This is a genomic window from Amycolatopsis saalfeldensis (assembly GCF_900110575.1).
GTDB lineage: Bacteria > Actinomycetota > Actinomycetes > Mycobacteriales > Pseudonocardiaceae > Amycolatopsis > Amycolatopsis saalfeldensis.
The window spans coordinates 1-114,040 of sequence record NZ_FOEF01000013.1 but is presented as its reverse complement, the minus strand read 5'-3'; the positions used below and the strand labels follow the sequence as shown (position 1 = coordinate 114,040).

The following is a 114,040-nucleotide window of genomic DNA, read 5'->3' as shown; positions in this document are numbered from 1 at the left end:
TCGGTCGGATAGTGGACGCCGAGGACCAGCCGCGAGGCCAGCATCGGCGGTACGAGGGCGGGCACCAGGTTACGCCCGGTCAATCCGGAGTAGAGCACCGCCGCCGCCGTCGTGGACGTCGCGTGCGACGACGGGAAGCTCAGCTTGCTCGGCGTGCCCACCAGAACCTCGACGCTCGGGTGGTCCGGACGCGGGCGGCGGACCACCCGCTTGACCGCGATGGACGCGGCGTGCGCGCCCACCACCCCGGCCGACGCGATCAGCCAGTCCTTGCGCCGCTCCTTGTCGGCGACCGCGCCGACCAGGCCGAGTGCGAACCAGCCGATGGCGTGCTCGCCGAAGTGCGACATGCCACGCGCGGCCTTCACCGCGCCCGGCTTCTTCAGGAAGGCCTGAGCCTTCGAGAGGACGGCGACCTCGCCCGCTGCGGTTGGGGGGTCCAGGGGGGCTCGCCCCCCGGCCGGGGTCTGGGGCTCGGCCCCAGAGGTCACAGCCTCAAGCATCGATCGACCCGTCGATCGGCGTGCCGTCGGTCAGGTGCGGGGCGATCTTGTTGTCGAACGCCGACAGCGCCGAGCCGATCGCCATGTGCATGTCGAGGTACTTGTACGTGCCGAGGCGGCCGCCGAACAGCACGTTCTTGTCACGCGCCTCGTTCTTCGCCAGCTCGCGGTAGCTCTCGAGCTTCTCGCGGTTCTCCGGCGTGTTGATCGGGTAGTACGGCTCGTCGTCTTCCTTGGCGAAGCGGGAGAACTCGCGGAAGATGACCGTCTTGTCCTTCGGGTAGTCCCGCTCCGGGTGGAAGTGCCGGAACTCGATGATGCGCGTGTACGGGACTTCCTGGTCGTTGTAGTTGACGACCGGGGCGCCCTGGAAGTCTCCGGTCTCCGCGACCTCGGACTCGAAGTCGACGGTGCGCCAGGTGAACCGGCCCGCCGAGTAGTCGAAGTAGCGGTCCAGCGGCCCGGTGTACACGGTCGGCGTGCCGGCCGGGATGTGCTCGCGGACGTCGAAGTAGTCGACGTTCAGCCGGACCTCGATGTTCTCGTGGTCGGCCATCTTCTTCAGCCACGCGGTGTACCCGTCGACGGGCAGGCCCTCGTAGGTGTCGTTGAAGTAGCGGTTGTCGAACGTGTAGCGGACCGGCAGCCGGGTGATGATGTTGGCGCCGAGGTCCTTGGGGTCGTTCTCCCACTGCTTCGCGGTGTACCCGCGGATGAACGCTTCGTAGAGCGGGCGGCCGACCAGCGAGATGGCCTTCTCTTCGAGGTTCTGCGCGTCCTCGGTCCGGAACTCGGACGCCTGCTTGGCGATGAGCTCGCGCGCCTCGTCCGGCGTGTGCGACTTGCCGAAGAACTGGTTGATCAGGCCGAGGTTCATCGGGAACGAATAAACCTGGTCCTCGACCTTGGCGAACACCCGGTGCTGGTAGCCGGTGAACTCGGTGAAGCGGTTGACGTACTCCCACACGCGCTTGTTCGAGGTGTGGAACAGGTGCGCGCCGTACTTGTGCACCTCGATGCCGGTCTCGGGGTCGGCCTCGGAGTAGGCGTTGCCGCCGAGGTGGCTCCGGCGCTCGATCACGAGGACCTTCTTGCCGAGCTCGGCAGCGGCCCTCTCCGCGACGGTCAGCCCGAAGAAACCGGACCCGACGACGACGAGGTCGTAACCGGCGAAGTCGTCTTCAGTAATCTTGGCGGGGTTCGTGTGCTCGCTCACGGGCGCCCAGGGTACGCAGCCCCCGAGCCGCGGCCCGCACCGACCTCAGCCTTCACCGGCAGTTCACCTCCGACAGACCTGGGAAGCATGCCTGCACCGGACACCTTCTGGAGCTATTTCAGCGCGGTACTGACCTACCTGGCCGTGCTGGCGGTGCCGGGCGGCCTGATCGGCCGGGCCGCCGGCGTCCGGGGCTGGGCGCTGGCCGGGCTGGCCCCGCTGCTCAGCTACGCGGTCACCGGGCTCGCCGGGCCGTGGCTCGCCATCGTCGGGCTGCCCTACAACGTGGCGACGGCGGCCGCCTGCACGCTGCTGCTCGCCGGCGCCGCGTACGGCTCGCGGCGGCTGTTCATCGCCCGCGGCTGGCTGAAGCCGGGCGCGGAGGAGCCGCCGGTGCCGTGGACGCGGCGGGCGCATTGGGCGGTGGCGGCGTGCGTGGTCGTCGCGGTGGGGCTTTCGATCGCCGTGGTGCTCTCCGCGCGCGGCGGGACGACGGCGGTGTTCCAGCGCTGGGACACCGTCTTCCACGCGAACGGCATCCGCTACATCGCCGACACCGGCGACGGCTCGCTCATGGGCATGGGCAAGATCAACTGGTACCCGGACGGCTCCTTCTACCCCAACGGCTACCACCTGGTCGGCGCGCTGGTGTACCAGATCTCGGGCACCAGCGTCCCGGTCACGCTGAACGCCATCACGATGCCGGTCGCGGGCATCTTCGCGCTGGCGATGGTCGCGCTGATCCGCCAGCTCGGCGGACGAGCGGTGTACGCGGGCTGCACGGCGCTGGTCGCGGCGGCCGCCACCACGGGCGCGTACGAATCGGTGTCGAGCGGCCTGCTGCCGTACGCGCTGGGCATCGTGCTGACGCCGCTGGCGGTGGTCGCGCTGCAGCGGTTCCTGGTGCGGCCGGGCATCGACACCGGGCTGATCGTGGCGCTGGCCGCGGTCGGGCTGCTCGCGGCGCACTCGAGCGCCCTGTTCGGCGCCGTGCTGTTCGCGCTGCCGGTGGCCCTCCAGCGCTGGTACCGGTCGCTGCGGCGCAAGCCCGTGGACGGCGTCCCGGACGGGCGGCCGGCGTGGCGGGTGGTCGGCGGCGACGTGCTGCGGATGGTCCCGGTGATGCTCGGCAGCGGCCTGCTGGCGGCGCCGATGATCCTCGGCGCGATCAGCTTCACGGCGGGCTCGTACCCGTACCAGGCGTGGAATTCGGACCTTTCGGTCCCGCTCGCGTTGAAGCTGCTCGTGACCTTCCAGCAGGTGCTGAGCCGTCCGCAGATCTGGCTGACGGTGCTGCTCGCGGTGGGCGTGCTGAGCTTCCACACGCTCGGCCGGATGCGCTGGGCGCTGTTCTCGGCGCTCGGGCTCTCGGCGTTTTTCGTGCTCGTGACCTGCTACGGCTACCTGCCGTGGGTGATCTCGCTGTCCCGGCCGTGGTGGAACGACCGCTACCGGCTGATGGCGCTGGCCGCGATCCCGCTGTGCCTGCTCGCCGGGCACGGCATGGCGGAGCTGCAACGCTGGTTCGCGCGGCTGGCCGGCAGCGGCGAGTGGGCGCGATCGCGGCCGCGGGTGCTGACGCGTGTCGGCGTGGGCACGGCGGTGCTGGTGGTCGTGGTGATGGCCGTGCTGACCGGCGGCTTCTACCGCACGGCGAACGCGACGGCCGTCTCGTACCTCTACTACAACGGGCCCGAGGGCGAGGTCACGCCGCCGGTCAGCGCGAACGAGATCACGGCCATGGAGCGGCTGGGCGCCATGGGGATCCCGGCGCGGGAGAAGGTGCTCAACGACCGGATGGACGGCACCGCCTGGATGTACGCCATCGCCGGCGTCCACCCGGTCGCCGGCCACTACGACGGCGGCGGCCACGTCGACCCCGACGCCGTGTACCTGGCCCTGCATTTTCGGGACTACGACAGCGATCCGCGCGTGCGCGACGCCGTGCGCCGGCTCGATGTGCACCACGTCCTGATCGGCAGCGGCACGATCCGCAAGGACACGCCGATCGCCCCCGGCCTGCGCGGGCTCGACGGGCGGGACTTCCTGAAGCTCGACTACCGCAACCCGGGCGCCTCGATCTACACGATCGTCAAGTAGAAGAACCCGGATCCTCGTGGCCGCAGCTCCCCGACTGCGACCACGAGGATCTCCCGTCCCCCGACTCTCCCGGGGCGAGAAGACCGGCCCCCGGCCGGCTCCCCCTCTGCTTCTCGAAAATCGAGACGCCTCATGCCGGAACTCGGTTTCCCGGCCGGGTGGATATCACCCGATCGGCCCAGCCCGGGAGTCGCGGTCAGGCTTCGTGCAAGGTCGGCAGCACGTCCTCGACGACCTTCTCCAGCACGGATTCCCGGCCTTCGTACGGACCGCCGGAGCGGGGCCAGTGCGCGATGACGTCGGTGAAGCCCAGCGCCGAGGCGCGGTCCACGGCGTCGCGGAACGCGTCGAGGCTGCTGAGCGAGAACACCGGCGCGGCGTCCAGGCTGAGGTACCGCTGGATGCTCGCGCGCTCGCGGCCGGCGGCGTCAAGACGCTCGTCGAAGACGCGGCTCAGCTCGGCGATGCCCTGCCACCACTCGTCCAGCGTGGTGCCGCCGCGCCCGGTGGTGACCCAGCCGGCGCCGAAGCGGGCGGCCAGCGTCATGGTGCGCGGGCCGTTCGCGGCGACGACGAACGGCAGCCGCGGCCGCTGCACCGTGCCGGGCAGGTTCCGCGCGCCCTTGGCCCGGTAGTACTCGCCCGCGAAGTCGAACCGGTCGGTCATCAGCAGGCCGTCGAGCGATTCGACGAACTCGGTGAAGCGGTCGGCGCGCTGCCGCGGCGTGAGGTCGGGGGCTTCGAGGACCTGGGCGTCGTAATTCGAACTGTCCACGCCCGCGCCGACGCCGAGCACGAAACGGCCGTCGGAAACGTCGTCGAGGGTGATCAGCTCCCGCGCGAACGGCACCGGGTGCCGCGCGACCGGGGACGCCACGAAGGTGCCGAGGCGGATGCGCGACGTGACCATCGCCGCCGCCGTCAGCGTGGGCACCGCGGAGAACCACGGCCCGTCGACCAGCGACCGCCAGCCCAGGTGGTCATACGTCCACGCGTGGTCGAAGCCGTACTCCTCGGCGGCCCGCCACTTCGGCTCGGCCGCCCACCAACGATCTTCCGGAAGGATCACAATGCCTGCTCGCACGAGGGTGGACGGTAGCGCCCACCACCGACATTCGCTCGAACGGGCGGTGCCCGCGCCCGTTCGGGGACAATGGTCAAGTGGACAAACCCCGCCTGGTCGCTTCCGACGTCGACGGCACCCTGCTCGGCCCCTCCGAGGTCGTCTCCGACCGCACCATCGCGGTGGTGCGGCGGGTGCGGGACGACGACGTGCCGTTCGTGCTGTGCACCGGCCGCCCGCCCCGCTGGATCGCGCCGATCGCCGAACCGCTGGGGCTGACCGGCTACGCGGTGTGCGCGAACGGCGCCGTGCTGCTGGACATCGGCGCCGACACGGTGACCGCCGTGCACGGTGAGCTGGCCCCGGAGCTGCTGCACGACCTCGCGAGCGCCCTCGACAAGGCCGTGCCCGGCTGCCGGGTGGCGGCCGAGCGCATCGGCACCGGCGAGGTCGACCACGACATGCGCAACTTCGTGATCGAGCCCGATTACCACAATCCGTGGGGCAGTGACGAAGGCCGCACGGCGATGCGCGCCGAGGTGCTCGGCCACCCCGCGATCAAGCTCCTGATCAGCCACCGGGAGATGCGCTCCGAGGAGATGGCCCAGGCCGCGCGCGCGATCTTCGACGGCGCGGTGGACGTGACGTACTCCTCGTCCGGCGGCCTGATCGAGGTCTCCGCCCACGGCATCACGAAGGCCACCGGGCTCGCGGAGGTCGCCGAGCGCTTCTCGGTGACCGCGGAGCACGTCATCGCCTTCGGTGACATGCCGAACGACGTCGAGATGCTCAAGTGGGCCGGCCACGGCGTCGCGATGGCCAACGGGCACCCGGCCGTGCTGGCGGTCGCGGACGAGGTGACCGGGCCGGCCGGTGAGGACGGCGTGGCCGAAGTCCTCGAACGCTGGTTCTGACGCGGGTCAGTCGCGCTCGGCCGGGCGGCGGTCCAAAGCCGCGGCGGCCTCCGGGGTGGGGGCGGTGCCGCCGAGGTGGGCGGGCAGCCACCAGCGGTCGTCGTCGCCCGTGGGGCGGTCCGGATAGGACGCCTGGGCCTGGTCGAGCAGCTCGGACATCCGGGCGCGCAGGTCCTTGGTCAGCACCTCGCAGTCGTCCTCGGCGGACGGGTGCATCGGGGCGCCCAGGACGATCGAAATCGGCACGTGGCGGTGGGTCAGGTCCTTCGGGTGGCCCTTGGTCCACAGCCGCTGCGTGCCCCACAGCGCCATCGGGATCACCGGCACCCCGGCCTCGGCGGCCATGCGCGCCGCGCCCGTCTTGATGTCCTTCACGGTGAACGAGCGGCTGATCGTCGCCTCCGGGAAGACACCGACGACCTCGCCCGCGCGCAGCCGCTTCACGGCCTCGTCGTAGGAGGCCTGGCCGGCGGCGCGGTCGACGGGGATGTGGTGCATCCCGCGCATCAGCGGCCCGCCGACGCCGTGCGAGAAGATCTCCTGCTTCGCCATGAACCGCACGAGCCGCTTCGACGGGCGCGCGCCCAGGCCGCAGTAGATGAAGTCCAGGTAGCTGACGTGGGTGCAGGCGATCACCGCGCCGCCGGTCGCCGGCACGTGTTCCGCGCCCTCGATCCGGATCCGGTTGTCGAGGAGCCGGAACATCAACCGGGCCGCGACGAGCACGGGCGGGTACACGAGGTCAGCCATAACGCCAGGCTACGGGAGCCGGAGCGGCGGAACCTACGCTCGCGTAGGTTTTGGGTGCCACACCACTCCGGCGAGCACCAGCGCGACGAGCGTGGCGAACAGGGCGATCTCCTGGTGCTTGACGTTTTCGATGCCGTCACCCAGCGCCCCGAGCACGAACTGTCCGAACGCGACGGTCAGCAGCAGCCCCAGCGCCACGCCCAGCGCGGTGCGGCGGTGCCGCCAGCCGCGCCAGGCGACGAACAGCCACAACGGCACGAGGGCGAACAGGCCGAGCGGCGCGAGCAGTCCGGTGAGACTCGACACGACCGGCACGCGGTACTCCCGCGCGTGCGGCGCGAAGCCCGCCGACGCCGTGAAGCTGCCCAGGTAGTCCGGCCGCGCGGCCAGCAGGTCGCCCGCCGCGCGGTTCAGCACCGCCAGCGTGCGGGACGGGTGGGTGGCGAAGAAGGTGACGGCGTTCCGGCGGCTCATCCGGTCCCGGTACCGCGGGTACAGCGGGTCCGAGATGACCGGGTGCGGGCCCCACCAGCCGTTGCCCGCGTACTGCGCGAACGACGAGGGCAGGCCCAGCTCCGCGAGGTCGGCGGCCGTGTCGTGCCTGCCGTCCACGATGTTCAGGAAGATGGTGTTGACCATGTTGATCTCGCGGGAGTCCCCGCCCGGGACCGAGGACCAGGTGCCGTCCGGCGCGGCGGCCGGGGCGACGCTGCTCTGCGCCCACCAAGTCCCGCCCACCAGCGCGGCGACGACGAGCAGCCCCGGCAGCCATCGCTGCCGGGTGCCGGGCCGGACCAGCAGCACGGCGACGGCCAGCAGCGGCAGGATCATCAGCGTCTGCACCTTGGCGTTCACCGCGATCAGCCCGCCGACGGCCGTCACGGCGAGTCCCACGTGGCTCCACCGGCCGGGGCGCGCGGTGAGCAGCAGACCGCCCACGGCCAGCAGCAGCCCGAGGAACGCCGTGCCCTCGCCGAGGATCGACGAGAAGTAACCGAAAAACGCCGAGTCCGCGACCACCAGCAGCAGCCCGAGCGCCACGAGCAGCCGGACGCGCGGGCCGTACGGCAGGCCGAGCACCACCGCCGTAACGGCCGCCGCCGCGACCACACAGCCCAGCACCCCCAGCACCACCAGGTTCAACGCGGAGTGCAGCCCGAACAGGTCCCCGACGTCGACGGCCAGGCGCGCGAGCCAGCTCTGGCTCAGCTGGTAGCTCGGGTCGCAGCCACCGGGCGTCGCCGCGTACTCGAGCCGGATGTACGGCTGCGGCGCGCTCTTCCAGGTGATCCCGGCGCCGCACAGCACGCGGAAGCCGTCGCCGTTGTCGGACATGGACACCGGCCGCGGCACCAGGAACCGGGCGAGCAGCGCGACCAGCGACCCGCCGAACACCCCGCATCCGAGGGACGGACGCGTCCGGACCCGCTCGGCCACGGTTTTCATCCAGGGCAGGATACGTACTGGAAGCCCGGCGCCCGGTCGAGGTCGTCGATCAGCCGGCCCGCCTCGTCGGCGCGCGGGTACACGGTGATCCAGAACGGCGTGCCGGTGCGGCGGAACGTCGCGGCCGGCGACGAGTCCGGGCCGGTGACGCAGTCCTGCCTCTCGGTGTAACCGTCGGGCACGGCGACGGTCGCGCGGCTCTCCCCGAGCCCGACCACGAACAGCGGCGAAGCCGTGCGGCCGGCGATCGCGCCCGGCGCCGCCGCGCTCACCACGGAGCCCGGCGGCAGGTAGGCGCCCAGCCACTCGCCGACCTCGGCGAGCTGCGCACTGTGCGTGCGCGCGTCGCGCACCCGGGCGAGCAGGTCCGGGCTGAACAACGACGCCAGCACGGCGAGGCCGGTCAATGCGGTCGCCGCCACCGGCACCAGGCGGGAGACGGTCCGCGGCCGCGGCGACGGGTTCGCGGTCGTGAGCGCCGCGTACGTCCCGACCGCCGCGACGGCCAGCAGCGGCGGCACCGGCGCGAGCAGCTGCCAGGACGGCCCGGGGTCTTCGTCCAGAATGGCCACGAACACCGTCAGGCCGGCCGCGAGGGCGAACAGCAGCCACAGCGAAGACCGTGCCGCCGCCGCCCGGCCGTGGGTGCGACGCGCGGCCAGCGTCCCGGCCGCGATCAGGCCGATCGCCAGGAAACCCAGGTGTGCCAAGGAAAACCCGGCCAGGTACCACCCGTCCGGCGCATGCGGCCGCAGCGCCCGGCTGGGCAGGAAGTGGTGGTAGTAGGTGGCGCGCCACGCCGTCCACGGCACCAGGAACACCAGCGCGCCCAGCCCGTAACCGGCCGGCGCCCACCAGGTGTGCCGGCCGCGGGCGGCGGCCACGACGAGCCAGATCCCGGCCACGACCACCGCCACCACGCCCTCAGGCCGGGTCATCACCGCGCCCGCCACGAGCACGCCCGCGACCACCGGCCGGGACGCGACGAGCGCGTACGCGACCGCGAGGAGCAGCAACACGAAAAACGGCGTCTCGGTGCCGGAGGTGCCGTACACCGCGAGGCCGTTCGCGCCCGCCGTCAGCACCGCGGCGGCGACACCGACGGCCGGGCGCGGTTCCCCGCCTTCGGGCAACGCGAGCGTGGTGACGCGATTCACCAGTAAGTACGCGACGAGAACGCAGCCGAACGTCGAAACGACCCCGAGCACAACCGCGGACGTCGCGATATCCGCGCCGAATGCGGCTTTCGGCAGTGCGACCACCACGAGCCAGAGGAAATTCGCGTACCCCTCGGACCGGTCACCGGGATTGAACACCGGCCCGTAACCGCCCGCGATGTTCTGCGCGTATCGGAAGGTGACGAGCGCGCCGTCGGTCACGGTGGCGAACAACAGCTGGTGCACCAGGGAGAAACCCAGGGTGAGCAGCAGCACGAACCCGCGCAGACGGCGGTCGGCGGCGATCCGGGCCCAGGTCGCGACGACGAGCGCGGCCAGCAGCAGCCAGCACGCGACGACCGCGTAACCCACCCGATCCCCCTCGCTTCACCCCGCCGCGGCCGTCCCCGCCGGCCGCCGTTCGCCAGGCACCACCATGGCGACTACCCCGTGAGTGATTCGCCGGAAAACACGCCCCTTGACGCTTCACCTCACCGAGTCCAGTCAATCGCGGTATTACGCTCCGCGGACATAAGCCGTTCGGGTGTATGTGGGGTGCCCGCTAATCTGTGCTCCCTCCTTCTCCCGCGCTCCCTGGGGCGTCGAGCGGATCCGTCACCAGCCGAGGATGTCTGTTGCCGAGTGAACCCACGCTGCTGTCCGATGTGGCCGGCGTAGCCGTGACACTGCTCGTGCTCGGGCTGCCCGGCCTGCTCACGGGCCTCGCGGCGGGCCTGCGCGGCTGGGCGCTCGCCGGGCTCGCCCCGTTGCTGAGCTACGCGATCGGCGGCCTCGCCGGACCGTGGACGCACGCGCTGGGCCTGCCGTACACCCCGGTCACCTACGGACTGACCACACTGGTCTTCGCCGCCGTCGCGTTTGGACTGCGGCTCCTGACGCGACGCCGGTGGCCGGCCGAGCCGGAACCCGGGCTGTGGGCGCTGCGCGGACACCTCGCGGTGATCGGGTGCGTGGTCGTCGCGGCGGTGATCGGCGGTTACGCGGCGGTCTACGGCATGGGCCACCTCGGCGCGATCGCGCAGGGCGGCGACGCGCCGTACGCGGCGAACGGCGTCCGCTACATCGCTTCGACCTGCGACGGCAGCCTCACCGGCATGGGCAGGCTGAACTGGTACGGCGACGCCACTCCGCCGTTCTACCCCAACGCGTACCACCTGCTGGCCGCCGTGCAGTACAAGCTGAGCGGCGCGTCGATCCCGCTGACGCTCGACGTGAACACCATGCTGCTGCCGGGTCTGCTGGCCCTGTCGCTGGCGGTGCTGGTGCGGGAGTTCCGCGGCCGGGCGGTGCTGGCCGGCGCGGTCGCGCTCGTCTCGGCGGCGCCGGTGATGAGCATGTACGAGTCGATGAGCCGCGGGCCGCTGTACCCGTTCCTGCTGGGGCTCGCGCTGACGCCGCTGGCCGCGGTCGCGCTGCGCCGGTACCTGGACCGGGCCGCGCCCGACACGGCGTTCGTGCTGGTGCTGGCGGCCGTCGGGCTGCTGTGTGTGCACTCGTCGACGCTGTTCGGCGCGATCCTGTTCGCCGGGCCCCTGCTGGTGCAGCGGTGGGCCGAGCCGGGCGCCCGGCTGAAGCGGATCGGCCGTGACCTGCTGGCGCTGCTGCCGATCGCCGTGGTGTCGGTGCTCGTGGCGTGGCTGCAGCTGTTCGGCGCGCTGGGCCTGGCCAGCAGCACCCTGCCGTACCTGGGCTGGCCGATCGAATACCGCGCGACGACGGCGCTCGGCGCGCTGCTCGGGTTCCAGCACTGGGAGCCGCAGCCGCAGGTGTGGCTTTCGGTCGCGCTGCTGCTGGGCTTCGTCCTGTTCGGACGGCTCGGCCGGCTGAAGTGGATCGGGCTGAGCGCGCTGCTGAGCGGGCTCGCGTACCTCGCCGTCGCGTCTTCGAACTCCCCGCTGGTGATGGCGCTTTCCCGGCCGTGGTGGGACGACCCGTACCGCTTCATCTCGATGGCGATCGTGCCGCTGGCATTCATCGCGGGGCACGGCCTCGCGTCGCTCCAGGCCTGGATCGCCGAGCGGCTGCCGGCGCGGGTGCCCGCGTTCGCTGTCGCCGCGGTGGTGCTGCTGGCGTTCGTCGCGGTCACGAACGGCCTGTACGCGCAATCCAACGGCGGACGACTGGCCTCCGGCTACCGGGCCGCCGACCCGCGCACCCTGAACATCACCCCGGACGAGGAACGCGCGATGGTCGAGCTGGGCAAGCTCGCCAAACCGGGCGAGTGGGCCATGAACGACCGCTACGACGGCACGGTCTGGACCTACGCCCTCACCGGCACCCGCACGGTCGCGGCCCACGACGACGGCACCGCGCCCCCGTCCGACGCCGTGCTGCTCGCCGCCCACTTCAAGGAGTACCCGACGAACCCGGCCGTGCGCGCCGCCGTCGCGAGGCTGAACGTGCACTGGGTGATCCTCGGCCGCCCGGCGGCCCCGCCGGCCCCGGCGTACCAGTCCGAGGGCCTCATCGGCCTCGACGGGCTGCCGTTCCTGCAGCCGGTCTACCGCAACGACGACGCGGTGATCTACCGGCTCGAGGGCTGAGCCCGGTCCCGTGGCTTGCCCGAAAGTTTGTTGACAGGGTTGTGAGTGTGTAGTTACATACTTAGTGACTGATCAATCACAAACCTTCCGAGGAGAAACCATGAACAACGCCCGTGTCGCTGTCACCGGTCTGCTCGCCGCCGCCGCTGTCACCCTCGCCGGAACGTCGATGGCGGCCGCGAGCACCGTCGCCCAGCCGTTCGGCGCGGCGGCCGAAGCGGCGAACCACGCCCCCAAGCCGCACCTGACCCCGCTCGCCGTCGAGTGGGCCGCGGCCTGGAACAGCAGCGACCCGCGGAACCTGGCCGGCCTGTTCGTCCAGGACGGCTCCCGCTACACCGACCACGCCTTCGACCGGACGTACACCGGCAGCGCCGGGGTCGCCCAGTGGGTCACCGATACCAAGTCGGCCATCCCGAACGCCAAGATCACCCTCACCGGCGCGATCGGCTTCGGCGACAGCCAGCTCATCTTCTGGAACTTCAGCGGCCAGGCCACGGGCGCGCCGCACTCGTTCTCGGTCCCCGCGGTCACCGTCATCAAGCTCCGCGGCGGCAAGATCCTGACCAACGACGACTACTACAGCAAGGCCGAGGTCAACCGTCAGTCCGGCCTGCCGGAGTCGGGTCTCCCGTCCGGTTCCTAAGCCGCGGCGGCGCGGGCGGCGACGCGGGCGGCGCCGGCCGCGAAGCCCGCGGTCAGCAGGTCCGCGACGGTGAACATCACGCGGGAGGCCACGGCGAACGCGGCGGCCTGGCCCACCGTCAGGCCGCTGGCCGTCAGCACCGCGACCTGGGCGACCTCACGCACGCCCACCCCGCTGGGCAGGATGAACGCGAAGGTGCCGACCGTCATCGCCACCGCCATGGCGCCGACGCAGAGCACGAAACCGCTGAAACCCGGGGCGCCGACGGAATTGGCCAGCAGCCACAGGTGCACTCCCTGCAACGCCCAGGCCAGCGTGGACGCGCCGAAGACCTTGCCGACGACGGCCCAGCCCAGCGGGTGCGCCAGCGGCGGGCGGCGCAGGATCCGCAGCACCAGCGACGTGCCCCAGGTCAGGATCCGCGGGTGCAGCAGGGCCAGGCCGACCGGGATGAGCACGAACAGCCACATCGCGCGGGGACTGTTGCTGAACACCGCCGGCGCCGCGAGCAGCGAAACCACCAGCGCCGACACCACGCCGACGCCCAGCTGGATCAGCGAGCCGGTGAAGATCCGGGCGCGGGCGACGCCGGCCTTTCGGCCCAGCTCCATCTGCAGCAGGTACGCCCACACCGAGCCCGGCACGTACTTGCCGAGCGAGCCGACCAGGCAGATCTGCGCGCCGCGCGCGTAGCCGACCGGCTCGCCGAGGTCGTCGACCATCTTCTGCCAGCCCCAGGTGGAGACCATGATGGACGCGACCAGCGCGAGCAGGCTGAGCACCGAGGACTGCCACGCGACGTCGGACAGCGTGCGCCAGAACTCGCCCCAGTTGGCCGCGAGCTGCTTCGCGGCGAACCCGACGACGAGCAGGATCGCGACCCAGCGCACGACGTCGAGGATCTTGGCCTTGGTGGATTTCGGCGGCTTCGGCTTCGAAGCCGGCGCGTCCTCCCCAGACGTCCGCACGGTCGTCACTGACCAGTCTCCTCACGACAACCGCTGGTCAGGCCTGCACCGTGACCAGACGGCTGAACTCGGCCAGCAGATCGTAACCGTCCCAGACGCCCGCGAACGTGAGGGCCGAGCCGAACGGCACGACCCGGTCGACGCCGCGGCCCGCGAGGGCGGTGACGAACTCGGTCAACTCCTCGCGGGTGAAGCCGAACTGGCTCACGGTCTGGTCCTTGCGCAGCACGGTCGGCACCAGCTCGGCGAGCGAGTCCACTCGCGCGTTCGCGAACGTGCCCGCGCCGAGCCACTCGCGCGGCATCACGGCCGCGTCGGTCAGCTCCAACGTGGCCAGCCCGTTGCCGTCGAACGCGATCGACGACACCAGCCCGTCCGCCGCCGCGCCATACGCCGAAACGCGCTTCTGCACGGCCATCGCCGGCTCCGTGACGTGCTGTTTCGCCTCGATCACCGCGGCCAGCAGCGCACGGAACTCGCGGCCGGCTTCTGACGCTCCCGAAGCGTCGCCGACCCAGAACACCGCGCGCGGTGACGAGCAGGCGGCCTGGTCGAACCAGTACGAGTCGTTGTAGAAGCCCTCGGCCGCGGTACGGCGCTCGGCCGCCGAGGCCGCCTGCCAGCCGCGCACCGAAGCGATGGCGAACGACGAGCGGTCCGGGAAGGTCAGGTCCCGCGCGTGCGGCGCCAGCGGGTACTTCCGCAGCGCGGCCACGGAGGTGTCACCGCCCCAGATCACGCGCAGGTCGGCCGCCAGCGACAGGGCGCCGCTGACCTCGTCACTGCGGTCGTAGGTGACCATGCGCTGGGTCGCGGTGATCGCGGCCGCCGTCGCCGGGTCCACATCGGACAGTGCCGCGTTCAGCGCGTCCAGCACCGCCTCCGCGGCACCGGCCGAACGCGAGGACACGCGTACGACGTTGTGGTTGCCCGCCAGCGCGGACAGCGCCCACGAGTACACGAAGATCGTGTCGACGTTGGCCGGCGGCACGTGGAACACCAGCCCGCGCGGGAACCGCAGCGCGTCGCCGGAAGTCTCCAAAGTGGACAGCGCCTTGGCGATTTCGCCCTTGCGCAGAAAGAAGCCCAGCGAAGCCAGCTCCGGGAAACGGCGGGCGAGCGCGGGCGCGAGCAGCTTGCGCGCGAACTTCGTGACGAACTCGACCACTCGCGGGTCGCCGACCGTGAGCCGTCCGCCCGGCGGCTCGACGCGGAGCTGATCGACCAGCTCACCGACGTCGATAGGCTCCGAAACCGGGAACCGCTGCGTCAACGCGCTCATGCGGCGGCCCCGGAGAAGGTGTCCGAGCAACCGCGGGCTTCGGCCTTCGGCAGCCGGCCGAGCACGGAGAAGTGCTTGCCGGGCCAGTCGCCGTCGTCGATCCCGTTGCACACGCCGAGGTCCTCGGTGAGCAGGACGTGCCCGGGGTACGAGCGCGGCAGCGTGCTGACCACCTCGATCACCCCCGGCTCGCCCACCGGCTGCTCCGCCCAGGTGTCCGGGTTCCGGATCACGACGTCGGCGAAATCGGGGCAGTACAAGGAGTTCCCGGACGGTCCCTCGAGGAACACCGTGCCGATCTGCTCGATCATCCCGTAGTAGTTGTGGATCCGGGTGAGCCCGGTGTCCTCGGCGAACCGGCGGCGGAACTCGGTGTTGTCCACCGCGCGGTCGATCAGCTTCTTCCAGCCGCCGGAGTGGATCAGGATGCCGTTGGACAGGTCGAGCCCGTTGTCCCGCGCCACCTCGTACAGGTAGAGCCACACCATGAAGGTGAACCCGAAGATCAGGAACGGCTTGTCCCCGTACTCCGCCAGGAACTTCTTGACCGCCTCGACGTCCGGCTGGTCGTTCTCGTCGAGCACGTAGGTGTGCTTGCGGCCGAAGTTGGCCATGCCGAGCACACCCGCGCCGCGGGCGGAGAAGGAGCGGCGGTTCTTGATGATGCCGATAGTGTCGACCATCAGCATCGGCAGCCGCTCGCCGCCCAGCACCTCCTGCAGCGTGGTGCCGAGCTGGCGGGTCTGCGCCGCCGCCGCGGCCTTGTCCAGGTAGATCCGCGACGCGCCGGCGCCGGTGGTGCCCGAGGAGGTGAGGGTCTTGAACACCTCGTCGTCCGGGACCGACTTGAGGTCGTGGGTCTTGAACATCCGCACCGGCAGCCACGGCAGGTCGACGATCGTGTCGAACGGCGCGTCCGGCGCGATGCCGAGCGACGACAGGATCCGGTCGTACCCGGCGCTGTTCGACCGGTGGTGCGCGGTCAGCTCGGCCAGCTCGGGCAGCAGCAGAGCTTCCCGCTCCGCCTGCGAGCGCGTGAACACACTCATATCCGTCCCTCCAGCGACCGGTAGTCGATCTTGCCGCTGGCCAGCAGCGGCACTGTCTCGATCGGCCGCACGTCGAACCCGCTCGTGTGCAGGTGCAGCCGCTCCGAAAGCGCGCGCGACGCGTCCTTGCAGATCGCCTTCGCGCCGTCGTCCTCCGGCAGCTCGGCGAACAGCACCACCTTGTCGCCACCGGGCACGGCGGCGACCACGTCGATGCCCACCGAGGCCGAGCGCACGGCCTGCTCGAGGTCGTCGAGGCTGACCCGGTTGCCGAACACCTTGCCGATGCGCTTGAGCCGGCCGGTGATGAACAGGTAGCCGTCCGCGTCGAGGTAGCCGAGGTCGCCGGTGGCCAGCACGCCGCCGTACTCGTCGCCCGCGGCCAGGCCGGACTCGTCGTCGGCGTAACCCATCATCACGTTCGGCCCGCGGTAGACGACCTCGCCGACGATCTTCGGGTGCCGGGTCTCGACGCCGTCGTCGCGGCGCACGGAGAACGCGCCGCCGGGCAGGGCGGGGCCGGCGGAGCCGAGCTTCTCGGCGAGCCGCTCGGCGGGCACGGTGGTCATCCGCGGGCCGGCCTCGGTCTGGCCGTACATCACGTACATCCGGCCGCCGACCGCCCGCATCTTGTCGTTGAACTCGGCCACCAGCTCGTCACGCAGCTTGCCGCCGGCCTGCGTCAGCGTGCGCAGCGTCGGGTACTTCGCGGGGTCGAACTTGAGCCGCCGCAACATCTCGTAGTGGTAGGGCACGCCCGAAAGCGACGTGACGCCGTACGTGGTCACCGCGTCCCAGAAGCCGCGGCCCAGCACGCCGGAGGGCTCGATCACCACGGTCGCTCCGCGCACCAGGTGCGAGTTCAGCACCGACAGCCCGTAGCTGTAGTGCAGCGGCAGGCAGGTCGGCGCGACCTCGTCGGCGGTGAGGCCCAGCACCTCGGCGATGGCCGCGGCGTTGGCCATGATCGCGCCGCGGGAGAGCCGGACGAGCTTCGGGTTGCCGGTCGAACCGCTGGTCGGGAGCAGCACGGCGAGATCGGGGTGCGGCTCGACGCCCTCGGCGGAATCCCGCACCCAGTGCCCGCCGGCCGCGGTGTAGCCGGACGGCGCGGGCGTCTCGGGCGTCTCGGGCGCGGACAGCACGGCGCCGGGCCGGAAGCGGGTGATCAGCCCGGCCAGGACGTCGGCGTCGAGCGCCGGGTCGATCAGGGCGATCGCGCGGCCCGCCTCGAACGCGCCGAGGTAGGTCAGCACGCTCGGCAGGTCCACCGACATCCGCGCGAACAGCACCCCGGCGGGCAGCTCGGCCAGCGCCGCGCCCGCCTTCGAGACTTCCGCGTCCAGCTCCTGGCCCGCCAGCGTGCGGCCCCCGGCCGCCTCGACCAGCCGGGCTCCCGCACCCAACAGCGTCACAGCACCAAGCCTCCGTCGATGCCCAGCACCTGGCCGGTGACGAACGACGCCTCGTCGCTCACCAGGAACCGGATCGCCTTCGCCACGTCCTCGGGCCGGCCGAGCCGCCCGAGCGGGGTCTTCTTCACGTTCTCGGCGACGGCCTCTTCGGAGAGGCCCGCCGTGAGGTCGGTCTCGATCACGCCGGGCGCCACCGCGTTCACGCGGATCCCCGAGCGGCCGAGTTCCTTCGCGGCCGACAGCGCGATGTTCGCCACCGCCGCCTTCGACGCCGCGTACAGCGTCTGACCAGCACTTCCGTACTCGCCGACGATGGAGGCGAGCACCACGATGGAGCCGGTTTTCTTGCGCATCATGGCCCGCGCCGCGGCCTGGACGGTGTGCAGCGTGCCGGCCACGTTGGTGTCCAGGGTCGCCGAGACGGCGTCCTCGCGGATCATGCCGAGCAGCGCGTCGTCCATGATCCCGGCGTTCGCCACCACCACGTCCAGCCGGCCGTGCTCCTTGGCGACCCCGCGGACCACCGTGGAGACGGCCTTCGCGTCCGTGACGTCGAGGGCCAGCCCGGCCGCCGCGCCGGCCGCGGTGGCGGCCTCCTTCGCGCGGGCCTCGTCGCGCCCGGTCAGCACCACGGTCGCGCCCGCTTCGACCAGCGCGCGCACGGTGGCCAGGCCGATCCCGCGCGTGCCGCCGGTGACGAGCGCGACGCGTCCGGCCAGATCAGTCATTCTTCGACTGCAGCTCGGTCACCATATCGACGGCGACCTTGAAGCTCGACATGTCGATCACCTGGTCGGTGTCGAACTCGACGTCGAACTCGTCCTCGACGGCCGCGATCAGCGCCATGTGGCCGACGGAGTCCCACGCTTCGATGTCGCGGTACTTGAGGTTCTCGACATCCACGTCAGCGTCGAGGTCCAGCGCTTCGACGAAGACCGCGCGCAGCTTGGGGGCCACATCCGACATAACAGCTCCTAGTGCTCGTCGCGTGGGCGGGCGTCCCACGCCTTGACCAAGGTAGAGAGGTCGCCGGGCAGCCGGTCGGCCAGCCCGTCCTCCGGGAGGCCCGACTTACCCTTGAGCCACGGCCCGAGCGCCTCGATGGCGGCCTCGTCCAGGCCGCGGCGGGACAGCCCCACCACGTTGACGCCGGTGACGCGCGCCGGGTTGCCGACGGCGATCGTGAACGCGCCCACTTCGCGCCGCACCGCCGAGCCCATGCCGACCATCGCGCCGGGGCCGATCACCACACGCTGGTGCAGCACCGCGCCCATGCCGAGGTTCGCGCCGTCCCAGATGTGGCAGTGCCCGCCGGTGACCACGTTGGACGCGATCGTCACGGCGTCGCCGACGAGGCAGTCGTGCGCGATGTGGCTGCCGCGCAGGTAGTAGCCGTCGTCGCCGAGCGTGGTGGCGCGCCAGGTGCCCTGGTGGACGCTGGAGTACTCGCGGATCCGGTTGCGGCTGCCGATCACGACGCCGTGGCCGTCGCGCTCCGGGTCGCCGGCCGGCGCCTGCTCCCAGGCGGCCGGGTGCGCACGCCCGCGGTCCTCGCCGGGGGTGCCGATCGTGACGTGCGGGCCGATCCAGTTGCCGTCGCCGATCCGGGTCGGGCCGACGATCACCGTGTACGGCCCGATCACGTTGTCTTCGCCGATTTCGACGCCTTCGCCGACTACTGCGGTCGGGTGGATGCGGTTGACCACGAGCGAAGTATCCATTCGTCGACGGCTGGGTATTGGGCGTGCTACCGCGCCCGGTAACGTGTGGCCCGCGTTCATGCAGGGCGGCCGGACGCAGAACCGGCGGCTCACTGTACCGGACGCACCGAAATCACCTGCCGGGAGAGACTGCCGATGATCCCCATTACCGTGGTCGACGTCCGCGACGCGGAGGACCTCGTCGTCGAGGTGCTGCGATCCGGCGCCATCGCACAGGGGCCGATGGTCAAGCGCTTCGAGGACGCCTTCGCGCACGTCGCGGGCACGAAGCACGCCATCGCCGTGAACAACGGCACCACCGCTCTGGTCGCGTCGCTGCAGGCGCTGGACCTGGAGCCGGGGGACGAGGTGATCACCTCGCCGTTCACGTTCGTCGCCACGCTGAACGCCATTCTGGAAGCCGGCGCCACCGTGCGGTTCGCCGACATCCGCCGCGACGACTTCGCGCTGGACCCGGACGCGGTGGCGGCCGCCGTCACCGGCCGGACCAAGGTGCTCATGCCGGTGCACCTCTACGGCCAGACCGCCGACATGGGCAAGCTCGCCCCGATCGCGGCCGAGCGGCAGCTGAAGGTGATCGAGGACTCGGCCCAGGCCGTCGGCGCCTCGTTCCAGGGCCGCGCCGCCGGCTCGTACGGCATCGGCTGCTTCTCGCTGTACGCCACGAAAAACGTGACCACCGCCGAGGGCGGCGTGATCACCACCGACGACGACGAGCTGGCCGACCGGCTGCGCGTGCTGCGCAACCAGGGCATGCGCGCCCGCTACCAGTACGAGGTGGCGGGGCACAACTACCGGATGACGGACCTGCACGCCGCCGTCGGCATCCCGCAGCTCGAGAAGCTCGACCAGCTCACCGCCGCCCGGCAGGCCAACGCCAAGCGGCTCACCGAGGGCCTCTCCGGCACGCCCGGCCTCGACCTCCCGCAGGTGCTGCCGGGCCGCGAGCACGTGTGGCACCAGTACACCGTGCTGGTCGGCCCGCACGCGATGCTCTCGCGTGAGGAGCTGTCCAACGCGCTCACCGCGCGCGGCATCGGCAACGGCGTGTACTACCCGAAGATCGTCTTCGACTACGAGTGCTACCAGGGCCACCCGCTGATCCCGGACGCGCGGGTCGAGGACTTCCCGGTGGCCGGCGCGGTCGCCGCCCAGGCGCTCTCCCTGCCGGTCCACCCCCACCTGACCGAGTCCGACGTGGACCAGGTCATCGAAACGGTTCGCGAGGTACTCGGCGCATGACCCACCGCATCGCCCTGATCGGCACGGGCAACATGGGCTCGCTGCACGCGCGGGTGCTCTCCGGGAACGAGCGCGTGGAGCTGACCCGCGTGATCGACCCCCGCGAAGAGGCCGGCCGCGCCGTCGCCGAGCGCTACGAGACGCAGTGGACGCCCGAGATCGGCTCACTGTCCGATGTGGACGCTGTGGTGCTCGCCTCGGCCACCGAGGCGCATTACGAGCTGGCGCAGGAGATCCTGGGCCAGGGCAAGCCGCTGCTGGTCGAGAAGCCGGTGTGCAACAGCCTGGAGCTCTCGCGCGAGATCGTGGCGCTGTCGGCCAAAAAGGACGTCCCGCTGATGTGCGGGCTGCTGGAGCGCTACAACCCCGCGGTGATGACCGCGCGGGCGCTGGTGAACGAGCCGATCCACCTGATGGCGCGCCGGCACGGCCCGTACGCCCCGCGCATCAAGACCGGCGTGGCGTGGGACCTGCTGGTGCACGACGTCGACCTGGCCATCCAGTTCTTCGGTGGCGCAACGCCTTCGCGCGTCACCTCGGGCGCCGGCTACTTCCACCCGCAGTCCGCGGAAGGCGCCGAGGACACCATCGAAACGGTGCTGTCCTTCCCCACCGGCCTGGCCACCGTGTCGGCTTCGCGGCTGGGACAGCGGAAGGTGCGTTCGATCGTGGTGTCCGAACTGGACCGGCTGATCGAGGTCGACCTGCTCCGCCGGGACGTGACCATCTACCGGCACATCTCGCACGACTCCGTCACGCCGGACGGCCTCGGCTACCGGCAGCAGACCGTGATCGAGATCCCCGAGCTGGTCACCGCGCGCGAGCCGCTGGCCACCCAGCTGGACCGCTTCGTGGACCTGCTCGAGGGCAAGGTCGACGCCGAGGTCGAGCGGGACCTGATCCTGCCTTCGCACCACGTGGTGGCGCAGGTGCTCACGCAGGCCGCGGCCTGAGGCTCACTTGGTGAGGCGGGTGCCGCCGGCGTTGTAGGCGGCCAGCGGGGTCAGCGCGGCGGCGGACGGCACCTGCACCGGGTCGAACCAGAAGAACACCACGCCCGGGTCCTCGCTCCACCGGGCCAGGTGGGCGTTCACCGGCTTGCCGTGCACGGAGCTGGTGATGCGCGCGGCGGGCCCGGCGAAGTAGCCGAGCACCGGCACCTGCACCTGTTTCGCGTCGGTGCCGGCGATGAGGCCGCCGGACGTCGCGTGGAAGCCGAACGAGCGGTCGGCGCCGTTGACCTCGTTGGCGGCGTACACCGGGTGCAGGCCGCCGGCGTCGCGGACCGCGAGCATCAGCCCGAAGCCGACGCCGGGCATCGTCTGCGGCTCGTCGATTTTGAACGCGTACAGCACCAGCTCGCCGGTGGCGTTCTTGATGCCGAGCGAGACGACGTCACCGAGCGGCGTGGCCTGTTGCCTCTCCGCGGCGCTGGTGGACGGGACGGTGCTGGCCGGGCCGACGGTGCTGGGCGCGGCGGCGACCGGCTGCTGTTGCGGCTGGGGCTGCGGTCGCAGCTGGACGGCCCCGAAGACCACCGCGACCACGGCCACCACCGCGGCGGCCGCCCCGGCGCCGGTGAGCAGGCGCCGTCGCCGCCGGATGCGCGTGCCGTCGGCCATGATCCGGGTGAGGTCCGGCGCGGCGAACTGCTCCGGCGGGGCCTCGTTCAGTGCCGACTTCAGCCGCTCGAGCTCGCTCACCGCCCGTTCCCTCCGATCAGCGCGTCCTCCGGCCCTTCGTCGACTCGCAGCTTGGCGAGCGCGCGTGAGTTCGTGCTCTTGACGGTACCCACCGAAACGCCCAGCTCCGAGGCCACGTCCGCCTCCGACAGGTCGAAGAAGTGCCGCAGCACCACCACCGCGCGTTCGCGGGCGGTGAGCCGGGCCAGCGCGGCGGTGAGCCAGGCCCGCTGGGTGACGGTCTGCGCGACGTCCTGCGCGCCCGGCCGCTCAGGCACCTCCTCGGCGGCGTACTCCTTCAGCGGCCGCCGCCACCCGTCGATGATGTGGTTGACCAGCACGGTGCGCGCGTACGCGTACGCATCCTTGCGCCGCACCCGCCCCCACGCGGCGTACGTCCGGGCGAACGCGGTCTGCGCGGCGTCCTCCGCCTGATGCCGATCCCCGGTGATCAGATACGCGGCATGCGTCAGCCGCGACGAAGCAGCCTGCACGAACTCGACGAACTCGTCGTCGCTGCGCGCCACCCGCTTACCCCCGATTTCGACGTCCGGTGGGACGGCCCGGCCCAGATCCGGTAGTCGCCGTCGACAAGACGATAGGTGATCAGGCGAACCGGCGGACCGGGGTCGACGATCCAGTAGTGCTCGATGCCCGCTTCGGCGTACTCGAAGAGCTTCGTGACGCGGTCGGTGCGCTCAGTGCCTTCGGAGAGGACCTCGATGGCCAGGAGAATGTCGGCGGCGTCGAAGCGCGCGAGGTTGTCCTGAATGACCGCGGCCGGAACCACCAGCACGTCGGGCACCCGAACGGTCAGCGGCGCGGCCGACACCAGCATCTCGACCCCGTGAACCGCGGCCTGCTCGTCCGGCGACTGCCGGTCGAGCAGGCACGCGAGCCGCGCGGCGATCCGCTGGTGCAGGACCGGCGACCGGCCGACAGTGTCGGTGTCGCCGTCCGCAACCGCTAGCCCGAGAAGTCTCCCGACGGTGAGCCCCACCCGGATGGATCGTCGGAAAGGGCGCGGCGGCGGGCGTTCTCCGCGCGGACACGCTCCACTTCGGACTGGATGTACTCCTCGTCGTACCGCTGGAACACGCGTGCCGGGTTGCCCGCGACCAGGGTGCGGGGCGGGACGTCCTTGGCCACCACCGAGTTCGGCTGCACGGTCGCGAAATCGCCGATGGTCACGCCGGCCATGATCACCACCAGGCCGCCGATGAAGCAGCCCTTGCCGATCTTCACCGGTTTGCGCTCGATCAGGTCGCTGCCCGAATGGTTCTGCAGCGTCATGTTCGACAGCCAGCTGGAGTGGGTGAAGATCAGCGTGTTCAGCCCGATGCTGGTGTGCTCGCCGATCTCCAGGCCGCCGCTGGCGTCGAGGACCGCGCCCTCGCCGATCCAGCAGTGCTCGCCGATCCGCAGGTTCTCCTGGCTGATGATCTTCGCCCGCTCGCGGATCCGCGTCGATTCCGGCAGGCCGTAGAACGCGGCCCGCTCGGAATCGTTCAGGTACTGCGAGACGACCTCGGTGAGGATCTGCGGGCGCAGCCGGGCGCTGCGCTCGTCATCGAAGAACATCGTTGTCCGCCACCAGTTTCGTGAACACCCGCAGGTGCTCCTCGGCCACCACGTCCAGGCCGAAGTTGGCCCGCACCATCGCGCTCTCGCGCGCCGCGATCGTCGCGCGGGCCGCCGGGTCGGCCAGCAGGCCGAGCACGGTCTCGGCCACGGCGCCGGCGTCGTCGGGGCGCACCAGCAGGATGTTCTCGCCGTTGCGCAGCTCGATGCCCGGGTAGTTGTCCTCGGTCACCGAGGCGATCGTGGCCGTGCCGGAAAGCATCGCCTCCAGCGACGCCGTGCCGCAGCCGCCGTTGAGGTCGTGCGTCACGATGTCCGCGGCCGCGAAGTAGGCCGGCACGTCTTCCTTCGGCACCGCGCCGGTGACGATCAGCCGGTCCGCCACGCCCAGCTCTTCCGCCCGCTTCAGGAACGCGTCGTGATAAACCCGCCCCACCACGACCACGCGCACGTCCGGGTGCTCGGCCACGACGGACGGCAGCGCCTCGACCAGCGGCAGCCGGTTGCGCAGCGGGATCACGTGCCCGAGCGAGACGATCAGCGGCGCGTCCCCGATCTCCAGCTCCGCGCGCACGTCCTTGGTCACCGGCTTCGCGAAGTGCCCGGTGTCGACGGCGATCGGGAAGTACTCGGAGTTCTCGTCGCTGGTGCCGTAGCGCTCGACGCAGTAGTCGACGCCCAGCTTGTCGAGGATGACGTACCGCGGCCGGATGTAGCGGAGCACCGGCTTGACCAGCAGCGCGTCCAGCATCCGGAAAACGCCGCCGTACGCCTTGTTGTCGCTGATCAGCAACGTGTGGATGGTCAGCAGCACGGGCAGTCCGCGGCGGCGCGCGTAGAGGCCGGCCAGCCAGGACAGGTCGAAGAACTGCCCGTGCAGGTGGAGCACGTCCGGCTTGAACTCGTCGAGCAGCCGGAACAGCCGCCGCCAGTTGCCCGGCCGCAGCGACGCGAAGCTCATGTCGAAGTCGATCGAAAGGCCCAGCTGCGGCATCTTGACCGCCGGCAGCCGGACCACGCGGTAGCCGTCGCGCTCCTCTTCGGCCGGCGCCTCGCCGTACGCCGCCGTGATGGCCAGCACCTCGTGCCCGGCCGCCGCGAACTCGCCGGCCAGCGAGGCCGACATGTGCGCGCTCCCGCCCACTCGCGGCGGGAAGAAGTTGTTGACCACCGCGATGCGCATCGCACGTCCTCGGGCAGGGCCCGCGGTGGCATTCACGCCGAGTCCCTCACCAAAGCACGCATGCCCTCTTCGACGGTGATCCGCGGCTCCCAGCCCAGCACCTCGCGGGCCCGGGTGATGTCCGCGGCCCGGCGCGAGACCAGCACTTCGCGCTCGTTGAACTGCGGCTGCACGTCGACGCCCACGGCCTCGATCAGGATCTTCGCCAGCGTGGCGACGGAGGTGTCGATGCCCGTGCCGATGTTGATCGGCAGGTTGGCCTGCTCCGATTCGAGCGCGGCGACGACCGAGCGCGCCAGGTCCGAGACGTGCACGAAGTCCATCGACTGGTCGCCGCGGCCGTCGATCACCGGCGGCCGGCCCGCGCGCAGCCGCTGGATGAAGTGGTTGATCACCGACGTGTAGTAGGCCTCGATCTTCTGGCCGGGGCCGTACACGTTGAAGAAGCGCAACGCGTTCCAGGACAGGCCCTTGGTGCGCTCGTAGAAGCCGAGCAGGTCCTCGCCCGCGCGCTTGGTGATGCAGTACGGCGTGAGCGGGCGCAGCTCGTCGTCCTCGTGCATCGGCAGCCGCTTCGGCTCCCCGTAGACCGAGGCGGTGGACGCGAACACGAGGCGCTCGACGCCTTCGTCGGCCGCCGCGGCGAACACGTTGTGGTTGCCGGTCATGTTGATGTCGATCGACTCGTGCGGGTCGGCGATCGACTTGTTGATCGACACCGTGGCGAAGTGGACCACGTGGGTGCAGCCGCGGATGGCCTCGCGCACGGCGCCGCCGTAACGGACGTCCTTCTCGACCAGCTCGACCTTGCCGGTGGCGACGAACTCGTTGACCCGCGCGCGGTCGCCGCGGGTCATGTTGTCGAAGATCCGCACGGTGTAGCCGCCGTCCAGCAGCAGCGGGATGACGTGCGCGGCGATGAACCCGCCGCCCCCGGTGAAGAACACCTTTTTCTCGGACATGGTCGCGATCTCTCCTCGTTCGACGGTGTTCACGACAGCGCCAGTGTGGCTTCGCGGACGGTCGTCACGACGCGCTCGACCTCGGCGTCGGTCAGCTCGGCGTGCATCGGGACGGCCAGCTGGCGCCGGAAGGCGTCGGCGGACACGGGCAGCGGTTCCTGCGCGCCGTACACCGGCTGCAGGTGGGAGGCGTACGTGCCGAAGTTGCACTGCACGCCCTGCTCGCGGATGCGCAGCGCCAGCGCGTCCCGGCTGACCTCCGGCGCGACCGTGAGCAGGTACGCCTGCCACGGGTGCTCGCGGTCGGGCAGCTCGACGGGCACGGTCAGCGCGCCGACGTCGGCGAACGCCTCGTGGTAGCGCTTGGCCACGGAGCGGCGGGCGGCCAGCAGGTCGGGCAGGCGGTCGAGCTGGACGCCCATGATCGCGGCCTGGATGTCCGAGAGCCGGAAGTTGTAGCCCAGCTCGTGGAACTCCGGGATCGGCAGCGCGCCGGAGCCCTCGCGGGTGATGGCGGGCTCGATACCGTAGGTGTGCAGCTTGCGGGCGTGCGCGATCAGGTCCTCGCGGTTCGAGACGAGCGCGCCGCCCTCCCCCGCGGTGATGCCCTTGCGGCCGTGGAAGGAGAACGCGGCGAGGTCGGCGAGGCTGCCGGCCGGGCGCGTCCGGTAGGTGGCGCCCGCGGCGCAGGCCGCGTCCTCGAACAGCCAGAGGCCGTGGTTGTCGGCGATGGCCCGGTACTCGTCGAAGTCACCGGGCTGGCCGGCCACGTCGACGGCCAGGATGCCGACCGTGCGCGGCGTGATCAGCGCTTCGACGGCGGCCGGGTCGGCGCTCCAGACGTCCGGGAGGACGTCGGCGAACACCGGCTTCGCGCCGGCCTGCAGCACGGCGTGGCCGGTCGCGGGGAACGTGTAGTCGCCGACGATCACCTCGTCGCCCGGCTGGACGCCGAGGACCTTGAGGCCGAGGAACAGCGCCGAGCCGCAGTTGCTCGTGGTCAGCGCGTGCGCGGTGCCGGTGAGCTGGGCGAAGCGCTCCTCGAACCGGCGGCAGGCGGGCCCGGCGCCGGCCAGCCAGCCCGACCGGAAGACCTCGGCGACCGCGGCCAGCTCCGCCTCGCCGACCGTGGGCTTGCCGAGCAGCACGGGTTCCTGGACGTCAGACATACCTCTCCTGTGCCTTGCGGGCCGCCGCGCCCGGTGGGGAGCGTGAACGAGGCCGTCCCCCGTTCCCTCCGTTGCGCCGGGTCGCGCCGAAGTGTATATAGGCGCCTGCCCGGCCATGGCCGGGGGACGAAACCTGCCGGTAACGAGCGGGGCCCGGGCCTAGGCTGGGCGCATGCGGATCGGGGTGCTGGGGGCGGTCACGGCCTGGGAGCCGGCGGGTGCCGCGGTCTCGGTGGGCGGGCCGCGAGTGCGCGCGCTGCTGGCACTGCTCGCCGTGGACGCGGGCCGGTTCGTGGCCGCCGAGCGGCTGATCGACGGCATGTACGGCGAGGAACCGCCGGACGGCGCGGCGAACGCGCTGCAATCACAGGTCTCCCGGCTCCGGGGCGCGCTGAAGGCCGTCGCGCCGGTCGAGTTCACCGCCGCCGGCTACCGGCTCGTGGTGGATCCCGAGGACGTCGACGTGCACCGCTTCGAGCGGCTGGCCGGTGACGGGCGACGCGAGCTGGCCGCCGGTGACGCCGCCCGCGCGAGCGAGCTGCTCGGCGAAGCGCTCGCGCTGTGGCGCGGGCCCGCGTTCGCCGACGTCACCGAAGCGCCTTTCGCGGCAACGCAGTCGACGCGGCTCGAAGAACTGCGCGCGGACGTCGCCGCCGACCGGGTGGACGCGGAGATCTCGCTCGGCCGCGCGGCAGGTGTGCTCGACGAGCTGCGCGCCACCGTCGCCGAGCAGCCGTTGCGGGAGCGGCCGCGCGCCCAGCTCGTACGGGCGTTGCAGGCGGCGGACCGGTCGGCGGAAGCGCTGGCCGCGTTCGAGGACGCCCGCCGGACGCTGGCCGACGAACTCGGCGCCGACCCCGGGCCCGAGCTGACCGAAGCGCACCTGGCCGCGCTGCGGAGCGAGCCGGTGAAACCCGCTTCGGCGCTGCCCGCGCAGCTGACCAGCTTCGTCGGCCGCGACGGCGAGCTTCAGCAGGTCGCCGAGCTGTTGCGGCACGCCCGGCTCGTCACGCTGCTGGGGCCTGGTGGCACCGGCAAAACGCGGCTGGCCGTCGAGGTCGCGGCGACCGGCGCGGAGCCGGTGACGTTCGTGGCGCTGGCGCCGCACGTCGCGGGTGACGTGGTCCAGGCCGTGCTCAGCGCGCTCGGCCTGCGCGAAGTCGCTTCACCGCTGCGCGGAACCGTCGGGCCGGACCCCGTGGACCGGCTGGTCGCGGCCCTGCGCGACCGCGCCCCGCTGCTGGTGCTCGACAACTGCGAGCACGTCGTCGACGCCGCCGCCCGGCTGCTCGCGCGCCTGCTGCCCGCGTGCCCGGGCCTGCGGGTGATCGCGACGAGCCGGGAGCCGCTGGGCATCACCGGTGAGCAGCTGGCGCCCGTGCCCCGGCTCGCCGTGCCGCCGCCGGGCACCCCGGCCGCCGAAGCGCTCGGCTTCCCGGCCGTGCGGCTGTTCGCGGACCGGGCCGCGGCGAGCGACCCGGCGTTCCGCGTGGACGACGGCACGATCGGCGACGTCCAGCACATCTGCGCCGCGCTCGACGGCCTGCCGCTGGCGCTGGAGCTGGCCGCCGCGCGGGTCCGGACGCTGCCCGTCGGCGAGATCGCCGCCCGCCTCGACGACCGGTTCCGCCTGCTCGCGCGCGGCAGCCGGACGGCGGAGGCGCGGCACCGTTCGCTGCGCGGTGTCGTCGAGTGGAGCTGGGAGCTGCTGGACGACGACGAGCGCCGCCTCGCGCGCCGGCTCACCGTGTTCCCCGGCGGCGCGACACTGGCCGCGGCCGCAGAGGTGTGCGGGGTGCCCGACGCCGTCGACCTGTTGCCGGGCCTGGCGGACAAGTCGCTGGTGGAGACGTCGGGCAACCGGTACCGGATGCTGGAGACGATCCGCGCCTTCTGCGCCGAGAAGCTCACCGGCGCGGGCGAAACCGCGCAACTGCACCGGGCCCACGCGCTGGTGTTCCTGCGGCTGGCCGAGGAGGCGGACCCGAAGCTGCGCACCGCGGAGCAGCTGGGCTGGCTGGAGCGGCTCGACGCCGAGTACGACAACCTCGTCGCCGCCCTGCGCTGGGCGACCGAGGAAGACCTGCCCACGGCGTTCCGGCTCGCGGCCGCGCTCGCGACGTACTGGTGGATGCGGGGACGGCGGTACGAGGGCGCGATGCTGTCGCTGGAGATCGTGAAGCGCTGTGGGCCGGAGCCGCCGCGGGAGTACGCCGAGGAGTTCCTCATGTGCGTGCTGAACGCGATATCCGCCGGGCCGGGCCAGGACACGACGGCGACGTATCAGTCCCTTGTGGAGGGTTACGCGGCGGATATGTCCTGGGCGCCGCGACATCCGATGCTGAGCATGCTGATGGGCGTGGTGATCGGGCCGCCCACCGACGACTCGGAGCTGTACGTGCGCAGCCGGCTGATGGCGCACGGCGACCCGTGGACCAGCGCGCTGCTGCCGATGGGTCTCGGCCTGCGCTCGATGCTCATGGGCGACCTCGACACGGCCGAGCGGAGCATGCGCGAGGGCGAGGCGCGGTACCGCGAGCTGGGCGAGCGATGGGGACTTTCGATGACGCTCGACCACCTCTCGCAGATGCTCACCTGGAGCGGCCGGTACGACGAGGCGCTGGCGGCCATGACGGAGTCCATGGGCCTGATGCAGCAGCTCGGCGCCGCCGACGACTACGCGGACCTGCTCTGCCGCCGGGCCGACAGCCGATCGCTGCGCGGTGACGTCGCGGGCGCCCGCGCGGACTACGAGCTGACGATCTCGCTCGCGCGCCGCTCTGGCATGCCCGAAACGCGCGCGTCGGCGTACGTCGGGCTGGCCGGCCTCGCCCGCCGCACCGGCGACCTGGTGACCGCGCGTTCGCTGGCGGACCGCGCACTGGCCGAGTGCACCAGCAGCTCGTACTCGGTCGCCGCGGTCCGGGCGACGGCGACGATCGAACTCGGCTGGATCGCCCTGGCGGACGGCCATCCGGCCAAGGCCAGGAGCCGGATGCAGGAAGCCGTGGCGGCGGCCAGCCAGTGGCGCGACAGCATGGTGCTGGCCGCCGCGCTGGAGGGGGTGGCCGGCGCGGCGATCCTGGAGGACCGGCCCGAGGAGACCGCCCTCCTGCTGGGCGCGGCGGCCGCCGTGCGCGGCACGGAGCTGGTGGGCCAGCCCGACGTCACGCAGGTCGCCGCTTCGGCGCGGGCCCGGCTGGGACCGGACTTCGCGACGAAGTACGCGGCCGGGCAGGCACTGACCACGCCGAAGGCCCTGACCGCGGCCGGCATCGAACCGGCTCCCTGACCACTCCCGTCCCCCGCCGTGCGTGAACCGTGCGCCGCCGGTCAGCGGGGCCCGCCAGAGTCGTGGCCATCACGACAGCTGGAGGGGCCATGACCACACTCACCAGGGGACGGAAGGCCGGCATCATCGGCGTCTGCGTCCTCGCGCAAATCCTCATCGCCGTCGACATGACGGTGCTGCACCTGGCCATCCCGGCGGTTTCGGAGGCGCTGCACCCGAGCACCACGCAGGCGCTGTGGATCGCCGACGGGTACGGGTTCGCGCTGGCCGGGCTGCTGATCACGATGGGCAACCTCGGGGACCGGATCGGGCGCAAACGGCTGCTGCTGAGCGGCGCGGCGGTGTTCGGGCTCGTCTCGGTGGCCACCGCGTACGCGCCGAACGCGGAGCTGCTGATCGCGTTGCGCGTGCTGCTCGGCATGAGCGCGGCGACGCTGATGCCGTCCACGCTGTCGATCCTGCGCAACACCTTCACCGGCAAGGAGCGCACCGCCGCGATCGGGGTGTCCAGCGGGTTGACGATCCTCGGCTTCGGGCTCGGCCCGCTGGTCGGCGGCGCGCTGCTCGACCACTTCTGGTGGGGCTCGGTGTTCCTGGTCAACGTGCCGGTGGTCGCCGTGCTGATCCTCGTGGAGCTGGCCGTGCTGCCGGAGTCGCGCAACCCGCGGCCGGGGCGGATCGACCTGGTCAGCGTCGGGCTGTCGCTGGCCGGGATCCTCGGCGTCGTCTACACGATCAAGGAAATCGCGTACAAAGGCCTGGATCACTGGGACGTCTACGCCGCCGCGGTCGTCGGCGTCGGCTGCCTCCTGACGTTCGTGCTGCGCCAGCCGCGGCTGAGTGAGCCGCTGATGGACCTGAAGCTCTTCGGCAACCGCGCGTTCTCCGCGACGATCGGGGTGACGGTGCTGGCGATGTTCGCGCAGCTGACCGTTTCGCTGATGTCCGCGCAGTACTTCCAACTCGTCCTCGGCTGGTCGCCGCTGAAGTCCGGGCTCGCCGGGCTGCCCGGGATGGGCGGCGCGCTGGTCGGCGGGACGCTCGGCGCGGTGCTGGTCAAGGTGCTCGGCCGGGCCGGCACGGTCACGCTCGGCTGCGCCGCTTCAGCACTCGGCTTCGCGCTGTACAGCCAAATCGACCTGACCACGGCCTATCCGTACTTGGTCGTGACCATGGCGGTCTTCGGGATCGGGCTCGCGCTGGTGCTGACCGTCGCCACGGACACGGTGCTCGGGGTCGTGCCCAAGGAACGGGCCGGCGCGGCTTCGGCGATTTCCGAGACGGCCACGGAACTCGGTGGCGCGCTGGGGATCGCGGTGCTGGGGAGTCTGCTGGGGTCGCTGTACCGGAACGGGCTGGTGCTGCCGGGCGGGCTTTCGGCCGCGGCGGCGGATTCGGCCCGCGACACCCTCGGCGGGGCGGTGCAGGTCGCGGCCCAGGTGCCCGGCGGGCAGGCGTTGCTGGCGAGCGCGCGGGAAGCGTTCGTCGGCGGGCTGCAGGTGACGATGCTGGGGGCGGCCGGTCTGATGGTCGTGGTGACGGTGGTGGCCTGGGTGGCGCTGAAGGGCGTGCCGAAGGTGCTCGACGACCCCGCCGAGATCAACGAGCCCGTGCTGGTTTAACGGCGGGGCGCGGCCAGCGGGACGGCGTGCTTGTCCCCGGAGCGGACCATGGCGCGCAACGGTTTCGTGGCCAGGGACAGAAAGCGGGCCGCGGCCGGGCGGTGGTTGCGGCGGGCGATGTCGGGGCCGAAGGCGGACATCAGGGTCACCAGTCCGGGCAACGGGCGGACGTAAAGCGTCGCCTCGGTGATGAGGTCGTCCTCGATCCGCAGCAACGCCGCTTCCTCCACCGGTTCGTCGCCGATCTGCGCGGTGTAGATGACCACACGGGTCTCTTCATCGCCCAGATCGGCGACGAACCGCACGTTTTTCAAGTGGCTGTACGCGACTTCGATCAACGGCCGCAGTTCCGCGTGGCCGGTGAAGCGCACTCGGCCCGTGAGCGGGGAATGCAGGACGGCGTCGGCGGCGAAGGTGGTCATGGCCAGGTCCACGTCGCCGGTTTCGGCGGCCTTGCGGTAGCGCTCGGTGACCTTCATGCGTCCTCCCGGATCAGGTCTCGCAGGCCTCGCCAGAGGAGGTCGACGGTCAGGGCCACCACGTCCTCGCGGGGCACATCGCGGTTCGACCACCACCAGCGCGCGATGGCGTTCAGTGCGCTCTTGCACGCCTCGGCCAGCACGGCGTCGGCGCGCTCGCGGGACAGGCGTGCGGTCAGGTCCAGGCGCGGGACCAGGCGGAACACCGTGGTGAGCTGCTCGGTCGCCCGCTGCTGGCCAAGCCGGTGCACCTGGGCGACGGCCGGGTCGGCGGGGGTCTCCGCGAAGATCATCCGCCAGCCCGGCTCGTGCGCCTCGATCCAGGCGAAGATCGCGGCGACGCGGCTGTGCAGCAGTTCCTCCGCCCCTGTGTCGCCGTGCGGCAGCTCCGCCCAGCCGGCCAGCAGGCTGTCCACTTCGGACTCCAGCAGGCTCGCGTAGAGGTCGGCTTTGGCCGGAAAATGGTCGTACAGCACCGGTGTGCTGATTCCGGCGGCGGCCGCGACCTCGCGCATCCCCGCCGCCGCGTACCCCGTTGAGGCGAACACCCCGGCGGCCGCCGTGAGGATGCGCGCCCGGCGTTCCGCCCTGGTCAACCGCTTGCCTGACATCGGTCAGGTACGTTACCAGACTAACCTGACGATTGTCAGGTTACGCGGCCGCGGACCCGGTCGCGTAGCCTTTCCGACCGTGCGGAACGTCGTGGTGATCGGTGGGGGAATCGTCGGCCTGGCCGTGGCCTGGGAGCTGTCGAAGCGCGGGCAGGACGTCACGGTGCTCGAGAAGGAGGTCCGCTGGGCGGCGCACCAGACCGGGCACAACTCGAACGTCGTGCACGCCGGCCTGTACTACAAGCCCGGCTCGTTCAAGGCGCGGATGTCCGTGGCCGGCAATCGGTCCATTGTGGACTTCGCCCGGCAGTACGGCGTGCCCGTCGAGGTCTGCGGGAAGCTCGTGGTGGCCACCGAAGCCGCCGAGCTGCCGGCGCTGGCCACGCTCGCCGAACGCGCGGAGGCGAACGGCGTCCCGGCGAAGCAGGTTTCGCCCGCCGAAGCCCGCGAGTACGAGCCCGAGGTGGCTTGCGTCGGCGCGCTGCGGGTGGAGTCCACGGGCATCATAGACTACGAGGCCGTCTGCGCCACGCTCGTCCGCCTGCTGGACGAGGCCGACGCCGATCTGCGGCTGAACACCGCGGCGCTCGGCATCCGCCCCGGCCGCCACGGCGGGGTCGAGGTCGCCACGGCCACGGAGGTGCTGCGCGCCGACGCGCTGGTGAACTGCGCGGGCCTCCAGTCCGACCGCGTCGCCGAGCTGGCCGGCCTGACGCCGAGCGCCCGCATCGTCCCGTTCCGCGGCGAGTACTACGAGCTCAAGCCCGAACGCCGGCACCTCGTGCGCGGCCTGATCTACCCGGTGCCGGACCCGACGCTGCCGTTCCTCGGCGTCCACCTCACGCGGATGCTCGACGGCAGCGTCCACGCGGGACCGAACGCCGTCCTCGCGTTGCGGCGCGAGGGCTACCGATGGGCGGACGTCTCCCCGAAGGACCTCGCCGACGTCGCCCGTTTCCCCGGCGCCTGGCGGCTCGCGAAGAAGTACGCCTTCCCGACCGGGCTGGAGGAAGTGCGGCGCTCGTTCTCGAAGAAGCGCTTCGCCGCCAGCCTCGCGCGCCTCGTCCCCGCGGTCACGGAGCACGACATCGTCCGCCACGGATCGGGCGTGCGCGCGCAGGCCTTGCGCCCCGACGGCTCCCTCGTCGACGACTTCCTCATCGAGACCGCACGGGACCAGGTGCACGTCCTCAACGCCCCGTCCCCGGCGGCGACGAGCGCGCTCGAGATCGCCCGGCACATCGCGGACGAGGTCTCGGTTTAGGCCTGTCACCAGCGCGAAAGGATCTTTCGAAGTTTTTTCCGGAAATCCGTGAACCGCTTGCGCCCCCAGCCCCGTGTGATGGCCGAGAAGAGCAAGCACACGGGAGGGGTCCGGGGACATGAACCACAACGGCTCACACTTCGACGCGACGATGAAGCTCGTTCTGCCGCAGCAGAACCGGCAGTCGGTGAAGTCGTTGCCCGGACAGGACCTCGGCCGCGTGGTGAAGCTGGTCCAGCGGGCCGGTGAGACGAAGCCGCTGCGCGTCGACGTGGCCGGCGGCGGGCCGGTCGGGCTGATCTTCGCGTGCACCCTGCGCTCGATGATGGGCGAGCAGGCCAAGATCCGCGTGTACGACCGGCGCTGGACCCGGCGCGGCAACCGCATCGCCTGGCGCGGCGAGGAAGAGGGCAACAACCGCCGCGAGCAGGTCGTCACCCTGCAGAGCAACGTCTGGGGCCAGCTGCCGCAGCTGGTGCAGCAGCGCCTGTTCGTCGCCGGCAAGCACTCCGAGATGTGGCCGCTGGGCCCGGACTCCCCCGCCGAGCGCGGCCGCCCGCGCAACATCAAGATCCGCTGGATCGAGGACTGCCTGCTCGAGATGGCGCAGGACGTCTACGGCATCGAGCTGGTCCCCGAGCCCTACGCCCGGCCCGAGTCCTGGAACGAGGTCGACGTGCTCGCCATCTGCGACGGCGCCCGCTCCAAGACCCGCGACGACCTCAAGGACGCGTTCGGCACCTCCAGCCGCGACCTCTACTCGGTGAACGGCGCGCCGCTGGACGAGACCGTGCTCGGCATCCGCGTGAAGGGGAAGCTGCCGGACGAGTTCACCGTGCCGCTGACCGTGTGCCAGAACCGCTTCCTGTTCAACTCGCTCGGCGGCGGCTTCATCAACATGCGCCTCACCGCCGAGGAGGCCTCCGAACTGGTGGCCTACGGCGAGAACGGCCCGGTCGAGTGCATCGGCAAGTTCGGCTGCACCATGTGCCCGGACGGCGACAAGTTCGTCTGCGACCGGCACAAGTCCGTGTTCAAGCCCTCGGTGGACGCGCTCTCGTTCCTCTGGCCGCGGATCGCCGACGGCATCAAGTTCTTCGGTGTCGGACTGGCGGACGTCGTCGGCATCACCACGTTCAAGCTCGGCATGACGCAGAACCCGAAGTTCACCGCGCAGCTCGCGCCGACCACGTTCGGCTTCCTGCTCGGCGACGCCGCCAACTCGCTGCACTTCTGGCCCGGCCGCGGCCTCAACACCGGGGTGAAGAGCGTGCAGTCGCTCGCCGCGAACCTGAAGGCCCGCTGGTCCGGCCGCTCGTTCCGCGCCGCGGACTTCGCCGCGCACGAGGGCCTGATGCAGCAGCTGCAGTACCGCGAGAAGTCCCGCGCCTGGACCACCATGCTGATGCCCGACGAGAACGGCGTGCCGCGCGGCATCGAGGACCGCATCCGCGCCGGGCTGGCCGGCGGGCACGACCGCCAGGCCCTCACCGAGACGCTGTTCCAGCGGCTCAAGTCGATCAAGGACCGGATGGCGGGCCGGATGGCGAACCTGCCCGACGACGGCTGGTACCGCGCCCGGATCAACGGCCTCGACACCAAAACCCTCGCCGTGATGGTGGAATCCGGCTCCTGGATCACCCGCGAGATCGGCGGCGAGGAGGTCGCGGTCGACCTCGACCTCAAGCGGCCCGCGGCTCCGGTTTCGGCCCCGGTCCCGGTTTCGGCTCCCGCTCGGTGCATGGCCCCGGCGCCGGCTCGGCCCTCGGCCCCGCTCGCGGTTCCGGCCCCGGCTCGCCCGCTGGTCGCGGCGCCGGTCCGGCCGTCGGTCGCGGCTCCGGTTCGCCCGCTGGTCGCGGCTTCGGCCGCGCCGCAGCCGGTCCGGACCGCGCCGCCGAACATCCCGGCCGCGCGCAACGTGCCGGTCGCGCCGCCGCGCACCGTGGCCCCGTCGTGGGGCCCGGCCCGTCCGGCGGCGCCGCACCGGAGCGTGGCGCTCGCCGGCTGAGCCCGGCCGGACGTCTCAGGCGGGCAGGTTCGCGGTGACCAGCGGAATGCCCGCCTTGACGGCGTCGCAGGACTTGTTCGGATCGTCCAGGTAACCGCTGACGATCTCGACCGACGAGGTGCCCGACAGCGCCAGCCCGGCAGCGCAGTTCACGCCGCCGGAGTCGTTGAAGTTGGCGAAGACCGACCACTTGCGACCGCCGGCGTCGACCTGCTCGACGGGCGGCACGTCCATGCCGATCCACTTCGACACGGGCACGTCCGGGCCGAGCCAGACCTCGAACGCCTTCTGGCCGCGGTCCCCGTCGGTGTCCTTCCAGAGGCAGTACGTGACGTTGGGCGTGGGGCTGTCGGAGGTGCTCTTCTGGCCCGTCGTCTCCATGTTCAGCTGCGCGGCCTGCTCGGGCTTGAGCAGGGTGCACGGGTCGAGCGTCGCGAGCGGCCCACTCGGCGCGGCCGGCGTCGACGGTCCCGCCGAGCTGATCGGCGGGGCCGGCTGCCCGCCCGGAAGGCGCGCGGCGACCTGGGGGATCGCGAGCTTCGCCAGTTCGCAGGCCTTGTCCTCGTCCTGGAACGAGACGCTCACGAAGGCGAACGACTTCGCGCCGAGCGTGGTGTACAGGTCGCAGCTGCCGGGGATGAACGAGCCGTACCGCGTCCAGTCGAGCCCGCCCAGCTTCACCGGCGGGGCCTTGACCACGGCGCCCTGCAGGTAGTTGTCGAGGGTCTGGTCGACGGCCCAGCCGACGTTCAGGATCACCGGGGGCGAAACGTCGTCCTTGGTGTGCCACAAGCACATCGCGGGCGCACGCTGCGCCTCGCTGGCGGGCACGCCGTGGCCGGACGCCTGGTAGCCGAGCGCGTCGAGCTGCTGGGCGTCCAGCACCTTGCACGGGTCGACGACCTGCTTCACCGGCCCCTGCCCCGGCAACGGCGCGGCCGTGCCCCCGACCGTCACCGTGCACCCCGCGAGCAGCACGGCCGCGGCCGTGACCGTCAACCCCGCGCGGACTCCCCTGAACCCCATCGGCGTTCCTCCCGTTCGGCCCGCACCCTACTGGGCCGAACGGCGGCGCACCGGCTCATCAGCGGAAACCGCCGCCGCGGATCACGTCCCGTGACAGATGGCACGGGACGGCCCGGTTCCGCAGTGGTCTGGTGGAGCCAGGCCCGGATCCGAGGAGGAGATTCCCTTGCGAACAGTTCTGTCCATGGCGCTCGCGGCGATGGCGGTGGTGTCGGCCACGGCCGGTGTGGCCGACGCCGCCACGGCAGCGTCCGGGGCGTCGGTGCAGTGGGGCGCGTGCCCCGCCGATGTCACCAAACCCGGTCTGCAGTGCTCGACCATCGAGGTTCCGCTCGACTACCGCCGGCCGGACGGACGGAAGATCGAGGTCGCGATTTCCCGTTTGGCGAGCCAGAATCCGGCGAAACGCCGAGGCGTGCTGCTGGTCAACCAGGGCGGGCCGGGCGAGACCGGGCTGCGCTGGCCCGCCGACCTGCGCGACGGCCCGGGCGGCGGCGCGAAGCTGCCGCAGAGCGTGCTCGACTCGTACGACATCATCGGGTTCGACCCGCGCGGGGTCGGCCACAGCACCCCGGTGACCTGCGACCTGACCCAGGAGCAGCAGGTAAGGGGGAACATCCCGCCGTACGCGCGCGATGCGGCGGACGTCGTCAAGCAGTCCGAAGCGGCCAAGGCCGTCGCGCGGCAGTGCGCGACCTCGTCCTCGGCCTGGATGCTCCCGTACGTGACGACGGCGAACACCGCGCGCGACATGGACCAGATCCGCGAGGCGCTGGGCGAGCCGAAGATCTCCTACGACGGCTACTCCTACGGCACCTACCTGGGCGCGGTCTACACCACGCTGTTCCCCCAGCGCAGCGACCGGATCATCCTGGACAGCAGCCTCGGCCCGGGCGGCCTGGACTACGACGCCATGCGCCTGTGGGGCCCCGGTTTCCAGGAGCGGTTCCCCGACTTCGCCGAGTACGCCGCCGCGCAGCCCGGCCACCCGCTCGGCACCACGCCGGCCCAGGTGACCGCGAAGTTCAACCAGCTGGCGGACCTGTACGACCGCCATCCGGTGCCCGGGCTGGACGGGGCGGCCTTCCGATTGGTCAGCTTCAGCCTGCTGTACAACAACAAGGCCTTCCCCAAGATGGTGAACTTCCTGGTGGGGGTCGATCCGAGCCAGCCACCGGCGGCGGCGGCGAAGCAGTCGAACGACGCGCCGGCCGCGGACAACAACAACACCATTTCCAGCTTTTTCTACGTGACCTGCGGTGATTCCAGCTGGCCGACGTCGTTGCCCGGCTACCAGCTCAACGTCGCCGTCGACCGGGCGCGCTACCCGATGTTCGGCGCGGCCGGGTCCAACGTCGGGCCGTGCGCCTACTGGCCGTCGAAGCCGGTCGAGCCGAAGGTGCGGATCACCGGCGACGGCCCGTCGAACGTGCTGATGATGCAGAACCTGCGCGATCCGGCCACCCCGCTGGCCGGGGCGCTGAAGACCCGCGCGGCCTTCGGCAACCGGGCCCGCATGGTCACCGTCGACGGCGGCGGGCACGGCGTCTATCTGGTCGGGCAGGCCAACACCTGCGCCAGTGACGCCGTGACCGGCTACCTCGCCAACGGCCGGCTGCCGGCCCACGACGAGTTCTGCGCGGCCGAGTAGGCACAGCGCCTCGGACATCAGCGGTATAGTTATACCGCTGATGTCCGAGGCCAAGAGGAGGCCTGATGTTCGAGATCGCCGAACGCACTCAGGTCCGTGCCGAGCTGATCGCCGCGGCCCGCCGGGACGCGGACATCGTCGGTGCCGCCCTGGTCGGCTCGGCCGCTCGCGGCGTCGAGGACCGGTGGTCGGACATCGATCTCGTCCTCCAACTCGCCGACGATGCGGACGAGCCCTCGGTCGTCGCGCGGTGGACTCGCTCGCTCGACGACCAGTTCGGCGTCGCCGACACTCTCGACGTGATCTCGAACGAAGGCGTTCGCTACCGGGTCTTCCTGCTCGACTCGGCGTTGCAGGTCGATCTCTCCTTCTGGCCACGCGATCTGTTCCGCGCCACCGAAACCGGCTTCCGGCTCGTCTTCGGTCAGGCCAACGAGTCGACGAGCCCATCGGCACCCGACAGCGCGCAGGTGATCGGCCTGGCGTGGCTCTACGAGGTGCACGCCCGTTCGGCAATCGCCGGCGGGCGGTCTCGGCAGGTCCTGCTCCGGCACTACCTGACCGTCGCCGGCCACCACGATGCCGAGCGCGCGGCCGCCCTTCGCCGCGCGCTCGGCTAGAGCCACAAGCGAGTCAGCGCTTCTTGACCGGCTCCAGCACCTCACGCCCGCCGACGAACGGGCGCAGCGCCTCGGGCACCAGCACGGAACCGTCGGGCTGCTGGTGGTTCTCCATGATCGCCACGATCCAGCGGGTGGTCGCGAGGGTGCCGTTCAGCGTCGCCGCGATCTGGGGCTTGCCGTTCTCGCCGCGGTAGCGGACGGAGAGGCGGCGGGCCTGGAACGTGGTGCAGTTCGAGGTGGACGTCAGCTCGCGGTAGGTCTCCTGCGTCGGGACCCAGGCCTCGCAGTCGAACTTGCGGTGGGCCGACGTGCCGAGGTCGCCGGTGGCCGTGTCGATGACCCGGTACGGGACGTCGATCTTGGCCAGCATCTGCTCCTCCCAGCCGAGCAGCCGGGCGTGCTCGGCCTCCGCGTCCTCCGGCTTGGTGTAGACGAACATCTCCACCTTGTCGAACTGGTGCACGCGGATGATGCCGCGGGTGTCCTTGCCGTACGAGCCGGCCTCGCGCCGGTAGCAGGACGACCAGCCGGCGTAGCGGCGCGCGCCGTCGCCGAGGTCGAGGATCTCGTCGGAGTGGAAGCCCGCGAGCGGGACCTCCGACGTGCCCACGAGGTACAGGTCGTCGTCGCGCAGGCGGTAGACCTCCGACGCGTGCGCGCCGAGGAAACCGGTGCCGGCCATGATCTCCGGGCGCACCAGCGAGGGCGTGATCATCGGCGTGAAGCCGTTTTCCAGCGCCTGCGCGATGGCCATGTTCAGCAGCCCGAGCTGCAGCTGCGCGCCGACGCCCGAGAGGAAGTAGAACCGCGAGCCCGACACCTTCGCGCCGCGCTCCATGTCGACCGCGCCGAGCCCCTCCATCAGCTCGAGGTGGTCCAGCGGGGTGAAGTCGAACTTCCGCGGCTCGCCGACGGTCTTCAGCACGGTGAAGTCGTCCTCGCCGCCGATCGGCGCGTCCGGGTGCACCAGGTTCGCCACGGTGCGGAAGAGCTGGTCGAACTCCTCCGACGCCTCGTTCTGCTCGACCTCGGCGGCCTTCACCTGGGCCGAAAGCTCCTTCGCGCGGGTCAGCAGCTCGGCCTTCTCCTCCGGCGGCGCCTTCGGCACGAGCTTGCTCACGGACTTCTGCTCGGCCCGCAGCTTGTCGGCGCTCGCGATCGCGGAGCGGCGCCGGGAGTCGAAGCCGAGCAGCTTGTCGACCACCCCTTCGTCCTCACCACGGGCACGCTGCGACGCGCGCACGCCTTCCGGGTCTTCACGCAGAGTCCTGGGATCAATCACGGGGATGAGGGTAGTCGCAGGCCAGCTGGGCCTTCGACGCAGTTTCCCGTACAGACTGTGCGGGTGCCTCGGCACAAGCCGACAGTCTGATCGTTGTCGCCCGTTTCCCCGGCTCCCCATACTCGCCACAGGCCGAAACGGACGGAGAGAACGACATGACCGACGACCTGCTCGCGCGCCACCAGGCGGTACTGCCGTCGTGGATGTCGCTGCTGTACGAAGAGCCGCTCGAGATCGTGCACGCGCAGGACCGCCGGATAACCGACTCCAACGGCCGCACCTACCTCGACTTCTTCGCCGGCGTGCTGACTAATTCGATCGGCTACGACGTCGCCGAAATCGGTGACGCCGTGCGCAAGCAGCTCGACACCGGCGTGCTGCACACGTCCACGCTGTACCTGATCCGCTCGCAGGTGGAGCTGGCCGAGCGGATCGCGAAGCTCTCGGGCATCCCCGACGCGAAGGTGTTCTTCACCAGCACCGGCAGCGAGGCCAACGACACCGCGCTGATGCTGGCCACGCAGTACCGCCGCAGCAACCAGGTGCTGGCGCTGCGCAACTCGTATCACGGCCGTTCGTTCGGCACCGTCGCGATCACCGGCAACCGGGGCTGGTCGGCTTCGGCGTTGAGCCCGGTCAAGGTGAACTACGTGCACGGCGGCTACCGCTACCGCAGCCCGTTCAGGGATCTCTCCGATTCCGCCTACATCGACGCGTGCGTGGCCGATCTCGTCGATGTTCTGCAGATCGCCACCTCGGGTGACGTCGCGTGCCTGATCGCCGAGCCGATCCAGGGCGTCGGCGGGTTCAGCCTGCCCCCGGACGGACTGTTCAAGGCCATGAAGGAAGTGCTTGACGCGTACGGAATCCTCTTCGTCTCCGACGAGGTCCAGACCGGCTGGGGTCGCACCGGCGAGCACTTCTGGGGCATCCAGGCGCACGACGTGGTGCCGGACATGATGACGTTCGCCAAGGGCCTCGGCAACGGCCTCGCGATCGGCGGCGTGGTGGGCCGCGCCGCCGTGCTGGACTGCTTCCAGGCCCAATCGTTCTCGACCTTCGGCGGCAACCCGGTCTCGATGGTGGGCGCGACCGCGGTACTCGACTACATCAGCGACCACGACCTCCAGGCCAACTGCACGGCCCGCGGCAACCAGCTGCTGTCCGGCCTGCGCGCCGTGGCGAACCCGGTAGTCGGCGAGGTCCGCGGCAAGGGCCTGATGATCGGCGTCGAACTGGTCGAGCCAGGCACCACCACCCCCAGCGTGCGCGCCGCGGCGCGAATGCTGGAGGAAACCCGCAACCGCGGCCTCCTCATCGGCAAGGGCGGCCTGCACGGCAACGTCCTGCGCATCGGCCCCCCGATGACCCTCACCGAAGCCGAAGCCCAGGAAGGCCTCGACATCCTGGTCGACGCACTGGCCGCCACCCACGCCGCCCTCACCTGACCCCGGCCCTAACGGGGCGCCCTTGGCCAGCCCCGCGCAGCTGTCCCGACCCGACGCCGCTGCGCCAACCCCGGCGCCGGTATCCCAACCCCGGCGCAGCTGTGCCGATCCAGCGCCGCAGCGCCAAACCCCAGTGCCACTGTCCCGCCCCGGTAACGTGGAAAACGGGGGCTGCTCAGCACCAAGAGCCACCCACCACCGCGAACAACGTCCCCGAGCCGCAGGCGGAGGATCGATGATCGGTGACCGTTGGGGTGTCAGCGATAGCGAGGTCGCGCGCGCCTACCCATGCGACGACTTCGTCACCTCGCCCACGCTGCAGGCGTGGCGCGGCGTGGATGTCCGGGCGCCGGCCGAAGCAGTCTGGCCGTGGGTCACGCAGGTGCGGCTCGCCCCGTATTCCTACGACTGGATCGACAACCTCGGCCGCCGCTCGCCCCGCGCGCTGCTGAGGCTTCCCGAGCCGCAGGCAGGGGAGCGGTTCACCACCGCGGCCGGGCGTCGGCTGGGGCGGATCGTCTCGGTGGAGCCGGGCAAACAGCTGACGGGCAGGATCGCCGGTGTCTTCATGTCGTACGTCCTCGTGCCGCAGGAGCACGGCACGACCCGTCTGCTGCTCAAGGTCGCCGCGCGCACCAGCAGTGGGGCGGCACTCGTCATCTCGGTCGGCGATCTGGTCATGGCGCGGCGGCAGCTGCTGAACTTCAAGCGGCTCGCCGAGCGCCACTAACTCACCGCCGCACGAACCGAGCCACGTGCGCAGCCAGCTCCTCCCCCGCGTCCTCCTGCAGGAAGTGCCCGGCCCCGGCAATCGTCGGATGCGCCAGCCCCGCGGCGCCCGGCATGGCGCGCTGCAGGATCGGCGCCATCGCGCCGGTGATCGGGTCCGAGTCGGAAAACGCGCACAGGAACGGCACATCCAGCTCGGTCAGCTTCTGCCAAGCCGCGCGGTTGGCCGCCGACGCCGGGTCGTCCGGACGGGTCGGCACCAGCCCGGGCATCGCGCGCGGGCCCGCCTTGTACATCTCGTTCGGGAACGGCGCGTCGTAGGCGGCCTTCACCTCGTCCGTCAGCTTCGTGCGGGCGCCGGACTGGATGAACCGGCCGGTGTCGAAGACCTGCGCGTTCTCCACGGCCTGCCGGAACGAATGCCACACCTCCGGCATGTCCGTGTCCCCCGTGGGCAGGCCGGTGTTCGCCGCGACGAACCCGGCGAACCGGTCCGGGTGCTCGGCCAGCAGCCGCAGGCCGATCAGCCCGCCCCAGTCCTGCCCGACGAGCGTGACGCCGTGCAGGTCCAGCGCGTCGAACGCGAACGCCCGCATCCAGCCGACGTGCCGCGCGTAGCTGTGGTCAACGATGTCACCGGGCTTGTCCGACCGGCCGAAGCCGACCAGGTCCGGCGCGATCGCGCGCAGCCCGGCGTCGGCCAGCACCGGCAGCATCTTCCGGTACAGGTACGACCAGCTCGGCTCGCCGTGCAGGAGGAGCACCGGCGGGCCGTCGACGGGTCCCGCCTCGACGTAGCCCACTCTGATCAGCCCGCCGTGCGGATCGGCCAGCTCGGTGTACTGCGGCTCGTAGGGGAACTCGGGCAGGTCCGTGAACCGGTCTTCCGGTGTCCTGAGCAGTCGCACAGGTCCACGCTAGTGGGAACCGGACCGCCCGGCCACGCTCAGGAAATACTGACCGCGACCACGAGGCCGAGGCCGAGGTGCGCGGCCGCCACCACGATGCTCGCAGGGGCGAACTCCTCGCTCTCGATGGTGGAGCCCACGTCGATCCGCGTGGCCCACTCCAGCAGCCGCACGCCGACCACCTGGACGACGATGCCGATCAGGCCGTAGACCAGCGAGGTGATCAGGCCACCGGTGAGGTCGCTGGCGGAGTTGAAGATCGCCACCACCACGATGAACGCCATCGACAGCAGCCCGGACGCGGTCACGATCACCGCGTTCGGCAGGCCGCGCGTGACCAGCTGCGACAGCTTGCCCGGGGTGGTCCAGTCGATCGCGTAGAAGCCGGCGAACATCAGCAGCAGGCCGACGACGCCGTACAACAGGATCGCGCCGATCCCCCGCACGAGGTCGGAGCCGAACGTGTCGGACAGCGCAAGGGTCGAGGTCACAACGTCTCCCAGAACGATCAGAACGATTCGTGCGGATCAGGCGAAAAGCGGATCAGGGAGGGTTTTATCACGACTCGGGGATGCGGTGCGGGACAAATGCCGCACCGTCGTCCGTCACCAGTCCGCTGGTCTCGCGGATGCCCAGCCCGGCCGAGGCGTCCCCGACGATCCACGCGCCCAGCGCCGGCCGGTAGCCGTCGAACTCCGGCAGCGGGTCGAACGCCTGGTAGACGTAGCCTTCGGCGCCGTAGACGCCGTCGGTCTGGGTCTCGTAGCCGGTGGCGACGATCTGCACGTTCGCGCCCTCACGGCCCAGCTTCGGCTTGCGCACGTACTCCGTGAGCAGGCCGGGGTCGTCGGTGAACGCGGGCAGCAGGTTCGGGTGCCCGGGGTAGTTCTCCCACAGGACCGCCAGCAGCGCCTTGTTCGACAGCAGCATCTTCCACAGCGGCTCGACCCACAGCGTGCGCGGCATCGTCTCCACGGCGAAGCGGCCGAACTCCTCGTCGACCACCCATTCCCACGGGTAGAGCTTCACGACCGTGGACATCGGCGCCTCGGCGAGGTCCACGAAGCGCTTGAGCACCGGGTCCCAGCCGATCTCCTCGATCGCCAGGCCCACGGTGTCGAGCCCGGCCTCGGCGGCGGTCTCCTGGAGGTACGCGGTGGTGACGTGGTCTTCGCCGCTCGGATCGGCCGAGGACCAGGTGAAGTGCAGCTCGTTCGACGGCAGCTTGTCGCCGATCTCCCGCCAGCGCTCGACCAGCTTCTCGTGGATGGAGTTCCACTGGTCGTCGCCCTCGAACACGTCCGTCTTCCAGTGCCACTGGAGCACCGAAGCCTCGAGCAGCGTGGTCGGCGTGTCCGCGTTGTACTCCAGCATCTTGGCCGGCGACTTGCCGTCGTAACGCAGGTCGAAACGGCCGTACACGTGCGGGTCCTGCCGCTTCCACGACTCGGCGATGTGGGGCCAGACCCACTCCGGGATGCCGAACCGCCGGTAGCCCTCGGTGGTCACGACGTTGTCCACGGCCTCCAGGCACATGGAGTGCAGCAGCTCGACGTCGGCCTCCAGCGAGAGGACCTCGTCCATGCTGAACACGTAGTGCACGGACTCGTCCCAGTACGGGCGCGCCTTGCCGGCGCCGTCCCTGGCCGGGGTGCCGTAGACCAGTCCCTGGTCCTCGACGGTCCGCTGCCAGTCCCGGCGCGGTTCGCTGCGATCCCGGTACACCTACGAGCCCCCGCTCTTGCCGGTGCCGCCCGTGCCGCCGGACGTCCCGCTCTTGCCGCTGATGCCGAACCCGCCGCGCTGCACGGACTTGCCCGACTTGGTGGAGACGTTGGTGTTCCCGGACGGCGCGCTGAACGAGCCGCCGGAGACGCGCTGGCCGATGTTGCCGGTGCCGCCGTAGTTGTATCGGTACTGGGAGAAGCCGCCGCCGGGCAACGGGATGAACCAGAATCCGCCGCTGGAGTAGCCGTGGTGGCTGCTGACGTAACTCTCGTCGCAGTTCTCGTCCGGCTGGACCACTCCGCTGGCGTCGGTGCAGACCGCCGTCGTGTTGGTCGGCCTCGCGACCGTGTAGAAGGTGCCGACGAGCCCGGCCAGGCCGACGACGACGCCGCTGCCGATCAGGATCTTGCGCTTGGTCGCCGCCTTGCGGCCGGCGACCAAGGCCGCGGCCTGCGCTTCCTGTTCCTCGCGCTCCTGGTCGGCGATGGCCTGCCGACGGGCACGCTGCTCGGCCAGCGACGGCTCACGCGGCTGCGTGCTCCCGTCCTGGAACCTCATCGAACCGCGCTGGGCCGGCTCTTCGGGCGGCTGCTGCCCCACGTTGTCGTCCTGCGTCATCTGCGCTCCGTAATCCCCCGCACCGCGAAACCATGTCCAGACTATCGACCCGGATCGCGCACGGCTCGTGCGGCGCGGGCATCATGGGTATCGATGCCTCCCGACGCCCAGCGGTTCCGTCCGCCCCTGCAGACCCTGAGCACCCGTGTGGTCATGGCCGGGGTGTTCCTGGGCGCCATCATCGCGCTCGCCCTCAGTGTCACGTTCTCCTGGAGCGACGGCCTCGCCGGGGGGTCCGGCGGGGGCGAGGGCAAGCTCAACGCCGCCGCCCAGGAGGCCTTCCACGCGGCGCCCGGCAGCTGCCTGACCTGGGCCGCGGCCGACGCGTCGGACGCGCACAAGGTGCTCTGCACCCAGCCGCACCTGTTCGAGGTGACGAGCTCGGTCGACATCGGCGCGCAGTTCAACGCCCAGGCGCCGTTCCCGAACCTCGACCAGTGGCAGCAGATCGCGCAGGACAAGTGCAACGCCGACGTCCGCCCGTACCTCGGCCACGCGCTCGACCCGTACGGCAAGCTCACCACGAACCTGCTGCGCCCGACCGCGGACCAGTGGGGCAACGGCGACCGCCAGCTGCGCTGCGGCCTGCAGTGGGCGGGCCCGGGCGGCGGCCTCCAGCCGACCACCGGGGCGGCCAAGGACCAGGACCAGTCGCTGGTCTGGGCGCCGGGCACCTGCCTGGCGCTGGCCGGCAAGGGCATCGGCGACCCGATCGACTGCGGCCGGCCGCACTCGTACGAGATCATCGCGACGCTGGACCTGGCCTCGAAGTTCAAGGACGGCTACCCGAGCCAGAAGGACCAGAGCGCCTGGCTCGACACCGCGTGCGCCGACGCCGCGAAGACCTACACCGGCGGCGCCGACCTCAGCCAGAAGAAGCTGATCCTGGGCTGGGACCTGCGTGAGCAGGAGAGCTGGGACGCCGGGTCCACGAAGGTGAACTGCAAGGCCGCGGCCACCCTGGCCGACAACAGCGGGTTCCAGGCCGTGACCGGCAGCGTCAAGGACACCTCGAAGGCGCCGGCCTCGTCGTCGGCGCCGCCCAGCTCCTCCGGCGGCGGCTGACCCGTGCCCGTCGAGATGACCCGGGCCCGCTTCGAGGAGCTGGTCTCGGAGGCGCTGGACCAGGTGCCCGCCCAGTTCGCCGAGGCGATGGACAACGTGGTCGTGCTGGTCGAGGAGGACAACACCGAGTCGCCGGGCATCCTCGGGCTCTACCACGGCATCGCGCTGACCGAGCGCACCTCCGACTACGGCGGCGTCCTCCCGGACCGCATCTCCATCTACCGCCGGCCGATCCTGGGCATGTGCGACACCGAGGCCCAGGTCGTCGAGGAGGTCCTGATCACCGTGATGCACGAGCTGGGCCACCACTTCGGCATCGACGACGAGCGCCTGCACGACCTCGGCTGGGGCTGAGGAAACCGCATTTTCGGAACGCGGGATTTCCCGTTTCCGGCAGCTCGTGACCGTCCCAGCGCCGATCTGTCACCAATCGTGACTAGTCGATCACTGAATGGTGACAGTCGACTTACACTCTCACCAACAGTCAGGACCTGACTCCAGTGAGGGATCGCCGTGGGTCGAACACGCGCTGACAACCGGCTGCGGTGGCTGCTGTCGTCGAGCGCGGTGTCCAACCTCGGCGACGGCGTCGGCAAGGTCGCGTTCCCCCTGCTCGCCACCACGCTGACGCACGACCCGGTGCTGATCGCCGGGCTGGCGGCCGTGCAGTTCCTGCCGTGGCTGCTGTTCGCCGTGATCGCGGGGGCGCTGGTGGACCGCGTGGACCGGCGGCGGGCGATGGTGCTCGCGAACGTCGCGCGCGCGGCGATCGGCGGCTCGGTCGCGGTGCTCGTCGCGGCGGGCACGGTGAGCATCTGGCTGGTCTACGTCGCCGCCCTGCTCATCGGGACGGCCGAGACGGTCGCCGACAGCGCGGCGAACGCGCTCATCCCCGCCGTCGTCGGCGAGCACGATCTGGAAGGCGCCAACAGCAAGCTCCAGGCCTGCGAGATCGTCGGCCAGACGTTCCTCGGCGGACCGGTCGGCAGCACCGCCTTCGCGCTGTTCGCCACCTTCCCGTTCCTGCTCAACTCGGCCGGCTTCGCGATCGCCGCCGCCGTGCTGCTCGGCCTCGGCGGCACTTACCGGCCGAAGCAGGCCGAGCCGACGCGCTTCCGCAGCGACCTCGCGGACGGCGTCCGCTGGCTGCGCCGAAGCCCGCTGATGGTGCGGCTGCTCGCCGTCGCCGGGCTGCTCAGCCTGCTCAGCGAACTGGCGCAGGCCCAGCTGGTGCTCTACGCGCTCGACGACCTCAAGCTGTCCGACGCGACCTTCGGCCTGTTCGCCTTCGTCGGCGGCATCGGCGGGCTGGCCGGGGCCGCCTTCGCCCCGAGGCTGGTCCGCCGCTTCAGCCGGCGGGCGGTGCTGGTCAGCGGGGTCCTGTGCTGCGCCGCGGGCTTCGGCGGAATGGGGCTGACGCGGCAGCCGGTCGCCGCCGCGCTGCTGTTCGGGCTGTTCGCGGCCGCGATCGTGGCGGTGAACGTCGTGCTCGCGACGGTTCGCCACACGCTGGTCCCCGGCGAGCTGCTGGGTCGCGTGCTCGGGGTGTGGCGGACGGTCGTCTGGGGCGTGATCCCGGTCGGCGCCCTGCTCGGCGGCCTGCTCACGGAGGCGCTCGGCTCGGCGGGACGGACGTTCACCGCGTCGGGCGTCGCGCTGCTGGCGGTCACGGTTTTCGCAGCGGCTTCGCTCCGGCGGTTCCCCATCGATGACAAAACGGCCTCATCACGGCCAGTTCTGCCGCTCGACCAGTGAATCCGCCCGGCTTTGGTGCTGGAATAGCACATCACCCGGCGGTGCGGAGGTACGCGATGACCACAATCGACACCCCGCCGCTGCCGGACGACGACAGACAGACCGGTGACCCCGACCTCGACGAGAAGGCGCCTCGGGCGCGTCGGCCGCTGGTGCTGGCCGCCACCGCCGGCTTCGTCCTCGGCTGCTGTGTGCTCGGCCTGCTCTGGTCGCTGTCCGGCCAGCGCGGCGGCGCGAACGACGATGTGCTGGCGGCCTGCCAGAGCCTGTACCGGGCCGGCCACCTGCCCGACACGACCGGCGGTCACAGCGCCGCCGCCTTCACCCGGCTCTCCGACGACTCCGTCCACCGGGTCGCGGCCGCCTACGAGCTCGCGCAGGCGGCCGCCGATGCCGACGGCCGGTACCAGCCGCTGGCGCAGGGCCTCGGCACGGTGAACCAGATGGTGGTGACCAGCCGGTTCGACAGTGTCGCCGGGCAGGCCGCCATCGTCACCGTGCAGCAGCTCTGCGCGCGCGGCTGAGCCTCAGGCGCGGTGGACCGTCTTCACGCTGAGCTGGTTGCCGGGCAGGTTGCCGCCCGCGCAGCCGGTGCCCGGGTCGGCGATGAAGTTCGACGCGGTCTCCTGCGGCAGGTAGACCCGCAGGCCCTTGACCGGGGTCGGCTTGCACACCGCCGGGTCGAAGTTCCGCACCTGGACGAACTGGATGTCGGCCGCCGCGGACTGGCCGGGGTTCAGCTTGACCGCCGCGCCCTTCTCGCCGGCGCGGAACGCCGGCGGGCCGACCTGCTGCCCGTTGTCGCCGCCGACGTACGAGACGCCGGGGAAACCCTGGATGGTGCACGGCTTGCCGCTGGTGTTCTTGATGTTCAGCGGCCGGTAACTGGAGCCGGCGCCCGAGTCGCCCTGGCCAAGCGAAAGCGAGACGTCACCGGCCTTGCACAGGCCGTTGCCCGCCGCCGGGGCCGGCGCTCCCGTGCCGGCCGAGCTGTCCGGAGTGGACGGACTGGAACTGGCCGTGGCGGCGGGCGAAGCGCTCGACGACGGGGCGGGGCTCGACGTGGTGCTGGACGCGGTCGTCGTGCCGCCACCGCAGGCGGAAAGCAGTAGTGCGGCGGACGCGCCTGCCGCGGAAAGGAAAACCAGGGAAACCCGTGGTTTCTTGAAACTGAACATCTCACTCGCCTCCCTGTGCTGGGGTGAACCACTGTTCAGTGGACGTGCGGTCACAGCACCGGGTTGCGCCGGAACCGTGAATTCATCACCTGGCGGGCGGCGACCCGGGCGGGATTTTCCGACAAAACGTGGCGACACACAGCGAATTTACAACGCCTGATGGCGGCCCACCCGGTGAAGACTCGTGAGTGGAGTCCTTACAGCGGCGTGTCGACCCAGCTCAGGCAGCGCCAGCCGCCGTCCGGCTCGGCGAGCAGGTCGACGAAGGCGGTGTTCGGGATCAGCGCGCTGTTCGCGAGGTCGGGCGGCACGTTCGACGCGAGCCACTCCGCGCCCAGCCGGATCGCCCCGCCGTGGCTGACCAGGACGACGGTGGCGTCCGGACCGTCGTGCTCGTGCTTCGCGCGCAGCTCGGCGGCCGCGTGGAGCATGCGGGCCCGGACCTCCGCGCCCGACTCGCCGCCGGGGATCCGCGCGTCCAGCTCGCCGAGCGTCCAGCGGCGGACGGTTTTCATGTAAATCTCGATCGACTCGCGGCCGGTGTGGTCCTCGAGGTCTCCGGCGGCGACCTCCTTGACGCCCTCGATCACCTGCACCTCGAGGCCCAGCGCCTCGGCCAGCGGCGCGGCGGTCTGCTGCGCGCGCGTGGCCTGCGAGGCGTACACGGCCACGATCGGCTCGCCGCCCAGCCGTTCGGCGAGTGCCCGCGCCTGCTCCTGCCCCAGCTCGGTGAGCGGCGGCCCGGGCAACGCCGTGTCCAGCGCGCCCCGCAGGTTCCCGGACGTCTGACCGTGGCGGACCAGCAGCAGCCTCACGCGCCTTCCCCCTTCACCACGGCGTCGGCCCAGGCCTGCGCGTCGAGGAAATCCTGGTTGCCGGCCCCCGGCTCGATGGTGGCCACGACCCCGTCGGCACGCGGGTGCGAACCGAGGAACCGCACGTGACAGCGGCGGCGCAGGGCGGCCATCGCGTCGACGATCCGGGGCTCGGCGACGTGCCCCTCGAAGTCGATGAAAAAGCGGTACTCGCCGAAGTTGTTGCGCGTGGGCCGCGCGTCGAGGCGGGTGAGGTTGATGCTGCGGCCGGCCAGCTCCGCGAGCAGCTCGGCCAGCGTGCCGGTGCGGTTCACCGCCGCCGCGACGATCGAAGTCCGGTCCGCGCCGGTCGGGGCGGGCAGCTCGCCGGGGCGGCGGACCATGAGGAAGCGCGTCTGCGCGTCGTGGACGTCCGCGACGCCCGTGGCCAGCACCTCCAGCGGGTAGTGCTCGGCGGCGACCGGCGCGCAGACGGCCGCGTCGAAGTCGCCGTTGACCACGCCGACGGCCGCGCCCGCGGTGGAGGACGACGCCACCGGCGTGGCGCCCGGCAGGTTCGCCTCCACCCAGTCGCGCACCTGCGCGAGCGCGTGCGGATGGCTGGCGACGGTCTTGACCTCGCCCCCGCCCGGGCGGGTCAGCACGCTGAAGTGGATGGGCAGGATCGTCTCGGCCACCGCGACCAGCGGCTCGCCGTCGCTGAGCCCGTCGAGCGTCGTCGGCACCACGCCCTCGACGGAGTTCTCGATCGGCACGCACGCGGCGTCCGCGGCGCCTTCGCGCACGGCCGCGAGCGCGAGCCGGACCGTCTCGTAGGGGGCCAGGTCCTCGCCGGGCGCGAGCGCCCGGGCGGCCTGTTCGGTGAAGGTGCCCTGGGGGCCGAAGTACGCGATCCGCAACACCTCGCCAGGCTACTTACCCCGCACGTGGCGACTTTCACTCGGACAGCCGGTACGCCAACCGGTTACGCCGGGTGGCGTTTTTTGCCATGCTAGAGCCGTGACCGCCGAATCGGGCACACACACCGGGCGCGAAGACGTCGGTGCGCCGGCCTCGCCGCGGGCGCCGGAACTGGTGTTGTGCGCCGTCGATGAACCGCTTGCCGCCGCGTGGACCGATGCCCTCTCCACCCTCGCCGATCCCGGTGGCCGGGTCCGGGTGCACCGCGGCTCGGTGCTCGACGTCACCGCCCAGGCCGTGGTCAGCCCGGCGAACTCGTACGGCTGGATGCGCGGCGGGATCGACGCGGTCTACGCCCGCGCTTTCCCGGGGGTCGAGCAGAGCGTCCGCAGCGCGGTTCTGGCTTCGTACGGCGGTGAACTGCCGATCGGCGAGTCCGTGATCGTCCCGACGGGCGAGGCCGAGCCGGCCTGGCTGATCAGCGCGCCGACCATGCGCGAACCCGGTGAGGTGCTGCCCGCCGACACCGTCCACCCGTACCTGGCGGCGCGCGCGGTGTTCCTGCAGTGGCGGCACGGACAGCTCGATCACGGGCCCGTTCACGACCACGTCACCACCATCGCGATGCCGGGCCTCGGCACCGGCGTCGGCGGCGTGCCACCGGCCGTCTGCGCGCGGCAGGTGGCCGCGGCGTGGGAGGAAGTCTTCGGCCACCGTCGTCACGCTCGGTGATCTCGGCCGTCCGCAGGATAGGGGCGCGTGCATCACATCACAGCGCGTTCACGTGTGGTTGGCCCTACCGTTGAAGGCGCATTTGACGCCAGCCAGCGCAGGCGACGGTCGAGGAGTGTGCGATGACCCGGGTGCGTGAACTCAGCCCCTACGTCGAGCTTCACCGGGATCAGTGGCGTGAGCTGCGCAGTTCGACGCCACTGCCGCTGACCGCCGACGAGCTGGTGCGGCTGCGCGGGCTCGGCGAGCAGGTCGACCTGGCCGAGGTCGCGGAGGTCTACCTGCCGCTCTCGCGCCTGATCAACCTGCAGGTGAAGGCGCGCCAGCAGCTGTACGAGGCCACCACCACGTTCCTCGGCGACGACTGCCGCGACACGAAGGTCCCGTTCGTGATCGGCATCGCGGGAAGTGTCGCGGTCGGCAAGTCGACCACGGCCCGAATCCTGCGCACGCTGCTCGCCCGCTGGCCGGATCACCCGCGCGTGGACCTGGTGACCACCGACGGCTTCCTGTACTCGCGCGCCGAGCTGACCCGCCGCGGCATCATGCACCGCAAGGGCTTCCCGGAGAGCTACGACCGCCGCGCGCTGCTGCGGTTCGTCACCGAGGTGAAGTCGGGCGCCGAGCACGTGTCGGCGCCGGTGTACTCACACCTCGCGTACGACATCCTGCCTGGTGAGGAGCAGGTGGTGGAGCGGCCGGACATCCTGATCATCGAGGGCCTGAACGTCCTGCAGCCCGGGCCGCGCCTGACCGTTTCGGACCTGTTCGACTTCTCCATCTACGTCGACGCCCACACCGGCGACATCGAGCGCTGGTACGTGGAGCGCTTCCTGAAGCTGCGCCACACGGCGTTCTCGGACCCGGCTTCGCACTTCCACCACTTCGCCGGCCTGCCCGACGACGAGGCCCGCGAAGAGGCCCGGCACCTGTGGCGCACGATCAACGAGCCGAACCTGATGGAGAACATCAAGCCGACCCGTCCCCGGGCGACCCTGGTGCTGCGCAAGGACCCGGACCACTCCATCAACCGCGTCCGGCTCCGCAAGCTCTGAACCCTCGGTTCACTCACACGGCCTCGCCGAGTGACCCTGGGCTGGCCGATCGGCCGATCGGCCAGTGCTTTCCTAACCGGTTGGCCGATACCGGGCCGCCCTGGCGAAAGCGACCCTGAACTCACCAGGAAAAACCGTCTGACCTGGGGAGGAGGCCACCATGCTCACCATCGTCCTGACCTGGATCGGCGCAGTACTAGGCCTGACCCTGCTGGTGGCCATGGCCGCCGGCACCTTCGTCGTCGACTTCGACGAGGCCCTACGAGAACGCCGCTCGAAGGCGGCCGAGGTGATCCCGGGACCGACCGGGCCGACCGCTTAGGGCGCTGCCCCTCTATCCACACCCAGCCCCGGATGTGGACAACTCACCCCCCAGCCCCATCGAAACCCCGGCCCGAGCACCCCCACCCGATAGACTGGACGTGGGACGCCCCCCGAGGTGGGCGGGGGTTTCGGAAGTTGGACTCGGTAATTGAGTCTAGGCAGCGAGGGTCTGGGTCCGGTATTGCACCGGGCTCAGACCCTCGCGGTGTGTGTGGCCCCGGCCGGTGTTGAACCAGGTGATGTAGTCGTCCAGCGCGGTGGTGAAGGCGTCGGTGCTGAGGTAGCCGGTGTGGTGGAACATCTCTTCCTTGAGGTGGCCGAAGAAGCTCTCCATGACCGCGTTGTCGTAGCAGTTGGCCTTGCGCGACATCGATGGTGTCGCTCCTGCAGTGGTCAGCAGGTGCCGCCAGGACTGGTGCTGATAGTGGAAGCCCTGGTCAGAGGGCACGATCGGTGCCTGTCCCGGTGCCAGCGTCGCCAGGGCATCGCGCAAGCACGAGCTGGTGAGGTTCAGGTTGGGTGAGGTGCCGACCGAGTAGGAGATGATCTGCCGGTCGAACAGGTCCATCACCGGCGAGAGGTAGACCTTGCGGTCGCAGACGCGGAACTCGGTGATGTCGGTGACCCACTTCTGGTTCGGTGCGGTCGCGGTGAACTCCCGCTTCAGCACGTTGTCGGCGATCTTGCCGACCATGCCCTGGTAGGAGACATAGCGCCGTCGGCGGCGGATCAGGCAGACCAGACCCAGCTCGCGCATCAGCGTGAGCACGGCTTCTTCGCGACCTGCCAGCCAGCTTTGCGCAGCTCACAGTGCACGACCCGATGCCCCCGGCGCCGGTTCTCCTCGAAGGTGGCGGTGATCGCCGCTTTCAGCTCGGCTCGGGGATCGGGCCGCCTCAGGCGGGCCTGGTGGTAGAAGAACGTCGACCGGGCCAGCCCGGCGGCAGCGAGCAGGTGTTCGAGGGAGTGCTCAGCCTTGAGCGACACGACGGCGCGGACCTTCACCGCGGTCGTCGCTCCCTCAAGGCACGCACTTTTCCCAGGTAAGCGACCTCTGCTTGGAGCCGGGCGTTCTCCCGCCGCAGCCGCTTCAGCTCGCTGACCTGGTCAGGGGCACTATCAGAGGCGCCCGGTGGCCGGCCTCTGGGCTTCGGGCGCAGTGCGTCCTCGCCCTCGCGCCGGTAGATCCGGGCCCACCTCTTGACCACCGCCGGAGACGACAGCCCCAGCTCGGCGGCCAGCTCTCCGGCCAGGAAACGCCGCACCGCCGAGCGCTTGACCTCGAACGAGAACGATCCCTTGACCGGCTTCCTCACCAGCGCAAGCCTGCCATGCAGCTTCCACCGCCGATACACGCTCCGCACCGGCCAGCGGGCCACGCCCATCGACCTCGCTACCGAGGTGTCCCCCCAACCCCGCTCGAACAACGCCACAGCCGCCTCACGCTGCCCCTCCGACAACGCACTACGTGGATCCATACAACAACTCCCCGGAAGCTGGAACTGAATTCTCAGTCCAACTTCCGGGGAGCACTTCAGTGGGCGGGGGTTTCGTACCGGGTCAGACCTGTTCCAACGCCTCGCGGTACCCGTCCAGGTCGTAGTCCAGCCGGTCTTCGCCGGTCTCCTCGAGCTGGCCCTCCAGCACCGCGACCAGTTCCCCCAGCACCTCGTCGCGCGAAAGGCCCCGCTCGGCCAGCCGCAGCGCCGCCGGCCAGACCTCCTCGGGGGAGTCGTCCCAGAGCTGGTCGACCAGTGTCGTCTTCAGCGCCAGGTGCAGGCGCGGCTCGCCGTCGAAGGAGTCGTCCGCCAGCGACTCGTGGTACTCCGGGTGCTCGCCGATCACCAGCAGCCGGCGCTGCTCCGGGTCGCCCGGGTCGAGGTCGGTCAGCTCCTCGTCGCCGATCACCGTGTTCAGCGACGGCACCGCGAACCGGCGGCGCTCGACCACGGCCAGCACCTCCTCCGGCGACTCGGTGCCGTCGAGGTAGTCGTTCGGCTCGTCCTCGTCCGGCTCCTCGGCGAGGTACTCCTCCAGGTACTCCGTGACGTCCGCGACCAGCGCCGCCACCGCGACCTCCGAAAGCCCCTCGCGCGCACCCGCCCACGCGGCCCACGCCAGCACCACCGGCGCCAGGGCGTCCTCGTCCTCCAGCTCGTACTCGCCGCCGAGCAGCGCCTCGAGGAACCGCGCCAGCTTCTCCGGCCCGACGCGCAGCGGATTCGCCGGCTCGGTTTCACACCCGTGGTCCACGAGAAGCCGCGCGATCTCCCGCTCCTCCAGCCCGGACGCCGCGACGAACTCGTCCACCGCCGCCTCGCGCCGCGCGGGCGCCCACTCCTCCACCTCGAGCGACGCCGACGGCTCGGGCAGCGCCCGGCACCAGGTCAGCGCGATGGCGTGGAACCGCGCGTAGTCCGCGCCGACCTCGGGCTCTTCCATCCCGTCGGTCTCGGCGATGCCGTCGACGAGCAGCCGGTGCGCGTCCGCGGGCTCGATCTTGTCCAGCACCACCAGCTCCGCGTCCTCCGCGGCCTGCGCGCGCATCTCGGTGAGCACCTCGATCGGCGCGTCGATGACCACGAGGTCGCGCACGCGGCCGCGCTCGGTGAAGTCGAGCAGCGCCAACAGCCCCAGCGTCGCGTCGCCGCGGGAGAACACACACAGCAGCGAGGATTCGTCGCCGTAAACGTCGCCGGTGCGCCAGCACTCGCCGACCGTCACCTGGCCGACCGACGCCGCCCACTCCGGCTCCGGAATGCCGCGGCCCAGCACCACGCCGAGCGCGTCGGCCGCCGCCGTGCGCTCCTCTTCGGTCTCCGCGACGACCTTCAACGCGGCCAGCAGCGCCGCCGCCCCGGGCGTGATCTTGCGCTGCGCGAACGCGATCAGCTCCAGCCCCAGCTGCTCGCCGCCCTCGGCGTCACCTTCGATCGCCAGGTCCCACCACTGGCCGAGCACCTCGGACGCGAGCAGCTCGACGTCGAACGGGCCGGGCTCGGCCGCCAATCCGGAGAAGTCCCGGAGGACGTCCTTGAACAGACCGTTCACGCTGTGCGCTGCGGGCTGCGGGTTCTTCTTGCGGGCGCGACTCACCGGGCTCATGCCGAACATCGTTGCATCGACGGCGCCAGCGGGGACTCGCGGGAGCTTGGTCGCCGCGGGCCCACGGGTGGTTCCGGCTCCTCGGTCGGGCGAGTGACCACGTTTCGGCTGGTCAACGAGTCCGCGACGGGCCGGTTCAGCTGGTCAACGAGTCCGTCGCGGCCTGGCTGCGGGGCTTGGGCAACGCGATCCGGGCCGCGCGCACCTCGGCGATCAGCCGCGTCTTGCGCCGGTGCACGGTCACCAGATCGGCCAGGTAGCCGGTGAACTCCTCCGCCGTCCCCGCGCGCTTGTGCAGCGTCCGCAGCTTCTTCAGGTGCTTCGCCGCTTCGCGGTAGGACTGTGGGTCCTTCTGCTCGATCAGCCGCTCGACCTGGGTGCGGTAGACGGGGATCGTCTCGGCCGGGTGCTCGGCTTCGCGCAGCGCGGCCAGCTCGACGCGCAGGTCCAGTGAGCCGCCGAAGCGGACACACGCGCGCCACGCCTCGTCCGGCCGTCCCTCGGCAAGCAGGGCGCGCGCAAGTTCCTCGGCGCCTTCCTCGGTTTCGCCCGCGCACTCGCGAAGCTGCTTCAACGCGCCGACACGCTGTACGGACCAGACACCGGCCTCGACCGACGCCTCCCGCAACGCGAGGTACGTGACCTGCCCCGGCTCGGCGTCGAACTCCTTGCGGCGCAAGGCAACCGTCTCGTCCTCGGGCTCCGGCGGCGCGGGCGCCTTGTGTGGCGTGAGCGCTCGCGCGGCGTGCGCGATGGCCTCACTGTGCCGTCCGGCCGCGCGAAGCACCCGCACGATCTTCAGGCTGACGTCCACCCGCGGCGGCTTCGCGGACAGGATGGCGACGAGCCCGTCGACGTCCCCGCGAACCTCGGCCAGCTCCTCCAGCAGCCGCTCCGCGACGTCACGGCGGTACCCGGTGGCGCCGGCCGCGACGACGTCGTCCACAGTGGACTTGATCCGGTCGAGTCCGCGTTCCCCCAACGCTTTCGCGAATTCGGCCAGCTCGATCACGGGCCGGCCGAGCCCTTCGAACTCGACCTCGAGGATCCAGTCGGCGAGCTGGCCGGGGTCCGGCGGCCGCGCAACGCACGCCCGGGCGTACAGCTCGACGGCGCGCTCCAGCCGGTCACCGAGATCACCCGACGGGTCTCCGGACTGCTCCAGCATCTCGCCGATGTCGTCGACCGTGCGGCGCGCCAACGGGGCGAGGTCCGCGCGGCTGCCCGCGTCGAGCAGCCGCTGCAGCGTGTCCAGCACCGCGCCGACCTTCGCGGTGTACTCCATGTTGCCGTCGGACACGGCGGTGTCGAGCAGGCGGTGCGCCTCCGTCACGTCACCGGATTGGGTGGCGGCGCGCAATTCGAGTGAATGCCGTAACTCAGGGTCACGCTGCGCTTGGGCGTACAGCAGCTCCGCCATCGTCTCCGCATCCAACGTACGCAGGTAGGGCCGCAGATCCGGGGGACCAGTCACGCGCATCAGTCTGCCGCATGGCCTCTGTCGTGCGTGTGGGCCAACTGCGTGCTCTTTCCGGAGCAACCGCGCACCGCGGGTCACCGGCCCGCGGCCTGCGGATATGCGGCGTTCGGGCGGGCCTGACCGACGTGGTAGTCAGTCCCGGTGAACCTTGAGGACCTCACCCAGCGCCTCCGCGACTTCGCCGCCGCCCGCGACTGGGAACCGTTCCACACCCCGAAGAATCTCGTCATGGCGTTGTCCGGCGAAGTGGGTGAGCTGATCTCCCTGTTCCAATGGCTGACGCCCGAGGAGGCCGCCGCCTGGCGCACCGATCCCACGATGGAGTTCAACGTCCAGGACGAAATCGCCGACGTCACCCTCTACCTGGTCCGCCTCGCCGACTCACTGGGCATCGACCTCCTCGCCGCGGCCAACGCGAAGATCGACCGCAACGAAACCCGTTTCCCCCCAGTGGAGAGATGACCGCAGCCGGCTAGGAACGGCCGGCCGCCGCGCCTTTCTCCCCCACCAGCCACCCCCCGACCAGCAGCCCGACCCCGATGACGGCGAAGAAGACCCCCGCACCCACCCCGGCCCCACCGAACATCGCGATGACGGTGACGAACATCAGCACCAGCCCGATCCCCATCATCACCCGCCCGCCCACCCTCGCCGACCCCTGACGCGGCGCGACCGCAAGACCGTCGGTCGGCGCATCCACGGGATGCGGTGCGGCCCTGCGAGGCGCCGAACGTGGAACCACGGAACCGGCAACGTCGTCAGGGTTCGGCTCAACCCGCTGCGCGGGAACAGCCACCGGCGCGAATTGCCGCTTTTCCTCCTGCCGGACCGGTTCCTGCGACCCCGTCGACTCTTGCGGCCCCGTCGACTCCCGCTGTCTTGTCAATTCCTGCGACCGCGCCGACTCCCGCTGCCGCGCCCGGCCCTCCGGCCGCATCGACTCCTCGGACCGCATCCGCTCCTGCAGCCGTGCCGCCTCCTCCGACCGCACCCACTCCTCCAGCCCCGCCGAATCCCGCTGCCGCGCCCACTCGTCCAGCCGCGCCGAGTTCCCCGCCCATCCCGAGTCCTCTGCCCGCGCCGAATCCCGCAGGCTCAACTCCTCCAGCCGCCCCAACCCCTCCGCCCGCGCCGAATCCACCGAGCCCGCCCACCGCGCCACTTCCGTCGGCTCCACCACCGGCCACACCGGCGCCCCCTCCGAACCTCGCGCCGCAGCGGAGTCGCCCGTCTCGAATCCCAGCGCGGCCTCCGCCTCCCTAACCGCCACCACCTCAGCGCCCAGCTCGACAGCCCGCGCCAGCCGCGGCTCACCCGTCGGCACACCGTCGTCGTACGCGAGGTGCGTAACCGAGGCCGTCAGCTTCTTCGCCAGCTGCACACCCTCGGCGAGCACGCGGGCGCGCAGCCGGTCCGCCGCTGCCGTTGTGCCGAGGACCAGCACGCGCGTCACCCTCCCGGGACCCGTGGGCCGGAGGCCGTCGACGATCTCCGGGACGTCGAGAGCCGCCGCGACCTGGCGCAATTCACCGTGCTCCGCCGCCGTCACCACGCCATCCGCCTCCACGACCGAGCGCAGAGCGGCCACAAAACTCTCGTGGATGCGCCGGACATCCGGCTCGGTCATCCCGGCGTCGGCCGCGAGCCCGGCCAGCGCCCAGACCTCTTCGCTCGACAGGTGCTGGTCGCCGACGGACTCCGCGAGCAGGTCCAGATAAGCGCACGCCACCGTCGGGTCCGAAGGCCCGGCGACGATTCGGTCGACCACGCCCGACATCCAGCCGTTCTCGACGACGTCACCGTCCGGGCGGCGGAGAATCCGGCCGCCGGGCGCGAATCGCGGCAGCTCCGGGAACCGCGGCGGCGCCGTGAAGCCGAGGCCGTGCGCGCCGATGAGCGTGGTCATCACCCGCGCGCACACCCCGGCCGACGCCGACGCGAGGTACGGCGGGTAGTCGCCGACGCCGAGCGCCCGCGCGATCGTGCCCAGCCGGTAGTTCGGCAGGCGCACCACCTCCTGCGCCGCGCGCATCGTCGAAACCCCAGGCAGCACCGGCAGCCGGCCGCCCAGCCGCGCGATCTCCGCGGCGAGGAACCCCGAGGTCAACGGCAGATCGTGCGCCACGACCACGGCGCCGCGGCACAAATCGAGCAACGGCCCGAGCACATCGCCGAACGATGGCGCCCCGGCCAGCTCCTCCCCGTCGATCCGATGCGGTCCGGGCGGCAGCGGGTACCCGGGCGAGACGAGCGTCGCCAGCTCGCCGCGCACCGTCCCGTCCGCGCGGACGCGCACCACCCCGAGTTCGACGACGCGGCCCGTACGCAAGCCCGTGGTCTTCACGTCGATCGCGGTGAAGTCGGCTTCACGCGCGGAGACCCGTCCGTCTCGCGTAAGCGGCAAGAATTCGATCAACTCGGCCATGGCCAACGTACTTTCTGCCGGAGGAGGTTCGGGTGAAGATCGTCCACGGCCCGTCGAATGTGACACTATTTCCACCAGTTCCGGAATCCGTGACGCTCCTGTGACGATAAACCAGGACCGTTCGAGTGACACTGGACATTTTCACGCCAACTGCACGTCATCGCCGTAACGCGGCCGGGTTCTCCCGCGAAAATATCCTCACCAACTTGCCCTTGAGGAACGAGGAATTCCCGAATGCACCCCACTCCACCCTCCGCGGCGCGCCCCGGGCGGCGTTTTCCGAAGTGGCTGATGGCCACGCTAGGCGTTTTCGTGGTCCTGTTCGTCCTGGGCGCGATCTTCGGCAAGGCTCCCGAAACGCCGACGCAGCCGCTCGCAGCCCCGGCGGCGCCGACCACACCGTCGCCCTCGTCCTCGTCGATCGCTCCGCCGCCACCGCCCACGTTCACTGTCGACAAAGTGACCGACGGCGCCACCGTCGAACTCGCCGGCAGCGACGGAACCCACCGGACGGTGCACGTACTCGGGGTCACCGTCCCGACCGGGAACAACTGTTACGCAGCGGAAACGCTGAGCTGGGCGACCACAAAACTCGTCGGCGCCCCGGTCAAGCTGACCACCGACACCGCGACCGGCGTCGCGCTGGCCCTGACCGACGGCACGGACTACGCGTCCGCGGCAATCTCCGGCGGCTTCGCCAAGTACGCCGCCGACGCCGTCTCGACGTCACTCCAAGCGCTGCAGAACACGGCCAGCCAGACCGCCGTCGGCCTGTGGGCCGCGCCCTGCAACGGCACCATCGACGCCCCGACGCCGGCCCCACCCGCACCCCCGGCCGCCCCCGCACCTGCTCCCGCGAAACCGGCGCCCGCCCCCACCACCGAAGAGCCGGCCCCGGCACCCGACAATTCCTCATCCGTCTACTACAAGAACTGCGCCGCCGCCAAGGCCGCTGGTGTCACTCCGCTGCTTGTCGGCGAGCCCGGATACCGAAAAGCGTTGGACCGCGACGGCGACGGCGTGGCCTGCGAAAAGTGAATCTACCCGGGAATCATTTTCCGACTCACGGGGTAGTGAGATAAGCCTGTGCGATCCGCGCGTAAACCACGACATTGTCGCGGTAGTTCCCGGTCGAGTGGTCGAAGTCGCCGCCACAGGTGATGAGGCGCAGTTCCGGGGTCGGGGTGTCGCCGTAAACGCGGTCGGTCGGGAACTGTGATTTCGGATAACGGTCGACGCGGTACACGGTGAAGACGGCGCTTGTCCGGTCCGCGCGGCTGACCACGACCTGTTCGCCGGGGCGCATGTCCTTGAGGCGGAAGAAAACCCCGGGCACCTTGCGGTAGTCGACGTGCGCCGCCACCACCGCGGGGCCGACCTGGCCGGGCGTGGGACCGCCGGTGAACCAGCCGGCGGTCAGCGCGTCCTTCGGCACCTCGAGGGCGCCCTCGGTCGTGAGGCCGAGCTCGACGAGGTGGTCGACGCGCACGCCGATGGCCGGGATCTCGAGCGCCGCGGGCTTCGACGGCGTCTGCACCTTCGCGACGGGCAGCCGGGTAGCCGACGGCGTCGGCTCGCTCACCGACGCCGGCGGCCCGCCCGTCGCGAGGACCGGCTGCACGCCCTCCGTCGGGGACGGCGCCTGGAGGAACGCGGCGATCAGCAGCACCGCCACCGCCACGACGAGAACGGCGCCGACCAGGAGCGCCCGGACCCGCATCAGCTCGGACGCCGGCGCAGGTAGAGCACCATCCCGCCGGACGCGCCCGCCGCGAGCAGGACGCCGGCCCCGATGAGCAAGCCGCCGCCAGTCTCATCCGGCTCGCCGCCGCCGGTCGCGACACCGCCGACGGGCTTCACCTTCACCTGAGGCTCAGTTTTCACCGGCGTCCGGGTAGAAGTGGTCGTGGACGTTTCCGGAATTGTCACCGAAGTAGCAGAGCCGCCCTCTGACGGATTCTGCGATGACGTCGGCGTGCTGCTCTGAGTGGGCCGGTGCGGCAGCGATTCGCACGCGATGCCGTCATGATCGGCATCCAGCCCATTCGGATCGGACTTGTCTTGGTCGAGCACGGCCTGCGCGTCCTCCTGGTACGTGAAGTCGCTGCAGTTCTTGTCTCCCACCTGCGCGAAGGCCAGTTGGACCGGCGCGATCAAGATGAACCCGGCGACGACGCCGACCAGGCCGAAGGCACGACGAAATGAGGACAACGGAGTGGTCCTTCCAAGGGGAAATGGGGATGATGCGTGGTAAGTATCGCGATTCCCCGAGGACTGTTACGGGCGATTTCCCAGCCAACGTCCACTGTTCCGGAAATGGCGGTCCGTCCACCTGATCGGGTATATCCGGTGATTTTTCGCCCGCGCCGGACGGGGCTCCCGCCACCAGCCGCCCGTGGCGTCGGGCACGGAGGGCGGCCACGCCGCTCGCACACCCCGTAACCTGGCGGTATGCCGATCCAGGTGCTGCTCGTCGACGACCACGAACTGGTCCGCCGCGGCCTGCGCGACCTCCTCGGCGACGAGACCGACATCGAGGTCGTCGCCGAGGCCGGCAGCGTCGAGGAGGCGCTGGCGGTGGCCATGCACGTCGAGCCGGACGTGGCCGTGGTGGACGTCCGCCTCGGCGACGGCGACGGCATCACCCTCTGCCGCGAGCTGCGGTCCAAGCCCAGCCCGCCGGCCTGCCTCATGCTCACCGCCTTCGACGACGAGGAGGCCATGGTCGGCGCGATCATGGCGGGCGCGTCGGGTTATCTGCTCAAGCAGGTGCGGGGTCAGGACGTGGTGAACGCCGTGCGCGAGGTCGCCGCCGGCCGTTCCCTGCTCGACCCGCTCAGCACCGCCCGGGTGCTGGACAAGCTCCGCCACCCGCCCACGGACGACCTCGCCGCCCTCACCGACCGCGAGCGCGACGTACTGGAGCTCATCGGCCAGGGCATGTCCAACCGCGAGATCGCCGAACGCCTCTTCCTGGCCGAGAAGACGGTCAAGAACTACGTCACCTCGGTCCTCGCCAAGCTCGGCATGCAACGCCGCACCCAGGCCGCCGCCTGGATCGCCCGCCGCGGCAAGTAATGCCGGAGATACGCACCCCCCCCCCGTCGTTTTCGATGGATCCGGCCTACCACCACTGGCAGACCTTCGGTGTCGAGCGACGCGTGCTGGTGGTCGCGCGGACAGTCACCACCGTGACGCGCTTGCTGGACGTGCTGTCGCTGTTCGAGGACGACCCCCGCGTCCAGCCCTTCTTCACCTTCGATGGGTCGAACCCAGCGATCTTCAGTGCCGGGCTGCCGGAATTCCTCCACAGCCTGGGGACAACCGTCGTGCCCTGGGCACAGGCCGTCAAACCTGGGTTCGACCTAGCGATCGCGGCGAGTGAGAACGACGACCTCGCCGAGCTGCCGTCGCCGGTGCTGCTGATCCCGCACGGGATCGGGCACCAGAAGTACTACCCGCGCACCGAGATCGTGTCCGGCCTGAACCCGTCGCGGTTACGCGGCAAGCGCTTGCGACTCGGGCTCTCGCACGGCAACCAGCTGCGCCACCTCGACGGGAACGCCCCGCCCACCGTGGTCATCGGCGACCCGTGCCACGACCGCATGCTGGCCAGCGCCCATCGGGTGCCGCACTTCCGGCGGCTGCTCGGCGCGGACTCGCGGACCCACGTGGTGCTCGCCTCGACGTGGGGCCCTGACTCCCTGGTCGGCACCGATCACCTGGTGCCACAACGGTTTCTGGCCGAGCTGCCACTGGACGAGTACCGCGTGAGCCTGGTGCTGCACCCCGGCGTCTGGTCGGCGCACAGCCCGTTCCAGGTCCGCGCCGCCCTGGCTACGGCGATCCGCGGCGGGCTCACCGTGATCCCGCCCCAGCACGGCTGGCAGGCGACGCTGCTCTCCGCCGACTGCGTGATCTCCGATTGCGGCTCGATGCCCCTCTACGCAACGGCGGCCGGCGTCCCCGTGATCATCGGCAGCCCCATCTCGGACACCGTGGTGAGCGGCTCCCCGCTCGCGGAACTGCTCACGAAGGCCCCGAGACTCGTTAGGTCCGACCTAGCAAGCCAGATCAACGCCACGATCGAGGCCGGCCCCGTCCCCGGCATCGCCGAACAGGCGGTGGAGTACCCGGGCAAATGCGCGGAGATCCTCCGCCCGCTGCTGTACGCCATGCTCGACCTAACGGAACCGGCTCGCCCTGCCGTTTTTCCACCGCTTGGAGACCCCGCTCCACAGGTCCAGCCGCCGACGACGCTCCGCGTGGCTGTCCACAACGAGGGCGCCACGCTGGCAGTCACCCGCTTTCCAGCCGCCGTCCCCCACACTGGTGAGCCCCTGCCCGGCACTCACGTGGTCGCGCATGCCGAGTTGTCCACACTCGCCGATCTGGAAGGCGCCGCCGTCATCCACCGAGACCGGACCGACGACTTCCCCGCCTGGGCCGCCGAGACCGCCCGCCGCCGCCCGACCGCCCGCCTGATCGCCGCCACTGCCCCAGGCCGCTGCCTGATCCGCACCGAAGACGGCGCCACGACAACCCTCGCCGTTCCCCCCGACGTCGACCCGCTGGCCGTCGCTTCAGCCGCCTACTGGCACGCGGTGCGAAACCTCCCCCTGACTACCCTGCGTTTCCGCCTGGGCCCCCACCAGATCACCGCCGAAGCCGACTGACACCACTCCCCGCCCGACCCGCCTCGCCACAGACCCGCGCATCCTTGCGGACCCGAGCTTTCCCGCCGACCAGCGCTTTCCCTCGAACTCACGCTTCTCCCCGCGAACCCGCGTTTTTCCCCTGCGAACCCGCGCCTCCCCGCGAACCCGCATCTCCCCTGCGAACCCGCGCCTCCCCGCGAACCCGCATCTCCCCTGCGGACCCGTGCTTCCCGCGGACCAGCGCTTCCTCGCGCACCCGCACCTCCCCTGCGAATTCGCACCTCCCCTGCGAACTCGCCCCCGGCGGACCCGTACGTCCCCACGAACTCGCACTTCCCCAGATCCGCACGTCCCCGCCGCCCAATGCTTCCCGTGGACCGAGTTCCCCTAGCCGGACGCCCACCCGCGGATCCCCCAACTGCCAACCCTCGCCCGCCGACAGCCTGCTCCTGGCCACCCGCCCTTCACCCAGGCCCCAGCAGCCCGCCACCACAACTGGCCCGCACCTCAGCCCACCAACCGATGCAGCCTGCATCACCACATCGCCGCGCCCCTGTACGCGGAGCGCGCAACCTGCACAGCCGCGTCGTCACACTCCCGCCCGGCAACCAAATCAGCGCGCCCACGGCCCGTCCGCGCAACCGCACCCGAAGCCGCAAACCCTCCACCCACCCGCGCAAAGCTCACCGAAGCCCGTAAAGCAGCTTCCCGTAAAGCCGCGCCTGCGCCGGATGCCCGGCCGCCGAGTACCGCTGCCACACGCCGAGCCAGTGTTGCCGCGCCGTGTCGGGACGGGTCGAGCGCCATTCGGCGTCGCCGAGGGTCTCGGCGATCTCGAGGTCGTACTGGTTGCTGCCGGCCGCGTTGGCCAGCCGCCAAGCCTCGTGGAGACGGTCCACCGCCTGCTGCGGCCGGCCCTCGCTGATCAGCAGCTTCGCCTCGACGAGCCGGACCTGCGCGCGGTCGCGGTGACGATCCGGCGGCACGCACTCGTCGGCCTCGGCCAGCAAGCTCCGGATCTCGGAGCCGCCTCGCAGCAGCAGCACGTTCGCCAGCATCCGCGCGTGCAGGCCGCGGCCTCGCCGGCCAACCTCACCGAGGCCCCGGCTGATCTCGAGCGCCGCGCCGAACCACTGCGCCGACTCGTCGAACTGCCCCTGCTCGCGGTGGAACAACCCGTGGAACTCGGACACCGAAGCCCGCAGCTGCCGATTGACCGCCGACCCCGGATCGGCGACGTTCGCCAGCGCTGCCTCAGCATGGGCGAACTCGGGCACGGCCCGGTCGAACTCGCCCATCAGCGAGAACAGCCGGGCCCGCTGGCTGCGAATTCGCGCCAGCAGCGCGTGGTCCTGCATCGCTTCCGCCGACAGTGCACCCTGCTCCTCGATTTCGAGCAGCTCGCGATGAAACCCGCGGTTCAGCGCGACGATCTCCAACGCCCCACAAATCTGCGTGAGCTGGACGTGCAGACCCCGTTCGAACGCCGGCCGGGCCAGCGCCCGCAACGCAGGCAGCTCCGCCGCGAGCCAGTCCACGGGCCGCCCTGGGAAGACCGCCTTCGCCGCGTCCGGTGGCAAGTCCCTTTCGTACAGCCACAACCGCGGCTCCACGTCAGCCTGCACCGCCCAGTCGCGGTAGAAGTTGACGAGCCGCACGAACGCGTCGTCGATGCCGCTGGTCTCGCCGGTCCGTCGCACGGCCTGGCGCGCCTGGTTCCCGAGCCGCAGCCGATCGTCCTGGTCGACAGTCACGAGAACCTGCGCCCGCAGATCGGCGAGCCCCGACAGGACTTCCGGCCGTCCGGCGATCGCCGTGGCCGCCTCGAGCGTGAAACTCGGGCCGGGGAACACCGTGAGCAATCGGCAGAGTTCCGCCGATTCCGCAGGCAGCCCGGCGAACACCTCGTCGAAACCCTGACTCACCTTGCCGAGCGACCCGCCGTCGCGCAGCTCCTCGGCGACGGCCCGCAGCGGTGACGCGACGAGCCCCGCCCGACGCCGAACCAGATGGGCCGCCGCGACGAGCACGGCCGGGAAGCGATCGCAGTGCGCCAGAAGATCTTGCGCGCCTTGGGGATCCCGCTGCACGACGTCGATCCCGCAAAGCGCCTCGAGCAGCTGGCGGTCGCTGCCGGGCTCCAGTTGCCCGAGCGGAACCTGCCGCGCGAAATCGAACACGAAGTCGTCGACCGGACCCGCGGTCAGCGCCAGCACCAGGCTCATCGGCGCCGACGGAACGAGTCCGTGGAGATCCTCGACGCCCTCGGCGTTGTCGAACACGAGCAGCAGCCGCATCGGCGCGAGCACCGTCATGTACTGGGCGGCAAGAACCTCGTCGGACGCGCCGATCAGCTCGACGCCCAGCCTCGCCAGCACCGCGGTCTTGATTCGGTTGCGCCCCAACGGCATTCCGGGCCCGTCACGGAAGTCGGCGAGGTCGAGCAGGAGCGCACCGTCCGGGTACGAAGTTGCTGCGTGTTGCGCGAAGTGCTGCGCCAGCGCGGTTTTCCCGATACCGGGCGGGCCGGAGAGGACGGCGGTTCCGGTGGCGCCGCGCAGCTGCTGCCACGTCGCGACCCGGTCGACGAAATGCGGCGAGGACACCGGGATCTGCGGCTTGGCGCGGTCGTTCGACAGCTCGGCGTCAATCAGGTCCCGCAGCTCACGGACGGCTTCGGGGTTTTTCTCCAATAGCCGCTGGACGGCCTTCTCCAGCGCCACCGGGTCGTCCCCGAAACGTCTGGTCACCTTGGCCCACAGGTACTCGGCCACCTTGCCGCCGACGGTGAATGCCAGCGCGACACTCTGCTTGACCAGTTCTGCCTGCAGTGTGTCCCCAGCCACGGACGCCCCCCTCCCGAGTCGTGCAGCCCACGCTAGCAGCGAAGGTGAGGGGCGTCATGGTCCGTGAAAACCTGCCCCGAAACCGACCGACTGGCCGATCGACGACCGTCCTCGGTCACCGAACGCCACGGTTCGGGTGAACCGGCAGCCCCAACTTCACTCGTTCGAGAGTCGAATACATGTTCGATTTCCCGATACCATCTTCACCAGATGAACGGCGAGCCTCCCGCTCGCCGCACTGGGGATTGGTTCGCCGGAAAGGAAGGAGCGCCTCACATGACGCGTGAAGGCTAGAGCCGTCGGAGAGCGCGAGCCGGAACCGCTAGCCGGAACACAGTCGAGCCGTGGTCGTGCCGGCGCACAGCTAGTCCAAGGGAAGATCAAAGGCGACGAGCGTGCCCAAGCTCGGCGAGGAGTTGATGAAGAACTTCCCGCCGGCTGCTTCGGCGCGCTCGGCGAGGTGCCGCAGACCTCGGGTGGCGACGCCCTGGGGCACGCCGGAACCGTTGTCGCGCACGCGGAGTTTCACGCCCTCCGCGTCCCGGGTGAGGGAGACGCGCGTTTCGCTGGCGCCCGAATGTCTGACCACATTGGACAGTGCCTCGCGCAGGGCCGCCCGGATGTGATCGGCCGGCACGGCGGGAACGTCGGCGAACTCGCCGGACAGCTCGAGGGTCGGCGGGTAGCCGAGCAGTTCACCGGCGATCCGGACTTCGCCGCGCGCTGATTCGGCCAGGTCGGCGGGGGTGCCGGTGTCGTGCCGTGGCTCGGGTGAGCGGAGCGCGCGGACGGTGCCGCGAATCTCCTCGATGGTCTGGTCCAGCTGGTCGATGGCGTCGGAAAGCCGCGCGCCGTCGGCCTGGGCGAAACGCTTGCGCATGTTCCGGCGGACGCGGTCGAGCTGCATGCCGGCGCCGTAGAGCCGCTGCACGATCACGTCGTGCAGCTCGCGGGCGATGCGCTCACGCTCCTGGTAGAGCGTCACGCGGTGTCGTGCGTTGGCGCCCTCCGCGAGCGCGAGCACCACGCCCGCCTGCGCGGCGAACGCCGCGAGCATCTCGACAGTGCCCGCGGAAAACGGTTCGCTCCCCTGCCGCCGGTACACGGTGAGCGCGCCCAGCACGCGTCCACCGGAGCCGAAGGGCGCGGCGGCGAACGGGCCGTAGCCGCGGAGTTCGTCGGGCACGTACGGTGCGGTCCGCGGGTCGACGAGGAAGTTGTCGCTGGCCACCGGCTCGCCCCCGCGTGCGACCCGACCGGCGGCGGAGTCCGCCGGCAGGGTCAGTCCGCGCAGCGTGTCGTCGGCACCGCTGACGTCGTGCGCGGCCTCGACCACCACGCGGCCGTCGTCGGCGCTGACCATGGCCAGGCCGAGGTCGGCGTCGGCGAGTTCGGCGGCTCGCGCCACGACGGTGTCCAGCACCGCCTCGGGGTCGTCCCCGGAAAGCGCGGTGCTGGTGATCTCGGTGGCGGCGGAAAGTGCGCGCGCGGCAAGAGTCGGGTCCATGAGCAGTACCGACCCTAGCGCGACGCCCGCCCCGCGACCCGGAATCGTGACGGTCACCAACCCACCCCGACGTCCTCGGGTACCGGGCCCCCGGCCCCAGCGCGTCCGATGCCGCTTCCGTCATCGGCGACGCGCCGGCTGTCGTGCGCCCCAGCGTCGTCCCGACCGGCGACGCGAGCTGCCGGATCGCGTTCGCCATCCGTGCCGCGTCGACCGGTCACGTCTGTGTCTCGGCGGAAGACCCGGCCATCGCGGACTTCGTAGACGACGTCGGCAGCGCGAGCCTCCTCCACGGTGTGCGTGACGTGCACGACCGTGCGGCCGGCCAGCTCCGTGCGCAAGGTGGTGCGGAGCGCGTGGGCGGTCGGCTCGTCGAGGTGCGCGGTGGGCTCGTCGAGCAGGACGAGGTCCGCCGCGGGAGCCGCCAGCAACGCTCGCGCGAGCGCGACCCGCTGAGCCTGCCCACCGGAAAGCCCGGCCCCGGCACTGTCGAGCATCGTCGACGGGTCGAGGTCGGCCAACTCCGCCAGCTCCAGCACACGACGCAATTCCGGCTCCGTCGCAGTGGGATCCGCGAGCCGCAAATTCTCCGCAACGGTCGTCGAAACGAGCATCGGCTCCTGCGGCGCCCACGCCACCCGCGCCGGCACCGCGATCTCTCCCTCGCGCGGCGCCAAAAACCCGAGCAGAGCCGCCACCAACGTCGACTTCCCCGCCCCACTCGCCCCGACCACCGCCACGTAACTCCCCGCCGCGACCTCCAAGTCGACCCCGCGAAGCACCGCATCCCCACCGGGCCACCCGAACGCCGCCCCCCGCACGGCAACCCCGCCCGCCGAGGCGCAAAGTCCACAGCCCATTGGGGCCGAGCCCTCACCTCGCACAGCAACCCCACCCGCCGAAGCCGCCTCGGCACAGGGCCCACCGTCCACAACCCGCGAATCCTCGCCCCGCGGCAACGCTGCACCCGCCAGACCAGCAGCCCCAACCCGGCCCGTCGACACCCCATCGGCCTGCCGCACGCCATCCACAACCCGCGAATCCTCGCCCCGCCACAACGCTGCACCCTGCAGACCCGCAGCCACAACCCCACCCGGCGGCACCCCATCGGCTCGCCGCACGCCATCCACAACCCGCGAACCCTCGCCCAGCAACGAGGCCGCACCCTGCAGACCAGCGGCCACGACCCCGCCCGTCGAAGCCGCAGAGCTGCGGCCCCCACCATCCATACCTCGCGCGCCCCCGCCCCGCGGCAACGCCACACCCGCCGGGCCAGCAACCACAACCCCACCCGTCGAAGCCACAGTGCTGCGGCCCCCACCATCCACAACCCCCGAATCCTCCCCCCGCAACAACGCCGCACCCGCCAGACCAGCAGCCACAACCCCACCCGTCGAAGCCGCACCGGTGCGCCGCCCGCCATCCACAGCCCCCGAACCCCCGCCCGGCAAACCAGCCGTCACCACCCCAACCGGCGGCACCCCATCCGCGTACCGCCCGCCATCCACAGCCCCCGTACCCCCGCCCCGCAGCGAAGCCGCGTCCGGCGAGTCGGTCATGACCTCCGCGAGGCGTGAACGGGCCTGGCGCAAGGTGTCCACATGGGCGGCGGCCGGGGGTAGGAGCGCGAGGACCTCCGCGAGCGCCAGCGGCACCAACGCCAGCAGCGGCGCCAACACGCCCGCGAGCTGCCCCGTCGCGACAGCATGGCCGGCCAGCATCGTGCTCACCATTGCCGCCACGCCCGTGGCTAGGACGATCACAGCGTCGCCCGCGCCCGCGCCGAAAGCCTGTCGCCGGGTGTCGGCGGCTAGGCGCTCGTCGAGGGCGGCCAAGTCCCGGCGACGCGCGGACGCTGTGCCATAAGCCAGCAGCTCAGCCGCCGACGAGAACAGGACCAGCACGCGCGCGGCCACGTCACGGCGGCCGGCCGCGAGCGCCGAAGTCGCCCGGCGCTCCACACGCAGCGCGACGGCCGGCGCCAGCAGCCCCAGCGCCACGGCCCCCGCCAGCACCAGCCCCGCCGACGGCAGCACCCACGTCTGCACCACGATCGCGCCGACCGACACCAGCCCGACGACGATCGGCGGCGACACCACCCGCGGCAGCAGGTCGCGGACCGTGTCGACGTCCGTCACCAGCCGCCGCTGTCCCTCGCCCGCGCCGAGGCCACGCGCCGGACCGAGCCGCACCAGCGACTCCCACAGCTGCACCCGCAGCCGTCCGGCGATCCGGAACGCCGCGTCGTGCGTCACCAGACGCTCCGCGTACCGCAGCCCGGCGCGGCCGAGCCCGAACGCGCGCACCCCGACCACGGCCACGGTCAACGTGAGGATCGGCGGCCGCAGCGACGCCGTCGCGATCAGCCAGCCGGACGTCGCCGTCAGCGCGACCCCCGCCAGCAGCGCGACCGCGCCGAGCACCGCGCCGCCGAACAACCGCCGGTCGAGCAGGAGACGCCAGGCGAGTGGTCGGCGCGAAGCCACCCGAGAAGCCGTAGATTCGTTGTGCGGCAAGAATTCCTCGACGACGTCCAGCGCCGCCGTCCGCTCGTGCGCCGCGATGACCGCCGCTGCCCCGCCGTCCACCGCCCGCTGGACGGCGTCCAGAACCCGCGCGGCGTTCGCCTCATCGAGGTGCGCGGTCGGCTCATCGAGCAGGAGCAGCCACGCTCCCGAACGGACCTTCAGCAACGCCCGCGCGACCGCCACCCGCTGCCGCTGTCCCAGGGAAAGCCGGTCGACGGGCCGGTCCGCGAGCCCGTCGAGCCCCAGCTCGCCGAGCACTTCTTCGATCCCCGGCCCCGCCAGCTCCTCCCGCACCGTGCCACCGCTGAACACCGGCGACTGCGGCACCCACGCGACGTCACGACGCCAGCGCTCCAGATCGACGTCCACCAGCTCGACAGCGCCCGGCTCGCCATCGCCGATCGCCACGGATCCGTCGTACGCGGGCACAAAACCCAGCAGTGTGGCCAACGTCGTCGACTTGCCGCCGCCGCTCGGCGCGCGCAGCCAAACCGTCTCGCCACGGCGAACCGAGAACGTCTCGCCGTCGGGGGCGAACCCACCCCGACGCGCAACACTTAGGTCCGACACAACGAGTGATCCACAGGGTGCGACCTGGGTCCCCTGCCTGTGGACAGGCTCGGCGAGCACGGCCGTGACCCGGCGCACCGCCTCCACCCCGTCCTCGCTGGAGTGGAACGCCGCGCCGACCGCCCGCAGCGGCTGGTAGCACTCAGGCACGAGGATCAGCACACCCAGCCCGATGGCCAGCGGCAGCGAGCCCGACACCAGCCGGACGCCGATCACCACCGCGACGAGCGCGACCGAGAGCGTCGCGGCCAGCTCCAGCACGAACGCCGACGAGAACGCGACCCGCAGCGTCTTCAGCGTGGCGCGACGGTGCCGTTCGGACAGTTTGCGCACGGTCTCGGCCTGCGCCTCGGCCCGGCGGAACGCGGCCAGCACCGGCAGCGCGCGCACGAGTTCGAGCAGCCGCCCGGACATCCGGTGGACCGCGTCGGTCGCTCCCGACACCCGATCGGCGGTGTACTTGCCCACCAGGATCGCGAACATCGGCAAAAGTGGGACCGTCCCAGCGACGATCAGCGCCGACGGCCAATCTGTCCACAGGATCGCCGCGCCCGCCGCGAGCGGGACCACCGCGGCGGTGACCAGGGCCGGCAGGTACTCGCGGAAGTACGCGTCGAGCGCGTCCAGGCCGCGGGTGACGAGCGTGGTGAGTTCGCCGTGGCCGCTGCGGGCGAGCCATTCGGGGCCGAGCCGCAACGCGTGGTCGACGACCCGGGCGCGCAAGTCCTGCTGCGCGGTGGCGGCCGCCCGAGCGGAGACCACCCGCACCGCCCAGCCGGTGAGCGCCCGGCCCGCGACGAGCGCGAACAGGGCGGCCAGCTGGACGGTGCGGCCCCCGATCCCTGTGGAGACAACGGACGCCAAGACGTCCGCCAGCAGGAACGCTTGTGCCACCAGGAAAGCGGCGTTGACCAGAGAGAGAACGGCGACCAGGATCAGTGCTCGGCGCGCGGCCGGCCCGAGAGCCGGGAGCGCGCCGAGCGGACCCTTGCCCGGCCGCACCGGGTCCATTGTGGACCGCGTGGCGGAAAGGGGTGCGCGGCCGGGAAGCCTGGTCATGGTGCGTGCACCGCCGGGATGTGCTCGACGCCGATGCGCTTGCGGAAGACCCAGTAGGTCCAGCCTTGGTAGATCAGCACGGCCGGCGCGCCGAAGGCGGCGACCCAGGTGATCACCGTCAGCGCGTACGGGCTCGCCGACGCGTTGGCGACGGTCAGCGAGTGCGCCGGGTCCAAGGTGGACGGCAGGACGTCCGGGTAGAGCGCGCCGAAGAACGTCACCGCGGCCGCCGCGATGACCACGCCGAGCGCGGCGAACGCCTGCCCGTCGCGGTCGGCGCGCAGCCGCAGCCACGCGACGATTGCGGCAAGGACACTGACCACAAGCGTCAGCAAGGTCCACAGCGAGCCCTCGCGCGTCTGAACGACCACCAGGAAGGCGACCATCGGGAGCAACGCGACCGGCAGCATCCTCGTCGCCAGCAGGCGGGCGCGTTCGCGCAGCTCACCGGACGTCTTGAGGGCGAGGAACGCGGCACCGTGCACCAGCGAGAACCCGGCGACGGCGAGCGCGCCCAGCAGCGTGTCCCAACGGACGGACTCGAACGGCGTCCCGACGCGGTTGCCGGCCGCGTCGAGCGGTAGGCCGAGCACAGTCGTCGAGAGCAGCAGCCCGACGCCGAGCGGCGGGACCCACGAGCCGATCATGATCACGCGGTCCCAGGTGCGCCGCCAGCGCTCGGAGTCGACCTTGCCGCGGTACTCGAACGCCACGCCGCGCCCGATGAGCGCGAGCAGCACGAGGAGCAGGGGCAGGTACGCCCCGGAGAACAGCGACGCGTACCACCCGGGGAACGCCGCGAAGGTGGCTCCCGCCGCGACGATCAGCCAGACCTCGTTGCCGTCCCACACCGGCCCGATGGTGTTGACCATGACCCGCCGCTCGGTGTTGTCCCGCCCGAGCACGGGCAGCAGCATCCCGACGCCGAAGTCGAACCCCTCGAGGAACAGGTACCCCAGCCAGAACGCGGCGATGACCGCGAACCAGACCGTCTCGAGTGTCATCGCTGTTCACCTCCCGTTAGCACGGACCCAGGACGGTGGCCCTGAGTTATCCACACCTGGCCGAGTTGTCCACAGACCGACTGTGGGTAACTCAGGAAGGTGACTGTCCGAACACGTTGGGTTGACCATTTGGCGGCTTGCGCGCAGCCCATCAGCCCGTCGCCACGATCGGTCGTCCACATCCGGTTCACCGCCTCAGTACGCGAACGAAAGAGTGTCGTCATCGGAGTCGGAGTCGGAGCCCTGATCGGGCGGCCGGGGCGGGGGCATCACCGCGTCGACGCCACCTCGGACGTACTTGCGCATCAGGTACAGCTCGACCACACCCAGCACCAGGTAGAGCAAGCTCAGCGAGATCAGCGACGTCCACACCTCGCCCACCGAAAGCTTCGACACCGCCTCCGCCGTGAACATCCACATGCCCTCGACGCCGCTGGGGTTGGGGGCGACCACAAACGGCTGGCGGCCCATCTCGGTGAAGATCCAGCCCGCGCTGTTGCCGATGAACGGCGTCGCGATGCCGCCGAGCACCATGAGCGGGAACCAGCGCCCGCCCGGGATCCGGCCGCGGCGGGTGAGCCACAGGGCCAGCAGGCCGATGCCCGCGGAGATCGCGCCGAAGCCGATCATGGCGCGGAAACCCCAGTACGTGACGGGCAGGTTGGGGACGTAGTCGATCGGCTTGCCGGCCAGCGGGCCCAGGTCCGGGTCGTTCGGGTAGTTCGACCCGTACTTCGCCTGGTACTCGCCCACCAGGTTTTCCACACCCTTGACCTCGGTGGAGAAATCGTTGTGGGCGAGGAAGGACAGCAGCGCCGGCACGGTGAACGTCTTGACGTCCTCGCAGTTCGCGCCCGCGACGTCGCCGATCGCCAGGATGGAGAAGCTCGCCGGCGCCTCGGTGTGGCACAACGCCTCGGCCGACGCCATCTTCATCGGCTGCTGCTCGAACATCAGCTTGCCCTGGGTGTCGCCGGTGATGGCCAGCACCGCGAACGCCACCACGCCGACCCAGCCGCCCAGCCGCAGCGACGAGCGCCAGACCTCACGGTGCTCGTCCGAAGACGCGCGACGACGCCACAGGTGCCAGCCCGCGACGCCCACCAGGAACGCCGCCGCCACGGAGAACGCGCCCGCCAGCGTGTGCGGGATCGCGGCCAGCGCCGTGTTGTTCGTCAGCACCGCGCCGATGGAGTTCATCGTCGGCTTGCCGTTGACGAACTCGACGCCGACGGGGTGCTGCATCCACGAGTTGGCGGCCAGGATGAAGTAGGCCGAGGCCATCGTCGCGAGCGAGAACGCCCACGCGCACGCCAGGTGGACCTTCTTCGGCAGCCGGTCCCACCCGAATATCCACAGGCCGAGGAAGGTCGACTCCACGAAGAACGCGACCAGTCCCTCCATCGCCAGCGGCGCGCCGAACACGTCGCCGACGAAACGGGAGTAGGCGCTCCAGCTCATCCCGAACTGGAACTCCTGGACGATGCCGGTCACCACGCCCATGGCGAAGTTGACCAGCAGCAGCTTCCCCCAGAACTTCGTCATCTTCAGGTGCCGGGCTTCACCGGTACGCACCCACGCGGTCTGCATCGCCGCGACGAGCACCGAGAGGCCGATGGTCAGCGGGACCATCAGGAAGTGGTAGACGGTGGTGATGCCGAACTGCCACCGCGCGAGCTCAAGGACATCCACGTACCCGAGCTAACTCCGGCGCCCCGGCGGCGGCCAGTTCACCACGTCCCGAACAATGCGGGACCTACGTCCCGAACCAGGCCACCGCAGACGTGACGTGCGCCTCGCGCCCGCCGGATTCCCGCAGTGCCAGCGGTTCCCGGGCGGAAGAGCCGGCGACGGCGGGCCATCGGCGGAAGTGTCCACTTAGTACCCGAACGGGTCACCGGGTCTCTTCGACCAGCCAGGACAGGTAGGCCGGGCTGCCGCCGACGATGGGCGTCACGATGACCTCAGGGAGGTCATACGTGTGTCGCACGTTCAGGAATTCCTCCAACGCGCCCGCGCGGTCGCCGGCCGTCTTGCACTCGACCCGCCACTCCGTGTCAGTGCGCACTTCGCCCTCCCATCGGAAGACGCTCGTGAGCGGGCCCACTATCTGGGCGCAAGCGGCGAGGCGGGCTTCGACGGCGCTCGCGGCGAGCGTCCGGGCGGCGGCTTCGGAGTCGACGGTGGTCATGACGACCACGTGGTCCACAGACATGCCCCGCACCGTACCGCAGTCGCAAACCGGAATTCGGCATGCCGAAAAAAATAATCAGGACGCCCGGCAAACACTATTCATCAACCCGCACCGGGCAATTCGCGAAACCCATAAGATTGCGTCTTTCCTGAACGCTCCTTTATCGTTGCAGTGAAAGGGGTGCGCACCAACCATGTCTCCCGCTCTTGTAGCTTTGCTCAGCGCGTTCGGCCTGGTCCTGGCGGTGGAACTGCCGGACAAGACCCTGGTCGCGACGCTGGTGCTCACCACCCGTTTCCGGGCCTGGCCGGTGTTCGCCGGAGTCTGCGCAGCGTTCGCTCTGCAATGCGTGATCGCCGTCGCGTTCGGCAGCGTTCTGACACTTCTCCCGGACCTCGTGGTTTCGTTGCTGGTGGCCGGGATGTTCGGTATCGGGGCCGTCATGCTCCTGCGTGAGGGATTCAGCGAAGCCGACGAAGCGGGCAGCGACGCTTCGCGCACAGGACCGCAGCTGTCCTTCCTCCGCTCCGCGCTGACGTCGTTCGGCGTGCTCTTCGCCGCCGAGTGGGGCGACGCGTCGCAGCTGGCCACCGCGGGCCTCGCCGCGCGGCTGGGCAACCCGGTGGCCGTCGGCGTGGGCGCGTTCGTCGCGCTGGTCTCCGTGGCCGGGCTCGCCGTGTTCATCGGCGCGAAGATCCGCGACCGCATCCGGCCCAAGCTGATCCAGCGCGTCGCCGGGTTCGTGTTCGCCGGGTTCGCCCTGTTCGCCGTCGCACAGCTGGCTTTCTGACGGACCGGGCCGACCCGCGGCCACAGCCACTTCACAGGGCGTCCAGGTAGCCTGCCGGGAACCACCAAGCGAGCACGAGGTTAACGGCCTCTGGCTCCGCCATGAGGACCCGGAGCCAGCCCGATGCCGAAACCCACGACCGCCCGCGCCCCCGTGTCCCCCGTGCCCGGCCGGCTCGCGGTCGCCGGCATCGCCGTCGCCGTGGCGATCGCGACCGACCTGCACCTGAGGCTGTCCGCGCAGGTCAGCCCGGTGTGGCAGACGCTGTCGGAGTACGTCTACGGCCACCTCGGCGGGCGCTCGGCCGCGCCGTTGTTCAGCGCGATGTGCCTCGCCCTCGCGCTGGGTTCGCTGGCACTGCTGGTCGGCCTCGTGAAAGCCCGCCGGTCCCCGGCCGTCGTCACGCTGCTCGGCGTGTGGTGCGCGGGCCTGACGATCTGCGCGACGGTCCCCGTCGATCCCGACGGCCAGGCACGCACGTTCGACGGCCAGCTGCACAACGTCGCCGCGATCGTCGCGTTCCTCGCGCTACCCGCGGCCGCGTGGCTGCTCACGCGGCCCGCGCGCGAAACCTGCCCGTGGGAGCCGCGGCGCACGACGATCCGGCGCCTCGCCGTCGCGAGCTTCGCCAGCGTGCTGATCGTGCTCGGCGGCTTCGTGTTCACGCTGATCACGGGCCCGGCTAAGCAGGAGGTGACGCTCGGGCTGTTCGAGCGGCTGCTGTTCACCGTGGACCTCGCGCTGCTGGTCACGATGGTGCGGCCGCTGCTGGTGGCGTCGCGGCGCCGGTCCGCCGGCTAAGCGCCCGTCCGGAGCACCTCGGCCAGTGACGCGGCCGCCGCGAGCACCAACGGGCCCACTTCGGCGGCAGCCAGCGGCTCCAACGACACCACGCCGACGCTCGCCCGCAGCCCCGGCACGCCGCGCACCGGCGCCGCGACACCGGACGCCCCGGCTTCCAGCTCACTCGTCGAACTCACCCAGCCGTCGCCACCCGGCCGCAGTCCCATCGCCCGGCCCGCCGCGCCCGCGTTGAGCGCGTGCCTGCTGCCCACGCGGTACGCGACGTGGTAGCTGGTCCACGACGGCTCCACCACGGCCACGGCCTGCGCCAGATCGCCCTGCGCCACGGTCAGGTGCGCGGTGGCGCCCACCTTTTCCGCCAGCTCGCGCAGCACCGGCCGGGCCGCCTCGCGCAGCTGCGGCAGCACCTGCCCGGCGAGCCGCAGCAGGCCGACGCCGAGCCGCACCTTCGTGCCGTCACGCCAGATCAGGCCGCGCTCGGACAGCGGCACCAGCAGCCGGTAGACGGCCGCGCGGCTGGCGCCGATCGAGACGGCCAGCTCGGAGATGGTCGCCGCCTCCTCACCCGCGTCGGCCACCGCCTGCAGCAGCGCCAGCCCGCGGTCGAGGGTCAGCGACCCCTCCGTCGTCACAACAGCTCTAGCTCGCCCAGGTCTGCGACCGGCTCGTCGAACGAAGCCGCCGCGTAGGACGCGAAGAGCTCTCGCACGGCCTTCGCGCCCGGCTCGGAAAGCCCGCGGGCCTCGTCGGCCAGCGCCTGCCCGTCCGTCGACTCCAGCGCCTCGCGGACATCGCCGCCCGAGAGGCAGCGCGCGGACGCGACGATCAGGTTCAGGAAGCCGTGATGCGTGAAGCCGCTGTCCGGGTCGGTGTGCCGGACGGCGCGGTGCAGGCTGTTCGTGGCCTTGAACGACGCGCCGGGCGCGCCGCTGACCACGGACAGGAAGTCCGCGACCTCGTCGACGCTCGGGAAGTTCTCGCCCGCCTGGCCGCCGCAGCGGATCTTCGGCCAGCTGCCGTGCTCGATCACCTTGCGCACGCCGTCGAGCCAGCCGACCCCGCGCCGCGGCTCGACGACGCGGATCACGTCCTCGGGCACGAACTCGGAGACGCGCTCCAGCCACACCTCGTCGACGTCCGAGGGCGCCGGCATCTCCACCATCCGCAGGGACAGCAGCTCGTCGCGGGATTCGACGATCGAGATGGCCTTCGGGACGCCGCCGAGGCCGGTGTCGATGATCAGTGACAGCGGCAGCGGCTCCTTCGGCTTGATCTTGATCAGCTCGGTGATCAACTCCGGCAGCCGCGAGGCCTGACAGAGGAAAACCCCCAGTACACCAGCGTGTTCACCGGTCCGCGACGCGAAGTGCGCACGGAGGGCTTCGGGCATGGCGGCGTCGGCGGGCGGGAAGAGCGCCGAGTCGTCGACTAGCCGCGCGAACAGGGGAGGAATTCCACGGGGGCCGGGGGGCGTGAGTTCCACAGCGCTTGACACGACTGACACGCTAGTAGCGTACGACAACAGGACAAAATCGTTCGCTCTGCGGACGCCTTTCGCCGTTCAGGCCCGACGGTTCATTAGGTCGAACCCAGCGAGCCATCCACAGGCTCGGCGCAGCTGACCGGCTCGATCTGGCCAGCCCGTTCAGCCGAAGCGGACGGTGCCGAACACGGCGTGGCCGGGCAGGACGACCGCCGCGCTCTTGCCGGGTCGAGGCAACCCGGCTGTCCACAGCTGTCCCGTGGCGGCGACGTTCGCGGCCACCGACACGGGAACCCAGGCTCCTCGGAAGGTGATCGGCCGGCCGTCGGGCAGCGTGGTGCGTCCGCGGAGACGCGCCACGCCACGGCCGTTGACCCGGACCGGCCCGTCGAGGACCACCCCAAGTTCGGTCCAGGTGTCGTGCGGCACCGGCCTGAACATCAGGAAGGTGAAGAAGACGAACCGCAGCAAGATCAGCCCCAGGCCGACCAGCGCGATCGCGGCCGGGATGACGGCCAAGGGCCTGCCATGGGCGAAGTCCGGGCCGGACCAGACCGCCCACCCGAAGACGACGACGCTCGCCACGGCGAACCACACCAGTGTGCGAGCGGCGTCCCACCGGTGCGCGGCCAGCACCGGGTCGAGCCGTGGCGAAGTCGGCTCGACCGGCGCCGCCCGGCGAACTGGAGCCGCATCCCGTTGGGGAGCTTGGTCCGGAGCCAGCGGCCGTCGGACAGGCGCACCCCGATCCTGCTTCCGGCGGTGAACGCGGCATCCGGCGCGCATTCGATTAGGTCGAACCTTGCCTTGAAACGGCTTCATCCACAGGGAGACCGCGAGGTTGTGCACACTGAGCCCCAGGTAGGTGCCGAAGATGGCGACCACGAAGATCGATGTGACGAGGCCGTGGCCCGCGAAGAACAGGGCGACCCCGCCAAGCGTGAGCAGCGCCGCGAAAACCGCCTCCCCGGCCGCGCGCCGACGAAACTTCGCCATGAACTCGCCGAACGGCGGCAGCGCTCCGGCACCGCCGGGTCGGGCTCCCAGACGTGGACACGGTCCGATTCCGGCCTGGCGGTCACGGCTCCCCCTTGGCGTTGGCGCAGTTCATCCTGCATTCGGCCGTCGTCGGGGTGGCGTTGCCGCGCACCCCTTCCCAACACGGCGGAATTCAGGTTAGGCTCACCTAAGTAGGAGGTGAGCCGTGACCGAGGCCCCGACATCCGTCCGCCGCCCGCCCGCGCCCAACCCCGCGGAACGGGCCAAGACGATCGCGACACGGAACGGGCCGGCGACGATCATGCCGACCCAGCAGCGCGCCGACTGCGAGGCCGAACGCGTCGTCCCCGTGCTGCACCACGTGCACCACAGCGGCAGCGTCAGCATTCTTCTGCCGGACGAGCACCCGATGGTGCGCGCGTCCCGGCAGGCTCAGCGCGGCGAGCTCGCCGTCATGGTCGAGCTCGCCGACCACGCCCCGGTGGAACTGCGGGAACCGATCCGCGGGCTGCTGTGGATAACCGGGTGGCTCCGGCCTCTGACGGCGGTCTCGGCGCGCGCCCGTGCCGTCTCGATCGCCGAGCAGCGGCCGGACCACCGGCTGCTCGACGTCGGCCACGGCATGACGTTGCTGCGGCTCACGCCGGCCTCCCTGGTACTCGCCGACGCCGAGGGCACGCACTCGCTGCGGCCGCACATGTTCAGCGCCGCCCCGCCGGACCCGTTCCACGACTACGAGGCCGACTGGCTGCGGCACCTGGAAAGCGACCATTCCGACGTCGTCGAGCAGCTCGCCCAGCACCTGCCCGCCGGCCTGCGCGGCGGGCGCATCCGGCCGCTCGGACTGGACCGTTTCGGCCTGCGCTTGCGCGTCGAGGCCGACACCGGAGACCACGACGTCCGGCTGGCGTTCTCCAAGTCCGTCGACAGCCCGCCCCAGCTGGCGGCCGAGCTCCGCCGCCTGGTCGGCTGCCCGTTCCTGCGGCAGCAGCAACGCGGCGACTGACAACCGGCGCCTCACTGACCATCCACAGGTGGGCAACTCGGAGTTGTCCACCTGTGGATGGTTGGCCGTCGCCGGATCAGTCGTCCGCCAGCTCAGGCGGGAAGCCGCCGGTGGCGATGGGGCCCCAGCGGTCGATCGTCACGCGGATGAGGCTCTTGCCCTGTTTCCGCATGGCTTCGCGGTACTCGTCCCAGTTCGGGTGCTCGCCCGAGATGCTGCGGAAGTAGTCGACGAGCGGCTCGACGGCGTCGGGCAGGTCGATCACCTCGGCGGTGCCGTCGAGCTGGACCCAGGGGCCGTTCCACTCGTCGGAGAGCACGCAGAGCGAGACCTGGGGCGCACGGCGGATGTTGACCACCTTGGCCCGCTTCGGGTAGGTCGCGACCACGAGCCGGCCCTGGTCGTCGACGCCGCAGGTCAGCGGCGAGAGCTGGGGGCTCCCGTCGGCGCGCCGGGTGGTCAGGATCGCGTGGTGGCGGGTCTTCAGGAACTCGACCAGCGCGTCGCGGTCGACTTTCGTGTTGGTGGCGATAGTCCTCGGCATACCCCGACGGTAGCGTGCGCGCATGAGCGAGTTCGCGAGTGAATCACGCGCCGCTGCGCCTTTTGCTCAGGTCGCACCGACCGTCGGCGAAGTGGGCGCATGAGCACCACGGAACGATCGGGCCTGCGATCCTGGCTACTGCCCGTGGCGCCGGCGTTCCCGGAGCCGATCACGGACGCGAAGGAGCGCCGCGCGGTCAAGTTCGAGCTGGTGCTCGTCTTCGGCATCACGCTCGGCCTCTCCGGCGCGCGCAGCCTGCTGTCCCTTGTGGACTCCCTGCTCCGGCCGGTGCCGCTCGCCCAGCAACAGGCGCAGCTCAACGTCCCACAGGCCGCCGCGCGCCTGCTGGACCTGCTCCAGCAGCTGCTGAACGCGCTGCAGCTGATCGGCTGGGGCGGGCTCGGGTTGTACCTTCTGTGGCGCGCCGGGCTGAAAGTCCGCGACCTCGGCCTCGACCGGCGCTCGCCCGGCTTCGACGCGCTCGTGATGCTCGGCATCGCCGCCGTGATCGGGATTCCCGGGCTGGGCCTGTATTTCCTCTCCTACCACCTGGGGTTCAGCCTCGCGGTCCAACCGTCCACTTTGGGCGACACCTGGTGGCGCCCGATCGCGCTGACGCTTTCGGCGTTCGGCAATGCCTTCGCCGAGGAGGTGCTGGTGATCGGCTACCTGCTGACGCGGCTGCGCCAGCTCGGCGTCCGCGAGAACGCGTCCCTGCTCGGCGCCGCCGTGCTGCGTGGTTCGTACCACCTGTACCAGGGCTTCGGCGGGTTCGTCGGGAACCTCGTCATGGGCCTGGTGTTCGGCCGCGTGTGGCAGAAGACGAACCGGCTGTGGCCCCTCGTCGCCGCGCACACGCTTTTCGACGTGGTGTCGTTCGTCGGGTATTCGCTGTTGAAAGGCCACATTTCCTGGCTCCCCTGACCCGCGCTCATTAGGCTCGGGCGGTGATCGACGAAACGGCACCACCCAGGGTGGACAGCGAAGTCGGGCCTCTGCGTGCGGTTCTGCTGCACCGGCCGGGAAACGAGCTCAAAAGGCTGACGCCCCGCAACAACGACCAGCTTCTCTTCGACTCCATCCCGTGGGTGGATCGCGCGCAACAGGAGCACGACGCGTTCGCGGAGGTGCTGCGCGGCCGCGGCGTCGAAGTGCTGCTTCTCGCCGACTCGCTGCGAACGGCGCTGGAGGACCAGCGTGCGCACACGGCCGGTGTGCACGCGGCTGTGGATGAGCGCCGGCTGGGCGGGGACCTTGCGGATTCCGTTAGGTCGCACCTAACGAGTGTCGACGCGGGCACCCTCGCCGAGGTGCTGATGGCCGGCATGACGTTCGAGGAACTGCCGTTCGCCGAGGGCTCGTCGCTGGTGCGGATGATGCACGACCCGCGCGACTTCGCCGTCGACCCGTTGCCGAACCTGCTGTTCACGCGCGACTCCTCGGCGTGGATCGGCGACCGCGTGGCGATCTCGTCGCTGACCATGCCGGCGCGGCGCCGCGAAACGGCTGTGCTCGACCTCGTCTACGCCTATCACCCGCGCTTCCGGCACGCGGCCCGCGCGTACGGCGCGCACTCGGCACCCATCGAGGGCGGCGACGTCATGCTGCTGGCCCCCGGCGTGCTCGCCATCGGCGTCGGCGAGCGGACGACGGCCGCGGGCGCGGAGTCGCTTGCCCGGTCGGTGTTCGCGGACGGCATCGCGCACACCGTGCTGGCGGTGCCGATCGAGCAGTCGCGCGCGACGATGCACCTGGACACGGTGTGCACGATGGTCGCCGCCGACGCCGTCGTGATGTACCCGCTGGCGCGCGACTCGCTCAAGGCGTTCACTCTCCGCCCGACCGGCGACGGTGGCGTGAAGGTGACCGGCCCCGCGCCGTTCCTCAGCGCGGCCGCGGAGGCGATGGGCATCGATCGCCTGCGCGTCATCGACACTGGGCTCGACCCAGTGACCGCCGAGCGCGAGCAGTGGGACGACGGCAACAACACCCTCGCGCTGGCACCCGGCGTGGTCGTCGGATACGAGCGCAACGCCGAGACGAACGAACGCCTCATGGCGGCGGGAATCGAGGTGCTGCCGATCGCCGGGTCCGAGCTGGGCTCCGGCCGCGGCGGGCCGCGCTGCATGTCCTGCCCGGTACTGCGCGACACTATATAAAGGCGAAGTTAGCCTTCCCTTAATGTTGAGAACTTATTAAGGGAAGGCTAACCAAAATAAGTCCGTCTTTCTTTAGGAATGGTAACCCTAATAGGGTGGAGATCACCAGGGAAAAGTGGAAATAATTAGTGATCTGTCGTACCGTCGTGGGCATGGCCGTCACGAAGAAAGAACCGCGCTCGAAGTTCTACGAACTGCTCCAGGCGCAAATCCACAACGAGTTCAACGCCTCCCAGCAGTACATCGCGCTCGCGGTCTGGTTCGACAACGAGGACCTGCCGCAGCTCGCGAAGCACTTCTACAAGCAGTCGGTCGAAGAGCGGAACCACGCGATGGCGCTCACCCAGTTCATGCTGGACCGGGACCACCACGTGGAGATCCCCGGCACCGGCGAGGTCCGCAACGATTTCGCCTCGCCGATCGAGCTGATCGAGCTCGCACTGGCGCAGGAGAAAGAGGTCGCGGCCGACATTTCCGCGCTGACGAAGGCCGCGCGAGCCGAAGAGGACTACATCAGCGAGCAGTTCACGCAGTGGTTCCTCAAGGAGCAGGTCGAGGAGATCTCGCAGATGTCCACGCTGCTCACGGTCGCGCGGCGCGCGGGTGACAACGTGTACGAGATCGAGAAGTTCCTGCACCGCGAGTCCGTCGGCGACGCCGGCGCGGACGCGGGCATGCCCCCGGTCGCAGGCGGCGCGCTGTAACCAGGCCGCTGGTAAAGCCCGGGTTGTCCACATGGGGACAACCCGGGCTTTCTTGTTGTCCCCATGTGGACAGAAAAGAACCCGGGCTCTCCCCCTGTGGACAGCCCGGGTTCATGTTCGGCGCCGGGCTCAGCCGGCGCAGTCCTGGCTCTTGCTGCGGAGGTCGACGCTCGCCACCGCGCCATCATCACTCAACGTGAAGAGGTACGAACCGTCTCCGCCTACCGGTGCTACCAACCCGCCGGACTGCACGGATGTTCCCGGGTAGCTGGCGAGGACGTCGTCCTTGGACGAGCCGGAGCCGACCCCCTCGGGGGTGTGCGCGGCTCCGTCGGGCTTGACCAAGACCACGCCGCTCGACGGCGAGACCAGCGCGGTGGCCGCGGGGACTCCCGCGCCCCGGACGTCGTAGTACGTGCAGTTGGCGCTCTGCTTCGCGTTGGTGAGCGTGATGCCCTGGTCGGCGAGCTGGGTCTCGGTCATCCCGAGCTTGAGGCCGCCGAGCCCGTCGGCGGTCAGCAGGGAACCGCTGGTGATTTTCGCGGGCGTGTCGGCGGTGGTCGGCGCCCCGGGCCGCGGCGGCTTCCTCGCCCCGGTCGACGCGTGGATCTCGTCCGACGGCGGCGCGGCCGGCGGCGGAACGTCGATGGCCGGTGTGCTCGATGGGGCCTCTGGCGCCGACGTCAACACCGGCGTCTCGCTGACCGTCAGCTGCGAAGCCGCTGTCTGGGCCGTGTTGCCCTGGGCGTGGAGGCGGAACGCGGTCATCCCGCCCGCCACGATCCCCAGCGCGCAGACCGCGCCGGTCGACGCCATCATCACGCGTTGCCGCCTCCGTCGCCGCTGGGCGCCCGCGACGATGGCCGGGCCGACGCCGGCCGTGGGCTCGATGCCCAGCCGCTCGTCGGCGAACAGGGCGCGAAGCTGCTGCTCCAGCTCGTCCTCGGACTCGTTCAACCCGCTTCACTCCCTTCCCCGTGCTTGAGTTTCACCCGCAGCGACGCGATGGCCTTGCTGGCCTGGCTCTTCACCGTGCCCTGGCTGACGCCCAGTGCCTCGGCGATTTCCGCCTCGGAGAGTCCCTCGTAGTAACGCAGCACCATCACCGCGCGTTGCCTCGGCGGCAGATTTCGCAGCGCCTGCCAGAGCGGCTCGTGCTCGAACGGGTCCGCGGCCGGGTGCGGCGCGATGTCCGGCAGGTCGGCCACGAGGTTCTCCCGCCGCGTCCGCCGCCAGCGGCTGACGTGCGCGTTCGCCATCGAACGCCGGACGTACGCGAGCGGGTCGCCGGTCTTCTGCTGGACGTACGACCAGCGCGCGCCGATCTTCTCCAGCACCGTCTGCACCAGGTCCGCCGCGTCGTGCGGGTTGCCGGTGAGCGCGTGGCCGTAGCGGAGCAGCCCGGGGAGGGTGGCCTGCACGAACTCACCGAAGTCGGCGAACTCCGCAGGCACGGCCACAGGCCTCCCTCGACTGCCGGCCGCCCACGTCGCCTCCGCCCCCGAGATGGCAGGTGCCGCTGCCGTCACCGTATCGCCACCTCCGGGTAAAGCCGCGCCGCGCGTCGAGTCCTCGTCTTCTCCAACACGCATGACTCCCCCAACAGGTTGTCCGGCCGTCGTCACCGCTTCACCGGCGACGGCCGGATCAGCGCACAGCGAGCGACTCGGGCAGCTTCAGCGTTCCGTCCCCGTCGGGTGGGTAATCGTGTACCGAGACCACGGCGTTTCTCGGGATGGGTCCGTAGACGTGCGGAAACAAGATCCCCTCGGGATGCGGCGGGACCCCGTCCTCCCACCGGACGGGCGCACCGACCTTCGCCGGGTCGACCTCCAGCAGCAGGAGGTCGGTGCGGCCCCGGTAGATGGCGTTGGCCGGCAGGCCGACCGTGCCGAGGTCGGAGCAGTGGATGAAGCCCACTTCGTCGAGCGAGGGAGCGGTGTACACGCCGCCCTCCGGAACGGCGGCCCACTCGTCGCGGGTGCAGATGTGCAGGATCACGCCACCGATCGTGCCACCGCCGAGTCGCCCGACGGAACGCGATTCCCAGCCGGCTCGTTGGTGCACCAGTTATTGGGTTGGACCTAGTTATCGGCTCGACCCAGTCAGTGGGCTGGAGCTGGATTTAGGTCGGACCCAGTCAGTGGGTCGGACCTAGCCCCGTAGATCGGGCCTTGCCAGTGGTTCGGACCCAACCGGTAGGCCGAACCCAGCCAGTGGATCCGGCCCCAGCCGCTAGGCCGGACCCAGCCAACGCATCCGATCCCAACCGGTAGGCCGAACCCAGCCAACGCATCCGATCCCAGCCGGTGGGTCGGACCTAGCCAATGGGGCCAGTCCCAGCCGGTAGGCCGGACCCAGCCAATGGGTCTGGCCCAGCCATTGCCCCAACGACCGAGTCAGCCCCCTGGGCCTGCCACCTGCCCCGACCGTCGGCCACAACCGACCGTCCGCCACAACCGGCCGGTGTGCCGGCCCTTTGCCCGCCGCCCGACCGAGCAACCAGCCTCCCAGGCGGCCGAAGCGCCGAAGCGCCGCACCGCCGGTCGGCGAGCGGCGGTGCTGTGGTGCTGTGGCGCTGTGGCGCGGTAGTCGGCGGCGAGTCGGTTCGGTGATTCAGCAGTACGGTGACCGGATCAGCGAATGGTGAGCTGCCGGCCGATCAGCCCGTCGCGGGCGCGGCGCTCGGTGGCGTTCAGCGGCTCGGCTTCGAGCGACTTGAGGGACTCGTCCAGCCGGGCGCCGAGCTGGTCCTTGGGCTCGTCCCACTCACGGGCGTGCGCCTCCGGGTCGAGGTCCCAGACCGGGACGAGCAGACCGTGGGCGCGGAACGAACCGGCGTACCGGGTGCCCTCGCCGAGGCCCAGCGTGCCCGCGGCCGAGAGGCGCGCAAGCGCTTGCAGCAGCAGGTTCTCCGGTTCGGGACGGACCCAGCGCAGGTGCGCCTTCTCGCCGGCGAGCACCCAGTAGGCGCCGGCGCCGAGGCGGTCGGTGGGCATGATGGCGGCGTTCGCGCGCTCCAGCGAGACCGCGACGTCACCCGTGGCGTCCGCGTCCTCCGGCAGCCACCACGCGAAGTCGCTGTGGATGGTCACCTCGAGCTCGGCGCTGGGGGTGAGGATGTCCTGGAGGCGGTTGTGCTCGTCCGGGTCGGCGGGTGTTGTCGTGTCCGGGACGGACAGCACGTCGCCCGGCTCGGCGGAGAGCAGCCAGCGCAGCGAACGGCCGAGGTCCCGGCTGATGTCCGACGAGCGGGTCTGCACCTGGAGGCCGAGGAAGCGCTCACCGTCGGAACGGACGAACGCGGCGGCCGCCATCGGGAGCACCGTGCCGAGCGTGACGTCGCTGCCGTCCACCAGCGTCAGCTTCGCCGTGGCCGACGGGACGAACTCGCGCAGCGCGATCAGCTCCGGCTCCGCGGCCAGTCCTTCGAAGGGCTGCCCGACGAAGACGTCGCGCACCTTCGGAACGCGGTCCTGCTTGGGACCCTTCTTACGCGCGCCCTTGCCCACTTCAGCCTCCTCAAAGCTCGGTGCCAGACGCTATCGAAGCGGCGGCCCGGCGGGGCGCCCGGGTTAGAGTCGGCTGGTGTTCGACCCTCGTGATCCCGCGTTCCTCGCCGACCCGTACCCCGCGTTCGCCGCGTTGCGCGCCGAAGGCGAGGTGCACCGTCACGATGGGCTCGACCTAGCGATCACGGTGTCGCATGCCGCGTCCGCCGCCGTGCTTCGGCACCGCGGGCTCGGCCGGATCTGGACGGACGCGCAACCACTGGAGCGCTTCGCGTCCTTCAACCTCCTGCACCGCAACTCCCTGCTGGAGAACGAGCCGCCCGCCCACACGCGGCTGCGGCGCGTGATCGCCGGCGAGTTCGGCCGTGGCCACGTGCAGCGTCTGCAGCCGATGGTGGCGCGCGTCGCGGAGGCGATGGTGACGGAGCTGGCGGGCAAATCGCCGCGGACGGCCAGGCCGACCTGCTCGAACACCTCGCCCAGCCCCTGCCGGTCGCGGTGATCGCGGAGTTGCTCGGCATCCCCGCCGACGACGGGCCACGGCTGGTCACCTGGAGCAACGCCATCGTCAAGATGTACGAGTACGGCCAGCCCGAGCCCGGCCGCGACGCCGCGGAGCAGGCCGCCGCCGACTTCGTCGAGTACCTGCGCGACGTGGTCCGCGGCACGCCGCGCGGCATCGTCGCCGACCTGCGGGCCAGCGAGCTGAGCCCGGACGAGGTCGTGGCCACCGCCGTCCTGCTGCTCATGGCGGGCCACGAGGCGACGGTCAACGTGATCGGCAACGGCGTCACCGCCCTCCTCACCCACCGCGCGCAATGGGAGCGGCTCGTGGCCGACCCGACGCTGCTGGACACCTGCGTCGAGGAGCTGATCCGCTTCGACGCGCCACTGCAGCTCTTCGAACGCACCGCCACGGAGGACGTCGAGATCGCCGGCTTCCCCGTGCCGCGCGGCCGGAAGATCGGCGCGCTGCTCGGCGCAGCCGCGCGCGACCCGAAGGTGTTCGACGAGCCGGACCTCCTGGACATCGGCCGCACGCCCAACGCCCACCTCGGCTTCGGCATGGGCATCCACTACTGCATCGGCGCACCACTGGCCCGGGTGGAGATCGCAGCCGCGCTGACGGCCTTGACCTCACGACTCCCGGGCCTGCGCCTGGCGTCCGCCCCGGAGCGCCGCCCGGAATTCGTCATCCGCGGCCTGCGAACCCTGCCGGTGACCCTCTGAGACGGTGGCCGGTCCCCGGTTCTTGGGCACGCTCGTCCTGACGCTGGCTGTGCGGGTCAGCGGATTCCGGCGAACAGGTCGTCCTCGATGCCCGATGTGGTGGGGACATTCGTGACCGCCAGGTGGTAGTCCTCGAAGGGCCAGGCGGCGCGTTCGACATCCCGGGAGTGGGCGAAGAACGGGTGCGCCGGGTCGGATTGGCTGGCGTGCGCGCGCAGGGCTCGGTCACGGGCGTCGAAGTACTGCTCGCAGCGGATCTTCGTGGTGACGGCCGGTCCGCCGGTCGGTGGCAGTTCCGCGAGGACCGGGCCCATCAGTGACTCTCGGCCTGCCGCGAGCGTCGCGTCGTGCATGGCCTGGAACCACGCCCGGCTGAGGGTGGCCTGGTAGTACAGCTTGCGCGGCTCGCCGTTGTCCACAGCCTCGAAGGCCGCGCGGGTGACCTCGTGGGTCCGGATGTGATCAGGATGTGGATAACCTCCCGTTTCGTCATAAGTGATCACCACCTGTGGACGGAATTCGCGCATCAGCTCCGCCAGCGGCCGCATCGCGTCCTCAATGGACAGTCGGGCGAAACAGCCGTCCGGGAGCGGCTCGCGGAGGCCGGAGTCGACGTGGCCGAGGAACCGTTGGCGCACACCGAGAATCTCCGCCGCAGCAGCCATCTCGCGGCGGCGGACGGCGGGCAGATCCGCCCACACCTCGGGCCGGTCCAACGCTGGGTTGAGCACATCTCCTCGTTCACCGCCGGTGCAGGTGGCGACCAGGACGTCGACGCCCTCGGCGGCGTAACGGGCCAGGGTGGCCGCGCCCTTGCTGGACTCGTCATCCGGATGGGCGTGGACGGACAACAGGCGGAGGGTCATTTCCGCGCTCCCTTCGGAAAGAAGACGGCGGGCACGAGGCTCAGCACGGACAGCCCGAGCGTCCAGGTGAACGTGGTGCCGAACGAACCGGCGCCGTCCGGCTCGGAGTGCAGGACCGCGACGAGCAGCGCAGTCCCCAACGACCCGCCGACGCGGTTGACGACGTTGATCGCACTCGCCGCACGCGGGATGCGGCTGCGATCGAGGGAGCTGTAGAGCATCGTCATGCCGGGCGTGGTCGTCGCGCCGAGGCCCAGCCCACGGACCAGCAGTGACATCGTGAGCAACAGTGGGTTCGGCCCATTTCCGAGTTGCGTGAACGCGATTGTCCCCAGCAGCGACAGTCCGATGCCGGCCAGCATCATCGTGCGTGGGCCGAACCTAACGAGCAGTTTGCCGCCCGCGAGCAGCACCACCGCTGAACCGAGCGCTTGCGGCGCGAGCAGCAGACCGGCGGTGAGGGCGCTCGTGTGCTCGACCTGCTCGTAGTAGAGCGGAAGCAGCAGCATCGAGCTGTACAGCGACGCACCGAGCAGGAACGTGCTCGCACTCGCGACGGCGAATTCCTTGCGGGAAAACAACTTCAGGTCAAGCAGTGGCGCGCGGACGGTCCGCGCGTGCAGACCGTACGCGACGAGGAGGACGACGCCGACGATCGCGAAAACGCCGCTGCCATCGCCCAGGCCGTAACCGAGCGCGGCGAGGCCGGGAGGGAGGAGGAGCAGGCCGCGGACGTCGAGCGGATCGCGCCTCACTTCTCGTTGGGTCGCGCCCAACTTCGCGGACGCTGTCGGGACAGTGGATCTCGCCGCCACGGCCACTGCGGTCGATTCGGCCGATCTCGCCTGAACAGCTGGTCTCGCGCTCATGGCCTCGCCCTCCGACCCAGCTGGTGTCAGCTGAGCAGCCTGTCCCACGTCCATAGCCTGCCCGTCCGACCCAGCCGGTCGCAGCTCAACAACCGGCCCCACGTCCATAGCCCGCCCCTCCGAACCGGCCGGTCGCAGCTGAACAGCCGGTCCCACGCTCATGGCCCGCCCCGCCGGCCCAGCCGGTCGCAGCTCAACAGCCGGTCCCGTCCGGACCGCCGATTCCGCGGACACCGTCGGGCCAGTCTGCGCATCCGCGGCCGATCTCGTCGGCGCGGCCGGATCGCGAGGGTCGGCACGGGCTGGCTCGCGGGTTTCGAGCGGGTCGGCCGCGGGCAGGAGACGGAGCGCGAGGACAAGCGTGGCGACGCCGAGCGGCACGATGCCGAAGAACAGCCAGCGCCAGCCGAGGCCCTGCACCAGCACGCCGCCGAGCAGTGGGCCGAGGACGGGCGCCACGGTGGCCGGCAAGGTGATCATGCCGATCATTCGGCCCAGTTTCGGTCCGGCGGCCTGCGCGAACAACGCCTGGCCGACGGGCTGCATCAGCCCGCCGCCCAGGCCGTGCAGGACGCGGAACAGGATCAGCGCCGGCGCCGACCACGCGAAACCGCACAGCAACGTGCCCGCGGTGAACAACGCGACCGCGCCGACCCAGACGTTCTTGCCGCCGAAGCGGTCCGTGAGCCAGCCGGACAGCGGGATCGTCAGCGACGCGGCCAACAGGTACGCGCTCGAAACCCACTGCACCGTGGTGATCGAGCTGCCCAGGTCGTGAGCGATCGAGCCGATCCCGACGGAGACGATCGTCGCGTCGAGGATCGACAGCACCGCGCCCATGATCAGCACACCGCCCAGGCGCCACAGGTGAGCGTCGGCGTGGCGAGCGGTCATCTGAACCCCCCGTTTCATTAGGTCGGACCTGAGATTAGGTCGAACCCACTAACTAGGTCAAGCACAAAATTAGGTTGGACCTAGTATGATGAAGGCATGAGCATCGGACTCAGAGAGCAGAAGAAGCAGGAGACCAGGCAGAACATCTCGCACGTGGCCACGCGGCTGTTCATCGATCGCGGGTTCGACGTGGTGACGATCGCCGAGGTCGCCGAGGCGGCACGCGTCGCCAAGATGACCGTGACCAATCACTTCGCGCGGAAGGAGGACCTGGTTTTCGACATCCGCGCGGAGTTCGTGGTGTGGCCGGCCGAGTTGGTGCGGCAGCGGCCGTCCGGGACGGCGTTCGAGGCGATCCGCGATGGGTTTTTCGCGGCGCTGGACGAGCGAAGCGCGCTGTTGGGTTTCTCGGACGTCGCGTTCGTGCGGATGATCCGGGACAGCGAGCGGCTGGTGTCGGCGCTCACGGAGATGCACCTCGACCGCGAGCGGGAACTCTCCGCCGCCCTGCTGGACCGTGAACCCCGTGGCGGCATCCTGCCGCGCGCGGCAGCGGCGCACCTGACGTCGGTGCTGCGGCTGCTTTTCGACGACGTCTGGGACCTGACGTTCGCGGGTGCCGCGGACCTCGTGCCGAAGGTGCGGAGGTCGGCGAGGAAGGCTTTCGACCAGCTGGAGCCGGCGCTGGAGGAGGTCTGACCTAGCGAGCTGCGCCGACCGGGCGGCTGGTGTGCGGTTCGGGCTCCGGGGCGCCGTCGATCTTGAGGACGCGCAGGTTGCGGAGGCGGTCGGGCGCGATGGGCATCAAGAGATCGGAGAAACGGCGGATCAGCAGCCAGGTGACGATCGCCAGCCCGGCGGCGGTGAGGTCGGTGATCGCGACGAGGACCACGCTGTCGGCCATCGCCTGGACGCCGGGGCGGAGCCGCCAGATAATCGTCACGGCGAGCAGGATCCAGTTCACCAGCCAGGCGCCCCACCAGGCCAACACGAGCCGCGACGGTTTCGGGCGGGCGTCTCGCGGACGGCGCAGCACAGCGTGCTCCAGCTCGCCGACGACCGACAGCGCGAGCGGCAGGTTCGCCACCGGCACCAGCACCCCCACGAGCACCTGCCAGACGGGGCGTGGCGGGTCGTCGCCGGATTCGTCGGCGGCGGCGTGGCGCGCGACGAGCAGCCACCAGACCGAAAGGCCCGCCGGCAGCAGCGACAGGATCGTGGTGAGCAGCCCCGCCGTGACGACGATGGCGTCGGAGTATGCGACGACGGACGTGTTCAACGCGGAATCGCGGCTCTGGACCAGCAGGATGTAGCGCCAGATCTCCGAGCCCGCGGCGACGACCGCGAGCACCGCGAACGTCCACAGGATCGTGCCAAGGCTCCGCGCCAGGACGGGCACCCGGTCGATGGGCCGCACCTCGCCGGACGCCGTGCCGGGCACGGCCGTCGGGCGGCGCCACACGAGGTTCGGGAAGCCCCAGCGCGGGGGCACGGGGTACGACGGCGGCCCGCTGTACGGCTCGGCCGCCACCGACCGCCGCCGCGGCCAAGCCCCCGGCGGCGGCGATGCCACCCAGCGCAAGCGCGCCCGCTGCGACCTCGCCGGCAGGTGCCCGGAGGAATACGGATCGGCCCGTGGCCTCGCGGCCGGCTGGCGGTAGACGGGCTGGTGAGGCGCCGAGGTGAACGGCACCGGACGCGCGACGGGGGCACCGGCATACGCAGGTTGCACGGGGTAGCCGGGCGCGCCGGGGTGACCGACTGCGGCGGCAGGGTAGCCGGGCGCCGCAGAGGGGTCACCGAGGGGACCTTGGGCTGACGCGGAGTTGTAGGCGGGCGCGGCCGCGTTGCCGGGATGGGCGGGGTAACCGGACGCTGGGGTGTACCCGGACGCGGCGGTTACCTGCGCGGGGGTGTATCCGGAGGCCGCCGCAACTTGCGCGGGGGTGTATTCGGTTGCGGCGGTTACCTGCGCGGAGGTATGGCCGGAGGCCGCGGCAACTTGCGCGGGAGCATGGCCGGAAGCGGCGGCAACCGGTGCGGAGGTATAGCCGGAGGCGGCGGATACCTGCGCAGGGTGCATCGCCGGGGAGGTGCCCGGGTGCTGGCCCGGCAAACCCGACTGGCCTAGCGAGGCCGGCCGGACTGGCGCAACCGGGAGGGCTGGATCGCCGAGCTGGCCGACGGACTGTTGTCCCAGCCGGTCGGAAGCCGGGGCAGGTCGGTCGGGAGAACCGGCAGGGGCTGGACTGGCGGCAGCAGGGTCGCCAGCAGTCGGAGCGGGCTGGCCCGCCGCAGCGCCAGCGGAGCCAGCAACCGCGGCAGGGCCGCCAGCAGCTAAAGCAGACTGGCCCGCCGCACTGCCAGCGGAGCCAGCAACCTCGGCAGCGCCCGGGTCACCGGCAGCCAAAGCAGACTGACCCGACGAACCGGCACCGGAGCCAGCGACAGCACCGGCAGCAGCACTTCCAACGGCAACACCAGCGCTGTCACCAGCACCACCATCGCCGCCAGAAGCATCAGCAGCACCGTCAATCCCACCAGTACCAGCAGCCCCACCGTCACCGGTAGCCGAGCTGTCCGGCGACCGCGGGTCCGGCCGGTGGCTCTGACGGGCCGGGTCCGGAGCGGTCGGGTCGGAGCCGGGGTTGGGGGGCTGGGCTGGGTGCATACGTCAGAGGACTTCGGGGGTTGCGTTGGGGAGGTCGGTGGTCATGGGGCGGCCTTCGTTGGCCCAGGAGCCCATGCCGCCGGCGACGTTGACGGCGTCCCAGCCGGTGGCGTTGAGCCAGGCGGCCGCGCGGGCGGAGCGGCCGCCGCTGCGGCAGATCACGTACAGGGGCTGGTCGTCGGGGAGTTCGGCGAGTTCATTGACTCGCGTGGGCAGTTCGCCGAGCGGGATGTGTTTGGCGCCGGGGGCGTGGCCGGCGGCCCATTCGTCGTCCTCGCGGACGTCGAGGAGGGTCACGTCGTCCTTCGGCAGGTCGCGGACCTCGGCGGTCGGCAGTTCAGCAGGGCTCACCACGGTTCCATGCTGCCATGTCGCGGCGTTGCGCGCGTGTGAGGAGGCGGAAATCAGTGCAGCTCGGCGTCGGCGCGGATGCGGCCGGCCAGTGGGTCCAGGCGGCGGGCGGCGTAGCGGACGTACAGCCAGGTGATCAGGAACGTCGACACGAACTGCAGCAGCCCCATCACCAGCCCGACCGTCACCTCGCCCCACAGCCGGACGCTCATGAACCCGTGCGCGTACGCCGCCAGCAGCACATACAGCAGGTACCAGCCGAGAAACAGCGCCGCCATCGGGAACACGAACGCCCGCACCTGACGGCGGAGCAGGGTGAACTCGGGGCTCGCCTGGATCTGCGTCCAGTCCGGCTCGGTGTCCTCATCCGGCATGAGGAGATTTTCCGCCCCGGACGGCCGAACCCGCCTGGTCGCATCAGGTGAATCCGGCGCTACTTGCGGTGACGCCCCCGCGCGGCCCTGGTCTTGTCCTCCGCCTGGCCGAACCGGGCGACGGCGCGGTCCTGCATCAGGCCGAGCGGGTCCGGGGCGTGCAGCCGCAGCATGATGTCGTTGACCAGCTCCGGGCGTCCGTACCGGGTCACCCGGCTCACCAGGTACGTCGTCAGGAACGCCGCCGGCACGGTGATCAGCGCCGGCTGGATCGTGTACCAGGGCGCCCAGTTGCCGGTGTACTCGCTCGCGATGTTGATGCCCAGCGCGGCCAGCACCAGGCCGCCGCCGACCACCATCCCGGCGAGCGCGCCCGGCCAGCTGAGCTTGCGCCACCAGACGCCGAGCAGCAGCAGCGGGCTGAACGTCGACGCGGCGAGCGCGAACGTCATCCCGATCGACAGCGAGATGTCCTCCGTGCGCAGCACGAACACCAGCGCCAGCGGGCACACCGCGACCAGCGCCGTGCCGAGCCGGAAGTCCTTGACCCGCCCCGGAAACAGGTCCGTCGACACCACACCGGACACGCTCACCAGCAGCCCCGAGGAGCTGGACAGGAACGCCGCGAACGCGCCCGCCGCCACCACCGCCGCGAGGATCTGGCCGGGCACGCCGGGCAGCATCGCGGTGGGCAGCATCAGCACCGCCGCGTCGGCGTTGCCGGTGACGAGCAGCTGCGGCACGTACATCCGCGACAGCGCGCCCAGCATCGTCGGGAACAGGTAGAACAAGCCCAGCAACAGCAAGACGTGCACGGTGGTGCGGCGCGCGGCCTTGCCGTCCGGGTTGGTGTAGAAGCGGACCAGCACGTGCGGCAGGCCCATGGTGCCGAGGAACAGCGCGAAGATCAGCGAGTACGTCTGCAGCAGGTCGGTGAGGTTGCCCGACGCCGGGTGCAGCCAGGCGTCGTTCGACGCGGGCGCGGCGCTGATCACCGGCACCGGGGTGCCCGCCGCGAACTCCAGCGTGGTGCCCTCGGAGACCTTGTGCGGGATCAGCGGCGACCAGCGCGCCACGCCGCCCGCCGGGCCGTCGTCGATGCGGCCGTAGGCGTGGAAGTACGTCTCCGTGGTGACCTTCACGGTGACGTCGGTCTGCACCGAGACCTTGGTGTCCGCGGTGAACACCGGCGGTGCGGGCGCGCCGAGCGAGCGCACGCCGCCGGGGCCGCCGCCGGAGAAGAAGACCAGGCACAGCACGAACGTCGGCACCGCGATCGCGAACAGCTTGAGCCAGTACTGGAACGCCTGCACCACGGTGATCGCGCGCATGCCGCCCGCCATCACGTTGACCGCGACCAGCACCGTCACCAGCACCGCGCCCACCCACATCGGCACGGGCAGGATCGAGGCGAGCGTCAGCCCGGCGCCCTGCAGCTGCGGGACCATGTACAGGATCCCGATGAACATCACGAACGCCGTCGAGAACCGGCGCAGGCCCTTCGAGCCCAGCCGCGCTTCGACGAAGTCCGGCAGCGTGTACGCGCCCGAGCGGCGCAGCGGCGCGGCGACGAACAGCATCAGCGCGAGGTACCCGGCGGTGAAGCCGATCGGGTACCAGGTCGCGTCGGCGCCCTCCTTCAGCACGATCCCGGCGACGCCGAGGAACGACGCCGCCGACAGGTACTCGCCCGAGACGGCCGCGGCGTTGCGCCGCGAGCGCACCGTGCGGCGGGCGACCAGGAAGTCGTGGGTGGTGGTGGCCGAACGCGAGGAGCGGTGCCCGAGGTAGTAGGTCGCCAAAGCGACCAGCACGACGCCGGTCAAGGCCCACGGGTTCAGCTGCACGGCTCGAATCCTCGCACGTGCGCGTGGTCCGGTCATGCCCGCTACCGGGGCTTTCCGGTCCCTGCGCTCAGTTTTCGATCATGTCGACGAAGTCGCGTTCGTGCCGTTCGGCCAACCGGTTGTACCAGAGGCCGACGACGAACAGGAACGGGAACGGCAGCACTCCCAGCAGCAGCCACGGGATCGGGATGCCGATCACGGTGAACCGCGCGAACGACGGCAGCGCGTAGAACAGCACCGGCAGCGAGCCGAGCACCAAGAGCACGAACAGCGAGAACAGCACCGAGGTCCGCAGCTGAACCTTCACCAGGTCGCGGACCAGCAGCTTCCCCCAGCTGGTCTGCTCCTCCAGCTCCATCCGCGCCTGCATCCGGCCGGACGACGCGCGGGAGTCCGCGAGGACCACCCGCGTGCGCTTCGGCCGTTCGTGGGCGGGCTCGGCCGGGCGCAGCGGCTCGGGCGCGGACGGCACCGACTCGACGACCGCGCGGTCGTCGGGTTTTCGGCCCAGCGTCGGGTCCGGTTTGCGGACGCCGTTCGCCAGCCGGTGGTAGGGGTCTTCGGACGAGGTCACGGTCGGGGGCTAGCCGCCCCGGCCGGAGCCGACCAGCCGGTCCTTCAACGCGCGGGTGTGGCGCCGGCTGACCGGCAGCACCTTCTCCTCGTTGCCGATCACGACCTGGTAGCCGCCTTGCCCCATGCGCAGCTCCGTGATCAGCGGCAGCGCGACCAGGAACGACCGGTGGATGCGGACGAACCCGGCTTTCTCCCAGCGTTCCTCGAGCTGGGCGAGCGGGATGCGGACCAGGTGGCTGCCCTCGGTGGTGAACAGCCGGGCGTAGTCGCCCTGCGCCTCCACCCAGCGGACCGACGAGCGCGGGATCAGCTTCGTGGTGCCCGCGAGCTCGACGGGGATCACCTCGTCGTCGTTCTTCACCGGCTCGCCCTGGCCCGGACCGGGCGGCGGCGCGGCGGCCGCGGTCAGCTTCTCGCGCACACGCGAGACCGCGCGGTCGAGCCGGTCCTGCTGGAACGGCTTGAGCACGTAGTCGACGGCGCCGAGGTCGAACGCGTTCACGGCCTCTTCGGCGTGGCCGGTGACGAACACCAGCACCGGCGACGGGGTCATCGCCGTGATCACCCGGGACATCTCCATGCCGGACAATCCGGGCATGTCGATGTCGGCGAACACGGCGTCGACGGTCGGGCGGCCCATTGCGCGCCGGGCCACCAGCTCCGGGTCGTCGTGCGAGAACAGGCGCAGCGCGTCGGAGGCGTCCAGCGCCTTGAAGACCCGGGCGACGTGCTGGTTGTTCTCGAGACGTTCGGTCAGCATGTCCAGGCCGTTTGGCTCGTCGTCCACCGCCAGGACGATGAGCTTCCGGGTGTCGTCGTGAGCACTCACAGTGAATCGCATCCTGCCCATTGCCGAGTGCAATGTCCAGTCCCGCCTCGGGCTTCTGCCCCGAAGTGGTCGGCGGACGACCCCTTTGCCGGAAAGCGCGGTCACGCGTCCGGCACGGTCACAGGGCCAACAGGGTTACCCCGAGTGCGCGCAGGTATCCGGCGATTCCGGGCAGTGCGCGCAGATGCGGGGTCCGGCTCACGTCGTTGAGCACGGTCAGCACGGCCTGGACGCGTACGCGCGCTTCCTGCGGCCCCATCCCGGGGCGCGTTTCGCGCAGCAGCCGCACCCACGCGGCGATGTAGTCGTGCTGCGCCTGCCTCATCCGGTGCCGCTCGGGTTCGGGCGCGACCTCCGCCACGAGCACCTCGACCACGGCGTGGTGGGTCAGGGAATAGCCGGCGTACGAGCCGAGAAGCTCCCCTAACGCAGCGTCCGGCGAAGGCTTCTCGAGCGCCTTCGTGAGCCCGAGGTCGAGCTGCTCGGCACCGTCGAGCATTGCGGTGAGCAGCAGCTCGCGCTTGCTCGCGAAGTGGTGGTAGATGCTCGGCCCGGCGATGCCCGCGGCCGCGGCGATCTCCTCGATCGCGACGCCGTCGAACCCGCGCTCGGCGAACAGCCGGATCGCGGCGTCGAGCAGCAGCTCGCGGCGGGATTCCGGGTCCGGCGCGGACTCGGCCGGGGTCGCCACGGCCGGCGCCGCGGCCAGGTCCACGTCGGCCACGGCCGTCACCACCGCCCGCAGCAGGGCCACGTACTCCGGCCGCGGCAGCTCCACCCGCTGGAACGAGACGCTCATCAGCGCGCCGAGCACGGTCCACGCCAGCAGGTCCGCGTGTTCGGCCGTCAGCTCTCGCCGCCGGTCGCGCAGGGTGGCCGCGAGCCAAACGGCCAGCCCGACGAGCGGCGCGACCAGCTTCTCCTGCTCTTCCGGGTCCAAGTGCCGGCACTCGCGCTGCCACAAGACGCCGAGGCCGCGGTGGTCGAGGACGGCGTCGGCGAGCGCGGCGCAGACGTCGGCCGAGCCGTCGACCGCCGCGCCGATGGTGGAGAACGCGTCCAGCACCACGGCCCCGAGCAGCTCCTGCTTGCCGCGGAAGTGCCGGTACAGCGCGGATGGCCCAATCGCGACGGCCTCGGCGATGTCGCTCATCGCCACCCGCGAGTAGCCGTCGCGGACGAACAGGTCACCGGCCGCCGCGATGATCAGCTCGCGGCGGTTGCGTGGCCGGGTGCCCCTCGGGGGCGACGTCGGCGCGGCCATGGTTCTCCTTCAGTTCACCTGTTCGCGCTCGCCCCAGTGCTGCCGGCGCAACTCCCGCTTGAGGATCTTGCCCGCGCCCGACATGGGCAGCGCCTCGGCGAACTCGAAGCTACGCGGCACCTTGTACCCGGCGATCGCGTCCCGGCAGAAGTCGCGCAGCCCGGCCTCGTCGGCCTGCAGCCCGTCCAGCAGCACGACCACGGCGTGCACCCGCTCGCCCCACCGGTCGTCGGGCACGCCGATCACCGCGCACGCGGCCACCGACGGGTGCTTGGCCAACGCGTTCTCCACCTCGGCGGAGTACACGTTCTCGCCGCCGGAGACGATCATGTCCTTGATCCGGTCGACCACGAAGACGTAGCCGTTCTCGTCCATGTAGCCGCCGTCGCCGGTGTGCATCCAGCCGCCGCGCAACGCGGTCGCCGTCTCCTCGGGACGGTTCCAGTAACCGAGCATCACGTGGTCGCCTCGGCTGACCACCTCGCCGACGGTGTGGCGCGGCACCTCGTTGTCGTCCGGGTCGACGATGCGCACCTCGGCGTGCGGCGCGGCCCGCCCGGCGGACCGGCGCAGCGACGGGTTCTCGTGGTCGGCGGGCAGCAGCAGCGTGGCGACGGGAGAAAGCTCCGTCATCCCGTACGCCTGAGTGAACTCCGCGCCCGGGAACGTCTTGCGCGCGCGTTCCAGCACCGCCTCGGAGATCGGCGACGCGCCGTAGACCACGTGTTTCAACGACGACAGGTCGAACTTCGGCACGTCGGGGTGGTCCACCAGCAGCTGGATCATGGTCGGCACCAGCAGCGCGTCGGTGATCTGCTCGCGGCTGACGGCCTCGAGCACGCCGGTCGGGGTGAACGACGGGACCATCACCTGCGTCGCGCCGACCAGCTGGCCCGAGGCCCACGACGCGCCGTCGGCCAGGTGGAACATCGGCGCGGAGTGCAGCAGCCGCCCGCCCGGGGTGTGGAACGTGCCGGTGGCGAGGCTGCCGATCGCGGAGGTGAACAGGTTGCGGTGGCTGAGCATCACGCCCTTGGGGGTGCCCGTGGTGCCGCCGGTGTAGTAGACGCCGAGCAGTTCGTCGCCGCCGCGCCGGGCGTCCTCGATGGGATCGGAGGAGGCGATCAGCTCCTCGTAGGAGAGCAGCCCCCCGGGCGCGGCGCCGTCGCCGAGATGGACCACTGTGGACAGTCCGGGGAACTTCTCCCGCAGCGACGGGATCATCGGGACGAAGGTGTCATCCACGAGCAGGATCCGCGTGTCGGACTCCTCCAGGGCGTACGCGATCTCGGCGGCGCTCCACCGGACGTTCACCGGGTTCAGCACCGCGTCCGCCCACGGCGTGGCCAGCAGGTATTCGTGGTAGCGGTCCGAATTGAGGGCGAGGATCGCGACGCGGTCGCCGGAGCCGACGCCCAGCCCGCGTAACGCGCCGGCCAGGCGGGCCACGCGGTCCGCCGACTCCGCGACCGTGCGCACCCGGTCGCCGAACACGGTCATCGGCCGGTCCGGGCCCTGCTGCAGGGCCCGGTGCAGCGTCTGCGTGAGGTACATGGCCGCTCCTTTGCGGTTCAGAACCCTCAATGGCGGCAACGGTTTCCCTCACCGGCCCTAGCGTTGATTCACATAGGCTAGCGCTAATTCACTTAAGGCGGCAAGGGCCACCGGCTCCCCGGCCTCGGCAGAGCCGGGGAAGCCGGAACAGCCTCAGAGGCCGAAGCGGGACCAGGCGGCCTTGGTGGTCACGGCGTCGAGCAGCGCGGACGCCGCGGCGGGCGCGCCGATGCCGAGCCGCGCGAGCAGCGGCTTTTTCGGCTCTGCCACGGAAATCTCGGCGTCCGGGTACCGCTCGCCGATGATCTGGCGCAGCGAGCCGAGCCCGTCGATCAGGCCGAGGTCCAGCGCCTTCTGGCCGAGCCAGACATCACCGGTGAACAGGTCCTCGGCGCCGTCCAGCCGGGCGCCGCGGCGCTCCTTGACCCAGTCGACGAACAGCTCGTGGAGCTGGCCGTGCATCTTCTTCAGCCACTCGACGTCCTCGGGCTTCTCCGGGCTGAACGGGTCGAGCCGCGACTTGTTCGCGCCCGCCGTGTGCAGCCGGCGCTCGATGCCGAAGCGCTCGAGCAGCCCGGTGAAGCCGAACCCGCCGCTGATCACGCCGATGGAACCGACCATCGACGTGCGGTGCGCGAAGATCTCGTCGGCCGCGCAGGCCAGCCAGTAACCACCGGACGCCGCGACGTCCTCGGCGAAGGCGAGCACCGGCACGTTCTTCTCGTCCGCGAGCTGGCGGATCCGCTCCGCGACCAGCCCGGACTGCGTCGGCGCACCGCCCGGTGAATTGATCAGCAGCGCCACGGCCTTCAGCCGGTCGTAGCCGAACGCCCTGGTCAGCGCCGTCTCGACGGTGGCGAGGTTGATCGAGCCACGCGCCAGCGGCGAGGGCGAAGGCGTGATCACACCGTGCAGCTTCACCACGGCGACGACGTCCTTGCGCTCACCCCGGTCACCGAGCACGGGCAGGCGGGAAGTCAGCTTGTCGGTAACGCTCATCCCACCAGGCTAGCCACCTCAGACCGCGGGCAGCATTCCCGAGCGCGACCCGTTCACGCCGTTGTGCTCGACGGAGTCGTCCTCTTCGGGCCCGCCCTGCGGCGGCACGTCGGCCGAATAGTCCGGCATGTTCGGGCGGACGCCGAGCTTGAACTTGGGCACCCGCAGCGTCACCTTCATGCCCGCGCCGGGCGCGGTGTCGACGGTGAGCGCGTAGTCCTCGCCGAAGACCTGGCGCATGCGCTGGTTGATGTTGCCGAGGCCGACGTGGGCGCCGGTGCGGTGCGCGTTCTTCAGGTCGGTGAGCTGGCGCGGGTCCATGCCGATGCCGTCGTCCTCGACGCTGATCAGCGCCTCCATGCCGTAGTCCTGCGCGATCACGGTGACGCAGCCGCCGCTCGGCTTGCTCGCCAGGCCGTGCTTCACGGCGTTCTCCACCAGTGGCTGGATGATCAGGAACGGCACGACGACGCTCAGCACCTCGGGCGCGATCTTCATCCGGACCTCGAGCCGGCCGCCGAAGCGGGCGTTCTCGATGGTCAGGTAACGGTCGATGTTGCGCAGCTCCTCGGCCAGCGTGGTGTACATGCCGGAGGTGCGGAACGAGTAACGCGTGAAGTCCGCGAAGTCCTGCAGCAGCTCCCGCGCCTCTTCGGGGTCGGTGCGGATCAGCGCGGAAATCGTGTTCAGCGCGTTGTAGACGAAGTGCGGCGAGATCTGCGCGCGCAGGGCCTTGATCTCGGCCTGCTGCAGCTGGTTCCGGGACTCTTCCAGGCGCGCCAGCTCGAACTGCGTGCAGACGAACTGCCCGACGGCCTCGGCCATCTGCACGAGCTTGCCCCGCGTGCGCCCGACCACGATCAGCGTCGCCTCGGCCTCGCCCTCGACCAGTATCGGCACGATCGCGGCGGTTTTCATCTTGCAGGTGCCGCGGTGGTTGCACGGCATCTTGTTGTGGTCGGCGACGGCGCGGCGGTGCTTGCGCAGCGCGGTGCCGATGTCCTCGACCAGGTCGAAGTAGTGCTCGGTGGCCTCGCCCGCCCAGGAGAGCAACGTGCCTTCACTGTCGGTGATGCCCACGGCGAGGCAGTCGAGCACCTCGAGCAGCTCCGCCGTCATCCGGTTGGCGGCCTCTTCGTCGAGCCCGGCGCGCAGGTTCGGCGTCGCCTTCGACATGCGGTGCACGGCCTGCAGCACGGCGTCCTGGATCTCGCCCTTCGGCCGGCGCACGCGGAACAGCAGCACCAGGGCCACGACCGCCAGCACGCCGGCGAGGGCCCACGGGACAACCTGCTCGTACGGGAAGGCGGACACGACGTCCATGCTCTGCGCTCGACCGACCGGGTGCAAGGCCTGCTCCCCACTTTCTGTCCGGATCTGACGACCGAGGGTGGGCAGATCGTACCGATCCCCGACCGGGTGACGCAGGCTCAGCCCGAGCGGTGGACCCGCTTCCACCACGACTGCTTCGGCCGGGCCGGACCGGTGATCTCAGGTGGAGATTCGGCGGCGGCCGACCCGGCGTTACTTGAGCAGCCGCGACATCCGGCGGTCCGCGAGCGGCTTCCCGCCCGTCTGGCAGGTCGGGCAGTACTGGAAGGACTTGTCGGCGAAGGAGATCTCGCGGATGGTGTCGCCGCAGACCGGGCAGGGCAGGCCGGTGCGGGCGTGCACCCGCAGGCCCGAGCGCTTCTCTCCCTTGAGCCGGGCCGCCTTCTGGCCCACCGAGCGTTCGACGGCGTCGCTCTCGATGTCGTGGATGGCTGCGGCCAGCGTCTCCAGCGCGCCCTCGTCGAGCTTGCCGACCGTGGCGTACGGCGAGAGCTTGGCCTTGTGCATGATCTCGTCGGAGTAGGCGTTGCCGATGCCCGCGATCAGCGACTGGTCGGTGAGCGCCCACTTCAGCCGCGTGCCCTTGCCCGCGAACAGCTCGCGCAGCTGGGACGCGTCGATCGCAAGCGCGTCCGGACCGAGCCGCGCGACGCTCGCCACCTCGCCCGGGTCCTTGACCACCCACACGGCCAGGCCTTTCTTCGTGCCGGCCTCGGTGAGGTCGAACCCCGGCCCGGTCGCCGACTCCAGGTGCACCCGCAGCGAGATCGGCCCCTTGCCCGGCTTCAACGGTGTCGGCGCCAGCTGGTCCGACCAGCGCAGCCAGCCCGCGCGCGCCAGGTGGACGATCAGGTGCAGGTCGCCGAGGACCACGTCGAGGTGCTTGCCGTGCCGCGTCGCGCCGGTGATCTCGCGGCCGTGCAGATCGGTGTACGGCGGCATCGCCGTCTTCAACACGCTGAGCGACGCGACGTCGAGCCGGAACACGGTGGCGCCCACGGCGTTCTCACGCAGGTGATGAGCCAGTGCTTCGACCTCGGGCAACTCGGGCATGGCACCAGTCTCTCCCGCGGCGGCCGTTCGAGCCAGGCCTGACCAGCGGTATTCGACGGAGCCCTATTCGACCGGGTGCAGCGGCCCTTCGAAGTCCGGCAGCGAGTGCTTCTGGATCGTCTTCGAGATCCGCTTGACCTCGCCGGTCACCGTGAACATGCCCCGGATCGTGCCGACCCAGCGCTCCGACGGCCGGTCGCCGCTGATGTCGCCCTCGGTCTCGGCGACCACGGTCCACGGCCGGCGCAGGATCCAGCGCAGCGGGAAGAACAGCAGGATCAGCACCAGTGCCAGGAACACCCAGGCCGGGACGCGGACCTGTTCCGGCGTCCACACCACCAGCACCACGGCGAGGAACGCGGTCACCACGATCATCGCGATCCCCGGGCCGTAGGTGCCCGCGACATCGTGTTCGAAATCGTCCGCCGTGACCGGCGCACGCCATTCCATCTGGGCACGGACCACCCAGTCGCGACCGTCCTCGCCGCGCACCAGCCGGTTCATCCTGTTGCCTCCCGGGCGACGCTCGAACTCAGGCAACGCTACCGTGACGAGGCCTTGCGGCGCGAGGCGGTCACGTAGCGTGGCGAGAGGTTTGCCCGGTTACCGCTGCTCAGGGGGTCGCGGACGAATCGGAATCGGCCGAATCGGTGACGTCCTCCGAGGTGGTGCTTCCCGAGGTCTGGGAACTCGCCACCTGTTCCGACCGCCACGAAGACGTCTTCCCGGTGCCCGAAGAGTCCGAGGAGCCCGCTGACTGCGCGGACTTCGCCGGTGCCGAGTCCGCGTCCGAGGTCGAAGCGCCGGTGGGCGTCGGCGTGGTCGTCACCGACGGCGGCTCGTAGGTCGGCGGCAGGTAGTCCGACGGCGGCGGCGCGTACGTGCTGTCCAGCGTCGGGTTGGTGCCGCAGCTCGGATCGGTCGAGGTGGAGGACATCTCCGGCTGGGTGTCCACCCGCGAGTCGGTCGAGCTTTCGGTGCTCAGCGTGGAGTTCACGGTGGAGTTCGAGCTGCCGGGCAAGTCGTCCCGCGGTGAGCCGCCGGACGGCGACTGGCCGACAGCCGACGACGACCCGATCCCGCCGGGCAGGTTCGGCACGGCATTGGCGCCCAGCTCGGCCCCGGCCGCGCCGTGGTAGCCGGCCGAATGCTGGTGCTGCGGCCGGGCCGTGCCCTGCAACTCGCCGGTGACGATCCGCGGACCCTGCTGGACCTGCGGCGGCGGCTGGACGCGCGACGCGGGCGGCTGCAGCGCCAGCTCCGGCGCGCCACCGCCCAGTCCGACGTTCTGCGTGGGGTGCGTGCCGAAGACCACCGGGCCGGCGGTCACCCCGACCACCCCGGCGGCGGCCGCCGAGACCAGCGCGAGGCCGACCTTCACCTTGGAACCGAACAACACGCTCTTCACGGTCGCCGCCAGCCCGGCCGTGCCGCCGACCCCACCGGCCAGCGCGGGCAGGGCCAGGATCAGCACGCCGGCGTGCGCACGCAGCGAGGAGCAGACGTCACGCAGCTCGTCCTGCGTCGCGCGGCAAGAAGGACAGCCCAGCAGGTGGGCCTTGATCCGCTCGGCCTCGGCGCCGGTGACGCTGCCGGCGGTGAACCCGCCCAGCTTCTCCACGACCGCACGGCACGAGTCCGGCCCCTGGTTCACCGAAAGGTGCGCCTGGAGGTACGCCGCGCGCAGGCCTTGCCGGGCGCGGCGGGCCAGCGCCGCCGTCGCGTTCGCGCTCAGCCCGAAGTGCGGGGCGACCATGGCGGGCTGCTCGCCCTCGACCTCGGTCTGCCACAGCACCGTCCGCCAACGCTCGGGCAGGCTGGTGAACGCCGTGGTGATCAGGCTGTGCTCCGCGGTGCGCGCATGGGTGTCGGCACCGGCGCCGGCGCGGAACGTCAGCTCGTCGTCAGTGACCGGGACGTCGCGGCGCGCACCGTGCCACTCCCACGACACCCGCCGGGCGACGGTCAACAGGTAGGCCCGCACGTAGTCGCGCGGACCCGAGCCACGGCGCAATGCCTGCAGCACACGGAAAAAAGTCTCGGCCGTGATGTCTTCGGCCTCGGAGCGATCGGCCGCGAGGCTCTGCGCCAGTCTGCGCACCGCGGCCGCGTGGAGCTCGAACAGCTCTCCGAACGCGGCGTCCTCGCCGCTGCGGAGCCGCTGCAACAGTGCCTGTTCGTCGGATTCCGAGGCCGCTGGTGGCGGCGCCGTGCCCAGCTCGGTCATCCGGCAAGGCACCTCCTCCCCCGAAGGATTCACCGTTCGGTCGAATGGGGACACCATACGGAGGGAAAAGCCCGTCGTCACCCCTTGTACGCCCGATGTGACACCGAAGCACCGGGTCGAGTCACCCCGATCCGCAGGCCGGGCCCCCTGAAAGTGGCGCGAGCCCGACGTATAGAGTGTTCCCAACACCGAGCAAGCAGCGGTGCATGCGGATGTAGCGCAGCTGGTAGCGCATCACCTTGCCAAGGTGAGGGTCGCGGGTTCGAATCCCGTCATCCGCTCAGGACCGAAGGGCCTGTGTTCGCAGAATGCGCGAACACAGGCCCTTCGCCATATCTCCCGGGGGCCGAGCCCCCGGACCCCGACGGTGCGGACGGTGCTGAACCAGCACGGGTGAGATCGGCTGCCGCCGACCGGCCGATACTGCTGGGCCGAGCGCCGAATTTTGGGTTGCGGCGTTTAGTGGTCTGAACCATTCGCGGATGGGTTCACACTCTGTGACACACTCTGTGAGAGGAGTCACATGCGTACGAAGAAGGTTTTGGTGGCCATGGCGGGAGCGCTCGCGCTTCCGCTGGTGTGGACCGGCGTCGCATGGGGGCACGGGTATACGACGGCGCCGCCGAGCCGGGCGTACAACTGCTCGATCGGCGCCGTCGGCGATTGCGGCGACATCCAGTACGAACCGCAGAGCACGGAGGGGCCCAAGGGGTTTCCTGAAGCCGGGCCCGCGGACGGCCAGATCTGCTCGGCCGGCATCAGCAGATTCGCGCAGCTCGACGACATGCGCGGCGGCACCTGGCCGACGTCGCAGCTGACCAGCGGCGGCACCTACACGTTCAAGTGGACACTGACCGCCGCCCACGCCACGACGTCGTTCCGCTACTTCGTCACCAAGGACGGCTGGGACCCGACCGCGCCGCTCACCCGGGCGCAGCTCGACCTCACCCCGTTCCTCACCGTGCCCTACAACGGGCAGCAGCCGCCGACGAGCGTGGCGCACACCGGAACGCTGCCCTCGGGCAAGTCGGGACGGCACATGATCGTCGGCGTCTGGGACATCGCGGACACCGGCAACGCCTTCTACCAATGCGCGGACGTCACGTTCTGACCGCGCCCGCCGACCGGCCGGTTCCTCGGGATCGGCCGGTTCGGCGGATGTCTTCACCGTGTGTTCCCTGTTCGTTCTTCGCGGACCCTTTCCCGTGACCGAAGCGCAACGAGGGTGACTGCCATGACCGAACTGACTCGCCGTCGTAGCACGTTGTGCTGCTGATGCAGGAGAACCGGTCGTTCGACCACTACTTCGGGACGCTGTCCGGCAGCCAGAACCCGGCCGGCTACGCGCTGCCGTTCCACCTCGACACCCACGCGCAGAAGATCCCGTCCACCTCCCACGCCTGGCAGGTGCAGCACGACGCGCTCAACGGCGGCAAGATGGACAACTGGCTGCCGGCGCACCGCAAGGCCGACGGCAAGAACGGCCCGTACGTGATGGGCTACCACACCCGCGCGGACCTGCCGTTCCAGTTCGCGCTGGCGGAGGCGTTCACGGTCTGCGACGCCTACCGCTGCTCGGTGCTCGGCCCGACCTGGCCGAACCGGATGATGTGGATGACCGGCACGATCGACCCGGACGGCGAGCACGGCGCCCGCCGATTCGCCGCTCGCGGTGAACGGCCTGACCCACCGTCCCGAGGGCCAGTTCGAGTACGACGCGCGCAACGACAAGCTGCCGACGGTGTCGTGGATCATCTGCACCTCGACCGCCTCGGAGCACCCGGACTACACGCCCGCCGAGGGCGCGGCGTTCGTGGCGTCGAAGATCGACGCGATCGCGTCCAACCCGGAGGTGTGGGCGAAGACCGCGTTCATCCTCAACTACGACGAGAACGAGGCCTGTTCGACCACGTCATCCCGCCGGTCCCGGCGCCGGGCACGCCGCACGAGTTCGCGACCTTGACCTCGCCTGGCGACACCTTGGGCAACGGCCTGTCCGTCGGCGTGCAGCGAGACCTTCGACCACACGTCGACGCTCCAGTTCCTGGAGAAGGTGACGGGCGTGGCCGAGCCCAACATCTCGGACTGGCGCCGCCGTACCTTCGGCGACCTCACGTCGGCCTTCCGCTTCGACGACCACAAGGCCCAGTCGCCGACCCTGCCGGACACGAGCGGCCCGCTCACGCTTTGTCTGTCCCGCTACGAGGCGGCGAACCTGCCGGCCCCGACCTTCCCCGGCACGAACCAGCAGCCGCCGCGCCAGGAGCCCGGTCACCGGCCACAGACGCCGAAGCACCACTAGCTTCCGGCGTTTGCGGGGGCCCGCGGCCGGTCAGAGTTCGTAGACGTCCAGGACCGTCGGCGCGACCGGCGTCAGGTGGGTGTCGGGGTGCTCGGTGACCTGGCCGCGGGCCATGCGGAAGACGCGGAACTCGTTGTCGTGCTCGGGATCCTGGTCGTCCCAGACGTGCAGGAGGCCGTACGAGCCGGGCGCGAGCTCGCCGACGCGGGAGAAGGTCTTCAGCAGTTCGGGGGCGATCCCGCCGCCGTGCTTGTCGAAGCCGCCGAGGTGGAGCATCGGCAGGCCGGCGCTCCAGCGCAGGTCGACCAGGTCGAGCGCGTGGCTGTCGCGGATGGCGCGGTGGACCCGCTCGATGAGACGCTCGAGCAGCGCCGCGTCGTCGTCGCCGCTTGTGGTGGCGGCGATGGTCACCCAGCCGTGGTATTCGAACACCCGCAGAAGGTAGCAGCGCCGCTAGCTGCGCCAATGCTCCGGTGCGCCGGGTCCGCACCCGCGCCGGCGCACTTGATCTTCGAGCCGGCCCGGGTGCTCAGCGCGCCAGTGCGCTGGGCGAGCCGTCGCGGCGCAGGACGTTGGTCAGCACGCCTTCGCCGTGGCGTTCCACCGCGGGGAGGAGCTTTTCGCCGAACGCGCAGAGGGTGCGCTCCCACGGGTGGCCGAGGGTGCCGTAACTGAAGTCCTCGGCGAGGAACAGGTGGTAGTCGCCGCGCGGGAAGACCGGCACCGGCCAGGCGGCGCCCTCGGCCATCCGGTGCGGCCAGAACTTGAACGACTGGTGCTGCCAGTGCAGAACCCACAGCCAGTCGTCCGGGCCGACGGAATCCTTCAGCGCCGCCAGTACGATCCTGGCGATCTCCGGCTCGTCGACCGTGTACGGGCCGAGCCGGAACTCCGCCGACCCGCGGTCGTAATCACCTGCCGAAAGGTCCCAGGTCCGCGACGGCGCGGGCTCGCGGAAGCCGGGCCAGTCGTGCGCGAAGGTGCTCGGCCAGAAGCCGAGCTTGTTGTAGACCCAGTACCAGGCGGGCTCGTCGGCCACTCGCGAGAGCGGCTCCCAGGCTGCTGCGTTCACTTATTCGACCTCGGGGTTATCGGCCGGGATGAAGACTGCGGGAAAGCTTCGTGTCCGACGCCCCGAATGTCCAGTCCAGCCAGGCCCGCCGCGAATCCGTCACCCGACCGGGTGCGTTCTTTCGCAGTGGCCGTGGGCAGCCGATCTTCGCCACGGAGCGTTCGAACAGTGACGGTACGTGGTCGCGCTCCGTGAGCGACCCGGCGGGCGCCCAGGGCGTACGGGTGAATCCCCCGCACGCCCCGGGTGAAGCTCAGCTCACGCGGCCTCCCACAGCGTCATGAACGCCGACGCCTCGCTGCGCGCCCACGGCCGCAGCCGCTCGCGGTCGCGCGCAGTGAGCGTGAACTCCTTGGCCCGGCGGACATCCACGACCAGCGGCTCCCCGCCCGGCAGGACGTCCGGCATGCCCTGGTCCAGCAGCCACAGGGCGAGCTGCGCGGCGTCGCGGCTCAGCGGCTCCTCCTTGAAGTACAGCCAGGTGGCGTACCGGTGGCCGTTGCTCTTGCGCAGGCCGAGCTGCGGGCTGACGCCCACCTCCAGCTCGCCGAGCGGGATCCGCGCCCGCCCGACCTCGACCAGCCTGGGGTCGCGGCGGCCGAGGTAGCGCAGCCAGCCCTCGGCGATGGCGGTGTAGTGCGGGCGCGTGCGGTCGTCGGCGTTGTGGACCAGCGAGCGCATCGCCACCTCGTCCTGCCTCGCGGCGCGGCCGGCCCGGACGGCGTTCGCCGCCCGCCGGTAGTAGTTGAACGCGGCCCGCGCCGGGTCCTCGTACAACTTCCGCTGGCGGCGCACGAACGACGAGCGCGAGGGCCCCGAACTCGCGCTGTACCCGACGAACGTGGGCAGGGTGATGTAGGCCGATCCTGCAACGGGCATGGCAGCCGCCTTCCGGTCCGAACGCCTCGGTGTTCCTCGACGCCGCCCGTGGCTTGGGCGGCGTCTCCCCTGGACTCTGCCAATTTTAGAACATGTGTACGACAGTTTTTGCGTCTCAACGGGTGACGGGCGGCCACGGTCCCGCGAGCACGAGCCGGGCCTGTTCGAGGATCTGCTGCTCGCAGAAGCTGACCGGCGTGACGTCGGTGGGAATCCAGGCGTCGAGCATCGCGAACCAGCGGACGAGTTCGCGAAGTACACCCGGATAGCCCAACAGCCGGTCGAACTCCACGACCGGCCCGCTGGACTTGGCGGGTGTCGCCTCGCCGCGCACCATCGCGCCGAGGCTCTCGCCGAGCAGCTGCCAACGCGCCGCCGTGGCGTCGGCCGGCAGCTCGATGCCCAGCTCGTGGACGACCCGGGCGAACACGTCCGGCGCGTCGGCGTCGTCCCGGCCGAGCCCGGCGAGCTCCGGCAGCGAGGGCGAGTCCACTCCCTCGACCAGCGCGCGGCCCCCGGCGTCGACCAGGTCACCGGAGTACACGGCCCGGCCGGCGAGCCGGTCAACGGCCAGGGCGGCGAGCTCACCGCGAGCGGACGACATACACCGATCCTACGGAGCGGACCCCACCCTGGACGTAGCGCGATGCACGCGCCATGATCTCGCCCGAGAAGTCGATCAAACCGGAACCTCCGCAGGCCCGGGGGCATGAAACACTATCGCCCGAACCGGTGGCAGGGGGTTGCTTGATGAGCTGGCAGGAAGAACTCCGCCGACTGGACGCCGATCTGTCGGCCGGCCGGATCGGCCACGCCGAACACCGTCGCAAGCGGGAAGAGCTCCTGGCGGAAGCCTCCGGCGGCGGCACGGCCTCCCCGGTCGCCTCCCCACTGCGGCCCGCAGGCCCCGGCAACGCCGGTCCCGGCAACGCCGGCGTATGGCCCATCGCCCAGCCGGCCGCGGGGCGGTGGAAAGGCGAGCCGCCCGTGCGGTGGGCGAGTGGACCGAGTGGTTCCGGTGGGCAGGGTGGTTCCGCTGGGGCGGGTGGCCCCGCCGGGCAAGGTGGGCCGAGTGGTCCGGGCGCGTCGAGTGGTTCCGGTGGGCAAGGTGGACCGAGCGGTGCGGGGCAGGGTGACTCCGCCGAGCCGGGCCACTGGGCCGACGGTTCCGACACAACCGACTCGATGCCGTCCCCGGGCCGAAGCGAGGCCAACCAGATGACCGGAGCGGAAAGCACTGCAAGCGCGACCAGTGCCTCCACCACGGCAAGCGCGAACGACACCGCCGACACCTCCAGCGCGGCAGCCGCAGCGGGGACGGCGGCAGGTGCATCCGGCACCGCCGACACGCCTGGCACGGCGAGCACGCCTGGCACCTCCGACGCACCCGAGCTGCCTGGCGCATCCAACGTCTCTGGCACCCCCGGCGCGTCGCCTGACCTGTCCGGCGCCCCTGACAGGGCGAACGCGCCTGGCACGGCGAGCGCGGCAGGTGCGGCGGCTGCGCCTGGCACAGCAGGTGCGGCGGCGGCCGCAGACACGCCTGGCACGGCGGGCACGGCAGGTGCGACAGGCACGGCAGGTGCGCCTGGCACAGCGGGTGCGGCAGGTGCGACAGGCACAGCAGGTGCGACGGCTGCGGCAGGCACGGCAGCGGCGGGCGCGGGCGCGGCAGGTGCGAGTGCGGCGGCAGGCACAGCGGGCGCGGCGGGCGCGGGTGCGGCGGGCGCGGGCGCGGCAGGTGCGAG

The 114,040-nt window shown here is 70.9% G+C and carries 105 protein-coding genes, 1 tRNA gene and 3 pseudogenes (1 of these 109 cut by a window edge); 38 read left to right on the top strand and 71 right to left on the bottom strand.

The window, feature by feature from the left end; genetic code table 11:
• Together BMY97_RS27015 and glf are read right to left on the bottom strand one after the other, a co-directional pair.
• A protein-coding gene (locus BMY97_RS27015; protein ID WP_245787513.1) for a phosphatase PAP2 family protein crosses the window boundary here: on the bottom strand, positions 1-503 show its 5' portion. Its footprint begins 70 nt before the window's first position; 503 of the gene's 573 nt are visible here — the first part of the coding sequence; the start codon lies at positions 501-503; its stop codon lies off the left edge, out of view.
• Positions 496-1,719, bottom strand: coding sequence for a UDP-galactopyranose mutase (gene glf, locus BMY97_RS27010; protein WP_091621504.1), 1,224 nt, complete (start codon positions 1,717-1,719; stop codon positions 496-498). The genes BMY97_RS27015 and glf overlap by 8 nt, the downstream gene beginning before the upstream one ends.
• A gap of 87 nt (positions 1,720-1,806) precedes the next feature.
• Here glf and BMY97_RS27005 point away from each other — a divergent pair, with 87 nt between their 5' ends.
• Positions 1,807-3,819: a DUF6541 family protein gene (locus tag BMY97_RS27005; protein ID WP_091621501.1), complete on the top strand. Its 2,013-nt coding sequence runs from the start codon at positions 1,807-1,809 to the stop codon at positions 3,817-3,819.
• Between the two features lie 196 nt (positions 3,820-4,015).
• Here BMY97_RS27005 and BMY97_RS27000 read toward each other — a convergent pair whose 3' ends face one another.
• Entirely contained in the window at positions 4,016-4,903 is an 888-nt protein-coding gene (locus BMY97_RS27000) for an LLM class flavin-dependent oxidoreductase (RefSeq protein ID WP_091621499.1), read from the bottom strand.
• Between the two features lie 92 nt (positions 4,904-4,995).
• On the opposite strand from BMY97_RS27000, the gene BMY97_RS26995 reads away from it, so the two are divergent.
• A complete protein-coding gene (locus tag BMY97_RS26995) occupies positions 4,996-5,796 on the top strand; it encodes an HAD family hydrolase (RefSeq protein ID WP_091621925.1) in 801 nt (266 codons plus the stop codon).
• Between the two features lie 6 nt (positions 5,797-5,802).
• Here the strand turns inward: BMY97_RS26995 and BMY97_RS26990 are convergent, their stop codons facing one another.
• The 3 genes from BMY97_RS26990 to BMY97_RS26980 are packed head-to-tail and all read right to left on the bottom strand — an operon-like array spanning position 5,803 to position 9,521.
• Positions 5,803-6,546: a lysophospholipid acyltransferase family protein gene (locus BMY97_RS26990; RefSeq protein ID WP_091621496.1), complete on the bottom strand. Its 744-nt coding sequence runs from the start codon at positions 6,544-6,546 to the stop codon at positions 5,803-5,805.
• Positions 6,547-6,579: 33 nt separating this feature from the next.
• A complete protein-coding gene (wsfD, locus tag BMY97_RS26985; protein WP_091621493.1) occupies positions 6,580-7,992 on the bottom strand; it encodes a glycan biosynthesis hexose transferase WsfD in 1,413 nt (470 codons plus the stop codon).
• Positions 7,989-9,521 carry a hypothetical protein gene (locus tag BMY97_RS26980; protein WP_091621490.1) on the bottom strand — a complete coding sequence of 511 codons (1,533 nt, stop codon included), beginning with the start codon at positions 9,519-9,521 and terminating at the stop codon, positions 7,989-7,991. Before BMY97_RS26980 ends, wsfD begins: the two co-directional genes overlap by 4 nt.
• Positions 9,522-9,784: 263 nt before the next feature.
• Between BMY97_RS26980 and BMY97_RS26975 the strand changes: the two genes are divergently transcribed.
• Positions 9,785-11,713, top strand: coding sequence for a DUF6541 family protein (locus BMY97_RS26975; protein WP_177231572.1), 1,929 nt, complete (start codon positions 9,785-9,787; stop codon positions 11,711-11,713).
• A gap of 100 nt (positions 11,714-11,813) precedes the next feature.
• Positions 11,814-12,359, top strand: coding sequence for a nuclear transport factor 2 family protein (locus BMY97_RS26970; protein ID WP_091621487.1), 546 nt, complete (start codon positions 11,814-11,816; stop codon positions 12,357-12,359).
• Here BMY97_RS26970 and BMY97_RS26965 read toward each other — a convergent pair.
• The 7 genes from BMY97_RS26965 to BMY97_RS26935 are packed head-to-tail and all read right to left on the bottom strand — an operon-like array spanning position 12,356 to position 18,779.
• Positions 12,356-13,336, bottom strand: coding sequence for a lysylphosphatidylglycerol synthase transmembrane domain-containing protein (locus BMY97_RS26965; RefSeq protein WP_177231571.1), 981 nt, complete (start codon positions 13,334-13,336; stop codon positions 12,356-12,358). The genes BMY97_RS26970 and BMY97_RS26965 overlap by 4 nt on opposite strands.
• A gap of 28 nt (positions 13,337-13,364) precedes the next feature.
• Entirely contained in the window at positions 13,365-14,609 is a 1,245-nt protein-coding gene (locus BMY97_RS26960; RefSeq protein ID WP_091621484.1) for an acyl-CoA reductase, read from the bottom strand.
• Positions 14,606-15,658 (bottom strand): LuxE/PaaK family acyltransferase, encoded by a 1,053-nt coding sequence (locus BMY97_RS26955; RefSeq protein WP_091621480.1) that lies wholly within the window; start codon positions 15,656-15,658, stop codon positions 14,606-14,608. Before BMY97_RS26955 ends, BMY97_RS26960 begins: the two co-directional genes overlap by 4 nt.
• A complete protein-coding gene (locus BMY97_RS26950; RefSeq protein ID WP_091621477.1) occupies positions 15,655-17,073 on the bottom strand; it encodes an AMP-binding protein in 1,419 nt (472 codons plus the stop codon). The genes BMY97_RS26955 and BMY97_RS26950 overlap by 4 nt, the downstream gene beginning before the upstream one ends.
• Positions 17,070-17,801 carry an SDR family NAD(P)-dependent oxidoreductase gene (locus BMY97_RS26945; protein ID WP_091621474.1) on the bottom strand — a complete coding sequence of 244 codons (732 nt, stop codon included), beginning with the start codon at positions 17,799-17,801 and terminating at the stop codon, positions 17,070-17,072. Before BMY97_RS26945 ends, BMY97_RS26950 begins: the two co-directional genes overlap by 4 nt.
• The gene (locus BMY97_RS26940; protein WP_091621471.1) at positions 17,794-18,039 is read right to left on the bottom strand and encodes an acyl carrier protein; all 246 of its coding nucleotides are present in this window, start codon (positions 18,037-18,039) and stop codon (positions 17,794-17,796) included. Before BMY97_RS26940 ends, BMY97_RS26945 begins: the two co-directional genes overlap by 8 nt.
• Positions 18,040-18,047: 8 nt before the next feature.
• Complete coding sequence (locus tag BMY97_RS26935; RefSeq protein WP_091621469.1) at positions 18,048-18,779, bottom strand: acyl-ACP--UDP-N-acetylglucosamine O-acyltransferase family protein; 732 nt, start codon at positions 18,777-18,779, stop codon at positions 18,048-18,050.
• 150 nt (positions 18,780-18,929) lie between these two features.
• Between BMY97_RS26935 and BMY97_RS26930 the strand changes: the two genes are divergently transcribed.
• Both BMY97_RS26930 and BMY97_RS26925 read left to right on the top strand, forming a co-directional pair.
• Positions 18,930-20,036 carry a DegT/DnrJ/EryC1/StrS family aminotransferase gene (locus tag BMY97_RS26930; protein WP_091621466.1) on the top strand — a complete coding sequence of 369 codons (1,107 nt, stop codon included), beginning with the start codon at positions 18,930-18,932 and terminating at the stop codon, positions 20,034-20,036.
• Positions 20,033-20,989, top strand: coding sequence for a Gfo/Idh/MocA family protein (locus tag BMY97_RS26925; RefSeq protein WP_091621464.1), 957 nt, complete (start codon positions 20,033-20,035; stop codon positions 20,987-20,989). The genes BMY97_RS26930 and BMY97_RS26925 overlap by 4 nt, the downstream gene beginning before the upstream one ends.
• A gap of 3 nt (positions 20,990-20,992) precedes the next feature.
• Here BMY97_RS26925 and BMY97_RS26920 read toward each other — a convergent pair whose 3' ends face one another.
• From BMY97_RS26920 to BMY97_RS26890, 7 genes are read right to left on the bottom strand one after another with little or no spacing between them, the layout of a single operon-like run.
• A complete protein-coding gene (locus BMY97_RS26920; RefSeq protein WP_091621461.1) occupies positions 20,993-21,739 on the bottom strand; it encodes a hypothetical protein in 747 nt (248 codons plus the stop codon).
• Positions 21,736-22,245 (bottom strand): SigE family RNA polymerase sigma factor, encoded by a 510-nt coding sequence (locus BMY97_RS26915; protein WP_091621459.1) that lies wholly within the window; start codon positions 22,243-22,245, stop codon positions 21,736-21,738. The genes BMY97_RS26920 and BMY97_RS26915 overlap by 4 nt, the downstream gene beginning before the upstream one ends.
• Positions 22,188-22,718: a Uma2 family endonuclease gene (locus BMY97_RS26910; RefSeq protein WP_091621456.1), complete on the bottom strand. Its 531-nt coding sequence runs from the start codon at positions 22,716-22,718 to the stop codon at positions 22,188-22,190. Before BMY97_RS26910 ends, BMY97_RS26915 begins: the two co-directional genes overlap by 58 nt.
• Positions 22,685-23,299 (bottom strand): acyltransferase, encoded by a 615-nt coding sequence (locus BMY97_RS26905; protein ID WP_091621453.1) that lies wholly within the window; start codon positions 23,297-23,299, stop codon positions 22,685-22,687. Before BMY97_RS26905 ends, BMY97_RS26910 begins: the two co-directional genes overlap by 34 nt.
• On the bottom strand, positions 23,286-24,482 hold the full coding sequence (locus BMY97_RS26900; protein ID WP_091621451.1) for a glycosyltransferase family 4 protein: 1,197 nt from the start codon (positions 24,480-24,482) through the stop codon (positions 23,286-23,288). Before BMY97_RS26900 ends, BMY97_RS26905 begins: the two co-directional genes overlap by 14 nt.
• 32 nt (positions 24,483-24,514) lie before the next feature.
• A complete protein-coding gene (locus BMY97_RS26895) occupies positions 24,515-25,444 on the bottom strand; it encodes an NAD-dependent epimerase/dehydratase family protein (RefSeq protein WP_091621918.1) in 930 nt (309 codons plus the stop codon).
• A 29-nt stretch (positions 25,445-25,473) separates the two neighbouring features.
• The gene (locus BMY97_RS26890) at positions 25,474-26,613 is read right to left on the bottom strand and encodes a DegT/DnrJ/EryC1/StrS family aminotransferase (protein WP_091621448.1); all 1,140 of its coding nucleotides are present in this window, start codon (positions 26,611-26,613) and stop codon (positions 25,474-25,476) included.
• Positions 26,614-26,785: 172 nt separating this feature from the next.
• Here BMY97_RS26890 and BMY97_RS26885 point away from each other — a divergent pair, with 172 nt between their 5' ends.
• Positions 26,786-29,905 carry an ATP-binding protein gene (locus tag BMY97_RS26885; protein ID WP_091621445.1) on the top strand — a complete coding sequence of 1,040 codons (3,120 nt, stop codon included), beginning with the start codon at positions 26,786-26,788 and terminating at the stop codon, positions 29,903-29,905.
• A gap of 89 nt (positions 29,906-29,994) precedes the next feature.
• Positions 29,995-31,527, top strand: coding sequence for an MFS transporter (locus BMY97_RS26880; protein WP_091621442.1), 1,533 nt, complete (start codon positions 29,995-29,997; stop codon positions 31,525-31,527).
• Here BMY97_RS26880 and BMY97_RS26875 read toward each other — a convergent pair.
• Together BMY97_RS26875 and BMY97_RS26870 are read right to left on the bottom strand one after the other, a co-directional pair.
• Positions 31,524-32,006, bottom strand: coding sequence for a nuclear transport factor 2 family protein (locus BMY97_RS26875; protein ID WP_091621440.1), 483 nt, complete (start codon positions 32,004-32,006; stop codon positions 31,524-31,526). The two genes, BMY97_RS26880 and BMY97_RS26875, sit on opposite strands and share 4 nt — an antisense overlap.
• Entirely contained in the window at positions 32,003-32,617 is a 615-nt protein-coding gene (locus BMY97_RS26870; protein WP_177231570.1) for a TetR/AcrR family transcriptional regulator, read from the bottom strand. Before BMY97_RS26870 ends, BMY97_RS26875 begins: the two co-directional genes overlap by 4 nt.
• Positions 32,618-32,696: 79 nt before the next feature.
• On the opposite strand from BMY97_RS26870, the gene lhgO reads away from it, so the two are divergent.
• Both lhgO and BMY97_RS26860 read left to right on the top strand, forming a co-directional pair.
• Entirely contained in the window at positions 32,697-33,881 is a 1,185-nt protein-coding gene (gene lhgO, locus BMY97_RS26865) for an L-2-hydroxyglutarate oxidase (protein ID WP_091621437.1), read from the top strand.
• A 118-nt stretch (positions 33,882-33,999) separates the two neighbouring features.
• Positions 34,000-35,889, top strand: a complete 1,890-nt coding sequence (locus BMY97_RS26860) for a hypothetical protein (protein ID WP_091621435.1) — start codon at positions 34,000-34,002, stop codon at positions 35,887-35,889.
• 15 nt (positions 35,890-35,904) lie between these two features.
• On the opposite strand, the gene BMY97_RS26855 is transcribed toward BMY97_RS26860, so the two are convergent.
• Positions 35,905-36,915 carry a DUF3558 family protein gene (locus tag BMY97_RS26855; RefSeq protein WP_091621433.1) on the bottom strand — a complete coding sequence of 337 codons (1,011 nt, stop codon included), beginning with the start codon at positions 36,913-36,915 and terminating at the stop codon, positions 35,905-35,907.
• Positions 36,916-37,081: 166 nt separating this feature from the next.
• On the opposite strand from BMY97_RS26855, the gene BMY97_RS26850 reads away from it, so the two are divergent.
• A complete protein-coding gene (locus BMY97_RS26850; RefSeq protein WP_091621430.1) occupies positions 37,082-38,566 on the top strand; it encodes an alpha/beta hydrolase in 1,485 nt (494 codons plus the stop codon).
• 65 nt (positions 38,567-38,631) lie between these two features.
• The gene (locus BMY97_RS26845) at positions 38,632-39,186 is read left to right on the top strand and encodes a nucleotidyltransferase domain-containing protein (protein ID WP_091621428.1); all 555 of its coding nucleotides are present in this window, start codon (positions 38,632-38,634) and stop codon (positions 39,184-39,186) included.
• Between the two features lie 13 nt (positions 39,187-39,199).
• Here the strand turns inward: BMY97_RS26845 and serS are convergent, their stop codons facing one another.
• Positions 39,200-40,471 (bottom strand): serine--tRNA ligase, encoded by a 1,272-nt coding sequence (gene serS, locus BMY97_RS26840; RefSeq protein ID WP_091621425.1) that lies wholly within the window; start codon positions 40,469-40,471, stop codon positions 39,200-39,202.
• Between the two features lie 155 nt (positions 40,472-40,626).
• Here serS and BMY97_RS26835 point away from each other — a divergent pair, with 155 nt between their 5' ends.
• Together BMY97_RS26835 and BMY97_RS26830 are read left to right on the top strand one after the other, a co-directional pair.
• Positions 40,627-41,919, top strand: coding sequence for an aspartate aminotransferase family protein (locus BMY97_RS26835; protein ID WP_091621422.1), 1,293 nt, complete (start codon positions 40,627-40,629; stop codon positions 41,917-41,919).
• A 235-nt stretch (positions 41,920-42,154) separates the two neighbouring features.
• Positions 42,155-42,649 (top strand): polyketide cyclase, encoded by a 495-nt coding sequence (locus BMY97_RS26830; RefSeq protein ID WP_091621419.1) that lies wholly within the window; start codon positions 42,155-42,157, stop codon positions 42,647-42,649.
• A gap of 1 nt (position 42,650) precedes the next feature.
• On the opposite strand, the gene BMY97_RS26825 is transcribed toward BMY97_RS26830, so the two are convergent.
• The 4 genes from BMY97_RS26825 to BMY97_RS26810 form a co-directional block, all read right to left on the bottom strand.
• Complete coding sequence (locus BMY97_RS26825) at positions 42,651-43,556, bottom strand: haloalkane dehalogenase (protein WP_091621416.1); 906 nt, start codon at positions 43,554-43,556, stop codon at positions 42,651-42,653.
• A 38-nt stretch (positions 43,557-43,594) separates the two neighbouring features.
• Complete coding sequence (locus tag BMY97_RS26820) at positions 43,595-44,047, bottom strand: DUF350 domain-containing protein (RefSeq protein WP_091621414.1); 453 nt, start codon at positions 44,045-44,047, stop codon at positions 43,595-43,597.
• 67 nt (positions 44,048-44,114) lie between these two features.
• Complete coding sequence (locus BMY97_RS26815; protein WP_091621411.1) at positions 44,115-45,281, bottom strand: glutathionylspermidine synthase family protein; 1,167 nt, start codon at positions 45,279-45,281, stop codon at positions 44,115-44,117.
• Positions 45,282-45,902 carry a hypothetical protein gene (locus BMY97_RS26810; protein WP_177231569.1) on the bottom strand — a complete coding sequence of 207 codons (621 nt, stop codon included), beginning with the start codon at positions 45,900-45,902 and terminating at the stop codon, positions 45,282-45,284.
• 93 nt (positions 45,903-45,995) lie between these two features.
• Here BMY97_RS26810 and BMY97_RS26805 point away from each other — a divergent pair, with 93 nt between their 5' ends.
• From BMY97_RS26805 to BMY97_RS26790, 4 genes are all read left to right on the top strand, one after another.
• Complete coding sequence (locus tag BMY97_RS26805) at positions 45,996-46,967, top strand: septum formation family protein (RefSeq protein WP_091621408.1); 972 nt, start codon at positions 45,996-45,998, stop codon at positions 46,965-46,967.
• Between the two features lie 3 nt (positions 46,968-46,970).
• Positions 46,971-47,321: a metallopeptidase family protein gene (locus BMY97_RS26800; protein WP_091621406.1), complete on the top strand. Its 351-nt coding sequence runs from the start codon at positions 46,971-46,973 to the stop codon at positions 47,319-47,321.
• Positions 47,322-47,480: 159 nt separating this feature from the next.
• Positions 47,481-48,722, top strand: coding sequence for an MFS transporter (locus BMY97_RS26795; protein ID WP_091621403.1), 1,242 nt, complete (start codon positions 47,481-47,483; stop codon positions 48,720-48,722).
• Positions 48,723-48,778: 56 nt separating this feature from the next.
• Positions 48,779-49,246 (top strand): hypothetical protein, encoded by a 468-nt coding sequence (locus BMY97_RS26790; RefSeq protein ID WP_091621401.1) that lies wholly within the window; start codon positions 48,779-48,781, stop codon positions 49,244-49,246.
• A 3-nt stretch (positions 49,247-49,249) separates the two neighbouring features.
• Here BMY97_RS26790 and BMY97_RS26785 read toward each other — a convergent pair whose 3' ends face one another.
• The 3 genes from BMY97_RS26785 to pheA all read right to left on the bottom strand — a co-directional run bounded on the left by BMY97_RS26785 (position 49,250) and on the right by pheA (position 51,617).
• The gene (locus BMY97_RS26785) at positions 49,250-49,900 is read right to left on the bottom strand and encodes a DUF4232 domain-containing protein (RefSeq protein ID WP_091621398.1); all 651 of its coding nucleotides are present in this window, start codon (positions 49,898-49,900) and stop codon (positions 49,250-49,252) included.
• Positions 49,901-50,097: 197 nt separating this feature from the next.
• Positions 50,098-50,715 (bottom strand): histidine phosphatase family protein, encoded by a 618-nt coding sequence (locus BMY97_RS26780; protein WP_091621395.1) that lies wholly within the window; start codon positions 50,713-50,715, stop codon positions 50,098-50,100.
• A complete protein-coding gene (gene pheA, locus BMY97_RS26775; RefSeq protein ID WP_091621392.1) occupies positions 50,712-51,617 on the bottom strand; it encodes a prephenate dehydratase in 906 nt (301 codons plus the stop codon). Before pheA ends, BMY97_RS26780 begins: the two co-directional genes overlap by 4 nt.
• A 97-nt stretch (positions 51,618-51,714) precedes the next feature.
• Between pheA and BMY97_RS26770 the strand changes: the two genes are divergently transcribed.
• The 3 genes from BMY97_RS26770 (at position 51,715) to BMY97_RS47230 (ending at position 53,724) form a co-directional block, all read left to right on the top strand.
• Complete coding sequence (locus BMY97_RS26770; protein WP_091621389.1) at positions 51,715-52,347, top strand: macro domain-containing protein; 633 nt, start codon at positions 51,715-51,717, stop codon at positions 52,345-52,347.
• 122 nt (positions 52,348-52,469) lie between these two features.
• On the top strand, positions 52,470-53,402 hold the full coding sequence (gene coaA, locus BMY97_RS26765; RefSeq protein ID WP_091621386.1) for a type I pantothenate kinase: 933 nt from the start codon (positions 52,470-52,472) through the stop codon (positions 53,400-53,402).
• A 160-nt stretch (positions 53,403-53,562) separates the two neighbouring features.
• Positions 53,563-53,724 carry a hypothetical protein gene (locus BMY97_RS47230; protein WP_177231568.1) on the top strand — a complete coding sequence of 54 codons (162 nt, stop codon included), beginning with the start codon at positions 53,563-53,565 and terminating at the stop codon, positions 53,722-53,724.
• A gap of 156 nt (positions 53,725-53,880) precedes the next feature.
• Here BMY97_RS47230 and BMY97_RS49635 read toward each other — a convergent pair.
• The 3 genes and pseudogenes from BMY97_RS49635 to BMY97_RS26750 all read right to left on the bottom strand — a co-directional run.
• A pseudogene (locus BMY97_RS49635) lies at positions 53,881-55,110 on the bottom strand (IS3 family transposase); the annotation flags it as partial.
• Between the two features lie 176 nt (positions 55,111-55,286).
• Positions 55,287-56,831, bottom strand: a complete 1,545-nt coding sequence (locus BMY97_RS26755; protein ID WP_091621909.1) for a hypothetical protein — start codon at positions 56,829-56,831, stop codon at positions 55,287-55,289.
• Between the two features lie 136 nt (positions 56,832-56,967).
• Complete coding sequence (locus tag BMY97_RS26750; protein ID WP_342744054.1) at positions 56,968-58,305, bottom strand: DUF6880 family protein; 1,338 nt, start codon at positions 58,303-58,305, stop codon at positions 56,968-56,970.
• A 147-nt stretch (positions 58,306-58,452) separates the two neighbouring features.
• Between BMY97_RS26750 and BMY97_RS26745 the strand changes: the two genes are divergently transcribed.
• Positions 58,453-58,773, top strand: coding sequence for a nucleotide pyrophosphohydrolase (locus tag BMY97_RS26745; RefSeq protein ID WP_091621381.1), 321 nt, complete (start codon positions 58,453-58,455; stop codon positions 58,771-58,773).
• 10 nt (positions 58,774-58,783) lie between these two features.
• On the opposite strand, the gene BMY97_RS26740 is transcribed toward BMY97_RS26745, so the two are convergent.
• Entirely contained in the window at positions 58,784-60,736 is a 1,953-nt protein-coding gene (locus tag BMY97_RS26740) for a 3'-5' exonuclease (protein WP_091621378.1), read from the bottom strand.
• 291 nt (positions 60,737-61,027) lie between these two features.
• Between BMY97_RS26740 and BMY97_RS26735 the strand changes: the two genes are divergently transcribed.
• Positions 61,028-61,774, top strand: coding sequence for a thermonuclease family protein (locus tag BMY97_RS26735; RefSeq protein ID WP_245787509.1), 747 nt, complete (start codon positions 61,028-61,030; stop codon positions 61,772-61,774).
• 25 nt (positions 61,775-61,799) lie between these two features.
• Here BMY97_RS26735 and BMY97_RS26730 read toward each other — a convergent pair whose 3' ends face one another.
• Together BMY97_RS26730 and BMY97_RS26725 are read right to left on the bottom strand one after the other, a co-directional pair.
• A complete protein-coding gene (locus tag BMY97_RS26730; RefSeq protein WP_091621373.1) occupies positions 61,800-62,456 on the bottom strand; it encodes a class F sortase in 657 nt (218 codons plus the stop codon).
• The gene (locus BMY97_RS26725) at positions 62,456-62,947 is read right to left on the bottom strand and encodes an excalibur calcium-binding domain-containing protein (RefSeq protein ID WP_091621370.1); all 492 of its coding nucleotides are present in this window, start codon (positions 62,945-62,947) and stop codon (positions 62,456-62,458) included. The genes BMY97_RS26730 and BMY97_RS26725 overlap by 1 nt, the downstream gene beginning before the upstream one ends.
• A gap of 240 nt (positions 62,948-63,187) precedes the next feature.
• Here BMY97_RS26725 and BMY97_RS26720 point away from each other — a divergent pair, with 240 nt between their 5' ends.
• Together BMY97_RS26720 and BMY97_RS26715 are read left to right on the top strand one after the other, a co-directional pair.
• Positions 63,188-63,814, top strand: coding sequence for a response regulator (locus BMY97_RS26720; protein ID WP_091621367.1), 627 nt, complete (start codon positions 63,188-63,190; stop codon positions 63,812-63,814).
• Between the two features lie 35 nt (positions 63,815-63,849).
• Positions 63,850-65,412: a hypothetical protein gene (locus tag BMY97_RS26715; RefSeq protein ID WP_091621365.1), complete on the top strand. Its 1,563-nt coding sequence runs from the start codon at positions 63,850-63,852 to the stop codon at positions 65,410-65,412.
• A gap of 665 nt (positions 65,413-66,077) precedes the next feature.
• Here the strand turns inward: BMY97_RS26715 and BMY97_RS26710 are convergent.
• The 6 genes from BMY97_RS26710 to cutA all read right to left on the bottom strand — a co-directional run bounded on the left by BMY97_RS26710 (position 66,078) and on the right by cutA (position 77,123).
• Positions 66,078-68,240, bottom strand: a complete 2,163-nt coding sequence (locus tag BMY97_RS26710; protein ID WP_091621362.1) for a P-loop NTPase family protein — start codon at positions 68,238-68,240, stop codon at positions 66,078-66,080.
• Between the two features lie 364 nt (positions 68,241-68,604).
• Positions 68,605-69,747, bottom strand: coding sequence for a GAF domain-containing sensor histidine kinase (locus BMY97_RS26705; protein ID WP_091621359.1), 1,143 nt, complete (start codon positions 69,745-69,747; stop codon positions 68,605-68,607).
• 53 nt (positions 69,748-69,800) lie between these two features.
• Entirely contained in the window at positions 69,801-73,904 is a 4,104-nt protein-coding gene (gene cydD, locus BMY97_RS48625; RefSeq protein ID WP_342744053.1) for a thiol reductant ABC exporter subunit CydD, read from the bottom strand.
• The gene (cydB, locus tag BMY97_RS26690; RefSeq protein WP_091621356.1) at positions 73,901-74,908 is read right to left on the bottom strand and encodes a cytochrome d ubiquinol oxidase subunit II; all 1,008 of its coding nucleotides are present in this window, start codon (positions 74,906-74,908) and stop codon (positions 73,901-73,903) included. Before cydB ends, cydD begins: the two co-directional genes overlap by 4 nt.
• Before the next feature lie 195 nt (positions 74,909-75,103).
• Positions 75,104-76,600 (bottom strand): cytochrome ubiquinol oxidase subunit I, encoded by a 1,497-nt coding sequence (locus BMY97_RS26685; protein WP_091621354.1) that lies wholly within the window; start codon positions 76,598-76,600, stop codon positions 75,104-75,106.
• Between the two features lie 202 nt (positions 76,601-76,802).
• Entirely contained in the window at positions 76,803-77,123 is a 321-nt protein-coding gene (cutA, locus tag BMY97_RS26680; protein WP_091621352.1) for a divalent-cation tolerance protein CutA, read from the bottom strand.
• Between the two features lie 172 nt (positions 77,124-77,295).
• Between cutA and BMY97_RS26675 the strand changes: the two genes are divergently transcribed.
• Together BMY97_RS26675 and BMY97_RS26670 are read left to right on the top strand one after the other, a co-directional pair.
• Positions 77,296-77,892 (top strand): TMEM165/GDT1 family protein, encoded by a 597-nt coding sequence (locus BMY97_RS26675; RefSeq protein WP_091621349.1) that lies wholly within the window; start codon positions 77,296-77,298, stop codon positions 77,890-77,892.
• Positions 77,893-78,015: 123 nt separating this feature from the next.
• The gene (locus BMY97_RS26670; protein WP_091621347.1) at positions 78,016-78,693 is read left to right on the top strand and encodes a DUF998 domain-containing protein; all 678 of its coding nucleotides are present in this window, start codon (positions 78,016-78,018) and stop codon (positions 78,691-78,693) included.
• On the opposite strand, the gene BMY97_RS26665 is transcribed toward BMY97_RS26670, so the two are convergent.
• The 3 genes from BMY97_RS26665 to BMY97_RS46200 all read right to left on the bottom strand — a co-directional run bounded on the left by BMY97_RS26665 (position 78,690) and on the right by BMY97_RS46200 (position 81,175).
• A complete protein-coding gene (locus BMY97_RS26665; RefSeq protein ID WP_091621344.1) occupies positions 78,690-79,328 on the bottom strand; it encodes an IclR family transcriptional regulator in 639 nt (212 codons plus the stop codon). The two genes, BMY97_RS26670 and BMY97_RS26665, sit on opposite strands and share 4 nt — an antisense overlap.
• Positions 79,325-80,179, bottom strand: coding sequence for a hypothetical protein (locus BMY97_RS26660; protein ID WP_281246932.1), 855 nt, complete (start codon positions 80,177-80,179; stop codon positions 79,325-79,327). The genes BMY97_RS26665 and BMY97_RS26660 overlap by 4 nt, the downstream gene beginning before the upstream one ends.
• 162 nt (positions 80,180-80,341) lie before the next feature.
• On the bottom strand, positions 80,342-81,175 hold the full coding sequence (locus BMY97_RS46200; protein WP_143086304.1) for a hypothetical protein: 834 nt from the start codon (positions 81,173-81,175) through the stop codon (positions 80,342-80,344).
• Between the two features lie 208 nt (positions 81,176-81,383).
• Between BMY97_RS46200 and BMY97_RS26650 the strand changes: the two genes are divergently transcribed.
• The gene (locus BMY97_RS26650) at positions 81,384-82,184 is read left to right on the top strand and encodes a DUF2470 domain-containing protein (RefSeq protein WP_091621335.1); all 801 of its coding nucleotides are present in this window, start codon (positions 81,384-81,386) and stop codon (positions 82,182-82,184) included.
• Positions 82,185-82,260: 76 nt separating this feature from the next.
• Here BMY97_RS26650 and BMY97_RS26645 read toward each other — a convergent pair whose 3' ends face one another.
• Positions 82,261-82,728, bottom strand: a complete 468-nt coding sequence (locus BMY97_RS26645; RefSeq protein WP_091621333.1) for a PPOX class F420-dependent oxidoreductase — start codon at positions 82,726-82,728, stop codon at positions 82,261-82,263.
• A 99-nt stretch (positions 82,729-82,827) separates the two neighbouring features.
• On the opposite strand from BMY97_RS26645, the gene BMY97_RS26640 reads away from it, so the two are divergent.
• From BMY97_RS26640 to BMY97_RS26630, 3 genes are all read left to right on the top strand, one after another.
• A complete protein-coding gene (locus BMY97_RS26640) occupies positions 82,828-83,652 on the top strand; it encodes a CPBP family intramembrane glutamic endopeptidase (protein WP_091621330.1) in 825 nt (274 codons plus the stop codon).
• A 50-nt stretch (positions 83,653-83,702) separates the two neighbouring features.
• Positions 83,703-84,887, top strand: a complete 1,185-nt coding sequence (locus tag BMY97_RS26635) for an arginine deiminase (protein ID WP_177231582.1) — start codon at positions 83,703-83,705, stop codon at positions 84,885-84,887.
• 152 nt (positions 84,888-85,039) lie between these two features.
• On the top strand, positions 85,040-85,591 hold the full coding sequence (locus BMY97_RS26630; RefSeq protein ID WP_091621325.1) for a ferritin: 552 nt from the start codon (positions 85,040-85,042) through the stop codon (positions 85,589-85,591).
• Between the two features lie 129 nt (positions 85,592-85,720).
• On the opposite strand, the gene BMY97_RS26625 is transcribed toward BMY97_RS26630, so the two are convergent.
• From BMY97_RS26625 to BMY97_RS26610, 4 genes are all read right to left on the bottom strand, one after another.
• A complete protein-coding gene (locus BMY97_RS26625) occupies positions 85,721-86,548 on the bottom strand; it encodes a hypothetical protein (RefSeq protein WP_091621322.1) in 828 nt (275 codons plus the stop codon).
• The gene (locus BMY97_RS26620; protein ID WP_091621904.1) at positions 86,545-87,045 is read right to left on the bottom strand and encodes a SigE family RNA polymerase sigma factor; all 501 of its coding nucleotides are present in this window, start codon (positions 87,043-87,045) and stop codon (positions 86,545-86,547) included. Before BMY97_RS26620 ends, BMY97_RS26625 begins: the two co-directional genes overlap by 4 nt.
• A 193-nt stretch (positions 87,046-87,238) precedes the next feature.
• Positions 87,239-87,592, bottom strand: a complete 354-nt coding sequence (locus BMY97_RS26615; RefSeq protein ID WP_091621319.1) for a DUF952 domain-containing protein — start codon at positions 87,590-87,592, stop codon at positions 87,239-87,241.
• 635 nt (positions 87,593-88,227) lie between these two features.
• Entirely contained in the window at positions 88,228-89,103 is an 876-nt protein-coding gene (locus BMY97_RS26610; RefSeq protein ID WP_091621316.1) for a DUF5926 family protein, read from the bottom strand.
• A gap of 76 nt (positions 89,104-89,179) precedes the next feature.
• On the opposite strand from BMY97_RS26610, the pseudogene BMY97_RS26605 reads away from it, so the two are divergent.
• Positions 89,180-90,333 (top strand): annotated as a pseudogene (locus BMY97_RS26605) (cytochrome P450).
• A gap of 56 nt (positions 90,334-90,389) precedes the next feature.
• Here BMY97_RS26605 and mca read toward each other — a convergent pair.
• The gene (gene mca / locus BMY97_RS26600; protein ID WP_091621313.1) at positions 90,390-91,199 is read right to left on the bottom strand and encodes a mycothiol conjugate amidase Mca; all 810 of its coding nucleotides are present in this window, start codon (positions 91,197-91,199) and stop codon (positions 90,390-90,392) included.
• Positions 91,196-92,962 carry an MFS transporter gene (locus tag BMY97_RS48620; RefSeq protein WP_245787508.1) on the bottom strand — a complete coding sequence of 589 codons (1,767 nt, stop codon included), beginning with the start codon at positions 92,960-92,962 and terminating at the stop codon, positions 91,196-91,198. Before BMY97_RS48620 ends, mca begins: the two co-directional genes overlap by 4 nt.
• A gap of 96 nt (positions 92,963-93,058) precedes the next feature.
• Here BMY97_RS48620 and BMY97_RS26585 point away from each other — a divergent pair, with 96 nt between their 5' ends.
• Positions 93,059-93,661, top strand: a complete 603-nt coding sequence (locus BMY97_RS26585) for a TetR/AcrR family transcriptional regulator (protein WP_177231566.1) — start codon at positions 93,059-93,061, stop codon at positions 93,659-93,661.
• A gap of 1 nt (position 93,662) precedes the next feature.
• On the opposite strand, the gene BMY97_RS26580 is transcribed toward BMY97_RS26585, so the two are convergent.
• From BMY97_RS26580 to BMY97_RS26515, 14 genes are all read right to left on the bottom strand, one after another.
• Complete coding sequence (locus BMY97_RS26580) at positions 93,663-94,571, bottom strand: DUF4328 domain-containing protein (protein ID WP_342744056.1); 909 nt, start codon at positions 94,569-94,571, stop codon at positions 93,663-93,665.
• A gap of 728 nt (positions 94,572-95,299) precedes the next feature.
• Positions 95,300-95,527, bottom strand: a complete 228-nt coding sequence (locus BMY97_RS26575; protein WP_091621308.1) for a hypothetical protein — start codon at positions 95,525-95,527, stop codon at positions 95,300-95,302.
• A 109-nt stretch (positions 95,528-95,636) separates the two neighbouring features.
• A complete protein-coding gene (locus tag BMY97_RS26570; RefSeq protein WP_091621305.1) occupies positions 95,637-95,987 on the bottom strand; it encodes a rhodanese-like domain-containing protein in 351 nt (116 codons plus the stop codon).
• A 50-nt stretch (positions 95,988-96,037) separates the two neighbouring features.
• Positions 96,038-96,358, bottom strand: coding sequence for a DUF485 domain-containing protein (locus BMY97_RS26565; protein ID WP_091621303.1), 321 nt, complete (start codon positions 96,356-96,358; stop codon positions 96,038-96,040).
• 59 nt (positions 96,359-96,417) lie between these two features.
• The gene (locus BMY97_RS26560) at positions 96,418-98,205 is read right to left on the bottom strand and encodes a sodium/solute symporter (protein ID WP_091621300.1); all 1,788 of its coding nucleotides are present in this window, start codon (positions 98,203-98,205) and stop codon (positions 96,418-96,420) included.
• A gap of 67 nt (positions 98,206-98,272) precedes the next feature.
• On the bottom strand, positions 98,273-98,779 hold the full coding sequence (locus BMY97_RS26555) for a hypothetical protein (protein ID WP_091621298.1): 507 nt from the start codon (positions 98,777-98,779) through the stop codon (positions 98,273-98,275).
• A gap of 9 nt (positions 98,780-98,788) precedes the next feature.
• A complete protein-coding gene (locus BMY97_RS26550) occupies positions 98,789-99,622 on the bottom strand; it encodes a LytR/AlgR family response regulator transcription factor (protein ID WP_177231563.1) in 834 nt (277 codons plus the stop codon).
• Between the two features lie 106 nt (positions 99,623-99,728).
• Entirely contained in the window at positions 99,729-100,874 is a 1,146-nt protein-coding gene (locus BMY97_RS26545) for a TetR/AcrR family transcriptional regulator (protein ID WP_091621295.1), read from the bottom strand.
• A gap of 9 nt (positions 100,875-100,883) precedes the next feature.
• Positions 100,884-102,428, bottom strand: coding sequence for a long-chain-fatty-acid--CoA ligase (locus BMY97_RS26540; RefSeq protein WP_091621293.1), 1,545 nt, complete (start codon positions 102,426-102,428; stop codon positions 100,884-100,886).
• Positions 102,429-102,581: 153 nt separating this feature from the next.
• On the bottom strand, positions 102,582-103,427 hold the full coding sequence (locus BMY97_RS26535) for a S49 family peptidase (RefSeq protein ID WP_091621291.1): 846 nt from the start codon (positions 103,425-103,427) through the stop codon (positions 102,582-102,584).
• An 18-nt stretch (positions 103,428-103,445) separates the two neighbouring features.
• Positions 103,446-104,750, bottom strand: a complete 1,305-nt coding sequence (locus tag BMY97_RS26530) for a sensor histidine kinase (RefSeq protein WP_091621290.1) — start codon at positions 104,748-104,750, stop codon at positions 103,446-103,448.
• Positions 104,751-104,951: 201 nt separating this feature from the next.
• On the bottom strand, positions 104,952-105,812 hold the full coding sequence (locus BMY97_RS26525) for an Fpg/Nei family DNA glycosylase (protein ID WP_091621288.1): 861 nt from the start codon (positions 105,810-105,812) through the stop codon (positions 104,952-104,954).
• A gap of 63 nt (positions 105,813-105,875) precedes the next feature.
• On the bottom strand, positions 105,876-106,316 hold the full coding sequence (locus BMY97_RS26520; protein WP_091621287.1) for a DUF983 domain-containing protein: 441 nt from the start codon (positions 106,314-106,316) through the stop codon (positions 105,876-105,878).
• Positions 106,317-106,425: 109 nt separating this feature from the next.
• Positions 106,426-108,039 carry a sigma-70 family RNA polymerase sigma factor gene (locus tag BMY97_RS26515; protein WP_091621285.1) on the bottom strand — a complete coding sequence of 538 codons (1,614 nt, stop codon included), beginning with the start codon at positions 108,037-108,039 and terminating at the stop codon, positions 106,426-106,428.
• A 208-nt stretch (positions 108,040-108,247) separates the two neighbouring features.
• On the opposite strand from BMY97_RS26515, the gene BMY97_RS26510 reads away from it, so the two are divergent.
• The 5 genes and pseudogenes from BMY97_RS26510 (at position 108,248) to BMY97_RS47840 (ending at position 110,341) form a co-directional block, all read left to right on the top strand.
• Positions 108,248-108,320: transfer RNA gene (locus BMY97_RS26510), tRNA-Gly, on the top strand.
• 242 nt (positions 108,321-108,562) lie between these two features.
• Complete coding sequence (locus BMY97_RS26505) at positions 108,563-109,150, top strand: lytic polysaccharide monooxygenase auxiliary activity family 9 protein (RefSeq protein ID WP_091621284.1); 588 nt, start codon at positions 108,563-108,565, stop codon at positions 109,148-109,150.
• Between the two features lie 164 nt (positions 109,151-109,314).
• Positions 109,315-109,644 (top strand): annotated as a pseudogene (locus BMY97_RS47850) (alkaline phosphatase family protein); the annotation flags it as partial.
• A 67-nt stretch (positions 109,645-109,711) separates the two neighbouring features.
• Positions 109,712-110,002 carry an alkaline phosphatase family protein gene (locus BMY97_RS47845; RefSeq protein ID WP_218156893.1) on the top strand — a complete coding sequence of 97 codons (291 nt, stop codon included), beginning with the start codon at positions 109,712-109,714 and terminating at the stop codon, positions 110,000-110,002.
• A gap of 99 nt (positions 110,003-110,101) precedes the next feature.
• The gene (locus BMY97_RS47840) at positions 110,102-110,341 is read left to right on the top strand and encodes a hypothetical protein (protein WP_218156892.1); all 240 of its coding nucleotides are present in this window, start codon (positions 110,102-110,104) and stop codon (positions 110,339-110,341) included.
• Positions 110,342-110,371: 30 nt separating this feature from the next.
• On the opposite strand, the gene BMY97_RS26495 is transcribed toward BMY97_RS47840, so the two are convergent.
• The 4 genes from BMY97_RS26495 to BMY97_RS26480 form a co-directional block, all read right to left on the bottom strand.
• Complete coding sequence (locus BMY97_RS26495; protein WP_091621282.1) at positions 110,372-110,773, bottom strand: immunity 7 family protein; 402 nt, start codon at positions 110,771-110,773, stop codon at positions 110,372-110,374.
• Positions 110,774-110,870: 97 nt separating this feature from the next.
• Positions 110,871-111,413, bottom strand: coding sequence for a DUF2716 domain-containing protein (locus BMY97_RS26490; RefSeq protein ID WP_177231562.1), 543 nt, complete (start codon positions 111,411-111,413; stop codon positions 110,871-110,873).
• A 258-nt stretch (positions 111,414-111,671) separates the two neighbouring features.
• Positions 111,672-112,292: a hypothetical protein gene (locus tag BMY97_RS26485; protein WP_091621278.1), complete on the bottom strand. Its 621-nt coding sequence runs from the start codon at positions 112,290-112,292 to the stop codon at positions 111,672-111,674.
• 115 nt (positions 112,293-112,407) lie between these two features.
• Entirely contained in the window at positions 112,408-112,896 is a 489-nt protein-coding gene (locus BMY97_RS26480) for a hypothetical protein (protein ID WP_091621277.1), read from the bottom strand.
• Positions 112,897-114,040: the final 1,144 nt, after the last annotated feature.

Bases quoted from the DNA above. Each gene is read 5' to 3' on its own strand.
- BMY97_RS27005 (WP_091621501.1), top strand. From the start codon at position 1,807: ATGCCTGCACCGGACACCTTCTGGAGCTATTTCAGCGCGGTACTGACC.
- BMY97_RS26990 (WP_091621496.1), bottom strand. From the start codon at position 6,546: ATGGCTGACCTCGTGTACCCGCCCGTGCTCGTCGCGGCCCGGTTGATG.
- wsfD (WP_091621493.1), bottom strand. From the start codon at position 7,992: ATGAAAACCGTGGCCGAGCGGGTCCGGACGCGTCCGTCCCTCGGATGC.
- BMY97_RS26970 (WP_091621487.1), top strand. From the start codon at position 11,814: ATGAACAACGCCCGTGTCGCTGTCACCGGTCTGCTCGCCGCCGCCGCT.
- BMY97_RS26960 (WP_091621484.1), bottom strand. From the start codon at position 14,609: ATGAGCGCGTTGACGCAGCGGTTCCCGGTTTCGGAGCCTATCGACGTC.
- BMY97_RS26955 (WP_091621480.1), bottom strand. From the start codon at position 15,658: ATGAGTGTGTTCACGCGCTCGCAGGCGGAGCGGGAAGCTCTGCTGCTG.
- BMY97_RS26945 (WP_091621474.1), bottom strand. From the start codon at position 17,801: ATGACTGATCTGGCCGGACGCGTCGCGCTCGTCACCGGCGGCACGCGC.
- BMY97_RS26940 (WP_091621471.1), bottom strand. From the start codon at position 18,039: ATGTCGGATGTGGCCCCCAAGCTGCGCGCGGTCTTCGTCGAAGCGCTG.
- BMY97_RS26930 (WP_091621466.1), top strand. From the start codon at position 18,930: ATGATCCCCATTACCGTGGTCGACGTCCGCGACGCGGAGGACCTCGTC.
- BMY97_RS26925 (WP_091621464.1), top strand. From the start codon at position 20,033: ATGACCCACCGCATCGCCCTGATCGGCACGGGCAACATGGGCTCGCTG.
- BMY97_RS26905 (WP_091621453.1), bottom strand. From the start codon at position 23,299: ATGTTCTTCGATGACGAGCGCAGCGCCCGGCTGCGCCCGCAGATCCTC.
- BMY97_RS26900 (WP_091621451.1), bottom strand. From the start codon at position 24,482: ATGCGCATCGCGGTGGTCAACAACTTCTTCCCGCCGCGAGTGGGCGGG.
- BMY97_RS26895 (WP_091621918.1), bottom strand. From the start codon at position 25,444: ATGTCCGAGAAAAAGGTGTTCTTCACCGGGGGCGGCGGGTTCATCGCC.
- BMY97_RS26890 (WP_091621448.1), bottom strand. From the start codon at position 26,613: ATGTCTGACGTCCAGGAACCCGTGCTGCTCGGCAAGCCCACGGTCGGC.
- BMY97_RS26885 (WP_091621445.1), top strand. From the start codon at position 26,786: ATGCGGATCGGGGTGCTGGGGGCGGTCACGGCCTGGGAGCCGGCGGGT.
- BMY97_RS26880 (WP_091621442.1), top strand. From the start codon at position 29,995: ATGACCACACTCACCAGGGGACGGAAGGCCGGCATCATCGGCGTCTGC.
- BMY97_RS26875 (WP_091621440.1), bottom strand. From the start codon at position 32,006: ATGAAGGTCACCGAGCGCTACCGCAAGGCCGCCGAAACCGGCGACGTG.
- BMY97_RS26870 (WP_177231570.1), bottom strand. From the start codon at position 32,617: ATGTCAGGCAAGCGGTTGACCAGGGCGGAACGCCGGGCGCGCATCCTC.
- BMY97_RS26860 (WP_091621435.1), top strand. From the start codon at position 34,000: ATGAACCACAACGGCTCACACTTCGACGCGACGATGAAGCTCGTTCTG.
- BMY97_RS26855 (WP_091621433.1), bottom strand. From the start codon at position 36,915: ATGGGGTTCAGGGGAGTCCGCGCGGGGTTGACGGTCACGGCCGCGGCC.
- BMY97_RS26845 (WP_091621428.1), top strand. From the start codon at position 38,632: ATGTTCGAGATCGCCGAACGCACTCAGGTCCGTGCCGAGCTGATCGCC.
- BMY97_RS26835 (WP_091621422.1), top strand. From the start codon at position 40,627: ATGACCGACGACCTGCTCGCGCGCCACCAGGCGGTACTGCCGTCGTGG.
- BMY97_RS26830 (WP_091621419.1), top strand. From the start codon at position 42,155: ATGATCGGTGACCGTTGGGGTGTCAGCGATAGCGAGGTCGCGCGCGCC.
- BMY97_RS26810 (WP_177231569.1), bottom strand. From the start codon at position 45,902: ATGACGCAGGACGACAACGTGGGGCAGCAGCCGCCCGAAGAGCCGGCC.
- BMY97_RS26805 (WP_091621408.1), top strand. From the start codon at position 45,996: ATGCCTCCCGACGCCCAGCGGTTCCGTCCGCCCCTGCAGACCCTGAGC.
- BMY97_RS26790 (WP_091621401.1), top strand. From the start codon at position 48,779: ATGACCACAATCGACACCCCGCCGCTGCCGGACGACGACAGACAGACC.
- BMY97_RS26785 (WP_091621398.1), bottom strand. From the start codon at position 49,900: ATGTTCAGTTTCAAGAAACCACGGGTTTCCCTGGTTTTCCTTTCCGCG.
- coaA (WP_091621386.1), top strand. From the start codon at position 52,470: ATGACCCGGGTGCGTGAACTCAGCCCCTACGTCGAGCTTCACCGGGAT.
- BMY97_RS47230 (WP_177231568.1), top strand. From the start codon at position 53,563: ATGCTCACCATCGTCCTGACCTGGATCGGCGCAGTACTAGGCCTGACC.
- BMY97_RS26755 (WP_091621909.1), bottom strand. From the start codon at position 56,831: ATGAGCCCGGTGAGTCGCGCCCGCAAGAAGAACCCGCAGCCCGCAGCG.
- BMY97_RS26740 (WP_091621378.1), bottom strand. From the start codon at position 60,736: ATGGCCGAGTTGATCGAATTCTTGCCGCTTACGCGAGACGGACGGGTC.
- BMY97_RS26735 (WP_245787509.1), top strand. From the start codon at position 61,028: ATGGCCACGCTAGGCGTTTTCGTGGTCCTGTTCGTCCTGGGCGCGATC.
- BMY97_RS26730 (WP_091621373.1), bottom strand. From the start codon at position 62,456: ATGCGGGTCCGGGCGCTCCTGGTCGGCGCCGTTCTCGTCGTGGCGGTG.
- BMY97_RS26720 (WP_091621367.1), top strand. From the start codon at position 63,188: ATGCCGATCCAGGTGCTGCTCGTCGACGACCACGAACTGGTCCGCCGC.
- BMY97_RS26715 (WP_091621365.1), top strand. From the start codon at position 63,850: ATGGATCCGGCCTACCACCACTGGCAGACCTTCGGTGTCGAGCGACGC.
- BMY97_RS26705 (WP_091621359.1), bottom strand. From the start codon at position 69,747: ATGGACCCGACTCTTGCCGCGCGCGCACTTTCCGCCGCCACCGAGATC.
- cydD (WP_342744053.1), bottom strand. From the start codon at position 73,904: ATGACCAGGCTTCCCGGCCGCGCACCCCTTTCCGCCACGCGGTCCACA.
- cydB (WP_091621356.1), bottom strand. From the start codon at position 74,908: ATGACACTCGAGACGGTCTGGTTCGCGGTCATCGCCGCGTTCTGGCTG.
- cutA (WP_091621352.1), bottom strand. From the start codon at position 77,123: ATGTCTGTGGACCACGTGGTCGTCATGACCACCGTCGACTCCGAAGCC.
- BMY97_RS26675 (WP_091621349.1), top strand. From the start codon at position 77,296: ATGTCTCCCGCTCTTGTAGCTTTGCTCAGCGCGTTCGGCCTGGTCCTG.
- BMY97_RS26670 (WP_091621347.1), top strand. From the start codon at position 78,016: ATGCCGAAACCCACGACCGCCCGCGCCCCCGTGTCCCCCGTGCCCGGC.
- BMY97_RS46200 (WP_143086304.1), bottom strand. From the start codon at position 81,175: ATGGCGAAGTTTCGTCGGCGCGCGGCCGGGGAGGCGGTTTTCGCGGCG.
- BMY97_RS26645 (WP_091621333.1), bottom strand. From the start codon at position 82,728: ATGCCGAGGACTATCGCCACCAACACGAAAGTCGACCGCGACGCGCTG.
- BMY97_RS26640 (WP_091621330.1), top strand. From the start codon at position 82,828: ATGAGCACCACGGAACGATCGGGCCTGCGATCCTGGCTACTGCCCGTG.
- BMY97_RS26630 (WP_091621325.1), top strand. From the start codon at position 85,040: ATGGCCGTCACGAAGAAAGAACCGCGCTCGAAGTTCTACGAACTGCTC.
- mca (WP_091621313.1), bottom strand. From the start codon at position 91,199: ATGACCCTCCGCCTGTTGTCCGTCCACGCCCATCCGGATGACGAGTCC.
- BMY97_RS48620 (WP_245787508.1), bottom strand. From the start codon at position 92,962: ATGACCGCTCGCCACGCCGACGCTCACCTGTGGCGCCTGGGCGGTGTG.
- BMY97_RS26585 (WP_177231566.1), top strand. From the start codon at position 93,059: ATGAGCATCGGACTCAGAGAGCAGAAGAAGCAGGAGACCAGGCAGAAC.
- BMY97_RS26565 (WP_091621303.1), bottom strand. From the start codon at position 96,358: ATGCCGGATGAGGACACCGAGCCGGACTGGACGCAGATCCAGGCGAGC.
- BMY97_RS26550 (WP_177231563.1), bottom strand. From the start codon at position 99,622: ATGCGATTCACTGTGAGTGCTCACGACGACACCCGGAAGCTCATCGTC.
- BMY97_RS26545 (WP_091621295.1), bottom strand. From the start codon at position 100,874: ATGGCCGCGCCGACGTCGCCCCCGAGGGGCACCCGGCCACGCAACCGC.
- BMY97_RS26540 (WP_091621293.1), bottom strand. From the start codon at position 102,428: ATGTACCTCACGCAGACGCTGCACCGGGCCCTGCAGCAGGGCCCGGAC.
- BMY97_RS26535 (WP_091621291.1), bottom strand. From the start codon at position 103,427: ATGAGCGTTACCGACAAGCTGACTTCCCGCCTGCCCGTGCTCGGTGAC.
- BMY97_RS26530 (WP_091621290.1), bottom strand. From the start codon at position 104,750: ATGGACGTCGTGTCCGCCTTCCCGTACGAGCAGGTTGTCCCGTGGGCC.
- BMY97_RS26525 (WP_091621288.1), bottom strand. From the start codon at position 105,812: ATGCCCGAGTTGCCCGAGGTCGAAGCACTGGCTCATCACCTGCGTGAG.
- BMY97_RS26520 (WP_091621287.1), bottom strand. From the start codon at position 106,316: ATGAACCGGCTGGTGCGCGGCGAGGACGGTCGCGACTGGGTGGTCCGT.
- BMY97_RS26515 (WP_091621285.1), bottom strand. From the start codon at position 108,039: ATGACCGAGCTGGGCACGGCGCCGCCACCAGCGGCCTCGGAATCCGAC.
- BMY97_RS26505 (WP_091621284.1), top strand. From the start codon at position 108,563: ATGCGTACGAAGAAGGTTTTGGTGGCCATGGCGGGAGCGCTCGCGCTT.
- BMY97_RS26485 (WP_091621278.1), bottom strand. From the start codon at position 112,292: ATGCCCGTTGCAGGATCGGCCTACATCACCCTGCCCACGTTCGTCGGG.
- BMY97_RS26480 (WP_091621277.1), bottom strand. From the start codon at position 112,896: ATGTCGTCCGCTCGCGGTGAGCTCGCCGCCCTGGCCGTTGACCGGCTC.